Genomic DNA, 115,343 nt, shown 5'->3' on the forward strand with positions numbered 1-115,343 from the left:
GACAGGCCCTCCGCCAGCCGCCAGGCGGCCTGCTGGACGGCCAGTCGCACCGCCTGCACATCGATGTAGGCGTCGGCCAGGCGCTGGGCGACGGCCTGGAAGCTGCCGATCTTGCGATTGAACTGCTCGCGCTCCCGGGCGTAGTCGGCGACCAGTTCCAGGCCCTTCTCCAGGGTGCCGAGCTGCTGGGCGGCCAGACCCAGCCAGGCCCGGTGCAGCAGCCGTTCCAGGATCTCCGGCCCTTGCTCCAGGGTGCCGACCAATTCGGCGGGCGCGCCCTCGAATTCGAGCTGCGCCTCGGGGGAGCGGTCGGTGACGATCTGATCGGCCAGGTGCACGGTCGCATCGGACGGGTCCACCAGGAAGAGCGCGGCCTGCCCGGAGACGGTGGCGGGCACCAGGATTCGGGTGGCCTGCCGCGCGAACGGCACCGTGGTCTTGAGACCGGTGATGCGCCAGGCGCCGTTCTCGTCGGCGGTGGTGACGGGCTTGGCGGGTTCCCAGTTGCGCTCCTCGGCCAGCGCCACGGTGAGGATGGCCTCGCCGGCGGCGGCCCGTGCGGCCAGCTCTCGCTGGGACTCGGAGCCGAACCGCGCCAGCGCGCCCGCGCCGAGCACGATCGACCACAGATACGGCACGGCGGCCACGGCCTTGCCCAGTTCCCGCAGGATCGACGTCTGCTCCAGCACTCCGAAATCGCTGCCGCCCACGGTTTCCGGGAGCGCGGCGGCCAGTACGCCGGTCTCGGCCAGTGAGGTCCACAGCGCCCGGTCGAAGCGCACGGTGCGCGCGCCGGAGGCGTCGGTGTTCTTGTCGAGTTCGCGCAGCTTGTCGGCGGTGACGAGCTTGCCGGTCACCTCGGCGGTGAGCCGGGCCAGGTCCTGCTGCGCTTCGGTGAGCGTGAAATCCATGTCTGATACCTAGCTTTCGATCAACGCGCGGCCGGGGGCTGCTCGAGGGCGGTCATGGCGATGATGTCGCGCTGCACCTCATTGGTGCCGCCGCCGAAGGTGAGGATCAAGCAGGCGCGGTGCATGCGCTCGAGGCGCCCGCGCAGCTGCGCGCCCGGGGAATCCTGGCGCAGATAGGCCTGCGGGCCGAGGACCTCCATGAGCGTGCGGTAGGCCTCGGTGGCCAGCTCGGTGCCGTACACCTTGCAGGTGGAGGCGTCCCACGGGCGCGGCGCGGCATCCCCGCCGGCATCGGCGCGCGAGGCGATCTCCCAGTTCAGCAGCTTGAGGTACTCCACCTTGGCGTGCACGCGGGCCAGCGCGATCTGCACCCATTCCTCGTCGATGACACGGGAACCATTGCTGTTCTTGGTATTGCGCGCCCATTCGGTGGTCTGCGCGACGGCCAGGGCCAGCGGCGCGGAGGAGGTCAGCGCCACGCGTTCGTGGTTGAGCTGATTGGTGACCAGCGACCAGCCGCCGTTCTCCGGGCCGACCATATCGGTGTGCTTGACCCGCACGTCCTGGTAGTAGGTGGCACTGGTGTCCGGGCCCGCCATGGTGTGCACCGGGGTCCAGGAGAAGCCCTCGGCCGAGGTCGGCACGATGAACATGGAGATGCCCTTGTGCTTCTTGGCCTCCGGATCGGTGCGCGCCGCCAGCCAGATGTAATCGGCGTAGGCGATGAGCGAGGTCCACATCTTCTGGCCGTTGATGATCCACTCGTCGCCGTCGCGCACCGCGGCGGTGCGCAGCGAGGCCAGGTCGGTGCCCGCGCCCGGCTCGGAATATCCGATGGCGAAGTGCAGCTCGCCCGCCGCGATCTTGGGCAGGAAGAACTTCTTCTGCTCCTCGGTGCCGTAGTGCATGATGGTCGGCGCCACCGAGTTGATGGTCAGGAACGGCACCGGGGCGCCGGCAATGGCGGCCTCATCGGTGAAGATCAGCTGATCCATGGTGGAACGGTCTTGCCCGCCATACTCTTTCGGCCAGCTCAGGGTGAGCCAGCCGGCGCGGCCCATCTCGGCCACCACCTCGCGGTAGACATTGCCCGAGCCGTACTCTCCGGTCTGGGCCGAAAGCGCTTCCCGCCGTTCGGGAGTGATGAGACGGGCAAAGTAATCACGCAGCTCAGCGCGCAGCTGTTCCTGTTGCGGCGTGTATGCGATCCGCATAGCAGTACCGTGTCCTTTCTGCCGCGCCTGCGGCGCGGCGGGTTCGCGGCCCTGGAGGTCTCGTTCTTCCCTCCCTCCGCTCCTCCGCTTCGCTCCCCCCGCTCCACTCAGTCCAGAACGAGACGGGCCGCGAACCTTTGGGTTGGTCCGATCATTGCATAGCTACTGGAACATGTTCCAGTATGAGGGTCTCTTGGGCCGGTTTCAGCTATCCGGGCGCTGGCGTGCTTGTTACGCTCGGGCCATATCCGTGGTGAAGGAGTCAGCTATGAAGCTCACTGTCGATCTCGACCAGTGCGAAGCGAACGGGATCTGCGTCGGAATCGCCCCCGACGTCTTCGATCTCGATGACGACGATGTGCTGCACATCGTCGAGTCCGAGGTCACCGAGGCCAATAGGGCCGATATCGAGACGGCCGTGGCGCAGTGCCCCAAGGCGGCGCTGAAGCTGGGCTGAATTCGCTATTGCCCGGCAAGTGGAACACGTTCTAGAGTCGGCCCGGTGAGCGATTCTGATGTGAGTCTTGCCGGCCGGGTTGCCGTGGTGACCGGAGCCGGCGCCGGGCTGGGCCGGGCCGAGGCCCTCGAGCTGGCCCGCGCCGGTGCGTCGGTCATTGTGAACGACCTTGCCGAAAACGACGCGGTCAGCGCAACCCTCGCCGACATCCGGGCGCTCGGGGCCAAGGCGGAGTTCGTGGCCGGCTCGATTGCCGAGCGGTCCACCGCCGACGCGCTGATCGGCGCCGCGGAGGAGGCCTTCGGCGGGCTGGACATCGTGGTCAACAATGCCGGGATCACCCGGGACAAAATGCTGTTCAACATGTCCGACGAGGACTTCGACGCGGTCGTCGCGGTGCATCTGCGCGGGCACTTCCTGTTGACCCGCAATGCCGGGGCCTACTGGCGGGCCAAGTCCAAGGGGGCGGGCGCGCCGGTGTACGGGCGCATCGTCAACACCTCCTCGGAGGCGGGTCTGCTCGGTCCGGCCGGGCAGGCGAATTACGGTGCGGCCAAGGCCGGTATCACCGCGCTGACGCTGTCGGCCTCGCGCGCGCTGGCCAATTTCGGCGTGACCGCCAATGCCATCGCGCCGCGGGCGCGCACCGCCATGACCGAGAAGGTCTTCTCCGCGGCCCCCGAGCAGGGTCCGGATCCGCTGTCTCCCGATCATGTGGCGCGCTTGGTGGCCTATCTGGCCTCGCCCGCCGCCGCGGCCGTCACCGGCCAATTGTTCGTCGTCTACGGCCCGATGGTGGCGCTCATGGCCGCTCCCGTGGTGGAGCGGCGCTTCGATGCCGAAGGTGAGTGGACCACAGCGGGTCTTGCAGAAACCCTGGGCGGATATTTCGCCGATCGTCCCGCGGGCGCGAGTTTTTCCGCGTCGTCGCTGATGGATCTTGGTTAGTCGACCCTCACTTCAGTTGGCGGGGGGTTTCGGCCCCCTGATCAGCGGTTGATCATGCGATCAAACGTTGGTAGGAATGGGGACTAACTATGTGTGACGCCTCACAAAGGCGTCACGCTCGTGACGGTGGGCGTGAGGTGAACGTGTTCTCAAAACTGGACACCAGTTCAGAAAGAAGCCCTGTTCAAAACCGTGGAAATCTTCCCGAACGGCACAAGAACGTGTTCTAATCTTCGAGTAGGGCCGGGGTCACAAATCAATCTCGGCTGCTATAAGCCAGGCAGGGGCAGGAGGAATCGCGGGAATGAATGATGTCCTCGCCGTACCGTTGCGGGCGGTCGGAGGGTTCTTCGAACTCGCCGGCGCCGTCGCCCGCGCATCGGTGCGGCCACCATTCCAGCGACGTGAATTCGTTGATCAATCCTGGTTCGTCGCAAGGGTTTCCATTTTTCCGACCCTGTTCGTGGCGATTCCGTTCACCGTCTTGGTGAGCTTCACACTCAACATCCTGCTCCGCGAGATCGGCGCCGCCGACCTCTCCGGCGCGGGCGCGGCCTTCGGTGCGGTCACCCAGATCGGGCCCATGGTCACGGTGCTCATCGTGGCCGGTGCGGGCGCGACCGCCATCTGCGCGGACCTGGGCGCGCGCACCATCCGCGAGGAGATCGACGCCATGCGGGTGCTGGGCATCGATCCGGTGCAGCGCCTGGTGGTGCCCCGCGTGCTCGCCTCCATGTTCGTGGCGGCGCTGCTCAACGGACTCGTCTGCACCATCGGCATTCTCGGCGGCTTCCTGTTCTCGGTCTTTCTCCAGGACGTCAATCCGGGCGCGTTCGTCAACGGCATCACGCTGCTCACCCACCTTCCGGAACTCGTCATTTCGGAAGTCAAGGCAACCTTGTTCGGACTCGTCGCCGGACTGGTCGCCTGCTATCTGGGCCTGAACGTGAAGGGCGGCCCGAAGAGCGTGGGCGATGCGGTGAACCAGACCGTCGTCTTCGCCTTCATGGCCCTCTTCGTCATCAACGTGGTGGTCACCGCCGTTGGCATCAAGTTCACGGCGCGGTGATGACATGGCTTTCGTGATCAACTCTCGTTTCCCGCGGGTCATGCGCCGGGTGCGGCGGACGTCCGACAGTGTGGATTCCGTCGGCAAGCATGCGGTCTTCTATGCGCAGTCGATTGCCTCGGTGCCCAAGGCGCTCGTGCACTACCGCACCGAGACCATCCGGCTGATCGCCGAGATCTCCATGGGGACGGGCGCTCTCGCGGTCATCGGCGGCACCGTCATCATCGTCGGCTTCTTGACCCTGGCCGCCGGTGGCGTCATCGCGGTGCAGGGCTACAGCTCGCTCGGCAATATCGGTGTCGAGGCGCTGACCGGCTTCTTCGCGGCGTTCATCAACGTTCGCATTGCGGCGCCGGTGATTTCGGGTATCGGCCTGGCGGCCACCCTCGGCGCGGGCACTACCGCGCAACTGGGCGCCATGCGCGTCTCCGAGGAGATCGACGCACTCGAGGTCATGGCCATCCGGCCGGTGCCGTTCCTCGTCGGCACGCGCCTGCTGGCCGGCATGCTCGCCATCATCCCGCTGTACTCACTGGCCATCATCGCCTCGTTCATGGCCAGTCGTTTTGCGACCGTGGTGATCTACGGACAGTCGGCCGGCGTCTACGACCACTACTTCGACACGTTCCTGATACCCAGCGACATCCTCTGGTCGTTCGCGCAGGCGATCGTCATGGCCGTCACGGTCATGCTGATCCACACCTACTACGGCTTCCATGCCTCCGGCGGACCCGTCGGCGTCGGCGTCGCGGTCGGCAATGCGGTGCGCGCCTCGCTGGTCGCCGTCGTCATGGTGACGCTGCTGATCTCACTTGCCATCTATGGCACCTCCGGCAATTTCCATCTCTCCGGGTAGGGCGGGACATGGTGACAGAACGTGACAGGGTGGTGCGCCCGAGCGGCGCGCCGTTCGTCCAAAAACCAAGGCCCAAACGGACTCTCGAACAACGCTGGGTCATCAGGCTGGCGGGCCTCGGCATGGTGCTCGGCCTCGTCGTGGTGGTGGTGTTCTGCCTGGTCAGCTTTGCGGGCGGGTTCACCTCGACCGCGAAGGTCACCGTCGCTTCGCCACGCAGCGGTCTGGTGTTGGATCCCGACGCCAAGGTGAAGCTTCGCGGTGTGGAAATCGGCCGGGTGGCGGGTATTACGCAGACCTCCGACGGCGCGCGCATCGAATTAGCGGTAGACCCGGACAAATTGAAGATGGTGCCCGCCAATGCGCTCGTGGATATTCGATCCACGACCGTATTCGGCGCGAAGTACATCAACTTCGAGAGCCCGGCCGATCCTTCGAGCGATTCCCTGAAGCCGGGCGCGATCGTGCAGGCGAACAAGGTGACCGTCGAATTCAATACGCTTTTCCAGCATCTCAACGATGTGCTCGCCAAGGTGGAGCCGGAGAAGCTGAACGCCACGCTGTCCGCGCTCGGTTCGGCCCTGGAGGGACGCGGCGAGAAGCTCGGCCAACTGCTGGTCGACAGCGACGCCTTCCTGCGCGAGATCAACCCCGCCCTGCCCACGCTGCAGGAGGACCTGCGCAAGACCACCCAGGTGACCGGGCTGTACGCCGATACGGTGCCGGATCTGCTGCGCACCACCGACAATGCCGTGGTCACCAGCGGCACCGTAGTGGACTCCGAACAGAAGATCGACGCGGTGCTCACCAATCTCATCGGTTTGGCCGATACGGCCACCCCGATCCTCAATGAGACCGAATCACCTCTCGTGGAAGCACTCCGGCTGCTGCGCCCGACCACCGAGACGCTCTACGAGTACCGGGACTCGCTGTACTGCACCATTGTCGGCCTCGGCTCGAATATGCCGATCGTGGGCGATATCTTCGGCGGCCGCTACGCGGCGGTCACCATGAACGCCAGCCTCATGCCGGCCGGCGAGCCGTACAAGTATCCGGAGGACCTCCCGAAGGTCAATGCCACCGGCGGCCCGCACTGCGAGGGAATTCTCGACCACGTGCCCGGCACGGAGGCCAACTACCTGGTCACCGATACCGCGGAGGGCCATGTCTTCGTGCCCTCCACCACGCCGCGCGCCAGTCAGGGCACCGTCTTCCAGCTGCTGTTCGCCGGACTGCCGGGGGTGAAGTAAGTGAAGTTCAAGCCACGCGCGGTCACCGTCAAGCTGGGCCTGTTCACCCTCGTCATGGTGCTGGTGCTGGGCATGCTCGGCATTGTCTTCAGCCAGATGCGGTTCTCCGCGGAGAACGGCTACAACGCCGTCTTCACGAGCTCCTCGGGCATCCTGCCGGGGGCGAAGGTGCGCATCGCCGGCGTCCCGGTGGGCTCGGTGAACAGTGTGAAGGTCGGCAAGGACAATCTCGCCCACATCGAATTCGACGTGGACAGCAAGTACAAGCTCTACAGCAGCACCACCGCCGCCATTCGCTACGAGAACCTCGTCGGCGACCGGTACCTGGAACTGCTGGAAGGGCCGGGCGCCGGTCAGGTGCTGCGCGAGGGGGCGACCATGGGCACCGATCGCACCAAGCCCGCCCTGGATCTGGACATGCTGCTCGGCGGCATCAAGCCGCTGCTGCGCGGCCTGGATCCGGCGCAGGTCAACGATCTCACCGAGGCGCTGCTGCAGATCTTCCAGGGGCAGGGCGGGACGTTGGTCTCGCTGCTCAACAGCTCCGGATCCTTCGGCAAGACGCTCTCCGAGCGGGATGCCTTGATCGGCAGCGTGATCGACAACCTGAAGACCGTGCTCGCCACCATCGACGACCGCGATCAGCAGTTCGCCACCACCCTCGACGAACTCCAGCGACTGGTCAGCGGCCTGGCCGAGGACAAGGATCCGATCGCCGACGCCATTCCCCGACTGTCCGGCGCCACCGGCGATCTCACCGAGTTGCTCACCCAGGCCCGGCCGGATCTCAAGGAGACCATCACCCAGCTGGGCCGCACCGCCGAGAACCTGGACAACGAGGCCGGCGAGGTGGAGTGGATCATCCAGAACCTGCCGGAGTCCTACAAAAAGCTGGTCCGCATCGGCTCCTACGGTTCCTTCCTCAATATCTACGCCTGTGCGACCAACCTCCTGGTCGATGGCCCGGACGGTAAGCCGATGCTGATCCAGATGCCCGGCGGGCAGACCACGGGACGGTGTGCCAAATGAGCGAACAGCGTTCGTCCGCAATCGATGTGGGCATTATCGGCATCGTCCTGGCGGTGACCGTCTCCCTGGCCTCGCTGCAGTTCGACCGGTTGCCGTTCCTGGCCTCCGGGACCCAGTACACCGCCTACTTCGGTGATGCGGGCGGGCTGGTTCCCGGTGACAACGTCCAGGTCGCCGGGGTCAAATCCGGCCGGGTGGAAGAGGTTTCGCTGGACGGGGCGAAGGTGCTGGTGCGGTTCTCCCTCGACGAGGGAATCCGGCTGGGCGACAAGACCGGCGCGGCGATCAAGACCAATACGGTGCTCGGGCGCAAATCGCTCGAGCTGAGCCCGAGCGGGGACGGCCGGCTGCGCGCGGACGATCCGATCCCGCTGGAGCGCACCACCTCTCCGTACTCGCTCAACGACGCGCTGGGCGATCTGGCCAGCACCGTGGGCGGACTGGACATGGAGCAGGTGAACACCACCCTGGACGCGCTGTCGGAGACTTTCGCCGACACCCCCGCCCCGCTGCGTTCGGCGCTGGACGGCATCACCGCTCTGTCGCGCAGTATCAACACCCGCGATCAGGCGCTGACCGAACTGCTGAGCAAGGCCCAGGGCGTCACCCAGGTGCTCTCCGATCGCGCCGCCAAGATCAGCGCCCTGCTGGTGGACGGCAATTCGCTGCTCGGCGAACTGGATGCCCGGCGCACCGCGCTGGGGCAGCTCATCGTGTACGTGAACGGCCTGGCACAGCAGCTCACCGGATTCGTGAACGACAACGAGGCGCAGCTCAAACCCACGCTGGAGCGGTTGAATTCGGTGCTGGACATCCTGCAGCGCAATAAGCAGGACCTCTCCGACGCGCTCGACGCCCTCGGCCCGTACGCGGGCGCGCTGGGTGAGCAGGTCGGCAGCGGTCCCTACTTCCAGGCCTACATCTCCAACGCCACCAGTAAGGGCATCCAGGCGCTCGTCGATGCCATGGTCTGGCCCGAGCACCTGCCCGCGGACCTGTGGTCCTACCTCGACACCGGCGGCCCGCCGGTGGGCCTCTACCCCGGACTGACGGAGCCCGGCAAATGAACGCACTGAAAAAGGCCGCCGCCCTGCCCCGCTGGGCCCGCATCGCCGCCCTGGTGGCGCTGATCGCCGTCGTCGTCGCGCTCGCCTATCCGGCGCTGAGCCGGATCGGCAAGACACAGATCACCGCGTACTTCCCGTCCACCAGCGGTCTGTACACCGGTGACGAGGTGCGGGTGCTCGGCGTCAAGGTCGGCACCATCGACTCGGTGGATCCCGGCAAGGACCGGGTCACGGTGCGGATGACCGTGGACCGCGGCATCGACCTGCCGGCCGACGCCAAGGCCGTGATCGTCTCGCCCTCACTGGTATCCGCGCGGTTCATCCAGCTGGCCCCCGCCTACACCGGCGGCGCCAAGCTGGAGAACGGCGGCACCATTCCCATCGAGCGCACCGCCATCCCGGTGGAATGGGATGACATCAAGGCCGAACTGTCCAAGCTGGCAACCACTCTCGGTCCGGTCGGCAATGACGAGCAGGGCTCCTTCGGCCGGTTCGTCGACACCGCGGCGGACAATCTCGACGGCAACGGCCAGGCGTTCCGAGATACGCTGCGCGAGCTGTCCAGCGCGCTGAACACGCTGTCCGACGGTCGCACCGACCTGTTCGCCACCATCCGCAATCTGCAATTGTTCGTGGACGTGCTGTCCAAGAGCAATGATCAGATCGTGCAGTTCGGCGGCCGCCTGGCCTCCGTCTCCTCGGTACTGGCGGGCGTCTCCGCCGATCTCGGTGCGGGCCTGGACAATCTGGATATCGCGGTCGAGGATGTGCGGCGATTCATCGAATCCCGGGGCGGCGCGCTGACCGAAGGGCTGCAGCGCATGGCCGATGTCACCCAGTTGCTGGTGGACAAGCGGCCCGAACTGGAGACCGTGCTGCACTCCGGCCCGACCGCGCTGGTCAACTTCTACCAACTCTACAAGCCCGCCCAGGGCACCCTGACCGGCTATCCGGTGCTCACCAACTTCGCCGATCCGCTCAGCTTCATCTGCGGCTCCATCGAGGCGCTGAAGACCAACGATTCCGACCGCACCGCGGATCTGTGCGCGCAGAATCTCGGCCCCGCCCTGCAGAGCCTGGTCATGAATTACCCGCCGATCATGCTCAGTACGCCCACCAATGCCACCGCCTATCCGGAGCAGCTGGTCTACAGCACACCGGAACTCGCGGCGCAGGCCGGAGCCCAGGTCTCCGTGCCCGGCAGCCTCGCCGATCTGGCTCTTCCGGGAGGCAACTGATGAAAACCCCGCGCAGACGCCGCCGGGCGGCGGGCCTGGCCTTCGGCCTCGCAATCGCCTTGGGCGCCACCGGATGTCAGTTCGACGGCCTGAACTCGCTGCCCATGCCCGGCGCCGAGGGCACCGGCGAGGGATCCTGGCAGATCGCCATCCAGATGCCGAATGTCACGACGCTGACCCGTAATTCGCCGGTTCGCGTGCACGACGTCACCGTCGGCACGGTCACCGGCATCGAGGTGGAGGGCTGGCACGCACTGGTCACCGTCAGCCTCGAGAAGGGCGTGCAGCTGCCGGCCAACGCGACCGCCAAGATCGGCCAGACCAGCCTGCTGGGCAGCAATCACCTGGAACTGGCCGCACCGGAAAATGGTGCGGCACAGGGTGAGCTGAAGCCCGGTGATGTCATTCCGCTGGAGCGGGCCGGGGCCTACCCGACCACCGAGCAGACGCTGTCCTCGCTGTCGGTGGTGCTCAATGGCGGCGGCATCTCGCAACTGGAGAACATCACCTCCGAGCTGAACAAGGCGCTGGTCGGCAATACCGACGCCATCCGGGATCTGCTGCCGCAGCTGAACACCCTCATCGGGACGCTGGACACCCAGACCCAGGACATCATCGCCGCCATGAGCGGGCTGGACCGGTTCTCCGGAATCCTGGCCCAGCAGAAGGATCAGCTGGCTTCGGCCATCGAGAACATCCATCCGGCGCTGACCGTGCTCGCCGATCGACGGGCCAGCATCACCGGTGCTCTGACCGCGCTCGGCGGGCTCAGCGATGTGGTGTCCCGCATCGTCGACGAAGGCGGCGACAACCTGACCGCGGACCTGGCCAATCTGTGGCCCGCGCTGGAACAGCTGGCCAATACCGGCACCAATCTGACCTCGGCGCTGAGCATGCTGCTCACCTTCCCGTTCCCCATGCACTACATGGACGGCGCGGTGCGCGGCGACTATCTGAACGTCAAGATCACCTTCGATCTCACCGCGGCCCGCCTGGCCAAGAACTTCCTCACCGGCACCCCGCTCGGCCCGCGCTACGCCGGCGTCGAGGGCGCGCTCGGTCAGATGGGCGGCACCGCGGGCGAACCGGTCGATCCCAAAACCGCGCCGCTGCAACCGCAGCCGGAATCTCAGCAGCCGACCCTGCCGGGCGTGGGCCCGATTCCGGGGCTGCCCGCGATTCCGGGCATTACCGTGCCGCAAGGGAGTGGACAGTGAAACTCACCCGCTTCGTCAAGATTCAGCTCGCCATCTTCGCGGTCCTGACCGTCATCGGCATCACGGCGATGAGCGGTGCGTACGTGGGTGTTCCGGCCATGGTCGGCATCGGGCGCTATGACGTGACCGTGCAATTGGAGGCCACCGGCGGGCTCTACGAGAACGCCAATGTGGCCTATCGCGGCACCAATGTCGGCAAGGTGCAGGCGGTCCGGCTCACCCCGGCGGGTGTGAACGCCGAACTGTCCATCGACAGCGACTACAAGATTCCCTCCGATGTGGACGCCTGGGTGCGCAGCGTCTCGGCCGTCGGTGAACAGTACGTGGATCTGGTTCCCGCCGCGGATCCCCAGGGCGGCAACCTGTCCGACGGTTCGGTCATCAAGGTCGACCGCACCAAGCTGCCACAGGATGTCGGCACGTTGCTCGATCAGACCGACCGGCTGCTCAACAGCGTTGCCGATACCAAGCTGCGGCAGGTCATCGATGACGCCTTCCAGGCATTCGACGGGGCGGGACCGGATCTGCAGCGGTTCATCGACTCCGCGGCGCTACTGGTGCAGGAGGCCAAGGACAACTCCGCGGCCACCAAGGATCTGATCGAGAAGATCGGACCGCTACTGGACACCCAGGTGGAATCGGATGCGGCCATCCGGTCCTGGACCCAGGACCTGGCCACGCTCACCGATCAACTGCGCGAACATGATCCGTCGTTGCGCAATGTTCTCGCCAAGACGCCCGGTACGGCCACCCGTGCCACCCAGCTCTTTCAGGATCTCAAGCCCACCCTGCCGCTGCTGGCGCGCAATCTGGTCAGCGTCGGCCAGGTCACCTACACCTACGACGCCGGCCTGGAGCAGTTGCTGGTGGTTTTCCCGCCCCTGATCGCCGGTCTGCTGACCGCGGCGACCAACGGGCCGCTCGAATACGGCGCCATGGTGGACTTCATGGTCAGCCTCAATGATCCGCAGGGTTGCACCACCGGCTTCCTGCCCGGTGACGAGCGGCGCTCGGCCGCCTTGCTCGATGCGCCGGACACCCCGGCCGGCCTGTATTGCAAGGTGCCGCAGGATGCGCCCTACGCGGTGCGCGGTATCCGTAATATGCCCTGTATGGAAGTCCCGGGCAAGCGCGCGCCGACCCCGGAACTATGCCGCGACCCGCAGGGATACATCCCACTGGGCGACAACCCGCCGTTCGGCAATCCCAATCCGGTGACCCCGGACGGGCAGCCCGCCGGTGCGGCCAACGGGACTCAACCGGCTTCGGTCGAGACCCGGCCGTACGATCCGCTTACCGGAACATTCATGGGTGACGACGGTCGTAACTACCGCATCACCAATATCGGGGCCGACGGCTCCGGAGTGGTTCCGGCCAGCCTGACAGCGATGGTCCAGGAGCAGTTGCGATGAGTGAACCGAGTGTGGGGAAGAAGCGGGCACGGCGGCGGGCCGTGCGATCGGAGGGGCCGCCGCCGGAAGAGCAGACCACCACACCGGTGAGTGAGATTGTGGTTCCGGTGAGTAGGGCCGCCGCCCCGGAACCGGAGGCGGAGCGAATTCCGCAGCCGCCTGCCGAGGACGAAGCGCCGGCCGCACCGGTCGAACTCGCGAAGCCGGTCGAACTCGCGAAGGACGAGTCCACCCCGGTCGTCTCCGCCGACGAGCCCACAGCCGACGAGCCCACAGCCGAAGAGCCCGCAGCCGCTTCGGATGACGAGTCGAGCCGATGGACCTGGTTCGTCTCGGCGGCCGCGCTCGTGCTGGCCGTCGCGGTGGCCGCGGCGACGGTGTTCCTGGCTGTCCAGCGCAACAAGCTCAGCGATGCCGAAGCACTGCGCGCGGACTACGTCCAGGCCGCCAAGCAGGCCATGCTGAACATCACCAATATCAACGCCGATACCGCGCAGGACGACATCAACCGGGTCCTCGCGGTGACCTCCGGTGATCTCAACACCGAATACTCCCAGCGCAAGGATGATTACGCGGCCATCGTGCAGAAAGCCGAGGTGCGCGCCAAGGGGGAGGTCATCGAGGCCGCTCTGCAGACCAGTGACGACCATTCGGCCATTGTGCTGGTGGCCGTGAAGCAGACCCTCACCAATGCGGGGGCGGAGGGGCCGCAGCAGCGGCAGTTCCGATTCAAGGTGACCATCGCCCGCGGCGAGAACGGTTTCACCGCGACCTCGATGGAGATGGTGGTATGACCGCGAAACTGCGTGATCTGCTGATCCTGGCCGGTGCGGCGGCACTGCTGGTCATCAGCGTCGGGGCCGGGACATGGATCGGCTACGGGTGGTGGCAGGACGATCAAGTCGCTTCCGCGCGTGAGGATTCCGCCGTCGTGGCCCGGCGTGCGGTGCAGGGCATGTTCGGCTACAACTTCCGCACCATCGATGCCCAGATGCCGAAAGTCATGGAGGACATGACCTCTGACTTCCAGGCGGACTGGAAGCAGGTCACCGAGACCGTACTGGCGCCCGGCGCCAAGGAGAAGGAACTGGTCGTCGAGGCCACCGTGGTGGAATCCGGGGTCATCTCGGCGACCGACGATCACGCCGAGGTCATGATCTTCCTGAATCAGAAGAGCACCGGCAAGGATCCGGCCAAGGGCACCTACGACGCCAGCCGATTGCGTGTGAAGCTCGACAAGGAAGACGGCCGCTGGCTGGTGGCCGACGTCGACCCGATCTAGGCTCCTGAGGTCCATCTAGGGGGCCTCAGGTGTCAGGAAGATCGAGTTGGGTGACAAGAAGACGCCGTGGACCGCGGCCGACATACCGAATCTGCAGGGCCGCACCGCGATCGTGACCGGTGCGAGCGCGGGGCTCGGGCTGGAAACGGCTCGAATGCTCGCCGAGCACGGCGCTCACGTGGTGCTGGCCTGCCGCAATATCGAAAAGGCCGCCGGGGTGGCCGAACTGATTCGCAAAACCGCTCCGGCGGCCGAATTGGCCATCGTGCCACTGGATCTGGCATCCCAGGAATCGGTGCGCACCGCCGCGGCCAAGGTGCGCGCCGAGTTCGATCGGATCGATCTGCTGATCAACAATGCGGGCATGATCAGCCAGCAGCGCTCGGTCACCGAGGACGGGTTCGAAACCGCCTTTGCCGTCAATCATCTCGGGCCGTTCGCCTTCACCGGGCTGGTCCTGGATCTGCTGCGCGCCACGCCCGGTGCGCGAGTGGTGACCGTCAGCAGCGGCGGTTCCAAGGATTTCAAGCCCACCCTCGACCTGGACGATCTCTGCTACGAGCGGCGCAAGTACCGGCCGCTGCAGGCGTACGCGGCGTCGAAGCTGGCGAATCTGTTGTTCACCTTCGAATTACAGCGCCGGCTCAATGGCACCGATGCCGAATTGGAGTCGCTGGCCGCGCATCCGGGGGTGGCGCGCTCGGACTTCGCGGACAATATGGGCCCGGTCATCCGCTTCCTGCACCGGCCGTCGATCAGATGGACGACGGATTGGCTACTGCAACCGGCGGAGATGGGCGCGCTGCCGACGCTGCGCGCCGCAGTGGACCCCAAGGCCCGCGGCGGCGAATTCTACGGTCCCTCGGGCAAATTCCGCGGCTACCCGGAACTCGACCGGGCCGGGCAGGCGGCGCACGATCCGGAGCTGGCCGCTGCCCTGTGGGCCGAATCGGAGCGCCTGACCGGGGTGTCCTACACCTTCGACTGAGGGGTTGTGGCGCTGAGTCGCTCAGCGCCACAACCGTTGTCAGCGGCGCACGCCGGGATCGACGTCGTCGTCGGTGAGCAGTGCGCTGCCCGCCACCCGGTCCTGGGCCAGTGCGTCCAGGAAGGCGCGGGCCCAGCGGTCCACATCGTGGGTGAGCACCTGGCGGCGCAGCGAGCGCATACGACGGCGGCGGGTGTCGCGGTCGTCTTCGATGGCAGCCGCGATGGCCTCCTTGACGCTGTCCAGGTCATGCGGATTGCACAGGTAGGCCTGCCGCAATTCCGCTGCCGCGCCGGTGAACTCGCTCAGCACCAGCGCGCCGGACAGTCCGCCCTGGGCGGCCACGTACTCCTTGGCCACCAGGTTCATGCCATCGCGCAGCGGCGTCACCACCATGACGTCGGCGGCCACGAAGAACGAGATGAGCTCCTCGCGCGGGATGGGGCGGTGCAGGTAGTGCACCACCGGATAGCCCACGCGGGCGTACTCGCCGTTGATCCGGCCCACCTGGCGTTCGATATCCCCGCGCATCTGGATATAGGACTCGACCCGCTCGCGGCTCGGAGTGGCCAGCTGGACCATCACCGTGTCCGCGGGATCGACGCGGCCCTCGGCCAGCAATTCCTCCAGCGCGGCCAGGCGGATATCGATGCCCTTGGTGTAGTCCAGGCGATCCACACCCAGCAGGATGGTCTTCGGATTGCCCAGTTCCGCACGGATTTTCGCGGCCCGCTCGCGCACGCCGCGCCGCCGCGAGTACTCGTCCAGCTCGGTGGAGGCAATGGAGATGGGGAACGCGCCCACCCGCACGGTGCGGAAACCCACCTGCACCACACCGAGTTTGGAGCGCACGCCCACATTGCCGCGCGAAGTCGGCTGTCCGGCCAGCCTTCTGGCCAGGTACAGGAAGTTCTGCGCGCCGCCGGGCAGATGGAAGCCGATCAGGTCGGCGCCGAGCAGGCCCTCGACGATCTCGGTGCGCCACGGCATCTGCATGAACAGTTCCACCGGCGGGAACGGAATGTGCAGGAAGAAGCCGATGGTCAGATCCGGCCGCAGCATGCGCAGCATCTTGGGCACCAGTTGCAGCTGATAGTCCTGCACCCAGACGGTGGCGCCCTCGGCGGCCACCTTGGCGGTGTGCTCGGCGAAGCGCCGGTTCACCTGCACATAGGCCTGCCACCAGGTGCGGTCGTAGACCGGCCGCACGATCACATCGTGATACAGCGGCCACAGCGTGGCATTGGAGAAGCCCTCGTAGTAGTCGGCGACCTCGCCGGAGGACAGCGGCACCGGATGCAGTTCCAGACCGTCCTCGACGATCGGGTCGATATCCACATCCGGAACGCCGGCCCAGCCGACCCAGGCGCCCTTGTTATTGCGCAGCACCGGCTCCAGTGCGGTCACCAGGCCGCCGGGACTGCGCTTCCAGCGGGTGGTGCCATCGGGTAGTCGTTCCAGGTCGACCGGTAGCCGGTTGGCGACGACGACGAAACCCGAGCCGGAGCTATCCGGGTTCACGGGTCATTCGCCTCGCGCGTTCGGACCGATGCCCAGCATCGACAGCAGCATGCGGCACTCGTCGGCGTCGGTGGCGTAGGCGGCCACCACGCGCTGAGCCTGACGGGCGGTCTCATCGGCGAGCGGTTCCAGATCGTCGTCCGCGATGTCGTTGGCGCTGCTCTTCGCGGCCATCATCATGTCCTCTCGGGGAGTTTGCCTCGGTTACGAGAGTTCCATCGTATCTGCCACCGTATCGGGAACCGTCCGCTCGGTGCAGAGCGAGCTCGAACTGTGTCTGGACCGGGGCGTTCGCCGCCGGGCCGAAACGGACCGGGCGGGGAACCGATACGGTGGGCGGAAGCAGCAGTCGCACGTCCTGATGAAGGGGTCACAGCAATGCCGTTGGCAACGGTGAACGGAATCTCGCTGAACTACCAGGTCAAGGGGGACCGAGCCAAGGGCACCGACGTCAAGGGCGGCGGGCCGCTGGTCGTCATGATCATGGGCACCGGCAGCCCGGGCCGGGTGTGGGAACTGCACCAGGTGCCCGCGCTGGTCGCGGCCGGATACCGGGTCTGCACCTTCGACAATCGCGGTATCGCACCCTCTTTCGAGGCCGCGCAGGGCATGACCATCGACGAGCTGGTGCGCGACACCGCCGCGCTCATCGAATTCCTGGACGAGGGACCGGCGCTGGTCGTCGGCCAGTCCATGGGTTCGCGCGTGGCCCAGGAACTCGCCCTGGCCCGTCCGGAGCTGGTGCGCAAGGCCGTCTTCCTGGCCGGGCACGCCCGCCTCGACCAGTTCCAGAAGACGCTCTCGCTGGGCGAGCACGAATTCGACGCCTCCGGGGTGCGGCTGCCCGCCAAGTACGAGGCCGCCATCACCGCGCTCATGAACCTGTCCCCGGCCACCATGGCCGACACCAATGCCGCGCGGGACTGGCTGGATCTGTTCGAGTTCACCGGCGGCCCGGTGTCGCCGGGCGTGCGCGCGCAGCGGCGGATGGACCATGATTTCGACCGCACGGCGGCGTATCGGGGTATCACCGTGCCGTGCCTATCGGTCGGTTTTGCCGATGACCGGATGATCCCGCCGTACCTGTCGCGCGAGGTCGCCGAGGTCATTCCGGGCGCCCGCTATCAGGAAGTCCCCGATGCCGGCCACTTCGGCTATCTGGAACGCCCGGAGACGGTGAACAAGATCCTGCTGGATTTCTTCGCTGGGTGAAGGTAACCGCCCTGGCGTAACGCCCGCCTTGCTAGGGTCGAATCCAACGTCGGGGGTTCGCTCCTGTGCTGTGGGCCAAACCAGCACCGGAATCGATCCTTCAGCGTTCCCGTACACAGCGCCAGTATCCAGTGAGGTGAAATGAGCACCAATCCTTTCGACGACGAAGACGGCCGGTTCTTCGTCCTGGTCAACGACGAGGAACAGCACTCCCTGTGGCCGGCCTTCGCCGAGGTTCCGGCGGGTTGGCGAGTCGTATTCGGCGAGGACTCCCGTGCCGCGTGCGTGGAGTACGTCGAGAAGAACTGGACGGATATGCGTCCGAAGAGCCTGCGTGACGCCATGGCCGCCGATGATGCGGCACGTCAGGCGGCTCAATCCTAGACAGCTGCGGTTAGCCCGATACTGCGCAGAACGGCTTCCGAATACGGCCGCGCGGTGCCACAAGCCCCGCGCGGCCGTACTTCGGCCCCGCCCGCTGAGGTATCGGCCCCACCGGGCACCCCGGCTTTTTCCGCGGAGCCGGTCCGCCTGGTTATGATGGGCACCGCTTCCGCCTCCCTAGCTCAGTGGTAGAGCACCGCTCTTGTAAAGCGAAGGTCGTCGGTTCAATCCCGACGGGGGGCTCGATGGGCCGCTGCCGCGATACGCGGCAGCGGCCCTGTTCTTTCCACGCGTAAGCCGGCTTTACAAGGCAACCGTCGTTCCCAGGAAACTCCCAGCGAAGCTACAGGGAGTTCGCGGCGGGCCATCGCAGGATGAGTGCATGACAGGCCTGCCCGCGGCGCGCGAACCCGAAGCCAGAATCCTGGTCGTCGACGACGAGCCGATGATCGTCGAGCTGCTCGCGGTCAGTCTGCGGTTTCAGGGCTTCGAGGTGGCCACGGCGGGGACCGGGACCGAGGGGCTGGATCGGGCGAGGACCTTCCGGCCGGACGCGCTGATCGTGGACGTGATGATGCCGGGCATGGACGGGTTCGGGCTGCTGCGGCGGTTGCGGGCCGACGGGATCGAAGCGCCGGTGTTGTTCCTGACGGCGCGGGACGAGGTGGACGACAAGATCACCGGGCTCACGCTGGGGGCCGACGACTATGTGACCAAGCCGTTCAGCCTGGAGGAGGTGGTGGCGCGGCTGCGGGTCATCCTGCGGCGTGCGGGACCGGCCGCGCCGGAGGAGAAGTCGTCGCGCCTGCGGTTCGCCGATATCGAGCTGGACGACGACACCCACGAGGTGTGGAAGGCGGGGGAGCCGGTCGCCCTGTCGCCCACCGAGTTCACGCTGCTGCGGTATTTCCTGGTCAATGCGGGAACGGTGCTGAGCAAGCCGCGGATTCTGGATCACGTGTGGCGCTACGACTTCGGCGGCGAGGTCGGGGTGGTGGAGACCTATGTGTCCTACCTGCGGAAGAAGGTGGACACCGGGCCGGAACGGTTGATTCACACGCTGCGCGGGGTGGGATACGTCATGCGGGAACCCCGGCCGGTGCCGAAGTGAGCGCAGCCGCTGCCGGAATGACCGTGCGGGAGCGGGTTTCGCGGCGGCTGGCGGCGGTGCCGCTGCGCACCACGCTGGTGGTGGCGCTGGTCGCGCTGGTGGGCGTCGGGCTGCTGGTCTCCGGGTTCGTGGTGACCACCCTGATGCGGAACGTGCTCCTGGATCGCCTCGATCAGCAGCTGTACGAGGCGGCCACCACCTGGGCCTCGCCGCGCGCGAAACCGCCGGAACCCCTCCCCGAACCGCCGGACCACAAGGAGCGGCCGCCCAACCTTTTCTATGTGCGCGTGCAGGATTCGGCGGGACAGGTGACGCTGCTGCTCGATATCGGCAATCGGCAGCCGGATGTCCCCGCCGATCTCGGACCACGACCGGTCACGGTCGGCTCGGTGGGCGACGCGAGCGAGAAATGGCGAGTGCTGCAGGTGCGCAACGACAATGGCGCCAGCACGGTAGCGCTGCGACTGGACGGCACGCAATCCATCCTGGAGCGATTGGTGCTGCTGCAGGCGGTGATCGGGGCGCTGGTGCTGGCCGTGCTGGCGGTCCTGGCGCGCCTGGTGATCCGGCGCAGCCTGCGGCCGCTGCGACAGGTCGAGCAGACGGCCGCGGCCATTGCGGGCGGCGATCTGAACCGGCGAGTTCCGGTGCGCGGCACCGATACCGAGGTCGATCACCTCTCGCAATCGCTGAACACCATGCTCACCCAGATTCAGCAGGCCTTCGCGACCACCGCGGCCTCGGAGGAGGCGGCGCGGGCCTCGGAGGCGAAGATGCGCCGGTTCGTCGCCGACGCCAGCCATGAACTGCGCACGCCGCTGACCACCATCAGAGGCTTCTCGGAGCTGTATCGGCAAGGCGCGCTGACCGATTCCGGCGCGCTCATGGATCGCATCGAACACGAATCCCACCGGATGGGACTACTGGTCGAGGACCTGCTCATGCTGGCGCGGCTCGACGCGCACCGGCCGGTGGAGCGGAAGCCGGTGGATCTGCTGGCGCTGGCCAGCGATGCCGTGCACAGCGCCCGCGCGGTCGCGGCGGTGCGGCATCCGGAGGAGCCGCGGCGGCGGATCGGATTGGAGATCGGTTCCGGTGCGGGCACCTTGGAGGTGCTCGGCGATGCGCCGAGGCTGCGGCAGGTGCTGGCGAATCTGATCGACAACGCGCTGGTGCACACCCCGGTGAGCGCCGCGGTCACCGTCCGGCTCACGCCCGCCGCGGACGAGGTGCTGCTGGAGGTGAGCGATACCGGGCCCGGCCTGGAACCCGAGCAGGCCGAGCGGGTCTTCGAACGCTTCTATCGCACCGACGCCTCCCGCAGCCGGGAGCGCGGCGGCACCGGCCTGGGGCTGTCGATCGTGCAGGCGCTGGCCACCGCGCACGGCGGTACGGTCGCGGTGACCAGCGTCCCCGGCGAAGGCGCGACCTTCACCGTGCGGCTGCCCAGGGCTCAGGCCGGCACATTGGCCCCGTAGCCGAGATCGCGCAGCGCCTGCTTGATCTTGGCCTGGGCCTCGTCGAGGGATTCCTTGCTCGGATCCGGATCCGCGCCGGTGATATCGAAATCACCGAGCTCGAAGGCCGGGAAGACGTGCACGTGCAGATGCGGTACCTCCAGCCCCGCGATCAGCAGGCCCGCGCGCGGCGCGTCCCACGCCGCCCGCACCGCCTGGCCGATCTTCTGGGCGAGGGCGGTCATCCGCGCGAAGGTCTCCGGATCGACGTCCTGCCACTGGTCGATCTCCTTGCGCGGCACCACCAGCGTGTGACCCTGCGTCACCGGGGCGATGGTCAGGAAGGCGACGAATTCGTCGTCCTCCCAGACGAAGCGGCCCGGCAGCTGGCCGTTGATGATTGCGGAGAAAACAGAAGCCATGCCCGGAGATTACGCGGAAACCCGCGCGGGCGGCTCCACCTACACCGCCACGAAATGCGACAGGATGCCCTGCACCTCATAGATGTCGACCTGGCGGTTGAACCGCTTCTGCAGCGGCTCGCCGGTGCCCGCGATCCAGATCATCAGCTCGGCGTCCAGGTCGAAGGTGCCCGCGGTCTCCACCGAGAAGTGCGTGATGGCCCGGTAGGGAACGCTGTGATAGCTCACCTTGCGGCCGGTCAGACCCTGTTTGTCGACCAGGATGAGGCGGCGATTGGTGAACAGCATGGCATCGCGCACCAGCAGGTACGCCGCATAGATCTGTTCGCCCTGACCGAGTAACTTGCCGTACTCCTGTTGTGCGCCCGCGGGATCGATGCGTCCCGCATTGCCCATGATTCCGTCGATCAAGCCCATAGCAGGCACATCCTCTGATCGCTCGCGGTGACGGTCGCCACCGTCCATCATCCCCGGCGCGGTCCGCTCGCGCATACCGGCTCGACCTCCCCGGGTATTGTTCGCGGGCTCCTGACCGTGAGATATCGCGTTCACGCACCAGCTCGGTGCGAGCCTGCGTAACCGCCATGATCAGTGTCTGAGGCACCCTCTAAGCTTTCGGTCGTGCGCGTACTCGTCATCGGCTCCGGAGCCCGTGAACATGCCCTCGTCCTCGCCCTGCGCAAAGACCCGGCGGTGAGCGCCGTGTACGCGGCGCCCGGCAATGCGGGCATCGCCCAGCACGCCGAGGTGCGGCCGGTGGACGCCTCCTCCGGTGCGGAGGTGGTGGAGCTGGCGCGGGAGCTCGCGGCCGATCTCGTGGTGGTCGGGCCGGAGGTGCCGCTGGTGCTCGGCGTCGCGGATGCGGTGCGCGAGGCCGGAATCGCCTGCTTCGGGCCGTCGGCCGCCGCCGCGCGCATCGAGGGCTCCAAGGCGTTCGCCAAGGATGTGATGAACGCGGCCGGTGTGCGCACCGCGCACAGTGAGATCGTCGATCATCCCGGTGAGCTGGACGCGGCGCTGGACCGGTTCGGGCCCACCTGGGTCGTGAAGGACGACGGGCTCGCCGCCGGTAAGGGCGTCGTGGTGACGGCCGACCGGTCGGTGGCCCGCGAGCACGGCGCCGAACTGCTCGAGCAGGGCCATCCGGTGCTGCTGGAGTCCTTCCTCGACGGTCCCGAGGTATCGCTGTTCTGCCTGGTCGACGGTGAGACCGTGGTGCCGCTGCTGCCCGCGCAGGACCACAAGCGGGTCGGCGACGGGGACACCGGGCCGAACACCGGCGGTATGGGGGCCTACACGCCGCTGCCGTGGCTGCCGGAGGAGACCCTCACCGCCATTGTCGATGATGTGGTGAAACCCGTTGCGGCGGAAATGGTTCGTCGGGGCGTGCCGTTCAGCGGCCTGCTGTACGCGGGCCTGGCCATCGGCCAGGCCGGACCGGCCGTGGTCGAATTCAACTGCCGCTTCGGAGATCCCGAGACTCAGGCCGTGCTGGCCATGCTCGACAGCCCGCTCGGCGAACTGCTGAACGCCACCGCCACCGGCACCCTCGACCGGGTCGCCGCGCCGCGCTGGAAGGACGGCTCCGCGGTCACCGTCGTGCTGGCCGCCGAGAACTACCCGGCCCGCCCGCGCACCGGAGATGTCATCACCGGCGCCGAATCCTCCGGCACCGGAACCGAGTCCGAGGTCCTGCACGCGGGCACCGCACAGCGGGCCGACGGCGCGCTGGTCTCCGCCGGCGGCCGCGTGCTCGCCATTGTCGGCCAGGGCGCCGATCTCGAGGAGGCGCGCAAGAACGCCTACGACCGGCTCGCCACCATCAAGCTGCCCGGCGGGCACTTCCGCACCGACATCGCGCTGGCCGCCACCGAGGGCCGCATCAGCGTTCCCGAACCCGCGGTCTGAGCCTTCCCGCCTCTCGATGTCCCGCCCCTCGCGTGTTCGCGAGGGGCGGCGTCGTTTCCGCGTCAGCCGAGGCGCAGGCCGTGCAATGCCAGCCAGGCCTGCGGATCCACTCGCTGCCCGTTTTGGATGATCTCGAAATGTAGATGCGGGCCGGTGGAATCACCGCGGTTTCCGATGCGGGCGATCTGCATGCCCGCCGGGACGCGCTCGCCGACCGAGACGAAGAAGTCGTACATGTGCCCGTAGACCGAGATCGTCCCGTCGTCGTGCCGGATCTGGACCCACAGCCCGAACCCCTGCGCCGGTCCGGCCGCGACGACCGTGCCCGCCGCCACCGCGTAGATCGGTGACCCGAGCGGCGCGGCGATATCGATGCCCGCGTGGAAGGTGCCCCACCGCGGCCCGAATCCGGAGGTGAACGCGCCTCGGGCGGGCAGCGTGAACGCACCCACCCCCGGCAGTACGAAGGTGGGGTCGGTGCCCGCCGTCATCCACGGCTGATACTCCCCGGCCACCGCCGCGGCCGCCTCCGCCTTGGCGCGCTCCAGCGTATTGCGCGCCGCGGCCGCCACCACCGCCTGCTCACGAATCCGCTCGCCATTGGCGATGGCATCCAGATACCGCTTGGTCGTCGAGGCGGGCATCTGCACCTGCAAGGGATACGCCGTCGGAACCCGCAGCGCCACACCGGGTTCCACCGCCGCATCAATGGGAATCCGCCCGAGGGTGCTGTCCGCCCCCGCGAAGACGAGCACCGCCGTGACCCCGGCGATCAGCGCCCGATGCCGCAACGCCCACTCCCGCGCCACCGGCGCCTGCCGCCGCACCTCGTCCCGGCCTCGCCCGACGAGTTCCGTCACCTCCGCGCGAGACCTGGGCCGCCGCGCCCACAGCGCCACGCCCTGATCCCGCGCCCGCGGTGCGCGCGCACGTGCCCACGCCACCCCGTTCGCGGCTGCCCGCGCCATCCGTGCGCTCTGCTCCCGCGGCCCGTGACCGCGCGGTCCCGTCAGTTCCGAGCGCACCCCCGGGACGTAGCTGCCCTCGCCGACCCGAAACCCGTGGTCCCGGTCGGCAGCGTCCGCATCCGAGCTTCGATCGCTCGTAGCGGCCCCGTCGTCCGCGTCGTCCGACTCGGCGACGGCGAGCTCGCGTGATGCGGCCGGGTCCACGTCATCCGGCGGCACCCGGGCGGCGCGCTCGGCTCCGTTCCCGTGCGCGGCCGGCGCGGCGGGCGGGGTTCCTTGTGCGGCGGGCTTGCTCCCGTTGGCGGGCGGAGCCGTCGCGGACGGGGCGGCAGCAGATGGTCGCTTTCCATTGGTCTCGGGCCCGGCGGGCGCGGATCGGCGCGCCGCCGAGGTCTCCTCGGTGGTCTTTCCCCCCGGCACGAATCCCTCCTCAGCCATTCCAGGGGCCATTAGGGGACAGGCGGGGGAGCGGGTGCTCTACCGTCTGTCTCGTGCGTATCGAATCTCGCCGGTCGACCATTCCACCTTTCTACGTGATGGACGTCTGGAAAGCAGCAGCTGAACGGGCCCGGACACACGGGGATGTGCTGGTGCTGGCCGCGGGGCAGCCGTCCACGCCGGCGCCGCGCGCGGTGCTGCGGGCGACCCGGCAGGCAATGGACAGCGAATTGCTGGGATACACCGAGACTTTCGGAATCCTGGAGCTGCGACAGGCCATTGCCGAGCATCATCGGTCCACCTACGGGGTGGCGGTGGACGCCGAGGACGTGGTGGTGACGACCGGGTCGTCGGGCGCGTTCACGCTCATCTTCCTGGCGGCGTTCGATCCGGGGGACACCGTGGTGGTGGCCCGGCCGGGCTATCCGGCGTACCGGAATACGCTCACCGCGCTGGGCTGCGCGGTGGTGGAGCTGGACTGCGGGCCCGAGACCCGGTTCCAGCCGACGGTGGCCATGCTGGAGGCGCTGCCGGAGCCGCCCGCGGGCCTGATCGTGGCGAGCCCGGCCAATCCGACCGGCACCATGATCGCCCCGGAGGAGCTGGCGGCGCTGGCCCGCTGGTGCGATGAGCACGGCACGCTGCTCATCTCCGACGAGATCTATCACGGCATCGTCTACGACGACACGGGTGGGAGCAGGGAGGGATCGGACACAGCGCCGACCGCCTCGGCGTGGGAGACCTCCCGCGAATCCGTGGTGATCGGTTCGGTCTCCAAATACTTCTCCATGACCGGCTGGCGGCTGGGCTGGATGCTGGTGCCCGCCGCGCTGCGCCCGGCCCTGCAGCGGCTGGCCTCGAATATGACCGTGTGCCCGCCGGCCATCTCGCAGTACGCGGCCGTGCACGCCTTCGGCGCGGAGGCCAAGGAGGAGCTCGACGGGCATGTGCGCCGCTACGCCGCCAACCGTCAGCTGCTGCTGTCGGGACTGCCGAAACTGGGTATCACCGATCTCGCTCCGGCCGACGGCGCGTTCTACGCGTATGCGGATATCGCTCACCTGACCGATGATTCGATGCGCTGGTGCACCGAGGTGCTCGACCACACCGGGGTGGCGCTGGCGCCCGGCATCGACTTCGACACCGTCAACGGCCTGCACACGGTTCGCTTCTCGTTCGCCGGGGCCAGCGCCGATATCGAGGAAGCGCTGGACCGGTTGGAACGCTATATGGCCTGATCTGCCAAGACTTTCCGGTCTCGCCCCCGAGCCCGCACAGATGCGGTACAACAGCAGTATCGCGTTTCCGCACGGCTCGTCCGATCGCCCACGAACCTGGGAATCCCCACAGATCGCACAGATTTGGCACAGATGAACCGATGATGACTGGCACGATTGCACCGTGACCACTGCGACGACTCCGAAAGGCGAACGGCGTCGCCAAGCGCTGGTTTGTGCTGCCGCCGAGCTGTTGCTCGAGGGCGGCTTCGAAGCGGTCCGGCACCGCTCGGTGGCGACCCGGGCGGAGCTGCCGCTGGCATCCACCACCTACTACTTCGACTCGCTCGAGGATTTGATCGCCCGCGCGGTGGAGTTCTCCGGCAATGCCGAATTGGAGGCCATGCGCCGGCGCGTGGGGGAGGTGACCCATCGCCGCCGCGGCGCCGAGGCCACCGTGGATCTGATCCTGGATCTGCTCGTCGGCCCGGAGAATCCGGACGAGGACGCCCGCGGCCAGCTCATTGCCCGCTACGAACGCTCGGTCGCCTCCGCCCGCCATCCCGAACTACGCGAGGTGCAGCTCCGACTACGGGCCCAGCTCGACGAGTTGCTGGGCGACGTGCTGCGCCGGTCCGATCGGGTGGTTCGGGCCGAGCAGACGCGCAGGCTGGTGGCGGTGGTGGACGGGGCGGTGGTGACCGCCCTCGGCGAGGCGGATCCGCAACCGCGGCGGATGGCGCGCGGGGCGCTGCTGGAGATCATCGACATTGTCGCTCCGCCCGCGTAAGCGAGCCGAATCGCCGCCGGTAAACTGGCCAAACGTGAGTCTTGTGCCGAACGTCCTCGCCACCCGTTACGCCAGCCCCGAGTTGGTGCGCCTGTGGTCGCCGGAGAACAAGATTGTTCTCGAGCGGCGGCTGTGGCTGGAGGTGCTGCGCGCCCAGTCCGAACTGGGAGTGGACGTTCCGGCCGGTGTGGTCGAGGACTACGAGCGCGTCATCGATCGGGTCGATCTGGCCGCCATCGCCGAGCGCGAGCGCGTCACCCGCCACGATGTGAAGGCCCGCATCGAGGAGTTCAACGCCCTGGCCGGGCACGAGCACGTGCACAAGGGCATGACCTCCCGCGACCTCACCGAGAATGTCGAGCAACTGCAGATCCGCCTGTCGCTCGAGCACGTCCACGACCACGGCATCGCCATCGCCGCCCGCCTCACCGAGCGCGCCGCCGAATATCAGTCCCTGGTCATGGCCGGGCGCTCGCACAATGTCGCCGCCCAGGCCACCACGCTGGGCAAGCGCTTCGCCTCGGCCGCGGACGAGCTGCTCATCGCCCTCACCCGCCTGCGCGAACTCATCGACCGCTACCCGCTGCGCGGCATCAAGGGCCCCATGGGCACCGCCCAGGACATGCTCGACCTGCTCGGCGGCGATGCCGCCAAGCTCGCCCAGCTGGAGCAGAAGGTCGCCCACCACCTCGGCTTCAAGAACGTCCTGACCAGCGTCGGCCAGGTCTACCCCCGCTCGCTCGACCACGACGTGCTCGCCACGCTGGTCCAGATCGGCGCGGGCCCCTCGTCCTTCGCGCACACCATCCGCCTGATGGCCGGGCACGAACTCGTCACCGAGGGTTTCCAGCCCGGCCAGGTCGGCTCCTCGGCCATGCCGCACAAGATGAACACCCGCTCCGCCGAGCGCGTCAACGGCCTGCAGGTGGTGCTGCGCGGCTACGGCTCCATGGCCGCCGAACTGGCCGGTGCGCAGTGGAACGAGGGTGACGTGTTCTGCTCGGTGGTCCGCCGCGTGGCGCTGCCGGACGCCTTCTTCGCCGTCGACGGCATGATGGAGACCTTCCTGACCATTCTCGCGGAGTTCGGCGCCTACCCGGCCGTCATCGACCGCGAACTCAATCGCTACCTGCCGTTCCTGGCCACCACCCGCATCCTCATGGCCGCGGTGCGCGCCGGCGTCGGCCGCGAGACCGCCCACGAGGTCATCAAGGAGCACGCGGTGGCCGTGGCCCTGGCCATGCGCGAGCAGGGCCGCGAACCCGATCTGCTGGACCGCCTGGCCGCCGACGAGCGCATGCCGCTGGATCGCGCCGCGCTCGACGCGGCGCTCGCGGACCGTTCCGCGTTCATCGGCGCCGCCGAAGCGCAGACCGCGGCGGTCATCGCCCAGGTGCAGAAGCTGGTCGAGGCCAATCCGGAGGCGGCCCGCTACACCCCGTCGCCAATCCTCTAGGGGCGTCCGGATTCTCCGGCCCTAGGCTGCCGGACATGAATCCGTACACGATCTTCTCCGACATCGTCGCCGGTCGTGCACCCGCCAGCCGGGTGTACGAGGACGAGGATGTGCTGGCGTTCATGGATATTCGGCCGCTGACGCCCGGACATGTCCTGGTGGTTCCCAAGATTCCCGCGCGGAGTCTGGCCGAACTCGATCCGGCGTTGGGCGGCAAGCTGTTTCAGGTGGGGCAGCGGGTGGCGGCGGCGCTGCGGGACTCCGAGGTCGGCTGTGACGGGGTGAACTTCTTCCTGGCGGACGGGGTGACCGCGGGCCAGGAGGTGTTCCATGTGCATCTGCATGTGATTCCACGCACTCCAGGTGATGGGTTCGGATTGCGGGCGCGGCCCACCTCGCCGGCGCGGGCGGACCTGGATTACCTCGCCGGATCCATTCGGGGCGCGTTGGGAAGAACCGCTGGCAAGTAATAGCCGAAGTGCATTACCATATCCGAACCGACTGGTTTGCCAAGGACACGCCAAAACCTGAATCTTCCTCGGGGCGACCGTCTCTCGAGTTACGTTGAACGGCGTTCTTGGTGGGCTGATGGAGGTGGGGACATGCGCAGAAGAGTCGTTGCCGCAGCGATTTTCACGATCGCCGCAAGTTTGCTGAGTCCGGCGCTGGCGTCCCCGCCAACCGCGAGCGCGGCCCAGGTGCTCCGCGTCGACGACCTCAGCCCCACCCGCTCCACTCTGTTCATCGATTCCACCGCCATGGGCCGCACCATCCAGGTCCAGGTGCTGCATCCGGCCGGAGGCGGCGCCCGGCCCAGCTACTACCTGCTCGACGGGCTGGACCCCGGCGCGGGGCAGAGCACCTGGACCAATGCCACCGATGCCGAACCCTTCTTCGGCGGCAAGAACGTGAACGTGGTGCTGCCCATGGGCGGGCAGGCCAGCTACTACACCGACTGGATCGCCGATGATCCGCGCTTCGGCCGGTACAAGTGGGAAACCTTTCTGACACAGGAACTTCCGCCCATTATCGACAGCTATTTCGCCGGCAATGGCGTGAACGCCATCGGCGGGCTGTCCATGGGCGGCACCGCGGCATTCGTACTGGCCGTACGGCATCCGAACCTGTACCGCGCCGTCGCCGGGTACAGTGCCTGCCCCGATCTCGCCATCGCGCAGGGCGGCATGCTCTTCTCCATCGCGAATCGCGGTGGCAATCCGTTCAATATGTGGGGCGGCCCCGCGGATCCGGCCTGGGCCGCGCACAATCCGGCGGTTCTCGCGGATCGGCTGCGCGGCAAGACCCTCTACCTCTCCACCGGCACCGGCCTGCCGGGCCCGCACGAGCTGGAGATCAAACCGCAGCTGCCGGAGAACATCTTCTTCGGTGGGCCCATCGAATTCGGTGTGAACGCCTGCGTCACCGCTTTCGAACAGCGGTTGCGCGAGTTGAGCATTCCGGCGCGCATCGACCACAGCCCGGTGGGCACGCACTCATGGTCGTACTGGCAGGACACGCTGCACGCATCCTGGCCGACCATCGGCGGTGCGATCGGCGCGTAGGCTCCGGCCCCCGCGCACAGCGCTACGGCGCGATGATCTCGACGCTCGCCATCCGGGCTGCCGGATGTCGTGCCCACCGGCGCGCGCACCGAGACCGGTGCGCCGCCGATGGCCGCGACGTGAATCCGATCAGCTTGCGGGACGGTTGAATTCGCCGTCCTTGGCGCCGGCCACGAAGGCCTTCCACTCGCCCGGTGTGAAGATCAGCACCGGCCCCTCCGGATTGCGGGAATCCCGCAATCCGACATTTCCACTGGCCAGAAAGGCGATTTCGACGCCATCGGCCTGGTCGTCACTGCGCCGCCAGACGGCATCGGGCTCGATCTCGCGGTTCTTCGCTTCCACTTCCGGACACTCCCTGTGCGATCGCTGCGAAGTACTGGACGGTGATGTAGATCGCACTCATCATGCCAGTGTTTGCGAGCGGCACGGATCGGATATTCCATTCTGTGTCAGCGGAAGGAGGTATGTGGTGCGCACGCCATGGTCCCCGCAGCGAGCCGCTCCCATCTCCGATAGCTGTGATGTCGTACCCGCGCGGTTCACGGTGGAGATGGCGCACAGCATTCTGCGGATTCATAGAAGTTGTCCGACCGACCAGTGTGCTCGACGCAAAGCGGCGGTCTTCTTCCTCTACGATCAGCGGCAGCATTCGGCGAACGGGCGTTCGCACCGCCGATAGCCTTCTGATCATCGGCTCGCTCCTCGAGCGCTCGCCATCGGCCGGGCGCTCGGATCATTTCACCGGCCTTTCGCAGCTGGACGCGGGTCCGGCGGGCTGCTGTCGCGGGGCACCACTAACGTGGACGCATGGCTTTGGACAGTGGTAGCGCGACCTCACAATCCGGCGCGATCGTGACGGCGCCGATCGCCAAACGGGTGCCGACCGAGCGCGTGCACCACGGTGACGTCTTCATCGACCAGTACGAGTGGCTGCGGGACAAGGAGAACCCGGAGGTCATCGCGTATCTGGAGGCGGAGAACGCCTATACCGACGCGCAGACCGCGAAGCTGCGGCCGCTGCGGGAGAAGATCTTCGAGGAGATCAAGGGCCGCACCCAGGAAACCGACCTGTCGGTGCCTACCCGCATGGGTGACTACTGGTACTACTCGCGCAGCTTCGAGGGCAAGCAATACGGCGTGCACTGCCGCTGCCCGATTGCCGACAAGAACGACTGGACCCCGCCACAGCTCGAGGTCGGGACCGAGGTGCCCGGCGAGCAGGTGCTGCTGGATTCCAACGAACTGGCCGAGGGCCACGACTTCTTCGCGCTCGGCGCCTTCTCCATCAGCCACGCCGGCGATCTGCTGGCCTTCTCCGTCGACACCGTCGGCGATGAGCGCTATGTGCTGCGCTTCAAGAATCTGGAGACCGGTGAACTGCTGGCCGACGAGATTCCCGGCACCGCACCCGGCGCGACCTGGTCGCTCGACGGCACGCACGTCTTCTATCAGACCGTCGACGAGTCGTGGCGGCCCGACACCGTGTGGCGGCATCGGCTGGGCGCCGCCCAGGACGCCGACGTCAAGGTCTTCCACGAGCCGGACGAGCGCTACTGGGTGAGCATCGGCGCGACCCGCTCGGAGAAGTACCTGGTGGTGTGGGTCGGCTCCAAGATCACCAGCGAGGGCTGGATCCTGGAGTCCGACAATCCCGAAGGCGAGTTCCGGGTCCTGCTGCCGCGCCGCGAGGGCGTCGAGTACTCGGCCGAGCACGCGGTGGTCGGCGGCGAGGACCGCCTGCTCATCCTGCACAACGATGTCGTCGACGGGGTGAAGGCGGAGAACTTCGTGCTCGCCGAGGCGCCGGTCTCGGATCCGGCGAACCAGACCATTCTCATCCCGCACCGCGACGATGTGCGCCTGGAGGACGTCGACGCCTTCTCCGACAAGCTGGTGCTCAGCTACCGCCGCGAGGCGTTGCCGCGGGTGGCGGTCTGGCCGCTGACGCCCGAGGGCTACGGCGAGCCGAAGGAGATCGACTTCGAGCTCGAGCTCTTCGCCGCCGGTCTGGGCTCCAATCCGGAATGGGAGCAGCCCACCCTGCGGGTGGGCCTGACCTCGTTCATCACCCCGATGCAGGTCTTCGACTACGTGCCCGAGACCGGCGAGCTGCTGCTCCGCAAGGAGCAGCCGGTGCTCGGCGGGTACGACGCCGGAGACTATGAACAGCATCGGGATTGGGCGGTCGCCGCGGACGGCACCCGCATCCCGATCTCCATCGTGGTGCGCAAGGACGCCCCGGCCGGTCCGAAGCCGTTGCTGCTCTACGGATACGGCTCCTACGAGGCCAGCATCGACCCGGGCTTCTCGGTGGCGCGCCTGTCCATGCTGGACCGCGGCATGGTGTTCGCGGTCGCCCACGTGCGCGGCGGCGGCGAGATGGGCCGGCTCTGGTACGAGAACGGCAAGACCCTCACCAAGAAGAACACCTTCACCGACTTCGTCTCCTGCGCAAGGCATCTCATCGACACCGGCGTCACCGCCCCCGATCGCATGATCGCCGACGGCGGCAGCGCCGGCGGCCTGCTCGTCGGCGCGGTGGCCAACCTGGCGCCGGAGCTGTTCACCGGCATCCTGGCGAATGTGCCGTTCGTGGACCCGCTGACCTCCATCCTGGATCCCTCCCTCCCGCTCACCGTCATCGAGTGGGACGAGTGGGGTAATCCCTTGGCGGACAAGGACGTCTACGACTACATGAAGTCCTACTCGCCGTACGAGAACGTCGAGGCCAAGGACTACCCGGCCATCCTCGCCATCACCAGCCTCAACGACACCCGGGTCCTGTACGTCGAACCGGCCAAGTGGGTGGCCGCCCTGCGCGCCACCAAGACCGGCCACTCCCAGCTGCTGCTGAAGACCGAGATGTCCGCCGGCCACGGCGGCGTCAGCGGCCGCTACGAGAAGTGGAAGGAAGTGGCCTTCGAATTCGCCTGGGTCCTCGACACCGTCGGCCTCGCCGACCGCTAGGCGCCGGGGCCGAGCGCTCTGGCCTTCACATCCTCCGGCGCGGCCCAGCCGGGTTTGCGGAGGCGTTCGACGACCATCGGGACCAGGCAGAAGAAGACGGTGCCGCCGGCGACCAGGGCAACATAGGTCGCCGGATTGCCGATGGGGAGTTGCGAGGGCGGGACGAAGGCCGTCACCAGGGCGAACGCCATTGCGGCGAAGCCGGTTCCGGCGCAGGCCCAGATGCCGGCCTTACCACCGGGGACCTTGAAGGGGCGTTCCAGGTCGGGCCGGGTGTAGCGGAGCCGGATGGCCGCGGCGTACATGAAGAGATAGATGATGATGTAGATGCCCACGGCCATGGCGGTGATGAGGAAGAAGGCGCTGCTCACATCCGTCATGAAGAAGTAGGGGGCGCACAGGACGGTGACCATGACGCCCTGGACGATCAGAATATTGGATTGCACCCCACGGGAATTCACCTTCTGCAGGATCGGCGGGAGCATGCCGTCGTGGGCGGTGGCCAGGACGCCGCGGCTGGGGCCGGTGATCCAGGCCAGGGTGCCGGCGAGGGCGCCGTAGGCGATCAGGGCCGCCAGGACGAGAACCGGCCAGCCGATATTCATCAGGGTGCCGAAACCGGAAGTGAGGGCGTCGAATACGCCGGAGTTCAGGTTGATCCTGTCGTAGGGGAGAATGCCCGCGACCGCCAGCGCGCCGAGGGTGAAGATGGCGGCCGAGGCGACGGCGGCGATCATGATGACCACGGGGTACTGGCGGCCCGGATTGCGCAGCTCGGTGGCGTGCACCGCCTGCGACTCGATACCGGTGAAGTTCTCCAGGATATTGCCGAGGAACGCCAGGGCGGACAGGCCCGCGATGTAGGGCATGAAGCGGGGCGCGTCGTGGCCGTCGCGCTCGACGGTGACCGCCGGATCGGTGGTGTGCTCCCAGCCGATGGTGTGCCCGCCGAGCACCCACCAGAGGAACAGGCCCAGCAGGATGAGACCGGGAATCGCAGTGCCGAGCAGGAACCCGGCCTGAGTCACCTTGGCCGCCAGCTGATTTCCGGCCAGTGCGACCAGGGTGCAGGCCCAGTAGGCGATGACCGAGAAAACGCCGACGTAAATGTGGTCCTGCGCCATCTCGGGTCTGTCGATGGCGAAAGCGACACCGGCGGCGGCGAAGCTCAGTCCGGTGGGGAAGAAGACCATGGCCTGCAGCCAGGACAGGAAGATCACCCAGAAGCCCACCTTCTTGCCGAAGGCCCCGCTGATCCAGGCGTAGAGACCACCGGCCTTGCGGCCGAACGCACTGCCGAGTTCGGCCGACACCAGGCCGGCCGGAATCAGGAAGAGCACCACGGAAAAGCCGATGTAGAAGAACATGGTCAGTTCTTCCTTGGCCATCGCGGGCAGGCCGCGCAGGCTGGTGACAATGGCCGCGGCGGTGGTGAAGCCGAGGGCGACCGTGCTCAGGTATCTGGTGCTCGACGGCGCACCGGCGCCGGGCGCCGCCACACTCCGGCCCGCCGCACCGGCGCGATGCGCGCCGCTCACGACTTCGCCTTACCCGCAGAGGATTTCGCCCTCTTGCCGCCGCCCTTGCCGCCGGATCCGTTGGTTTTCGCCTTGGTCGCAGCGGTTGTGGACTTGCCGGATCCTGCTGTCGTCCGTGCCGGCGGCGCTTTCGGTGTCGGCACGGCCGCGGTCGCGCTGTGCGTGAACCCGCCCGCGTCCTCACGGGTGAGCGAGGTTCGCAAGGGATGCGCGTGCAGCTGCTTCATGCCGCGCTGCACATCCGCGAGCAGCAGGTCGGCCATGTCGTAGGTGAACCCGTGTCGCAGCACCGCCCGCATGATGGTCTCGTTCTCGCGATCGGCGGGCAGCGGATAGGCGGCGATGAGCCAGCCGCGGGTGCGCAGCCGGTCGGACAGGTCGTAGAGGTTGAAATTCTCCTTACCGGACAACCGCCAGGACACCGCCGTGATCCCGCGCCGCGGATCGGCATCGTGGATCAGCTCGAAGGGCCCGACCTCGGTCAATCCCTTGGCCAGATGCTGACCGGCGGCGTAGATGGCGGACTGCACGCGCCGATATCCGGTGCGCCCCAAGCGAATGAAGTCGTAGTACTGGGTGATGGCCTGTCCGCCCGGGCGGGAGAAGTTGAGATTGAAGGTGGCCATGGAGCCGCCGAGATAGTCGACATTGAAGATCAGGTCCCGCGGCAGATCCGCGGCCGTGCGCCAGACGGCCCAGCCCGCGCCCAGCGGCGCCAGCCCGGTCTTGTGCCCGGAGGCATTGATGGATTTCACCCGCGGCAGCCGGAAATCCCACACGATCTCCGGAGCGCAGAACGGCGCCAGGAAGCCGCCGCTGGCCGCGTCCACATGGATCGGGATGTCCAGCCCGGTCCGGGCCTGCAGGTCGTCGAGGGCCTTGCTGACGCCCTCGACGTCCTCGAACAGCCCGGTGAAGGTCTGCCCGAAGGTCGGCACCACCATGATGGTGTTCTCGTCGCAGTAGGCGGCCACATCGTCGGGATGCATGGTGTACCGCGCGCCGCGCAGCGGGACCTGCCGGATCTCCACATCGAGGTAGCGGGCGAACTTCTCCCAGCACACCTGGACCGGACCGCACACGAAGTTCGGCATGCCCGTGCCGCCCCGCGCGCGCCAGCGGAACTTCGCCGCGAGCCCGCCCAGCATGGCCGCCTCGCTGGAACCGGTGGTGGAGGTGCCCAGGGTGCGCTCGGCATCGGGCGAATGCCACAGATCGGCCAGCATGCGCACGCCGCGCCGTTCGAGTTCGGCGGTCTGCGGGTATTCGTCCTTGTCGACGATGTTCTTGTCGAGGCATTCGTTCATGAGCCGCCGCGCCTGGTCGTCGACCCAGGTGGTGCAGAAGGTGGCCAGGTTCATCCGGGAGACGCCGTCGAGCAGCAGCTCGTCGTGCACGATCTGGTAGGCGACCTGGGGATAGATCTCCTGCTCCGGAAATCCGTGACGCGGCGCCGGGCGTTTGATGCCGGGCATCGCGTAGAGGTCGTCGGGGTCCAGATTGCCGGTCATCGGGGCCTCCACAGTGTTCGCGACTGCTGTTTGCCGAGAAGAACGCGCCAGTTCCCGATCCATCGAAACTGGTTGAGCAAGCTACCGTTTCGTAATCCAGAGATAGTTGCTGAACAGTTACTATTCAGCACTATGGACTATCGGCATGTCATCGAGCAGGTGATGTCCGCCACGGCGCCGCATATCGGGGAGGGTGCGGTCGCCGACTACATTCCGGGTCTTGCCGAGGTTGATCCCAAACAGTTCGGATTCGCTGTCGCCACCGTCGAGGGAAAGCTCTATACCGGCGGTGACGTGGATGTTCCCTTTGCGATCGAGAGTATTTCCAAGGCCTTCGCACTCGCGCTGGTGCTCGCCCGCCAGGACGGCGGCATCTGGAAGCGGGTGCGGCGCGAGCCTTCCGGGATGGCCTTCAATGACCTGATCGAACTCCAGTTGGAGAACGGCATTCCGCGCAATCCCTATATCAACCCCGGCGCCATTGTGGTCGCTGATCAGTTGCTGGCAGATACCGGCGATGCCGTGGCCGCACTGCGCGACCTCCTGCGGGCCGAGACCGGCAATCCGGCGCTGGACGTGGACAGCGTCATCGCCGAATCCGAACTGTGCACCGGGGATCGCAATCGGGCCATCGCCTACCTCATGGCGAGCTTCGGGAATATGCGCAACAGCGTGGAACTCGCCCTGGACCACTACTTCCGGCAGTGCTCGTTCAATATCACCTGCGCGGAACTGGCCAAGGCCGGGCTGCTCATCGCCCGGCACGGCCTGCGCGCCGACGGCAGCCGCCTGCTCAGCCGCGACGACGCCCGGCACATCACCGCGCTCATGACCATGTGCGGCACCTACGACGGCGCGGGCGAATACGCCTACCGCATCGGCCTTCCGGTCAAGAGCGGGGTGGGCGGCGGACTGCTCGCCGTGGTACCGGGCCAGTGCTCGGTCGCCGCCTGGGGGCCCGGACTCGACGCCAAGGGCAACTCGGTCGCGGGCGCGGTGGCGCTGGAGACCTTCGCGCGCGTCGGCCAATTCTCGGTGTTCTGAATCTCGTTCCAGCTCTGCGTTTTCCGCGTTCGATCGTACGGTTTCGGAAAGGATCGGCGATGACTGGCACGGCGAGCAAGCCGGCGACGGCCACCAACTACATCTCCTGGGTGACCCTGGCCCTCATGACCACGAGTTCGGTGGCCAGCCTGCGGGCCTCGCCGACCATGGCCGTCTACGGATTGGCCTGTGTATTCCTGTATCTGGTGCCCGCGCTGCTGTTCCTGCTGCCGACCGCCTTCGTGGCGGCCGAACTGGCGTCGGGCTGGGCGGGCGGAGTCTACAAATGGGTGGGGGAGGGCCTGTCCCAGCCCATGGGCTTCCTGGCGGTGTGGTGCCAGTTCGCCATGACCATCTTCTACTACCCGAGCCTGTTGGCCTATGTGGCAAGCACTTTCGCCTACATCATCAACCCCTCGCTCGCGGCCAACGGCGTATACGTGGCGATCGTCATCATCACCATCTACTGGGCGGCAGTCTTCGTATCCTCGCAGGGCACCAAAACCGTTGCGGGACTATCGAGTATGGGACTGATCATCGGCACGCTGGTGCCCGGTGCGCTGCTGGTGATCCTAGGCTTCGTCTTCCTCGCCCAGGGCAATGAGCCCGCCGCGCCGATGGACGCCGCGCATCTGTTCCCGGCCTGGACCGGGCTGGCCAGCCTGGTGCTGATCGTGAACAACTTCCTGTCCTACGCAGGCATGGAGATGAACGCGGTGCACGTGTCCTCGCTGCGCGATCCCGGCAAGGAGTACCCGAAGGCCATGGCCATGGCGGTCGGCCTGGTGCTGATCATCTTCATCGTCCCGGCCGTGGTGATCAGCTGGGTGGTGCCCGCGCAGAACCTGTCCCTCACCGCCGGCGTCATGCAGGCCTTCGACGGGTTCTTCAACCACTTCGGCATCGGCTTCCTGACGCCGGTGCTCGGCGTCATGCTGGTGGCCGCGGCATTGGGCGGCATGCTCACCTGGCTGGCCGGGCCGTCGAAGGGGCTGCTGCTCATCGGGCGCAAGGAGGGGTATCTGCCGCCCGTGCTGACGCGGGTGAACAAGCATGGCGTACAACAGAACATGCTGGTGGCCCAGGGCATCGTGACCACGCTGCTGGCCCTGCTGTACGCCTTCATCCCCGATGTCTCCAGCGCCTACTGGATCCTGTCGGTGATCACCACCCAGGTCTATCTGATCATGTACGTGCTCATGTTCGCGGCCGCGATTCGCCTGCGCCGCAACCAGCCAGACCATCCGCGCGGCTACCGGGCCCCGGCCCTGATCGCGCTGTGCGGGCTGGGCACCGTCTCCTCGGTCGCGGCCTTCCTCATCGGATTCGTGCCGCCCTCGCAGTACGGCAGCGGCAGCGCGCTCGGCTACGTGCTCGTCATCGGTCTCGGTATGGGCATAGTCGGGCTGCTGATTCCGTTCCTGTTCTTGAAGTTCCGCAGACCCGGCTGGAAGACCGATGTCCCCGAGGAGGCCCTGGCATGACCGACACCGGCGGCGCGCCCGAAAGCGTGCGGCGGACAACGTATCTCATGGTCGCGGTGATCCTGGTGGCGGTCGCGGTCATCGGGGTGATCATCTTCCGGCAGGAGCGCGGTTCCGATGCCGCGCTGCGCAAGGCGGAGGTGCTGCGGTCCCGGCTCACCGAGGCCGGGCTCGCGGCCCCGGAACCGCGCGTGATCGCCGATTCCCTCGGCGCCGACGGCGGGCTGGTGTGCCAGGATCCGGAGTCGCCGCTGATCAAGGCGCGCTATCAGGCGGCCATCAGCAATGGCGCCAGCGGTCCGGGCAGCCGGCCGGTCATCGCGGATGGCGACATCTTCACCGCCACCGCCCTGGCCATCGAAACCTACTGTCCGGACAAGCTGGCGTCGTACCTGCAGGAAACCGGCACTCTGCGAACGAGTGACACGGTGAAATCGGAGACGGACAACTGAAACAGGAGACGTGAATGACCGAGAAAGAGCTCCGCGCCGCCGTGCAGGGCCTCATGCCGCGCGCGAAACAGGATCTCGCCGAACTGGTTTCGTACAAGTCGGTGTACGACGCGCGGCAGTTCCCGATCGAGGAATGCGAGAAGGCCGCGCGGTGGGTGGCCGACGCCTTCGCCGCCGAAGGGCTCACCGATGTGGGGCTGCACGAGACCTCCGACGGCAGCAAGGCCGTGGTGGCGCGGCGTCCCGGCCCGCCCGGAGCGCCGCACGTGCTGCTCTACTGTCACTACGACGTGCAGCCGCCGCTGGACGAAAAGGCTTGGCGCACACCGGTATGGCAGCTCACCGAAAAGGACGGCCGCTGGTACGGCCGGGGCGCGGCCGACTGCAAGGGCAATATCATCATGCATCTGACCGCCCTGCGCGCGCTGCGGCAGATCGGCGGTGACGACTACCCGGTGGGAATCACCCTCGTCGCCGAGGGTTCCGAGGAGCAGGGCGCCGGCGGGCTGGAGGACTTCGTCCCCGGGCACGCCGACCTGCTGCGCGCCGACACCATTCTGGTCTGCGACTGCGGCAATTTCGCCGTCGGCGTGCCGACCTTCACCGAAACCCTGCGCGGCAATGTGAATGTCGTGGTCACCATCGAAACCCTCGCCGGGGAAATGCATTCCGGCATGTTCGGCGGCGCGGCCCCCGACGCCCTCGCGGCCCTCATCCACGTGCTGGCCACCCTGCGCGACAAGGACGGCAACACCACCGTTTCCGGTCTGAGCAATGACCAGAAGTGGGACGGCGTCCAGTACCCGGAGGATCAATTCCGCGCCGATGCGGGCGTTCTCGACGGCGTCGATCTGGTCGGCTCCGGCACTGTCGCCGATATGCTCTGGGCCCGACCGGCTTTGACCGTCCTCGGCATCGACGCGCCCGGGGTGGTCGGCTCCGCGGCCGCCATTCAGCCCCGCGCGGCGGCGCGCATCAACCTGCGCATCCCACCCGGCATCGATCCGCAGCAGGCGCTGAAAGCCCTGACCGCCCACCTCGAATCGAACACACCCTGGAACGCCAAGGTCACCGTCGAGAAGGAGGCCACCGGCGCACCCTTCCGCTCCGCCACCGGCGGTCCGGCCCGCACCGCCATGGAGGCCGCCTTCGAGGCCTCCTACGGCCGCCCCGCCACCACCCAGGGCCAGGGCGGATCCATCCCGCTCTGCAATGTCTTCGCCGACACCTACCCGGACGCGGAGATCATGTTGATGGGTGTGGAAGAACCGAAGTGCCTCATCCATGCCCCGAACGAGAGTGTCGATCCGACCGAGATCGAGCACATGGCCCTGGCCGAGGCGCTGTTCCTGGCTTCTTACCGCCGGACGACTTGATACGGTGGCTATCAAGTAGCAAACTCACGTAACGAGTGCACGACTGACCGAAAGCGCTATCCGGCGACCGCTAGGAGATGCTCGTGTCCGTCTATCTGTACCGGTGGGGCAGGTTCGCGTATCGACGCAAGTGGATCGTGCTGCCGATCTGGCTATTGCTCTTCATGCTGCTCGGCGGCCTCGGCGCCGCCCTGCAGAAGCCGATGAGCAATGACTTCGACATCCCGAACCTGCCATCGGAACGCGCCACCGAGATTCTGGACAAGCACTTCCCGGGCATGTCGCAGGCGTACAAGTTCGACGCGGTCACCGGTGTTTACGTGATCGGCGCGCCGACAGGGACCAAGCTCACCGACGACGCCAACCAGCAGGCGATCAAGGGGCTCATCCAGCAGCTGGAGGGGCTGGGGATCGTCGATCACAGCAAACCGATCACCGATCCCATTGCCGCCGCCCAGGAAATGGGGTGCCTGGACGGTGATCGCAACTCCAGCGAGTTCGTCTCCAAGTGCTCCAACGCACCGCTGAACGTGCTCAATAGGGAGAATCCGGATTCCGTTGCCATTCTGAGTGTTCCGTTCACCCTCGAGAACTTCGCCGATGTCACCGCCGATGATCGCAAGGCCGCCTACGACGTTGCCGACGGTGCGCGGGGGGCCGGGCTGACGGTCGAACTGTCCGGCACCATCGCCATGGAACAGCAGCAGCCCAGCGGTAAGTCCGAGATGATCGGCATGGGCTTCGCCTTCATAGTCATGATCATCTGCTTCGGCGCCATCGTGGCGGCCTTCGTGCCCATCATCACCGCCATCGTGGGCCTGGGCGCGGCGACCTCGCTGATCTTCCTGGGCACCTCGGTGCTGTCGGTGCCGAGCTTCACCACCTTCCTGGCCTCCATGATCGGCATCGCGCTGTCCATCGACTACGCGCTGTTCATCGTGTCCCGTTACAAACACGAACTGTCCGTGCAGGATTCACCTGAGGAAGCCGCGGGCGTGGCGCTCGGCACGGCCGGGTCGGCGGTGGTGTTCGCCGGTCTGACCGTGATCATCGCGCTGGTCGGCCTGAGCATCGTGGGCGTGCGCTTTCTGACCTTCATGGGTCTGGGCGGCGCGGTCGCGGCCGGATTCGCGGTGCTGGTCGCGCTCACGCTCATGCCCGCGCTGCTCGGCGCGTTCGGGCGGTTCCTGTTCAAACCCCAGCTGCCGCTCATCGCCAAGTACGACCCGGAGGACGACACCCACGTCACCAATGGCATGCGGGTCGGGCAGCTGATCGGCAAGCTGCCGTGGGTCGCGCTGGTGCTCAGCGTGGTGGTGCTCGGCCTGCTGGCCGTGCCCGCCGCCAAGATGAATCTCGGTCTGCCGGGCGAGGATTCGATGCCCAAGACCTCCACCATCCGCAAGGCCTACGAATTGCGCACGCAGGGCTTCGGCGAGGGCAGCAACGGCGTGCTGCAGATCGCGGTGGATCTGTCCGGCACCCCGGCCGAGCAGCGGCAGACGGCGGTGACGGCGCTGCGCGACAGGCTCGCCTCTTATCCGGATATGAACTACGTGACCGAGCCGACCTGGAGCGAGGACGGTCAGGGCGCGCAGTTCGAGGGCGTGCCCAAGACCGGGCCCAACAACCAGGAGACCAAGGACCTGGTGCGCGAGGCCCGCGACGCCGAGGCGCAATTCAGATCCGATTACGGCATGCAGTACGGAATCACCGGCACCACGGCCATTTACGCCGATATCGACCACGTGCTGCTCGGCAAGATCGTGCCCTACCTGGCCATTGTCGCCGGTGCGGCCTTCCTGCTGCTGATCGCCGTATTCCGTTCGGTGCTGGTGCCTTTGACGGCGGCGCTGGGCTTCCTGCTGTCCATGGCCGCCACCTTCGGCGCCACTGTCTTGATCTTCCAGGAGGGCAAGTTCGGCCTCATCGAGGAACCGCGCCCGATCATCAGCTTCATGCCGATCATGTTGATCGGCTTGGTATTCGGCCTCGCCATGGACTACCAGGTCTTCCTGGTGACCCGCATGCGCGAGGAATACGTGCACGGCGAGGAGCCCACCGAGGCCATGATCAAGGGTTACCACCACGGCGCCCGCGTGGTCACCTCGGCCGCCATCATCATGATCTTCGTCTTCGGCTCCTTCATCATGGAACCCGACGCCAGCGCCAAATCCATGGGCTTCGCCCTCGCCGCCGGCGTCCTGCTCGACGCCTTCATCGTCCGCATGATCCTCATCCCCGCCCTGCTGGTGCTCATGGGCAAGGCCGCCTGGTGGATGCCGAACTGGCTGAGCCGGATCGTCCCCGATATCGACGTCGAGGGCGCGCGCCTGCGCGAACTCCAGCAGCGCGAGGCCGGCGCTCGCGCCCGGGAATCCGTCGCCCCGCATTGATCGGAATATCGGAAGGATATGCGGGACGGTGGTTTTCGATCAGAACTCGGTGTGGTCCTCGGCCTCGATCACCTTGAAATCGGTACCGGCCGGAGCCATTTCGTTCAAACGACCGAAATAGATGCCCTGCGCTTCCGGAGCGATGATGCCGAAATGAATGGGAAAAGCGGTGCGGGGGTTCACCGCGCGCAGGTAATCCACCGCTTCACTGATCCGCATCCACGGGGCGGCGGCGGGAATGGCCAGCACGCCGACATCGACCGGCGGAACCCACAGGGAATCGCCGGGATGGACGAATTGGGCCGGATCCTCCGGGGTGCCGAGCTGGAACACGGTGTTGTCGATGACCGGGATTTCCGGATGGATGACCGCGTGCCGGCCGCCGCCTCCGGTGATCTGAACGTTTCCGACTTTCAGGACGTTGCCCGCGTGCACCCCCTGCCAGGGCTCCTCCCGTGATGCCGCGGTCTGCGGGTCCGCGAGCAGCTGAGCCTGCGGATTGGCCTCGATCAGGGCGCCGATGCGGTTCGGGTCGATGTGATCGGGATGCTGGTGGGTGACGGCAATGGCGTCCAGCCCGGTAATGCCCTCGAAGCCGTGCGAGAAAGTGCCCGGATCGAAAAGGATCTTCGCGCCGTTCAACTCCACGAGAATGCATGAGTGTCCGAAATGGGCTATGCGCATGTTCGCAACGGTAGTCGCCGGGCGGTGTGTCGCACACCACGACCGGCGTGACCCGGCGGCGCGCGCGCAACCATCGCCAACTACCCTGATCAGCGGAACCCCCGCTCGGCCAGTCGTAGGCCCGGGCGCCGCCCCACCAGCTGAGGAGCAACGCGTGGCACGTGTCGTTGTCGAGGTGATGCCGAAGGCCGAAATCCTGGATCCGCAGGGTCAGGCCATTGTCGGCGCACTGGGGCGCCTGGGGCACCCCGGAATCTCGGATGTGCGGCAGGGCAAGCGATTCGAACTCGACGTTGCCGATGACGTGAGCGACGCCGAACTCGAGCAGATCGCCGAATCGCTGCTGGCCAATACCGTCATCGAGGACTGGAAGGTCGTCCGGCTGTGAGCGCACGCATCGGAGTCATCACCTTCCCGGGCACGCTCGACGATGTCGACGCCGCCCGCGCGGCCCGGCTCGCCGGCGCCGAGGCGGTCGCCCTGTGGCACGCCGACGCCGATCTGAAGGGCGTCGACGCGGTCATCGTGCCCGGCGGCTTCTCCTACGGCGACTACCTGCGCACCGGGGCCATCGCCAAGTTCGCGCCGGTCATGGGCGAGGTCGTGCAGGCGGCCGGCCAGGGCATGCCGGTGCTGGGCATCTGCAACGGTTTCCAGATCCTCTGCGAGGCGGGTCTGCTGCCGGGTGCGCTCACCCGCAACGAGGGCCTGCACTTCATCTGCCGCGACCAGTGGCTGACCGTCGAATCCGCGGATTCCGCGTGGACCTCGCGGTACGAGCCGGGTGCGCAGATCCTGGTGCCGCTCAAGTCCGGTGAGGGTCGCTATCAGGCCTCCGCGGCCGTGCTCGACGAGCTCGAGGGCGAAGGGCGGGTCGTGTTCCGCTACGCGGGCGACAACCCGAACGGTTCGCAGCGCGGCATCGCCGGTGTGTCCTCGGCCAATGGTCGCGTGGTCGGCCTGATGCCGCATCCGGAGCACGCCACCGAGCCGCTGACCGGACCCAGCGACGATGGGCTGGGGATGTTCCTGTCCGTGCTGGACGCGCTCGTCTCCGCCTGAGGGAGAAGGGGGTGGGGGTTAAACCCCCATACCCCCTTAGTGGGGGAGTCCCCCACACCCCCTTAGCCGGGAGTCCCCGCACCCCTGAGTGGGGAGTCCTCACGCCCTCTTAGCCGGGAGTCCCCGCACCCCTGAGTGGGGAGTCCTCACTCCCCTAGCAAATCCTGTCGAGGATATCGAACTCGACTCCCTCGGCGCGGGCGATATAGGTCGGCCGCACCACTTGGTTGCCGTCGAAACCAATTCCGCCCGAGGGAGTTTCCAGGGTTGTTCCCTCGTTCACCGCGGCATGTACCTGCGGTACTTCCAACGATCCGGCGGCCTTGGCCAGTGCATGGAGCGTGTGCACGGCCTCGTACTCGGTATTGCTGAAGTTGGTGAGCGCCGGGGCGAACGCGCCGTGCAGCCGCCGGTAGCGCTCGGCGCGCTCGCGCCCCTCGGGCCCGTTGACGAAGAAGCTCGACGGCACATACAGATTCCGGTTCGCCCCGCGACCGGCGCCGAGCAGCACATTGTCGTCCACCGCGGGGCTCACCCGCAGCTGCCGCTCATCGCGCCCGAAATGGTGGAACTGCTTGTTGAACCGCGCCACATCCGCGCCCACCAGCAGCACGATCACCCCATCCACCAGATCCACCCGGGGATCGGCGAGGAAATCGGTGAAATCCTCGGTGCCCAGTGGTACGAACCGCTCCAGCGGCAGCGACGGCGCCGACTCCCCGTAGCGGTCGGTCAATTCGGCGCGCACCACTTCCGCGGTGCGCCGCGGCCACACGTAATCGTTGCCGATGATCGCCCACCGCCGCGCGCCCAGCTCGTGCCGCAGCCAGCGCAGGGCGGGCAGGATCTGCCGTCCCGGATCCGATCCGACCAGGAAAAGGCCTGGTGGCGGCCGGTCCACGCCCTCGTGATCGGTGGCGAACAGATACGGCACCCGCCCGGCATTGGCCCGGCTGACGGCCCGGCGCACGGCCGAGGTGTGCCAGCCGGTGATGGCGTGCACCATGCCCGTCGCCAGCAGGGCCGAGACCTCCCGCGCCACCTCCTCGGGTGCGCGGCCGCCGTCGAGGTGGGTGACCCGCAATTCCCGTCCGAGAATTCCGCTCCCGCCGTTGATTTCTTCCACCGCGAGAGAAATGGCGGCCTCGCAGGAGGGCGCGAAGATACCGCCCGGTCCTTGCTGCGGAACTATGTTGAGGACCTCGATACTGTTTTCGGGATTCCCGCCGAACGGGGTCATCGGTTACTCTTCCCCTCGTTCGAGCTGTGATTTGACGGGCGGGAAATATGGCGACAATTCTAGGTGGCATTTCCACCCTGCATCGGGCGCTGCGTGCCGCCGAGCGCAGTTGGCTTCGTCACCTTGACGCGGCCCTGTGTGCCAGGCGGCTGACGGCCGATCAATGGTGCATGCTGACCAATCTGTCCCCGGAAACCGGTATCACCATGAGTGAGCTGGCCGCGCGGGCCCAGCTGCCGCCCTCCTCCGCCACCCGGCACGCCGATCACCTGGCCGAACGCGGTCTCATCTTCCGGGTCGCCGCCGCCGACGATCGCCGCCGCATTCTCATCGGCCTGAGCCGGCGCGGGGTGGAGCTGGTCGAGGAGGTGCGCGCCGAAGAGGTGCGAGCCGAGGCCGATCTGCGCCGCCGCCTCGGCGCGCAGGACTATCTGGAGCTGGTGCGCCTGCTCGAACAGGTCGCCGAGGCCGTTCCGGTACCGGCCCGCGGCGCCTGAGCGCGCCCACACTCCGAATACTGGTTATTACCAGTCTGCGAAATGCGGTAATTCCCAGACGCTTCCGAAGGACCCGCCGGGCGCGCCGCCGATTGGGCAACCGGATAGGAAGAAACTGAACTGGGAATGCTTAGGATTGCGGCATGCCAGTTGCCGAGACCACCGCTACCGCCGCCGGACTGTGTGAATTCATCGATGCCTCCCCGTCGCCGTTCCACGTGTGCCGCACCGTCGCCGCGGAACTCGACGACCACGGCTTCACCAGACTCTCGGAGTCCGCGCCCTGGCCCTCCAGCAGCGCGGGCCGCTACTACGTGGTGCGCGGCGGCTCGCTGGTCGCCTGGGCCGACGGCGGCCCGGGCGCGCCCACCGGTTTCCGCACCGGGCAGGCGACCCCCTTCCGCGTGGTCGGCGCGCACACCGACAGCCCCAACCTGCGGGTGAAACAGCATCCCGACACCGCGGTGGCGGGCTGGCAGATGGTCGGGCTGGAACCCTATGGCGGGGCCTGGCTCAACTCCTGGCTCGACCGCGACCTCGGCATTTCCGGACGGCTCTCGGTGCGGGACGGAAATGTGGTGCGGGAACGGTTGATTCGCATAGACGAACCCATTCTGCGGGTGCCGCAGCTGGCCATCCACCTGTCCGAGGACCGGCGCGGGGTCACCCTCGACCCGCAGCGGCACGTGAACGCGGTGTGGGGGATCGGCGGGGAACCGCGCTCGTTCATGGCGTTCATCGCCGAGCGTTCCGGGATCGAACCGGGCGCGGTGCTCGGCTGGGAGCTCATGACCCATGATCTGGTGCCGTCCAAGCTGATCGGCCGCGATCTGGATCTGGTGAGCGCGCCCCGCCTGGACAATCAGGGCACCTGCTACGCCGGGCTGCGCGCCTTCCTCGCGGCCATCGACGAGCCCGGGGTGGCGGTGCCGGTGCTGGCCATGTTCGATCACGAGGAGGTCGGCAGCCAGTCCGATCGCGGCGCCCAATCCGGGCTGCTGCCCACGGTGCTGGAGCGCATCGTGCTGACCCGCGGCGGCGGGCGCGCCGAATACCTGGCCGCACTGGCCGGATCCGTCTGCGCCTCCGGGGATATGGCGCACGCGACGCATCCGAACTACCCGGACCGGCACGAGCCCTCGCATCGCATCGAGGTCAATGGCGGGCCGGTGCTGAAGGTCAACCAGAACTTGCGCTACGCCACCGACGCGACCGGCGCGGGCGCATTCGCGCTGGCCTGCGCGCAGGCCGATGTGCCGTTGCAGCGCTACGTCCACCGCGCCGACCTGCCCTGCGGATCGACCATCGGACCCATGACGGCCGCCCGCACCGGCATGCCGACCGTCGACGTGGGCGCGGCGCAGCTGGCCATGCACTCCGCGCGCGAAATGATGGGCGCGGCAGACGTTCCCGCCTACGCGGCGGCGCTGGCGGCGTTCCTCACCCCGGATGCTCCGAGGTAGGGGAGATCATGTGGGGGCTAAGCCCCCACACCCCCTTGGGCCGCGGGCCCTTTGGCTGCCGGGTGGTAGGTCAGCACGGCGGCGACGAAGATCGCCAATGTGAACAGCACATAGCTGCTCCCGATGATCTGCTGCCACCAGGACCAGTCGAGTTCGCGATCGGTGTTGTGCGGTAGCACCCACTGCGGCCCGATGGCGAACATGACCAGCGCCAGGCCGACCGTGCCGAGATACAACCGGCTGCGGCGGCCGTTGGCGATGGCGTCGGCGGCCACGATGAGCGCCGGGGCGATCCACACCCAGTGGTGCGACCAGGACACCGGGGAAACCAGCAGCACCGCAGCGGCATTCACCATGAGCGCGGCGGTGTCGGCCCCATTGTCGAACAGCCGCTTCATCCAGACGGCCGCCAAGGCGACCGCCAGCAGCGAGAGCGCCACCCAGATGAGCGTGGCCGCCGAATCGGAGACCCCGAGCCGGAAGGCGAAGCCCTTCAGCGACTGATTGCCCGCGAAGTACGGCGGGCCGATGCGGCCGGTATCGGTCAGGGTATGGAACCAGTACTGCACCGAATCCTTCGGGAAGACCGCGAATCCCACGCCCACCGCGGCGACCGCCGACAGCACCAGCGTGACCGCGCCCCGCCAGTCCTTGCGCAGCACGAAGTACAGCAGATATCCGGCGGGGGTCAGCTTCACCGACACCGCGATGCCGATGAGCATGCCGCGCGGCCAGAACGGCTTGCGCACCAGGCAATCCAGCGTGATGGCCGCCATCAGCACCAGATTGATCTGACCGAACCCGTAGGTCTGGCGAATCGGCTCCAGCAGTTGCAGCAGCGCCACCGCGCCGATCACGATGGCCAGCCGCGTGATCCGGTCCATGCTCGGCCGCAGCCGATCCAGCACCACCCACAGCGTGAGCCCGAGCGAGGCGATGGAGGTCGCCAGCACCGCCCAGGAGGCGACCGGTAGCGACATGATCGCCAGCGGTGCGAAGAACAGCGCCGCCAGCGGCGGATAGGTGAACGGCAGCCCGATGCCGAACACCTGCGGCATGGGCCCGTACAGGTCCTTGTCGTCCAGCCAGGCGCGAGCGCCGTTGCGGTACACCTGTAGGTCGATGTAGCCGTGCCAGAACTTGGCGAAATAGCTGACGAGTGCGGACACCACGAACAGCGCCACCGCGATCAGCAGCAACTTCGTCTGCTTCGGCGTCAGCCCTGCATTCCCCTTTTGCGCGGTCACGGGCTTCTCGGCCGGATCCGCTAGCCCGGATCGATCGCTCACGGGTGAAGCGTAGCTGCCCGTCCCCACCGGGGGTTAAACGCACGGCGGTGTGCTGCCGGTGTGCTGCCGGACACAGTCGCGGGTGGGCGAAGGCACTGATTAGGAGGCAATTAGACTCACCGCTGTATCTCGCCGACTTCCTAGCAACGCCGGCACTCGGTTCCGCCTGCCCGGCCGAAAGGACTCTGGTATTCCCGTGAGCAGCCACGTCGATACCGTCAGCAACGCCGCGGCCAACCCGGACAGCCCGCAGCCCTATAAGGAACTCGGCCTCAAGGACGACGAATACGCCCGCATCAAGGAGATTCTGGGCCGCCGGCCCACGGATGCCGAGCTGGCGATGTACTCGGTGATGTGGTCCGAGCACTGCTCGTACAAGTCCTCGAAGGTGCACCTGCGCTACTTCGGGGAGACCACCACCGAGGAAATGCGCTCCTCCATGCTCGCCGGTATCGGCGAGAACGCGGGCGTGGTGGATATCGGCGACGGCTGGGCGGTCACCTTCAAGGTGGAATCGCACAACCATCCCTCCTATGTGGAGCCGTATCAGGGCGCGGCCACCGGCGTCGGCGGCATCGTCCGCGACATCATGGCCATGGGCGCGCGGCCCATCGCGGTCATGGACCAGCTGCGCTTCGGCGCCGCCGATCACCCGGACACCCGGCGCGTGGTGGACGGCGTGGTGCGCGGCATCGGCGGCTACGGCAACTCCCTCGGCCTGCCGAATGTGGGCGGCGAGACCGTCTTCGACGCCTCCTACCAGGGCAATCCGCTCGTCAACGCGCTGTGCGCGGGCGTCATGCGGGTCGAGGACCTGAAGCTGGCCTTCGCCTCCGGCAAGGGCAACAAGGTCATTCTGTTCGGCGCGCGCACCGGCCTGGACGGCATCGGCGGCGTGTCCGTGCTGGCCTCGGACACCTTCTCCGGCGACGAATCCGGTTCCGGCCGTAAGAAGCTGCCGAGCGTGCAGGTGGGCGATCCGTTCACCGAGAAGGTGCTCATCGAGTGCTGTCTGGAGCTGTACCACTCCGGTGTGGTCGTGGGCATCCAGGACCTCGGCGGCGCCGGGCTGTCGTGCGCCACCTCCGAACTGGCGGCCGCCGGCGACGGCGGTATGCACATCGAGCTGGACCGGGTGCCGCTGCGCGCGGCCAATATGACTCCGGCCGAGATCCTTTCCAGCGAATCCCAGGAACGCATGTGCGCGGTCGTCGCGCCCGCGAACGTGGATCGCTTCATGGAGATCTGCCAGAAGTGGGATGTCACCGCCACCGTCATCGGCGAGGTCACCGACGGCGAGCACCTGCAGATCACCTGGCACGGCGAGACCGTCGTGGATGTGCCGCCGCGCACCGTCGCCCACCACGGCCCGGTCTACGAGCGGCCCGTGCAGCGCCCGGCCGACCAGGACGCGCTGAACGCCGACACCGCCGCCGGGCTGAACCGGCCCGAGACCGGTGACGAGCTGCGCGCCACGCTGCTGAAGATGATCGCCAGCCCGCAGCTGTGCTCGCGCAAGTGGATCACCGAGCAGTACGACCGCTACGTGCGCGGCAATACCGTGCTCGCCGAGCACGCCGACGCCGGCGTCATCCGCATCGACGAGGAGTCCGGCCGCGGCATCGCGCTGGCCACCGACGCCTCCGGCCGCTACACCAAGCTGGATCCCTACACCGGCGCGCAGCTGGCGCTGGCCGAGGCCTTCCGCAATGTCGCCACCACCGGCGCCACCCCGAAGGCCGTCACCAACTGCCTGAACTTCGGCTCGCCGGAGGATCCGGGCGTCATGTGGCAGTTCCAGCAGGCCGTGCGCGGTCTCGCGGACGGCTGTGCGGCCCTGGGCATTCCGGTCACCGGCGGCAATGTGTCCTTCTACAACCAGACCGGGCAGACCGCCATTCTGCCGACCCCCGTGGTGGGCGTGCTGGGCGTGATCGACGATGTGCACCGCCGCATCCCGACCGGGCTGGGCACCGAGCCCGGCGAGACGCTCATCCTGCTGGGCGAGACCCGCGACGAGTTCGACGGCTCCATCTGGGCGCAGGTCGAGCACGATCACCTGGGTGGCGTGCCGCCCAAGGTGGACCTGGCCCGGGAGCAGCTGCTCGCCGAGATCCTCACCGCCGGATCCCGCGACGGCATGATCTCCGCCGCGCACGACCTGTCCGAGGGCGGGCTCGCGCAGGCCGTGGTGGAGGCCGCGCTGGCCGGTGAAACCGCTTGCCGCATCATCATTCCCGAGGGCGCGGACCCGTTCGTGACGCTGTTCTCCGAATCCGCCGGGCGCGTGCTGGTCGCGGTGCCGCGGTCGGAGGAGACCCGCTTCACCAAGATGTGCGATGCCCGCGAACTGCCGTGGGTGCGCATCGGCGTGGTCGACCAGGGTTCCGACTCCGTCGAGGTGCAGGGCCAGTTCTCGGTGACCCTGAACGAACTGCGCTCCACCTTCGAAGCGACGCTGCCCGCGCTCTTCGGGGCCTTCGAGCACTGACCAACTCTCGTAACTCTCAGGGGCAAGCCCCTGAAACCCCGGATGGTGGTGGGGTGCTCAGGAGCGAGCCCCTGAAACCCCCGATCGTGGTGGGGTGCTCAGGGGTGAGCCCTGAAACCCCGGATGGTGGTGGGGTGCTCAGGGGCGAGCCCTGAAACCCCCGATGGTGGTGGGATGCTCAGGGGCGAGCCCTGAAACCCCCGATGGTGGTGGGATGCTCAGGGGCGAGCCCTGAAACCCCCGATGGCGGTGGGGTGCTCGAGGACGAGCCCTGAACCCTATGAGGGTCGGTGCCCCTCGAGACCCTCGAACCTGCACGCATGACTCACCCCGCCGGGTTCGGACCCCTCGTGATCACCGGACTCGGCGGGGTGAGTCGTTTTCAGGGGACTTTGAACGGATCGTGTTCGGCCATCAGCTTTTCCAGGCGGGCTTCGTCTATGCGGCTGTGCACCTTCGAGGATTCGTGTTGGTCGCGGATGACCTTGGCGAGGGTGAAGCAGCTGCTCACCAGGAAAAGGGTGGACATCAGCAGGAATCCGCGCTGCCAGAAGTCCAGGGGGAGGTTGACGATGCCGATGACGATGGCGGAGAAGCTGATTCCGAACGCGATCATGGCCTGGGCCAGAAAAGCCGTGGTGCTCTTGGTCTGTGCGCTGGGCGTGCTCATGGTTTCCGAGTCTGGCGAGCCGGGGCGCCGGCGGACCCCGTACAACTACTCGAGTGCCATGGGTAGATGCCGTGCGACCGGGGCGGCGATACCGGCGCACCGGTGATCATGCGGGTTGTCACAGGCCGGGGTCCCCGGATTCCAGCGGTGGACGGCCATACTTGACGGGTGCTCGACACCGCTGACGCCCTCACGCGGCTGCGCACTCGCGGCGCCGCGGTGTTCCGGCACGGCTGGGGGCGGCGGATCGCGCGGGTCGCACGCCGCGTCGAGGCGATCATCGACCTCAATCACGTCGGCCTGGTGGTGGCGACGGTGTTCTTCGCCTGGTCGGTCACGCCCTCGCTGCTCCCGCGCGACTGGCTGTTCCAGGGCCTGATCAGCGGTGTGAACGCCGCCCTCGGCTACGGCGTCGGCTGCGTGCTGGAGTGGTTGTTCCGCACCTGGATTCGCCCCCGGCTGAAGATCGGCACCCCGCCGGAGTGGGTGCGCTACAGCGTGAAGGTGGCCGTGGTGCTCACCTGCGCGCTGGCCGCCGCCTACATGCTGGTGCTCTCCGCCGACTGGCAGCGCGAGATCTACCACCTCATGGGCATGGACGAGACCAGTTCCCGCGCCGCCTACCTGCGCACCGGCGGGCTCAGCTTCGTGGTGGGCGCGCTGGTGGTGGCGGTGTACCGCACACTGCGGGAACTGGTGCGCTTCATTGCCCGCCAGCTCAGCCGCTGGGTGCGGGTGCCGCCCGCGCTGGCGCCGGCCACCGGGGCGCTGCTGCTCACGGTGCTGCTGGTCACGCTGTTCAACGGCGTTGCGACCACCGCTTTCTGGTCGGTGGCCAACTCCGCGTTCAGCGTGCGGAATGACGAGATGACCGACTACGCGGTGCAGCCGACGGAGCCGGAACGCTCCGGCAGCCCGCAGTCGCTGGCGAAATGGGAGACCCTCGGCTCGGAGGGCCGCTGGTTCGTCTCGCACGGCCCCGACCCGCTGCTCATCGGCGCGGTCACCGGCAAGCCCGCGCGCGAACCCATCCGCGTCTATGTCGGTCTCGAATCAGCGGGTGCGAACACCACCCAGGAAGATCTCGCGGTCGCCGAACTGGAACGGACGGGGGCCTTCGACCGGAAGGTTCTCGCCATTGTCACCACCACCGGCACCGGCTGGGTCAATTCCATGAGCGCCGCCGCACTGGAGTACATGTACGGCGGCGACACCGCCATCCTCGCCTCGCAGTACTCGTATCTGCCGAGTGTGCTGTCCTTCCTGGCGGACCGGCAGAAGGTGGCCGTGGCCGGTAAGAAGATGTTCGACGCCGTGTACGCGCGCTGGTCGGCCCGCCCGCCCGAAGCCCGGCCGAAACTGCTGGTGTACGGCGAGAGCCTGGGCTCGCAGGGCTCGGAATCCGCCTTCTCCGGTCTGGCGGACCTGCGCTCGAAGGTGGACGGCGCGCTGTGGGTGGGCCCGCCCAATTCCAATGTCCTGTGGGAGCAATTCGTCTCCCGCCGCGATCCCGGCACCCGCGAGGTCGACCCCATCTACGCCGATGGCCTGGTGGTCCGTTTCGCCGCCCAGGCAACGGATCTCGCCAAGCCGTCACCGGATTGGCGCCGCCCCCGCATCGCCTACCTCATGCACCCCTCCGACCCCATTGTCTGGTGGTCCTCGGATCTGCTGTTCTCCCAGCCGGATTGGCTCTCCGAGCCGCGCGGCTCGGACGTGTCCTCACAGATGCGCTGGTGGCCGGTGGTCACCTTCTGGCAGGTGGCGGCCGACCTCACCAATGCCCAGGGCGTCAGCGACGGCCACGGCCACCGCTACGGCTCCCTGGTGCTCGACGGCTGGAGCGCCATAGCCGAACCCCCCGACTGGAATCCGGAACTGCAGGAGAAGATCCGCACCCAGATCGAACTGGCCGAGGACTACGAGCGAACGGTCAAATAGCGTGCGCACCCGCCTGGAAACCCTTGCGGCCATGGCTCTCCCGCTGGCATGGAACAACCACCTCCTCCCCGCCATGCGCCTGAACCTCCGCGGCCGCACCGCCGCGAACGCCGCCTTCGGCACCGCCTACGCCCTCGCCTTCCACGGCAACCCGAACTGGCGCTCGGCCCGCGGCCTGCGGGTCGGCCTGGCGGCAGCCGCGGTCGTCACCGCCGGTTACGGTGTGGCCCTGCTCATTCCGTCCACCCGCCGCCACCTGGCCGAACTGGCCGATCGCGGACCGGAGGTGCCGACGCCCGAATGGGTGGCGATACACATCCCCCTCGGCACCGTCTACACCGAGGAAATGGTCTACCGCGCCACCCTCACCCCCCTCCTCACGGAGGCGCACGGACGCCCTGGAAGGTGGCTCGGCGCAGCGATCTTCGGCCTGTCCCACATCCAACCCGCCCGCGCCGCAGGCGATCCCATACCCGGGACAGTGCTCCTCACCGGTCTCGGCGGCCTCCTGCTGGACTTTTTGCAGGACCGCACCGGCAGCGTCACGGCCCCCGCCCTGCTCCATTTCGCCGTGAACTGCGGCGGCGCCCTGGCCCCCCGATCAGCCCGCCGCCACGAGAAGCGAATCACCCGCAAAGCCGAACGCCTCGCCGAACTCCGCCGCCAGCGCCGAGCAGCCCTGCGCCCCAACAGCTCAACATCCTGAAACCGAAAATCACACCCCCCGCCCGCCCCAATCCGAGCCGGTCCGCCGAAGGCGAACCCCAAATGCCATGACCAGGTTGCCCTATCCGATCCTGTCCGCCGCAGGCGAACTGTCAATAACGACAGAGATATCAGTTGGTCCGCTCACGGTGTGGGTCCGGAGCCGTCAACCAGCGCTCCCAAGTACGCCCCGCCCACTCGCCAACGGGTGTGGTCGTGAGCCGGTGTGATCAGGAGCCCGTCGAGCCACCAGCCACCGTCCGGTCAGCAGCCGGTGCGGTTGCCAGCCGGTGCGGTTGCCAGCCGGTCCGGTTGTCGGCCGGTCCGGGTCACCAGCCCGTCGGGTCCCCAGCTTGTGTGCTTGTGTGTTTGTCCGCCGCAGGCGAACTGTCAATGAACGGTAGGGATGACAGTTGGTGCACTCGCTGTGTGGGTTCGGGGCCGTCTCGATTTTGGACTGAGTGGAGCGTGCGTCGGAGCGGGGGAGCGAAGCGGAGGAGCTCCGGCGTGCGCGGAGGGAGGGAAAAATCGAGACCTCCAGGCCCCGAACCCCGCCGGAGCGAAGCGGAGGCAAATTAAACACAGCCACGAGCGTTTCTGGTCGGATTGCCCGTCTTCCCTCTCGACAGCCGAGCGCAACGCGTCGGCCGACCCCGGTAACCTCACGCTGTGGCACGAGCAGCAGTGACCCCAGAGCAGTTGAAAGCAGCCCTGGCAGCAGTGACCAACTGGCTGCATGACGAAACAGCCCCACCCCCCACCCGCCCAGAACTAGCCGCCGCCGTCCGCACCACAGCACGCACCCTCGCCGCAGACGCACCAGGTTCGTCCGTAGAACTGCGGGTCCCTCCCTTCGTAGCGGTGCAATGCATCGAGGGCCCGCGCCACACCCGTGGCACCCCGCCAAATGTCGTCGAAACCGATCCACGCACCTGGCTGTTGCTCGCCACCGGCCTGCTGACCTTCGAGGCCGCGCTGGAATCCGGCGCACTGACCGCCTCCGGCAGCCGCGCGCCCGAGGTGGCGCGCTGGCTACCCGTCGCGCAGCTATGACGCGGGATTGGCGTTGACCGGCTTGCGCTCCAAGCCCTTCCGGTCATAGAAGCGGGTGATCCCGAGACCGAACACAACGCCGATCGCCAGACCCAGCGCCGCCATCCAGAACCCGCGGCTCAGCCCCGCGATACCGCTGCCATTGAAGTACAGAATGGCGCGGGTCCCCAGGAACACCTGGTGCATCGGCTCGAATTTGGCCAGCCACCCGAAGTACTTCGGCGTCGCCTCGATCGGCACCGTGCCGCCGGAGGACGGCAGGCCCAGGATGATGAAGATGATCAGGTTGATGATCAGACCCGCAGTCCCGACGGCGGCCAGGATCGACGAGCAGGTGAACCCGACCGCGATGATCACGAACGCGCCGTAGAGGAACAGCAGCAGCGGCTTGTCGATCGGCATCCCGAGCCACTTGCCGATCCCCATGAGCGCCCCCGACACCAGGCACGCCATGACCGCGATCGCCGACCATTTGATCAGCAGCGTGGTCACCCGCGAGACCGGCGCGCGCGGGAAATGCAGATACCAGGGCCCCCATTCGGTCGGCAGGAAGCCCAGCGCGGAATCGATCAGCTGATGAATGATCATGGCGCCGACCATGCCGATCAGCAGCAACAGCAGGCTGTAGAAGAACGCGGTCAACCCCTCGCCGGAACCGCCCGGCAGCGGCCGGTATTGCTCGATCACGATATTGAGCGGCTTCTCCAGCGCGATCCGCGTGGCGCCGGTGAGCTCGGGCGCGGGCCCGCCGTCCGGCGGCGTCAGCTGCGCCTTGACCGTCTCGGTGAGCTGCTGCCCGACCTGCGTCTGCACCTGCGACAGCGCCTCCGCACCGAACTTCTGCACGATGGCGGTGGCGAACGCGCCGGTGCGCGGATTGGTCTGCAAGGTCAGCACCGGCTGCGAGATGTCCCCCGGAATCACGCTGCCCACACCGAGAATCCCGAGCCGCTTGGAGAAGTCGCTCGGAATGATGATGGTCCCGTAGACCTGTGCCTGCTGCATCTGCAGCTGCGCCTCGTTGATGCCGAGCACGCGCAGATCGATTTTGTCCGACGGCACCGCCTTCTCGAGGCCCTCCTGGACCTGATCGCCGAAGTTGACGTGCTTGGTCTGCCCCGGCGCGCCGATATCGTCGCCGACATCCTGATTGACCAGCGCGATCGGGAAGTTGTGCAGGTTCTTCTCCGGATCGACGACGTAGTCGAGGTACATCACGCCGAGCAGCGAGGCCAGCAGCGTGACGACGACAATCGGGAAGGCCCACTTGATCGGGGTCAGATGGCGGCGCCCGGCGCCGTCCGCGGTCTCGGTGTCCGTCACTCTCGAAAGCTAACAGCAAACCTCCCGCCACCGGGGTCAACCCAGCGGTGGGTTGCGCGCGGATTACCCGTAGAATGACCGGTGCCCCCCGCCCGCCTAACAGGGAGCAAACGGTGACCCTGCCCCCCGCCGCCACCACCCCCGATCAGGTCGAGAACGAACCGCGCGAAGAGTGCGGCGTCTTCGGAGTCTGGGCGCCGGGTGAGGATGTGGCCAAGCTCACGTACTACGGCCTCTACGCACTACAGCATCGTGGGCAGGAGGCGGCCGGCATCGCCGTCGCCGACGGCTCGCAGGTCCTGGTCTTCAAGGATCTCGGCCTGGTGAGCCAGGTCTTCGACGAGCAGACCCTGGCGGCCATGCCCGGCCATGTGGCCGTGGGCCATTGCCGCTACTCCACCACCGGCTCCACCACCTGGGAGAACGCCCAGCCGATCTTCCGCACCACCGCGGTCGGCACCGGACTGGCCCTGGGGCACAACGGAAATCTGGTCAATACCGCCGAATTGAGCGCCCGCGCACGCGAACTCGGCCTGATCAGCGGCCGGCTGGCCGGGAACATGGCCGCCACCTCCGACTCCGACGTGATGACCGCGCTGCTGGCGCACGCGGCCGCCGACAAGAGCATCGAGCAGGCCGCCATGGAGCTGCTGCCGACGCTGCGCGGCGCGTTCTGCCTGACCTTCATGGACGAGCACACGCTGTATGCCGCGCGGGATCCGCACGGTGTGCGCCCGCTGTGCCTGGGCCGGTTGGATCGTGGCTGGGTGGTCGCCAGCGAAACCGCGGCACTCGATATCGTGGGCGCCTCCTTCGTGCGTGAGATCGAGCCCGGCGAACTGCTGGCGATCGACGCGGACGGGGTGCGCTCCTCGCGTTTCGCCAATCCGACGCCCAAGGGCTGCGTCTTCGAGTACGTGTATCTGGCCCGGCCGGACTCCACCATCTCCGGTCGCTCCGTGCACGCCACCCGGGTGGACATCGGCCGCCGCTTGGCCGACGAGCATCCCATCGACGCCGATCTGGTCATCCCGGTGCCGGAATCCGGCACCCCGGCCGCGGTCGGCTACGCGCAGGGCTCCGGCGTGCCCTACGGCCAGGGCCTGATGAAGAACGCCTACGTGGGCCGCACCTTCATCCAGCCCAGCCAGACCATTCGCCAGCTCGGCATCCGGCTCAAGCTCAATCCGCTGCGCGAGGTCATTCGCGGCAAGCGGCTCATCGTGGTGGACGACTCCATCGTGCGCGGCAATACCCAGCGCGCCCTGATCCGGATGCTGCGCGAGGCGGGCGCGTTGGAGATCCACGTGCGGATCGCCTCCCCACCGGTCAAGTGGCCTTGCTTCTATGGCATCGACTTCGCCTCGCGCGCGGAGTTGATCGCCAATGGTGCGGGCCCCGACGGCATCGAGGGCACCAGCCTGGACGAGATGGTCGAGGGCGTGCGGCGTTCCATCGGCGCCGACAGCCTCGGCTACATCTCCCTCGAGGGCATGATCGCCGCCACCGAGCAGCCGCGCTCGCGGCTGTGCTGCGCCTGCTTCGACGGCGAGTACCCGATCGCCCTGCCGACCGAGGCGGCCATCGGCAAGAACCTGCTCGAGGGCATGCTCAGCGGAACGAGCGAGTCGGAGCTGCTGGCCGACAATGCCAATGTGGACGCCCTGAGCCGTCCGTAGCCGGACTCTCGATCTCATGCCCGCCCGCGGATACCGCGGGCGGGCATGGCTGTTTTACGGGCGGCGCCCGGTCTTCCGGGGGTTTTCGGGGGTTTGGGGGCCTGGCCCCCAAATTTTTTCAGTTCGAGATTCAGGGCGGAGCCCCGGCGCAGTTGCGCCAACGACCCTGTCGCGACCGCGACAAAAAATCTGTCAGTTTGTTCGTAAACGCAACATATAAGCAACGACGCGCCGATACTGTGCCCAGCCAGACGAAGTCCATCGTGGTGCTCGACTGTCCGTGATCCGGACTCCCGCACCACGTTTCGAGAGCAGGACAGGCATGCGAGCAAGAAGCGTTGCAGCAGTAGGTGTAGTCGGATTGATGACGCTGGCGCTAGCCGGCTGTGGTTCGGGGCGGACGGGGGATGGCGGGGGAGGTGCGGGACTCGTCATCGGCACCACCGACCGGATCTTCGCGCTGGATCCCGCCGCCGCCTACGACAATGGTTCGCTGGCCGTGGAAACCCAGGTCTACCAGTATCTGCTGAACTTCGGCCCGGGCGACACCAAGCCGAAGCCGGATGCGGCCGAGAAGTGCGAGTTCACCACGCCGACCGTGTACCAGTGCAAGCTGAAATCGGGTCTGAAGTTCGTCAACGGGAACCCGTTGACCGCCAACAGCGTCAAGTTCTCCTTCGACCGGATGCTCGGGATCAACGACCCGAACGGCCCGGCGGTGCTGCTGAACAACCTCGACAAGACCGAGGTGGTCGACGAGCTGACGGTCAACTTCACGCTGAAGGTCGCCAATGACCAGACCTTCCCGTCGGTGCTGCCCACCCAGGCCGGGGTGCTGGTCGACGAGAAGTCCTTCCCCAAGGACCGGGTGCTCCCGGACGAGGAAGTGGTGAAGGCCCACCCGTTCTCCGGCCCGTTCGACATCACCAGCTACGACAAGAACAAGCTGGTCGAGTACAAGGCCAACAAGGACTACAACGGCCTGCTCGGCGCACCCAAGACCGAGACCGTCTCCGCGAAATACTATGAGTCGCCGGAGAATATGAAGCTCGACATCCAGAACGGCGATATCGACGTCGCCTACCGCTCGCTCTCGCCGACCGATATCGCGGCGCTGCGCAACGACTCCAATGTGAAGGTGCACGACGGGCCCGGCGGCGAGCTGCGCTACATCGTGTTCAACCTGAACACCATGCCCGGCAACGATCCGGCCCAGAAACTGGCCGTGCGCAAGGCGATCGCCTCCACCGTCGACCGCGACGCGCTGAGCCAGAACGTCTACAAGGGCACCTATCAGCCCGCGTATTCCTCTGTCCCGCAGGGCGTCACCGGCGCGACCGAGCCCTACAAGGAGATCTACGGCGCCAAGCCGAACAAGGACGCGGCCGCCAAGTTCCTCGCCGACGCCGGCGTGACCACCCCCGTCACGCTGAACCTGCAGTACAACCCGGATCACTACGGCGGCTCCAGCTCCGAGGAGTACGCGGCCATCAAGTCGCAGCTGGAGGCCAGCGGACTGTTCAAGGTCAACCTGCAGTCCACCGAATGGGTGACCTACCAGGACGAGCGGGTGCAGGACACCTACCCGCTGTACCAGCTGGGCTGGTTCCCGGACTTCCCGGATCCGGACAACTACCTGACCCCGTTCTTCGCGCCGAACAACTTCCTGGAGAACCACTTCGAGGATCCGGCCATCACCGCCCAGCTGACCGCCGAGACCGTCGAGGCCGATCCGGCCAAGCGGGCCACCCTGCTCGCGCAGGTGCAGCGTGATCTGGCGGCCAACCACATCTCGATGCTGCCGCTGCTGTCCGGCAAGTCCATCGCGGTGTCCAAGCCGGAGGTCCAGGGTGTCGGCAGCACCCTGGACGCGTCGTTCAAGTTCCGGTACGGCGTCCTGAGCAAGTGACCGCGTCGCTGAAGAGCGGGCCGGAGGCCCCGGCCCGCTCGTCTCGAGTCAAACTGCCCCTCAGGCGAATCAAGATTCCGGGCGCCGATTCCCGCTACGGTGCGCTGTTGCGCTACCTGGCGGTGCGGCTGGCTCTCATCCCGGTCACCACCTGGATCCTGGTGACCACCGTCTTCGTGCTCATGCGCGTGGTCGGCGATCCGATCAGCGCCGCCCTGGGCGGCCGGCTCCCCGCCGATCAGATCGAGGCCCGCAAGGAGGCGGCCGGGCTGAATCGCCCACTGCACGTGCAGTATTGGGAGTACATCACCGATCTGGTGCGCGGCGATTTCGGCTACACCCAGGACAAGCGGCCGGTCAGCGACGTCATCGTCACCTATGGCGCGGCCACCCTGGAATTGGTGTTCTGGGCGCTGCTGGTGGCCTTCGCCGTCGGCGTCCCGCTGGGCCGGTACGCGGCCACGCACCGCGATCGGCCCGTCGATGTGGGGCTGCGGCTGTTCGGCACGCTGGCCTACGCCGCGCCGGTGTTCTTCGTCGGCCTGCTGCTCAAGCTCATCTTCGCGGTGAACCTGGGCTGGCTGCCGGCCAACGGGCGGGCCAGCACCAATGTCGAACTGGCGCTGCAGCACGTCTCGCCGAAGACCAATATCCTGGTTATCGACGCGATCCTGTACGGGGACACCGAGTACCTGATCGATGTTCTCGAACACGCTGTGCTGCCGGCGGTTTCGCTCGGCCTGCTCACCGCGGGCGTGTTCCTGCGGCTGGTGCGGATCAATCTGATCCAGACCCTGCGCAGCGATTACGTGGACGCGGCCCGGGCGCGCGGGCTGTCCCGGCGGGTGGTCATCGGGCGACACGCCTTCCGCAACGCGCTCATTCCGGTGGTGACCGTGATGGGCCTGTACATCGCCACCATGCTGGGCGGCGCGGTGCTCACCGAGCGCACCTTCGAATGGAAGGGCCTGGGCAATCAGCTGGCCGTGTACCTGACCCAGCGCGACTTCATGGCGGTGCAGGGCATCGTCGTGTTCATCGCGCTGGTGGTCGCGGTGATGAGTTTCGTGGTCGACGTCATCGTCGCCATGATCGACCCGAGGGTGAGGTTCTGATGGTCGCACCGGAAGTGGTCACCGAACCCGTTGTGCTGCCCGCCGTTCCGAAGCGGCGCGGCATACCGGGCCTGCGCGTCATCACCATGACCTCGGGCCTGCAGCGGGCCACCCTGGTCCTCGGGCTCGTCATCGTCGGCCTGTTCGCGTTCGTCGCCGTGTTCGCGCCGCTGCTGGCGCCCTACGGGCTCGCGCAGCGGGCGGTGGACGGCGTCGAATTCCCGCAGCACGCCGAACCGTTCGGGGATCATCTGCTGGGCACCTCGGTGCGCAGTGAGGACGTGCTGTCCCGGGTGATCTACGGCGCGCGCACCGCGCTCATGGTGATCGCGCTGTCGCTGGTGCTGTCGCTGTTCGTGGGCGTACCGCTGGGACTGATCTCCGGGTACATCGGCCGTCGCCTGGACAAGGTGCTGGTGCTGGTCATGGACGCCATGTACGCGTTCCCGTCGCTGCTGCTGGCCATCGTGGTGTCGATCGTGGTGGCGGGCGGTGAATCCAGCGCCTTCGGCGGTGTGTTCTCCGCGGCCGTGGCGATCACGGTGATCTTCGTACCGCAGTACTTCCGGGTGGTGCGCAATGCGACGGTCGCCATCAAGCACGAACCGTATGTGGACGCCGCCCGGGTGAGCGGGGCGTCCACGGCGCGAATCCTGGTGCGGCACATCTTCGCCAATGTCACGCAGTCGCTGCCGGTGATCATCACGCTCAATGGCGCGGAGGCGATCCTGACCCTGGCGGGCCTCGGCTTCCTCGGCTTCGGCATCGAGCCCACCCAGGCCGCCGAATGGGGTTACGACCTCAACAAGGCGCTCGGCGATGTGGGCAATGGGATCTGGTGGACCGGCGTCTTCCCGGGCATCGCCATCGTGACCGCGGTGCTCGGCATGACCCTGGTCGGCGAGGGCCTCAACGAGGTGCTCAATCCACTGCTGCGCTCGCGCCGCAGTGTGCACAACGGCAATGGCGGCAATGGCGAGGACGGCGCGGGATCGGAGGGCGACGATGACTGACAAGACCCGCACGGCGCTCGAAAAGGCCCGTCCCGCACTGTCTGTCGAATCCCTGTCGGTCACCTTCGCCACCGACGCCGGGCCCGTCTACGCGGTCAGCAAGGTGTCCTACGAGGTGTTCCCGGGCGAGGTGCTGGCCGTGGTCGGAGAATCCGGCTCCGGGAAGTCGGTGAGCTCGCGCACCGCCATGGGCCTGCTGCCGGGCACCGCGAGCGTGCGCGGCACCGTCACCCTCGGCAGCGACAAGATCACCGCCATGACCGAGAAGGAGCTGACCGCGCTGCGCGGCGGGGCGGTCTCCATGGTGTTCCAGGAGCCCGGCAGCGCGCTGGACGCGCTCTACACCGTCGGGTTCCAGATCATGGAAGCCCTGCGCGCGCACAGCGATATGAATCGCAAGGCGGCCCGGGCGCGCGCCGTCGAACTGCTGCGCATGGTCGGGCTGCCCGATCCCGAGCACCGGGTGGACTACTACCCGCATCAGCTCTCGGGCGGGCAGAAGCAGCGCGTCATGATCGCCATCGCCATCGCGTGCGAGCCCAAGGTGATCATCGCCGACGAGCCGACCACCGCCCTGGACGTCACGGTGCAGGCCGAGATCCTGGAACTGCTCCGGGATCTCAAGGATCGGCTGGGCAGCGCCATCGTGCTCATCACCCACAATATGGGCGTGGTCGCCGACCTCGCCGATCGGGTGGTGGTCATGCGCGAGGGCAAGGTGGTCGAAACCGCGCCCGTGGAACAGCTTTTCGCCGATCCGCAGCACGAGTACACCAAGGCGCTGCTCGCGGCGGTCCCGCACCTGGGCGCCTCGCGCATCCGGGACACGGTCGCCGCGGAGGGGTCCGGCGACGCCGCGGCGGAACCCGCCGCGGGCGGACCGGCGGCGGTCGCCTCCGTGCTGGTGAAAAGCTCTCCCATCGAACTCGCGACCCCCGCACCGGAACTGGCCGTCTCGGCCGGTACGCCGGTGCTGGACGTCGCGAATCTGGTGGTGGAGTTCCCCGGCGGGCTCGGCCGGGCGTCCTTCCGGGCGGTCGACGACGTGACGCTGTCCATCGCCCGGGGCGAAACCCTGGGCCTGGTCGGCGAATCCGGGTCCGGCAAGTCCACCATCGGACGCTGCGCGGCCGGATTGCAGCGGGCGACAAGCGGATCCGTGCGGGTGCTCGGCACCGATATCGCGCGGCTGAGCGAGAAGAAGCTGCGGCCCATCCGGCAGCGGCTGGGCTTCGTCTTCCAGGATCCGGCGACCTCGCTGAATCCGCGTCTGACCGTGGGCGATTGCGTCGCCGAACCGCTGATCGTGCACCGCGCCGCCAATGGCACGGCGGTCCGCGACCGGGTCCAGCAGATGCTCGACGACGTTCAGCTGCCCGCTGATACCGCCAAACGGTACCCGCACGAACTGTCCGGCGGGCAGCGGCAGCGGGTGAGCCTGGCGCGGGCGCTGGTGCTCAATCCCGATCTGCTCATCGCCGACGAGCCGACCAGCGCCCTGGACGTCTCGGTGCAGGCCAGGGTGCTGGAGCTCTTCGCGCAGCTGCAACGCGAATGCGGCTGGGCCTGCCTGTTCATCAGTCACGATCTGGCCGTGGTGGATCAGCTCGCCGATCGCATCGCGGTGCTGTGCCGGGGCGCGGTGGTGGAGCAGGGCACCCGCGACGAGATCCTGCGGCACCCGGCACAGGAGTACACCCGGCGGTTGGTGGCGGCGGTGCCGGTGCCGGATCCGGTGGAACAGCGGCGGCGGCGCGCGGAGTCGGCGGCGTTGTTTGCACAAGACCGCTCGGCCTGATTCAGCGCATTCGACACGAGGCTGCGCCCGGAAAACCGGGCGCAGCCTTTGTTAATACGCGGTTACTACCAATTGGATAGGCTTCACCTCTTGAAAAGCGCAGGCTGTACGGCGATCGGCGGAATCTAGAGCATTACTGCGCCCTTTCGCAAGCATTGCTGAGAATTATGACTAAATGATCGTTTGAAACACAGAGGAAACACTTCATCTGGTTAACTTCGCGCAAAGATAGCTAGTCGCCGGACGGGCCGGAAGGTGAACCCTGCCGCCCGTCCGGCGCTTGTTCGAGAGTTGGGTTATCCATGAGTTCAACGACGAGCCGGACCACGAAGATCGCCGCGGCCGGTATCGCCACCCTCGCTGTCGCCGCCCTCGCCGGCTGTGGCGCGGGCCGCACCGGAGACGCCGGCGCCGGCGCGGGGATCGTCCTCGGCACCACCGACAAGATCTTCGCCCTGGACCCCGCCGCCAGCTACGACAACGGTTCCAAGCAGGTCCAGGCCCAGGTCTTCCAGACCCTGCTCGACTTCCCCGCCGGCGGCAGCACCCCGCAGCCGGACGCCGCGGAGAAGTGCGAGTTCACCGCGCCCACCGTGTTCACCTGCACGCTGCGCCCCGGCCTGAAGTTCGCCAACGGGAACCCGTTGACCGCCAACAGCGTCAAGTTCTCCTTCGACCGCATGTTGAAGATCAACGACCCCAATGGTCCCGCCTCGCTGCTGGGCAACCTGGACAAGACCGACGTGGTGGACGAGCGCACCGTCGCCTTCACCCTCAAGGTCCCCAACGACCAGACCTTCGCCTCGGGCGGACTGTCGGCCAATGCGGGCTACATCGTCGACGAGAAGAGCTTCCCGGCCGACAAGACCCTCTCCGACGAGGACGTGGTCAAGGCCAACCCGTTCTCCGGCGTGTACACCATCGGCAGCTACGAGAAGAACAAGCTCGTCGAGTACAAGGCCAACCCGGGCTACAACGGCCTGCAGGACAAGCCCAAGTCCGACATCGTGTCGGTCAAATACTACGCCTCCAGCGACAACCTCAAGCTGGACGTGCAGAACGGCGCCATCGATGTCGCCTACCGCTCGCTGACCCCCACCGATATCGACTCCCTGCGCGGCAACGACAAGCTCGCCGTGCACGAGGGCCCGGGCGGCGAACTGCGCTACATGGTCTTCAACCTGAACACCATGCCCGGCAACGATCCGGCCCAGAAGCTGGCCGTGCGCAAGGCCCTGGCCTCCTCCATCGACCGCGCCGCGCTCGCCACCGGCATCTACAAGAACCTCTACACCCCGGCGTATTCGTCGGTGCCGCAGGTCTTCCCGGGCGCCACCGAGCCCTACAAGGAGATCTACGGCGAGAAGCCGAACAAGGACGCGGCCGCCAAGTACCTGCGCGACGCCGGGCTGACCGTGCCGGTCCAGGTGAACCTGCAGTACAACCCGGACCACTACGGCACCTCCTCCTCCGAGGAGTACGCCGCCATCAAGAGCCAGCTCGAGGGCACCGGGCTGTTCCAGGTGAACCTGCAGGCCACCGAATGGGTCACCTACCAGAAGGAACGCGCCCGGGACGCCTACCCGGTGTTCCAGTTCGGCTGGTTCCCGGACTTCCCGGACGCCGACAACTACCTGACCCCGTTCTTCGCCCCGAACAACATGCTGCAGTCGCACTTCGAGGATCCCAAGATCACCGCGCTGCTCACCGCGCAGCTGACCGAGGCGGATCCGGCCAAGCGCAAGGCGCTGCTGGCCCAGGCGCAGACCGAGTTGGCGCAGAACCACATCCCGATCCTGCCGCTGCTGACCGGTAAGCAGATCGCGGTGGCGGGCAAGAACGTCCAGGGCGTCGACGAGACCCTCGATATGGCCTCCAAGCTGCGCTACGGCATGTTGAGCAGGTGATATGACGACCACGATGTCGAGCGGGCCGGACACCCCGGCCCGCTCGGGCACCGACGTGCCCGCAAGCAAGCCGGAAACATCGGCCGGGCGACGGAAGTCGCCGCGCGGCAGCGGATCTCGCCACAGCGTGCTGCTGCGCTATCTGGGAATCAGGGCCCTGCTCATCGTGCCCACCACCTGGATTCTCGTCACCATCGTCTTCTTCCTCATGCGGGTGGTCGGTGATCCCATCACCGCCGCCATGGGCGGGCGGCTGCCCGCCGACCAGATCGAGGCGCGCAAGGAGGCGGCCGGGCTGAACCGGCCCATCCTCACCCAGTACCTGGACTACCTGACCGGGCTGCTGCGCGGCGATTTCGGCCGCACCCAGGACAACCGGGCCGTCGGCGAGATCATCGCCACCTATGGCGCGGCCACCCTCGAATTGGTGTTCTGGGCGCTGCTGGTGGCCTTCGCCATCGGCATCCCGCTGGGCAGATTCGCCGCCACGCACCGGGATACGGCTCCCGACGTGGGGATGCGGCTGTTCGCCATCCTGGCCTACGCGGCGCCGGTGTTCTTCGTCGGCATGCTGCTGAAGCTGGTGTTCGCGGTGCAGCTGGGCTGGCTACCGGTCGCCGGGCGCGCCAGCACCAATGTCGAACTGGCACTGAACAATGTCTCGCCCAAGACCAACATCATGATCGTGGACGCCATCCTCTACGGCGATCCCGGCTATCTGGTGGACGTGCTGCAGCACGCCGTGCTGCCCGCCGTGGCGCTGGGCCTGCTCACCGCGGGCGTGTTCCTGCGCCTGGTGCGCGTCAACCTGCTGCAGACCCTGCGCGCCGGATACGTCGACGCCGCCCGGGCGCGCGGGCTGTCCCAGCGAGTCGTGGTGGGGCGGCACGCCTTCCGCAATTCGCTCATCCCCGTCGTCACCGTCATGGGCATGTACATCGCCACCATGCTGGGCGGCGCGGTGCTCACCGAGACCACCTTCGAATGGAAGGGGCTCGGCTACCAGCTCGCGCAGTACCTGCAGGCCCGTGACTTCATGGCGGTGCAGGGCATCGTCGCGTTCATCGCGCTCGTCGTGGCGGTCATGAGCTTCGTGATCGACCTCGTCGTGGCCATGATCGACCCGAGGGTGAGGTTCTGATGACCACCACCGCACCGGCCCCCGCGCCGGCCCCCGGCGCACCGGCCGCCCCGGCGGCGAAACTGCCCGGCACGCCCGGGAAGTCGCCGCTGTCGTGGCGAAAGCTGCCCGGCGCCAACCTGATCGGCCTGACCTCCGGCCTGCAGCGGGCCACCCTGCTGTTCGGTCTCGGCCTCGTCGGCCTGTTCGTGCTCATCGCGGTCTTCGCACCGCTCATCGCCCCGTACGGGTTCGCCCAGATCTCCGCCGACGGCGTGGATTTCGTGCGCCAGCAGGCGCCCTCGGCCGAGCACTGGTTCGGCACCTCCGTGCGCGGTGAGGACGTGTTCTCCCGCGTGGTCTTCGGCGCGCGCACCGCGCTGCTGGTCATCGCCATCTCCCTGGTGCTCTCGCTGATCGTCGGCGTGCCGCTGGGATTGGTGTCCGGCTATGTCGGGCGCTGGCTGGACCGGATTCTGGTGCTGTTCATGGACGCCATGTACGCCTTCCCCTCGCTGCTGCTGGCCATCGTGGTCTCCATCGTGGTCGCGGGCGGGCAGTCCAGCAGTTTCGGCGGCATGATGTCGGCGGCCATCGCCATCACGGTGATCTTCGTACCGCAGTACTTCCGGGTGGTGCGCAATGCGACGGTCGCGGTGAAACAGGAGCCATACGTGGACGCCGCGCGCGTCACCGGCGCCTCCACCACGCGAATCCTGTTCCGCCACATCCTCGCCAATGTGACCCAGTCGCTGCCGGTGCTCATCACCCTCAATGGCGCGGAGGCCATCCTGACCCTGGCGGGCCTCGGCTTCCTCGGCTTCGGCATCGAGCCCACCCAGGCCGCCGAATGGGGTTACGACCTCAACAAGGCGCTCGGCGATATCGGCAACGGCGTCTGGTGGACCTCGATCTTCCCGGGCCTGGCCATCGTGGCCATCGTGCTCGGCATGACGCTGGTCGGCGAAAGCCTCAACGAGGCGCTCAACCCCCTGCTGCGCACCCGCCGCGCCGATGCGAAAACAACCTCGGAGGGCACCGATGACTGAACCGGCCCTGTCCATCGAATCCCTGTCGGTCACCTTCGCCACCGACGCCGGAGCCGTGCGCGCCGTGCGGGACGTCTCCTACGAGGTGTTCCCGGGCGAGGTGCTCGCCATCGTCGGCGAATCCGGCTCCGGCAAATCGGTGAGCTCCCGCACCGCGCTCGGCCTGCTGCCGCAGACCGCGCGGGTCAGCGGCACGGTCAGCCTCGGGACCCAGCGCATCACGTCCATGAGCGAGAAGGAACTGACCGCGCTGCGCGGCGGGGCCATCTCCATGGTGTTCCAGGAACCCGGTTCCGCCCTGGACCCGTTGTTCACCGTCGGCTTCCAGATCGCCGAGGCGCTGCGCGCGCACTCCGAGATGGACAAGAAGGCGGCGCGGGCCCGGGCCATCGAACTGCTGCGCATGGTCGGGCTGCCCGATCCCGAGCAGCGCGTCGACTTCTATCCGCATCAGCTCTCGGGTGGGCAGAAGCAGCGCGTGGTCATCGCCATCGCCATCGCGTGCGAGCCCAAGGTGATCGTCGCCGACGAGCCGACCACGGCCCTGGACGTGACGGTGCAGGCCGAAATCCTGGAACTGCTGCGGGATCTGCGCGATCGCATCGGCAGCGCCATCGTGCTGATCACCCACAATATGGGCGTGGTCGCCGACCTCGCCGATCGCGTGGTCGTCATGCGCAATGGCGAGGTCGTCGAAACCGCGCCCGTGGACAAGCTTTTCGCCGAACCGAGCCACGAGTACACCAAGGCGCTGCTGGCCGCGGTGCCGCGTCTGGGCACGGTCACCGGTGAAACGGCCGAATCCCGTTCCGCCGCGGCCAAGGTCGAGGTCGTCTCCGAACCGGCCGACACCGTGCTCGAGGTCTCGAACCTGACCGTCGAATTCCCGGGTCTGCTCGGCCGCCCGGCCTTCCGGGCCGTCGACGATGTGAGCTTCACCATCGCCCGCGGCGAAACCCTCGGCGTGGTGGGCGAATCCGGCTCCGGTAAGTCCACCATCGGCCGGTGCATCGCCGCCCTGCAGCGACCCACCTCCGGCACCGTCAAGGTCCTCGGCACCGATATCGGCGGACTCTCCGAGCGCAAGCTGCGGCCCATCCGCCGCCGCTTCGGCTTCGTCTTCCAGGATCCGGCCACCTCGCTCAACCCGCGCCTCACCATCGGCGAATGCGTGGCCGAGCCGCTGGTGGTGCACAAGGAGGCCAAGGGCGAGGCGTTTCGCGCCCGGGTCCGCCACATCCTCGACGACGTCCAGCTGCCGGCCGGAACCGAAGGCCGCTACCCGCACGAATTGTCCGGCGGTCAGCGGCAGCGCGCGAGCCTGGCGCGGGCGCTGGTGCTCGGACCGGACCTGCTGCTGGCCGACGAACCGACCAGCGCCCTCGATGTCTCGGTCCAGGCGAAGGTCCTCGACCTCTTCGCCGACCTCCAGCGCGAATGCGGCTGGGCCTGTGTGTTCATCACCCATGACCTGGCGGTTGTCGATCAACTCGCCGATCGGATCCTGGTGATGCGCAATGGCGCGGTGGTCGAACAGGGCGATCGGGACGCCATCCTGCGGCACCCGGTGCAGGAGTACACGCGTCGCCTGGTGGCCGCCGTGCCCGTCCCCGACCCGGTCGAACAGCGGCGTCGGCGGGCCGAATCACTGGCGCCGGTCGGCTCCCGTTAACAGGTATTGACAGCTATACGGGTGCAGGCTCGTTATTCGGCTCAGGTAGCGTGAGCAGGCATCTATCCGGACGATTCGGCTTGGAGTTCTCCCCGACAATGACTGAACAGACACCCAGTGGCGCCGGTGCCTCGTACGCGGCTGCCGGTGTGGATATCGAGGCCGGCGACCGGGCAGTCGAGCTGTTCGCGCCACTGGCCAAGAAGGCCAGCCGGCCCGAGGTGCAGGGTGGACTGGGCGGCTTCGCCGGATTGTTCGCGCTGAAGGGCGGATACAAGGAGCCGCTGCTCGCCGCCTCCACCGACGGCGTCGGCACCAAGATCGCCGTCGCGCAGGCCATGGACAAGCACGACACGGTCGGCCTCGACCTGGTCGCCATGGTCGTCGACGATCTGGTGGTCTGCGGCGCCGAACCGCTGTTCCTGCAGGACTACATCGCCGTCGGCAAGGTCGTCCCCGAGCGGGTCGCCCAGATCGTCGCCGGCATTGCCGAGGGCTGCGTCCAGGCCGGCTGCGCCCTGCTCGGCGGCGAGACCGCCGAGCACCCGGGCCTGATGGGCCTGGACGACTACGACATCTCCGCCACCGGCGTGGGCGTCGTGGAAGCCGATGCCGTGCTCGGCCCCGACCGCGTCCGCCCCGGCGACGTCGTCATCGCCATGGGCTCCTCGGGCCTGCACTCCAATGGCTACAGCCTGGCCCGCAAGGTCCTGCTGGACATCGACCGCATGTCCCTGTCGGGTCACGTCGAGGAATTCGGCCGCACCCTGGGCGAGGAGCTGCTCGAGCCGACCCGCATCTACGCCAAGGACTGCCTGGCCCTGGTCGCCGAAACCGATGTGCGGACCTTCTCCCACGTCACCGGCGGCGGCCTGGCCCAGAACCTGGCCCGCGTGCTGCCGGCCGGCATGGTCGCCGAACTCGACCGCGGCACCTGGAATCCGGCGCCGGTCTTCAAGCTCATCGCCCAGCGCGGCCGCGTCGAGCGCGCCGAGATGGAGAAGACCTTCAATATGGGCGTCGGCATGGTCGCCGTGGTCGCCCCCGAGGACGCCGATCGCGCGCTCGCGGTCCTCACCGCCCGTCACATCGACTGCTGGACCCTCGGCACGGTCAAGAAGGCCAAGGACGCCGACGCCGCCCGCGTCGTGCTGGTCGGAGACCATCCGCGCTTCTGAGCCGAATGTGGTTCGGCCCCGGCGCCTTCGGGCGCCGGGGCCGTTCCGTATGTCGACCCGAATGTCGGGAATGTCATGTCGCGGATAGCGAAAAACCCACCAGCGTCCGGCCCGTTGCGGGCGGGACGCTGGTGTCATTCAGCGGCCTTCAGACTGTGCGGTGCTCGGTGTATATCGACGTGTTAAGGGGGAGGCCAGTCGCGGCCTCCCCCTTAACACGTCGATAATCCGAGTCAGCGGCGCCAGTCGTCGTAGTCGTCCTCGTCCCAGCTCGACGGCACATCATTGGCGTCGTGCTCGTCGGACAGAACTCCACTCCGCTGCGAGTCGGGGGATGAAGGTCCCCCCGACAGCTCGCGCTGAAGGCTCGCGAAGTCGGTTGGCGCCGAGCTGTACTTCAGCTCGCGTGCAACCTTGGTCTGCTTTGCCTTAGCCCGGCCACGGCCCATGGCTGACCCCCTCGCGTCACTGCGGGGCGGCCTGGGGTGGTTTGGCGGCCCCGTTCGAATTAATACTCTTCCTGACAGACACTTTAGCGTGTGTCCGGCGGTCGCGCTTCCAGGAGTGGGGGAGAAACCATCGAAGTGCCGCCCCGCGGCCGGACCGGCCGGGGGCGTGCGGCGCCGAGCAGGGGGTTTACAGCACCCCCGGGATCGCTCGGATGATGCCGACCCGGGCGCCGCCGCCGAGCACCGCGGGTGCGGCCAGCTCGGCGTGCTCGTCGGTCCACTCGATGCCCATACGCTGCAGAATGGCCAGCGTGAGTGGGAGGCGAGCGCGATCGGCGCCGTCGTCGATCTTGTAGGCGAAGGCCGAGCCGTCCGGCAGCGCGCCCGCGTGCACACCGTCCGCGCCGATCTTGCAGACCAGCCCGGGGGTTGCCGTCATCACGCGCAGATCCGGGCCGTCCGTGCCGGAAATCACTCGGGGATGGGCACGAATCGCATCCGCGACCCGCCGTTCCGGGGTGCCCGCGGCGGCGGTTGCCAGGGTGGCGTAGGCGCGCGCCAGGTTCACCAGCGACACCGGCACGATCGGCAGGCCGCAGCCGTCGATGCCCAGATCGGTCTCCGGTTCGCCGGTGACGTCGGCGATGGTCTCCAGCACCGCCAGCTGCAGCGGATGCCCGGCATCGAGGTAACCGCGGGTGGGCCAGTCGTTGATCCGGCAGGTGGCCAGCATTGCCGCATGCTTGCCGGAGCAGTTCATGTAGATGCGGCGCAAGGCTTTACCGCGGTCGTGGCCGGCCAGCACCCGGGCGCGGGCCTGCTCGTCGAAGGGCAGATCCGGCGGGCACTCCAGATCGTCCTCGGTGAAACCGAAGCGATCCAGCAGCCGCCGCACCAGCTCGACGTGATCGGGCTCGCCGAAATGCGAGGCGGTGGCAATGGCCAGCTCGGCGTCGTCGGCCGGTTCGAAACCATTGCGCAGCAGCGTCAATGCCTGCATGGGCTTATTGGTGGAGCGCGGGAAGATGGGGCCGTGCACGGCGCCGAGCTCGACCAGCGGCTCGCCGTCGGGGCGCAGGATCACCGCCGAGCCCCGGTGCACGCACTCGCGGAATCCGGAGCGCACCACCTCGACCAGATCCGTGCTCATGCTGGAGTTCCCTTCTGCGCTCGACGGGGATCCGGTGCTCATGCGCGGACGCTCGCGTGCCGCCGGCGATGGCGCTCGATCTGCATGCGCACATCGTCGGAGAGGGTGGGCTCGGCGTCGAGCAGCAGGTCCAGGCGGGCCGGATCCGTGCCGACGAACAGATCACGCACGGTGATGCCGTGCGCGGGGGTGTGCACGATGCGGACCTCGTCGCCGGCGCCGATGCCGCCCTCGGTCAGCACCCGGAAGTAGGCGCCGGTATCGGCCTGCAGGGTGAAGCGTTTGACCCACTGGGGTTCGCCGGACCACTGCTGGAAGGTCGCGCACGGCACCCGCGGGGCCGAGACCTCCAGCAGGGTGTCGCCGATGGCCCAGTGCGCGCCGATCACGGCATCGCTCACCGGAAGGCCGCTGAGGCGCAGGTTTTCGCCGAACCAGCCCGCCGGCAGCTCGCGGCCCAGTCGCGCGCCCCAGGTCCGCGCGTCCTCGTCGGCGTAGGCGTAGACGGCCTGATGGACGCCGCCGTGATTCTTGGTGTCGCACACGTGATCGCCGTCGAGGCCGAGGGCGCGCACCGGAACCCGATGCGGCACCGGCCGTTTGTCGATGGCGGTGCGGCCGACGCGAGTGTTCACCTCGAGCTCGGCGTGCACCACACAGACGGCCAGGACCCGCCCGGTGTCACTCATCGGCCGCGAAGCTTCTCGACGGCGAGCCGGCCGGCCTGCGGCTCGTCATGGGAGGGAACGGAATCCGCGTCGATGGCGGCCGCGCAGGGGCCCGCTTCGAGCGCGGCGTCGACGGGAATGGTGCGCTTGATCAATGCCAGGGCGATCGGACCGAACTCGTAGTGGTCGACCACGGTGCCCAGCACGCCGACCGCCCGGCCGCCGGCGGTGACCGGATCGCCGGGCTCGGGGCGGGCGTCGGCGGAACCGTCCAGGTGCAGCAGCACCAGATGCCGCGGCGGCTTGCCGAGATTGTGCACGCGCGCCACCGTCTCCTGGCCGCGATAGCAGCCCTTGTTCAGGTGCACCGCGCCGAACTCCTCGACGCCGCCGACCCAGTTGGCCTCGTGCGGGATGGTGCGGTCATCGGTGTCGATGCCGATGCGCGGGCGCAGCGCCGCCACTCGCAGCGCCTCGAAGGCCCACATGCCCGCGGCCTCGGCGCCCGCCTCGCGCAGCCGGGTCCACCAGGAGGCCAGCTGTGCGCGCGGCACGATCAGGTCGAAGGAATCGGCGGTGGGCCAAGGCATCCGGCGGATGAAGCCGCCGCCGGGCAGGGCGACCGCCTCGTAGATCTCGGGCAGGCCCGCGATGCCGAGGGCCCCGAGCAGATCGGCCGTGCGCGGGCCCAGCAGGCTCAGCACGGCATGGCCGGGCGCCGCCTCGGGTTCGGCGTCGGCCCAGAAGACCATCTTCTGCAGGAAGCTCAGCAGTTCGGGCCCGCGCTGGGCCTCGGTGTCGAACCACACCGTGCCGTCCAGCTCGGTGAGCACGAAGTGATGCTGTACGCGGCCGTTGAGATCCAGGTCCAGGTTCTCCGCCGACCGGCCGTCGCGCAGCTGGGCGACATGCTGGCTGGTAATGGTGTGCAGCCAGGTCAGGCGTTCCTTGCCGGTGATGGATCCGACGAAACGGTGCGAGCGATCCACCACGGCCACGCGCTGTGCGGCCGCGCGTTGCTCGCCGAGCGGATCTCCGTAATGCCACGCCACCGCGGCGTCGGGCGAGCCCGGCAATCCCGCGACGGCCCCCGGAAACTGAAGGATTGGACTGGGTGCAACCTCGGAGGACACCCCTCCACACTAGGTGCTGTGAATTTCCGCGGTGCCATCGGCGCGGGATTTCCGCGTGTCAGGGGTGTGATCTGTATTGCCCGATTGATTGTTTGCTGACGCCGTAATCCTGTGCCGACGGGCCGGTTGTCCTAGGCTCGGGCGCATGGTGGAACGGGTTCTGGTAACACTCGACGGCGCGATCCGGGATCCGGACGCGCCGTTGCTGTATTCGGACGATATCGGTGTGCTGCGCGGTGACGGGATTTTCGAGACCGTGCTGGTGCGTGACGGTGCGGCCTGCGCGCTGGAATTGCATCTGGCACGACTACGGCGCTCGGCGGAGGCGCTGGAATTGGCCGCGCCGGACCTGGAGGTCTGGCGCACAGCGGTGCAGACGGCGGCCAAGGAGTGGGGCGCCGAGCGCGAGGGTTTGCTGCGCATGGTGCTCACCCGGGGGCGGGACAGCGAGCACGGCCCGACTGGCAAACAATCAGCTATCAAGAGTGGCGACCTGGCCGGCGCCGAACCCGCCACCACCGGTTACGTTCTGGTGCTCCCGGTCCCCGAGCGGGTCAAAACCGCCCGGACCGAAGGCGTTTCGGTGATCACCCTGTCGCGGGGCATCTCCATCGACCTGGCGCAGGAGGCGCCCTGGCTGCTGCTCGGGGCCAAAACCCTCTCCTACGCAACGAATATGGCGGCGCTGCGGTTCGCCCAGCGAATGGGCGCCGACGACGCGATCTTCACCAGCACCGAGCATCGCGTCCTGGAGGGACCGCGCTCGACCGTGGTGATCGCCCGCGACAACCAGTTGATCACCCCGCCCGCCCGCAATGGCGTGCTGCCCGGGACCACTCAGCGCGTGCTGTTCACGGAGGCGGAGAAGGCCGGCTGGGAATGCAAGTACGAGCCGCTGTTCATCGCCGACCTGATCACCGCCGACAGCGTGTGGATGCTGTCCAGCGTCACCCTGGCGGCGCGGGTCAACTCACTGGACGGATTGCGAATGTCGGCCCCGGACAACGCCGCCGAGATCGCGGAGCTGGTGAACCGAGGCGTCACGCAACCGGGCAACATCACCGACTGGTAGTCCGGATCCAGGGTCTTTCGCCGCACCCATACCTGTCCTCGGTCCTGTTCGGCAGGGTCCTTGGCGGTGTGTTCGTCACATCTCAGCAAACTTTCTGCACGGTGTGGCGCGGCGCATGTTGATCTGAAGGACAAGCGGCGTAGTCTTCGGTACTACGTCATGTCGTAGATCGGCAGGAGATCGGATGAGCGTCGTAGACCTAGCGCGCTGGCAGTTCGGCATCACCACCGTCTATCACTTCATTCTGGTGCCGCTCACCATCGGCCTCGCCCCGCTCGTCGCGGCGATGCAGACCGCGTGGGTGATCACCGGGAAGGAGCACTGGTACCGGCTCACCAAGTTCTTCGGGAAGCTGTTCCTGATCAACTTCGCCCTCGGCGTCGCCACCGGCATCGTGCAGGAATTCCAGTTCGGCATGAGCTGGAGCGAATACTCCCGCTTCGTCGGCGACGTATTCGGCGCACCCCTCGCGATGGAGGCGCTGGTCGCCTTCTTCATGGAGTCGACCTTCCTGGGCCTGTGGATCTTCGGCTGGACCAGGCTGCCCAAGAAATTGCACCTGGCCACCATCTGGATGGTCGCCATCGGTGTGAACGCGTCGGCGTACTTCATCATCGCCGCCAATTCGTTCATGCAGCACCCGGTCGGCGCCAAGTACAACCCGGAGACGGGACGCGCCGAGCTGCACAGCATCTGGGAGCTGATCACCAACAACACCACCCTCGCGGCCTTCCCGCACGTGGTGGCCGGATCCTTCCTCACCGCGGGCACCTTCGTCGCCGGCATCGCCGGCTGGTGGATGGTGCGCAATGCCCGCAAGGGCAAGGCGAACGGTGACGAGGCGCCCATCGAGGAGGCCCGCACCATGTGGCGGCCCGCCGCCCGCGTGGGCATCTGGGTGAGCCTGGTGGCCTGCGTGGCCCTCATCTACACCGGCGATGTGCAGGGCAAGCTCATGTTCGAGCAGCAGCCCATGAAGATGGCCTCGGCGGAATCGCTGTGCCACACCGAAACCGATCCGGACTTCTCCGTCCTCACCGTCGGCACGCACAACAACTGCGACAGCGTGGATCACCTCATCGAGGTGCCCTATGTGCTGCCCTGGCTGGCCAAGGGCGAGTTCACCGGGGTGACGCTGGAAGGCGTCAAGGATCTGCAGGTCTCCTACAACGAGAAGTACGGCGTCGGCGACTACCGGCCCAACCTCTTCGTGACCTACTGGTCCTTCCGCGCCATGATCACCTTCATGGCCGGGTCCATCCTGCTGGCCCTGGTCGGCCTCTGGGTCACCCGCCGCGGCCGGGTTCCGGATCAGAAGTGGTTCTCGTGGCTGTCGCTGCTGGCCATCGCCACCCCGTTCCTGGGCAATATCTCCGGCTGGGTGTTCACCGAGATGGGCCGCCAGCCCTGGGTGGTGGCGCCCAATCCGACCGGGGACCAGAGCATTCGAATGACGGTGCAGCAGGGCGTATCCGGGGTCTCGGCGGGCACCATCCTGACCTCGCTCATCGTCTTCACGCTGCTGTACGGCCTGCTCGCCATCGGGTGGTTCTACCTGATGCGGCGGTATGTGGTCGCCGGGCCGGAACCGGCCGCCACCGAGTCCGATACCCCGAAGATGACCGGGGATTCCGTCGAGAAGCTTTCCTTCGCCTACTGAGGAGACGGGGATGACTCTGCAAGTTTTCTGGTTCATACTCATCGCCGTTCTCTTCACCGGGTACTTCGTGCTCGAGGGTTTCGACTACGGCGTCGGCATGCTCATGCCGATCATCGGCAAGGGCAGCGAAGTCAAGAAACGCGTGGTGCTCAACACCATCGGTCCCGTATGGGACGGCAACGAGGTGTGGCTGCTGACCGCGGGCGGCGCCATGTTCGCCGCCTTCCCCGAGTGGTACGCCAGCGTGTTCTCCGGGTTCTACCTGGCGCTGCTGCTCATCCTGGTCGGCTTGATCGCACGGGCCTGCGCCATCGAATGGCGCAGCAAGATCAATGACGAGAAGTGGCGGCGCTGGTGCGATATCGGCATCGGCCTCGGCTCCTGGATTCCCGCCATCGCCTGGGGCCTGGCCTTCGCCAATATCGTGCGCGGCGTACAGCTGGACGAGAAGCGGCAGATCCAGGGCAACCTGTTCGATCTGCTCAATCCGTACGCGCTGCTCGGCGGCGTCGCCATGCTGCTGCTGTTCCTGCTGCACGGCGCCATGTTCATCGCGCTCAAGACCGGCAACGAGGTGCGCGACGACGCCCAGCGGGTCATCCGCCTGCTGTTCGGGCCCACCGCCATCGTGGTGGCGGCCTTCGGCCTCTGGACCCAGCTCGCCTACGGCAAGGGCTGGACCTGGATTCCCTTGGCGCTGGCCGTGATCGGCATCGTGGTGGCGGGCTTCGCGGCCACCCAGGGCCGGGACGGCTGGTCGTTCGCGGGCACCGCGCTCACCATCGCCTCGGCCACCGCGCTGCTGTTCGGCGCGCTGTTCCCGAATGTGCTGCCCTCCACCATCGACGCGGCCTTCAGCCTCACCGTCGACGGACGGGACGGCACCGTGAGCGCCTCGTCCACGCACTACACGCTGGTGGTCATGAGCTGGGTCGCGGTGGTGGTCACCCCGATCGTCCTCATCTACCAGGGCTGGACCTACTGGGTATTCAGCAAGCGCCTCACCATGGAGCACATTCCGGCGCCGATCGGACTGCCCATGCAAGAGGCCAAGAATTGAATCCGACCGAACCACACTGATGCCGACAGTACGGATGTGAGATGGCACGACCGGTAGACCCGCGCCTGTGGCGGCACGCCCGCTCGGCCCGGCGGTATCTCGCGCTCAGCGTGGGCCTGTCGCTGGCGACCACGATCTGCATCGTGGTCGCGGCCCTGGCCCTGGCGCGGGTCCTCACCGGCGTCATCACCGATCCGTCCCGTCGCGATATCGGCTCGTGGACAGCCGAACTGGCGATCTTCGCGGTAGCGGTGCTGTGCCGGGCCGCCGCCACCTGGTGGCAGTCCCGGCTCGCGCACCGCGCCGGCGCGCAGGTGGTCGCCGAACTCGAGACCGCCGTCCTGCGCACCGGCGCGGAACTGCCGCCGCGCGAATTGGAGAGCCGCCGCACCGAATTGGCGGTGGTGATCGGCTCCGGGCTGAGCGGCCTGCGCGCCTACCTCGCCGGTTACCTCCCCGCCCTGCTGCTGGCCTGCCTGGTACCCCCCATCGTGCTGGCGGTCATCGCCGCGCACGACTGGATCTCCGGCGTGATCATCGTGATCACCCTGCCCCTCATCCCGATCTTCATGATCCTGATCGGCCTGCTCACGCAGGGGCGCGCCAAGGACACCCTGGCCGCCACCACCCGCCTGTCGGATCAACTTCTCGACCTCTTCGCCGGTATGCCCACCCTGCGCGCCCTCGGCCGCGAAACCGCGCACACCCCCGAAGCGCCTGCCGGAACCGATGATTCGCGCACCACCATGCGCGGTCGCGTCCGCGAACTCGGCGACTCCCTGCACCACCGCACCATGTCGGCGCTGAAGATGGCCTTCCTGTCCTCCATGGTGCTGGAAATGCTCGCGACCCTGTCGGTCGCACTGATCGCCGTATCCATCGGCATGCGACTGGTTTTCGGCGATATGGGCCTGTACGCCGGCGTCCTCGCCCTCATCCTCGCCCCCGAGGTCTACCTCCCGCTGCGCGCCGTCGGCGAACGCTTCCACGCCGCCCAAGACGGCATGGCCGCCGCGGAGAAGGCCTTCGCCATCCTGGATCCGGCCGAACCGCATCCGGGCTCCGATTCGGCTCGCGCCGCCGCCCACCGACCTGATTGCCTCGTCGCGGAGTGGGAATTCCAGGGCCACATCGTCATTCGAGATCTCAGAGTTGCCGCGCGGGACGTAGCCGCGCCGGACGGACTGTCGGCGGATCTGCGACCGGGTGCGGTCACGGTGTTCACCGGCCCGAACGGCTGCGGCAAATCCACCGCCCTGCAAGCGATCCTGGGCATGATCACCCCCGATGCCGGCACCGTGGCAGTCGACGGCACCCCCATCACGGCACTGGACCCCGACACCTGGTGGTCCCGCCTGGCCTGGCTGCCCCAACGCCCCGTCCTGGTCCCCGGCACCCTGCGCGAGAACCTCGAACTGCTCGGCCCACCCGCCGGCCCGGCCGCCCTCGAAGCCGCCTGCGCCGCCACCGGTTTCGATGCTGTCCTGGCCGACCTCCCCGACGGCTGGAACACCCTCGTAGGCACCGGTGGCCTCGGCCTCTCCCTGGGCCAGCGCCAGCGCCTGGCCCTCACCCGCACCCTCGCCGCCGATCGCCCGATCCTCCTCCTGGACGAACCCACCGCCCACCTGGACCCGGCCGCCGAAACCCGCGTCCTCGAGGCACTGGTGGCGCGTGCCCGTGCCGGAGCCACCGTGGTCGTGGTCGGCCACCGCCCGAGCGTCCTCGCAATTGCAGACCAGGCAGTTCACGTGCGCGCCACCTCTCCCGCGCAATCGCTGGACCCTGCCGGCGCGTCCGGCCCCGCGCCGCACCCGCGGACCCCCGCCGGAGCACACGGCGACGAAGCCGCCGAGCCCGGCGTCGAGCCCGAGCCGCCCGCCGGCCCCGGAGCACGCCGGGAAAGGCCCGGCACGCGGTCGCCAGGGCTTGCGGACCACGCCGAGGCATCTCCCGGCGAGTCGAACGAGGGGCCGCGAGGCAACAGCGGAACGGGGGATTGCGAGCTCGCGTCCGGCCGGCCGGGTATCCCGGGAGCGCACCGGGGAGACGCGGGCGAATCCGGCCCCGCGGCACAGCGACCGGACGCTCGCGGAAACCGCCGGGACGGCGGCCACGTGCGGTCGTCGGAGCGCGGCGGAGCCGGATTCGCTGACGCGGCGGCGCCCGGCAGCACTCACCGCGGGCAACCGGGGCAGCGGTCAGCGGACCGCGACGGGATGGCTCAGTGCGCGCCCGTGCCGGAACCGGAACGCTCGGCGAATTCGCCCGGTGGGATGGAAAGCGGGTCGGCGCAGCGGATTTCGCGCGGTGTGGCGGCCGATGCCGGTCAGGGGGTGGTGGTGCGATGAGGGCGGTAATCGTCGATCTGCGGCGGATTCAGGGACTCCTGGAGTTGTCGCCGTGGCGGATGGCGGTGTCGGTGCTGTGGGGGGTGGCGGCGCTGGGTAGCGGGCTCGGATTGGCGGCGTTGGCCGCGTGGTTGATTGCGCGGGCGTGGCAGATGCCGCCGGTGCTGGATCTGACCATTGCGGTGGTGACGGTGCGGGCGTTGGGCATTGTGCGGGGGGTGTGCCGTTATCTGGAGCGGCTGGCTACGCATGATGTGGCGTTGCGGTCGATGAGTCTGGCGCGGACGACCACCTATGGTGCGCTGGCCGGTGCGGAAATCTGGCGGCCGCGGCGCAGCGGGGGGTCGGGGGACGGTGCGGGGGAGGGGGATCCGACTCGGATGCGACGGGGGGAGCTGCTCGGGCGGGTCATGGGGGATATCGATGATCTGGGGGCGGTGGTGGTGCGGGCGTTCGTGCCGATCGCGGTCGCCATCGTGTTGTCGCTCATCGCGGTCGGGCTGCTGGCGGCCATTTCGATTCCTGCCGCCCTGATTCTCGCGGTGGCGCTGGCGGTTTCGGGCATTGTCGCGCCGTGGCTGTCGGCGCGGGCCGCGCGGGAGGCGGAGGTCGCGGTGCGGGCGGACCGCACGGAGTTCACGGCCGAGGCGCTGACCGTGCTCGACCACGCGCCCGAATTGCGGGTCGCGGGAAGACTTCCGGGGGCGATCGAGGCCGCCGAGCGGGCCGGTGGACGGGCCGTCGCGGCCGAGGACCGCGCCGCCTCGCGCACCGCCTGGTCCGCTGCGGTGCTGCCGCTCGCCATCGGTGCGAGCGTGCTGGGCGCGCTGCTCATCGGCATCGTGCTCTATGGCGCCGGGCCGGTGGTTCCCACGGACGGGTTCCAGACCATCCCGGCCGGCGGTATCACGCCCATGGCCTTCACGGTGCTGGTGCTGGTCCCGCTGTCCGCCTTCGAGGCTGTGGCCGTGCTCCCGGCCGCCGCCCAGGCGCTCACCACCGGTCGCGCCGCCCTGCACCGCCTCGCTTGGCTGGAGCGGCCCGAATCACAGTCTCCCGCCGTGGATTTCCCGCCGCTGCCGGACGGCCGCCGGATCGCGGTCACCGGTCCCAGCGGTGCGGGCAAGACCACTCTGCTCATGGCTTGGGCGGGACTGTTCGATACACCGCGGCCAGGCGTCACCTTCTTCGCCGAGGACGCACATCTGTTCGGCACCACGGTGCTCGAGAACCTGCGCGTGGCGCGCGGCGACATCACCGAGCGGGAAGCCGAGGACACGCTGCGTGCGGTGGGCGCAGGTGACTGGCTCGATTCGTTGCCCGACGGTGTGCACACCGATCTGGTCGGCGGTGCGGCGGCCGTCTCCGGCGGACAGCGCCGCCGCATTCTGCTGGCCCGCGCCCTGCTCTCCCCGGCCCGCGTGCTGCTGCTCGACGAACCCACCGAGCATCTCGAGGCCGAGCCGGGCGCGGACCTGCTGCGCCGGCTTCTCGACGAATCCAGCGGGCTCGTCGACCCCGCCCGCACCGTCGTGGCCGTGACCCATCAACTGCCCCCGGACCACCACGCCGACACCCTCGTCGAGGTCGCCGCGGACGGCCACGCATCCGTCACCCGTCTTATTCCCGTAAACCACTCCTGAACTGCGTTTTTCGCAGTCCGAGAAAATCCGTTGCCGTCGATCGCATGTGCGACTAGCTTTCTCGGTACACGAGGAAGGAGGTGGTTCGAAGAATGAGTAATTCCAGGACACGTGAGGTGGCTGTCCGCTAGTCGCCACCGCTGCAATGGATTCCATGGCGCGAACGCCTAGCGAAATCCAGGCAGTCACCCGGCCCCCGAGTCTCCGGTCTTGTCCGACCGGATCGCGTGAGTTGCATCCGCGATCACAGACTCGGGGGCCGTTCCCTTTTCACCGCGAATTGCCCCGTCCGGGCCGTGCCGGAGGGGGCTGATCGGTCGGCTGATCAGCCGATGTAGCGCTGCAGGCGGGCGGACAGGCGGGGTTCGAGGCCGCCGTCGGGGGTGATGCGCTCCTCGACGTAGCCGAGGTCGCCGCCTTCGACAATGCCGTAGAGGCGCTTGGCGCCGCCGACCACGATGCCGGACTGACTGCGGATCACCACGTCGGTGGCGAGTTCCCAGGAGGACTGGGTGAGGGCCTGGCCGTAGAAGAGTTCGACCACGCCGGAGGAATGGGTGAGCAGCAGTTCGAGAACCTCGTCGTCGCCGTCGATGCCGACGCGCCAGAAACCGCTCTCGCGCAGATCGGGGCCGGCGTATTCGCCCTTGGCGTCGATGACCCAGGAGCGGGCGTCCCAGCTGAGGTAGTCGCCGCCGTCGTGCGAGACGACGATCTGCTGGCCGAAGCGGTAGTCGCCGTTCTCGGGATGGTTGCCCTCGCCCTCACCGCGCCACACGCCGACCAGCGGCAGCAGCGCGAGCATGGAGGAGCTCAGATCGGGGCCCAGGCGCAGATTCGCGGTGTCCTCGGGCAGCGGGAGACCGGCGAGCGTGGGGATGTTCAGGACGCCGGTCGATTTGGCGCGCTCGGCAGCCTCGGCGACCGCCTGGTCGCCACTGCGACGCGCGGCATCGTCACGGCCGGTCGGCGTCTCCGACGCCATGCCGTTGGCCGTTCCGTTCTCGACGCTCTCGCTCGCCGACTCGCTCACGACTCGGTGAACAGCCGGTAGAGGACGTACAGACCGAACCACGCGATCAGTACGGAGACGAGAACCAGCAGAATCTCGAAGGCAAGCACCACGTGTCGGAGTCTAGCGGCCGGGTTGCCGGGTATGAAAACGGCCCCGGGAAAAGGATTCCCGAGGCCGTTGCGGGTGTGGAAGCCGCGCTCCCTGGTGAGGGCGCTGCGCTCCCCGGGGATGTGGGGAGCTGCGCTCCTCCGGGGGTGTGGGGGCTGGGCCCCCCCACCCTTCCCCACTTACTTGGCGACAGTGACGTCGATGTTGTGGATGCCCGCGCCATCCGGCGCGACCTCGGCGGTGCCATTGCCCGACGCCGACAGCGCGCGAATGGTCCAGTTGCCCGGCGCCGCGAAGAAGCGGAAGTCACCGGTGCCCGAGGCGACGACCTCGGCGGTGAAATCGCCGTTGCCGTCCAGCAGGCGCACGAACGCGCCACCGACGGTCTGGCCGTCAGCGGTCAGGACGCGGCCGGTGATGACCGTCTCCTTCTCCACATCGACGCCGGCGGGGATGGCCTGACCCTGGGTAGGTGCTGCACACATATTGATTACGCTCCCAACTCGATCGGTGCACCGACGAGGGAGCCGTACTCGGTCCAGCTCCCGTCGTAATTCTTCACGTTCTTGTGGCCCAGCAGCTCCTGCAGCACGAACCAGGTGTGCGAGGAGCGCTCACCGATGCGGCAGTAGGCGATGGTCTCCTTCTCGCCGTCCAGCCCGGCCTCCTTGTAGAGGGTGGCGAGCTCTTCGTCGGACTTGAAGGTGCCGTCCTCGTTCGCGGCCTTGGACCACGGCACGTTGATGGCGCCGGGGATGTGGCCGGGACGCTGCGACTGCTCCTGCGGCAGGTGGGCCGGGGCCAGGATCTTGCCGGAGAACTCGTCGGGCGAGCGCACGTCGACCAGGTTCTTGTTGCCGATGGCGGCGATGGCGTCATCGCGGAAGGCGCGGATGGACAGGTCCTGCTCGCTCGCCTTGTAGGCGGTGGCCGGGCGCACCTTGACGTCCTTGACCAGCGGGCGGCCGTCCAGCTCCCACTTCTTGCGGCCGCCGTCGAGCAGCTTCACGTCCTGGTGGCCGTAGAGCTTGAAGTACCAGTACGCGTAGGCCGCGAACCAGTTGTTGTTGCCGCCGTACAGCACGACGGTGTCGTCGTTGCCGATGCCGCGGGCCGACAGCAGCTCGGAGAACTGCTCCCGATTGACGAAGTCACGCCGGACCTGGTCCTGCAGATCCTTCTTCCAGTCGAGGCGGACCGCCCCTTCGATGTGGCCAAGGTCGTAGGCCGAGGTGTCTTCATCGACCTCGACGAGCACGACGCCCGGGGTGTTCAGGTTCTCTTCGACCCAGTCTGCGGAGACCAGGACATCGGCGCGAGCCATGTTGTTCCTTTCGAGGGTGGTGCCGGAGTCAGGCGGTGGGATTCGGGTGGGTCGGCGCGGATTTCGGGACGAACCGCGTGACGAGTGGGTAGATCTTGCAGCCCAGGCAGATGCCGAAGGCCGCATTGAGGAAGGCCGCGAACAGGGCGAAACCGGTGAAGATCGCACCGGCGACCGGGCTGCCGGCGGCGAAGCCGAGCACGCCGAGCGCGGCGAAGACGAAGCCGACCAGCTGCGCGAACCGCAGCGGCGCAACGGGTTCCAGCTCCGGGGCCGGGCCGATGCGGGGCGCGGCGGCGGCGGCGTAGAGGCGACCGTACGGGCTGCGCCGCGGGCCCCGGGCCGCGCCGAGCGCGAACACCACGGCCTGGGCGGCCAGCAGCACGGCGGCGAGCGGGACGGAGAAGACGGCGACGATCAGGACGAGGGCCAGTACGGCGGTGGTGATCCAGGCGGCGAACCGCGGGCCGCGGACATCCACTTGTCCCTCAGGCGGTTTGGTGATGATATTCGGGTTCGACATGAGTGTGCTCCTGCGCTGGGTGGTCTATATGGCCAGATCGCCGGAGGATCGAGACGATCTCTCAACGGCGGGGACAAACCCGGTCGGCGACAGAAGATACGAAAGGCCGACCGGCTAGCGGCACAGGCAGCAACAACCACCGAGCCGGCACAGGTCTACCGTGCGGCGTCGGGTGAGCATCAGCTCGCGGTTGGATTGCACGAGGGGGAGTTTACCCAATTTTCGGGGGAAATTGGACCCGGGGTTTGTAAGGCTGGTCACTCTGGCGCCTTCGAGACGGTTAAAGGCCCTAGTGAACCGCGTAAATCGGCGGCCTTGGGAACTCCGGAAATCCGGTAGCGCTCCCGGCCCTCGGCATCCAGGACGAAGGTGGTGGGCAGCGAGAGCACGTTCAGTTCGCGCGCCAGCGCCGGGTTGTCGTCGATATCGATCTCGAGATCGAGCGGGGCGGCCGGAGCCGCGGCCAGCTCGGTGACGACGCTCGCCACCACGCGCCGCACCGCCGCGCAGGGGCCGCACCAGTCGGCGGAGAAGTGCAGCACCGTGGGGCGGCCGGGGAGCACGCCCGCCGCGGCGAGCAGTTCGGCCCGGAGACCTTGCGCCGCCGGCGTTTCCGGGACAGCGCTGGACCGCACCCGGCCTTCGTTGCGGCGCACCAGGATTCCCACGCCGATCGCGGTGGCGACGGCGGCGGCGAGAACCCCGAGCGTGATCACGGCTGCTGCAGCCGATCCAGATCGACGGTGACCTTCTCCTCGCGGCCCTCCACCACGATCTGCCCGCCCTCGGCCCGGACCTTGGCGGGCCGGACCCCGAAGGACAGGCCGTGGGTGTCGATGGTGCGGGTGAACAGGGCCAGCACCTTGGCCTTGTCGAGCTCGGGCGCCGTGGTGGAGATGGGGATCGGGGTGGCGGGCTGGGGATCGCGGTAGATATCGGTCGCGGTGATCTGCACCTGGTTGCCCACCAGGCGCATATCCGCCAGCACGCTCACGATCTGGCCATTGCGATTGTCGGCGGCGGTCACCGCGCCGTCACCGGCGGTGCCGTCCATGGAGACCGTGCCGGTGAGGACGATCGTCGCGGTGGTCCGGAACTTGGTGGAGTCCGATCCGCCGACACCGCCGAAACCGTCCGACTTGCCGGGCCCGAAGATCGGCTGATCCGGGTTCTTGATCTCCAGATCCGGAATCTTGAACAGCTGCCCGAGCTCATTGGGCTCGATCCGGATGCGCGACTCCACCACGTCGACGGGGACGGTGCGCACCTGCTTGTCCACCAGGCTGCTGAACGGCAGTTCCGCACCGCGCAGATTGGCCTCGACCACGATGTCGCCGGGGATGTCGGGCCGGACCTCGCGGGCGCGGATGTCGATATTGCGGAAATCTCCGGACAGCGCCTGCGTCGCGAACGGGTAGCGCAGGGACGAGTGGAAGGTGACCTCCGGATCGGCGCTGAGATCCGATCCGGCGCGCAGCAGCCGCGACACGCGGTACTCCGAATACGCGGCGAACCCGAAGTCGAGCACGACGGCCAGCCCTGCCACACAGAGCAGCGCAATGATCAGCCTCCGGAAATGCATAAGAGCACCCTAGTAGGGCCGGATGGCGGCGAGTCGGCCAACACAGCCTCCGCCGAACCCGGTCAGGACCGGGTTCGGGTGTGATCTCGAGGACACCGCGGCAGATAAGGAGGTTGCCGAGTCCTGTGTACGCTGCCCGGATTGCGTGGTCATCGGTGTGGACACGCTAATGTAGGCACCGACTTACCTGTGATGACGAGCATGGAGTCGTGGCCTACAGAGCGGTTGCCACACACATGCCAGATGGGATGGAGGGCCCCGATGGAGCTGCTCCTGCTGACCTCCGACCCCAACCCCGAGTCGGTGCTGCCCTCGCTGGCGTTGCTACCGCACCATGTGCGGCCCGCGCCCACCGAGGTGGCGTCCCTGCTCGAGGCCGGTTCCGCCGATGTGGCATTGGTCGACGCCCGCACCGATCTGGCCGCCGCGCGCGGCCTTTGTCGTTTGCTGGGCAGCACCGGGTCCTCGGTGCCGGTGGTGGCGGTCCTCACCGAAGGCGGCCTGGTCGCGGTGAACGCGGATTGGGGGCTGGACGACATCCTGCTGCCCGGTACCGGTCCCGCCGAACTGGACGCCCGGCTGCGACTATTGGTCGCCCGCAACGGTGGCGTCGCCAGCCCGGAGAACACCGGCAAGATCACCCTGGGTGAGCTGGTGATCGACGAGGGCACCTACACCGCGCGCCTGCGCGGCCGCCCGCTCGACCTCACCTACAAGGAATTCGAGCTGCTCAAATACCTCGCGCAGCACGCCGGCCGGGTCTTCACCCGCGCCCAGCTGCTGCAGGAGGTGTGGGGCTACGACTTCTTCGGCGGCACCCGCACCGTGGACGTGCACGTGCGGCGGCTGCGCGCCAAGCTCGGCAGCGAATACGAATCGCTCATCGGCACGGTCCGCAATGTCGGCTACAAGGCGGTGCGCCCGGCGCGCGCGGCCGGCGGCAAGGGCGACGCGGTCACCTTCCCCGATTCGGCCGAACCCACCGACGACCCCGAGATGACCACGGCGAACGGCACTTTCTGATGGCTTCTTTCACCGACCGGCTGCCCGACGAGACCGCCGCGGAGGTGAGGGGTCTGCTGGAGCGCGCCACCGCGGCCGATGGCGTCGCGCCCGTCTCGGAGCAGGCGGTGCTGTCGCTGGCCGGTGAGCCCGCCGCGCGGCACGCCGTCGCCACGGCGGACGGCGCGGTCGCCGGGTACGCGAATCTGGCCCCCGCACATGACGAGCACCCCGCCATGGCGGAGGTTGCTGTGGACCCCGACCGGCGCGGCCGCGGAATCGGCGCGAACTTGGTGCGATCCGCGCTGGAAGTGGGCGGTCCGGGCGCGCGGGTGTGGGCGCACGGGAATCTGCCCGCCGCGCGGGCGGTTGCTGCCCGGCTCGGGCTGCGCGTCGCCCGCGAGCTGTGGCAGATGCGCCGCGATCTGGCGAATTCCGAGCTACCGGATCTGGTGGTTCCGGAGGGTCTGGAATTGCGCACCTACGCGGGGCCTTCCGACGATGCCGAGGTGCTGCGCGTGAACAATGCCGCCTTCTCCTGGCATCCGGAACAGGGCGGCTGGACCGAGCGCGATATCGCGGTGCGCCGGGCGGAATCCTGGTTCGATCCCGCGGGGGTGTTCCTCGCCGTCGATCCGGCCGAGCCGGACAAGATCCTCGGCTTTCACTGGACCAAGGTGCACCACGACGAAAACCCGCCGGTCGGTGAGGTTTACGTGGTGGGCGTCGATCCGTCCGCGCAGGGGCGCGGGCTGGGCCGCCTGCTCACCCTCGCGGGCCTGCGGCACCTGCGCGAGCGCGGGCTGGGCGCGGTGCTGCTCTACACCGAGGCCGACAACGCCGCCGCGGTGCACACCTACACCAAGCTCGGCTTCGAGCCCTCGCACGTGGACGTCGCCTACACCGCCGGCTGAGGCGGGCCTGTTCGCGGTCGCCTAGATCGTTTCGGGGCCGGAGGCGACCATGGGGCAACCCGATCAGTGGCAACAGTGCGGCAAATGTCACACACAAAGGTTGCAATCGCTCCGGGTTGTTCACCTCCCGTTCACCTGCCCTGGTCCAACTGTCTACCGGACACAAATACGTTGCATGTGGGCGGCACTCGCTGCCCGGTGCGCGAGTTCGCAGCGAACAGCCACCAACATTCGCCCGTCCAGCCGTTGAGGGGTTGGGCGTGCAAGACCGTGATTCCCGGAGGAACAGGTGAATCTCAAGCGCAGCAGCGCCCTGGTCGGTGTGCTGGCAGTCGTTGCCATGCCCCTCGCCGCGTGTGGAAGCGATGACAACACGGCGGAGACCGGCAACAATGTCGCCAAGATCGACGTGCCCTGTGGTGGCAAGACCAACCTGAAGGCCAGCGGCGCCACCTCGCAGAAGAACGCGATGGATCGCTTCGTCTCGGCGTACCAGCAGAACTGCGACGGCTTCTCGCTGGACTACACCTCCAGCGGCTCCGGCGCCGGCGTCAAGGAATTCCTGGGCGGCCAGACCGATTTCGCCGGTTCGGACTCCCCGCTGTCGTCGAAGAAGGACGAGCCGGCCAAGGCCGCCGAGCGCTGCGGCGCCCCGGCGTGGAACCTGCCCACCGTCTTCGGCCCGATCGCCGTCACCTACAACATCAACGGCGTGACCGATCTGGTGCTGGACGGCCCGACCATGGCCAAGATCTTCAACGGCGCCATCACCCAGTGGGACGACGTCGCCATCAAGGCCCTGAACCAGAAGGCCGCCCTGCCGGCCGAGAAGATCAATGTGATCTACCGCTCGGACGAGTCGGGCACCACCGACAACTTCCAGCTCTACCTGGACGCCGCCTCCAACGGGGCGTGGGGCAAGGGCGCCGGCAAGACCTTCAACGGCGGCGTCGGCGAAGGCGCCAAGGGCAACGAGGGCACCTCGGCCGCGGTCAAGAGCACCGCGAACGCCATCACCTACAACGAGTGGTCCTTCGCCAAGGCGCAGAACCTGTCCATCGCCAAGCTGCTGACCGTCGACTCCTCCAACGACCCCAAGCCGGTCGAGCTGAGCGTCGAGTCCGCGGGCAAGGCCATCGCCGCCGCCAAGATCACCGGCGAGGGCAACGACCTCATCCTGGACACCTCGGCCTTCTACAAGCCGACCACCGCGGGCGCCTACCCGCTGGTCATGCCGACCTATGAGATCGTGTGCTCGAAGTACAGCGACGCGAACACCGGCAAGGCCGTGAAGGCGTTCATGCTCTCGGCCATCCAGAACGGCCAGAACGGTTTGGACGAGGCCGGGTACATCCCGATCCCGGACGCCTTCAAGACCAAGCTGACCTCCGCGGTCAACGCCATTTCCTGATCGCGATCCCATGACCGTGCACGATGAAGTGACCGCCGCGGGCCAGTCGGATTCGACCGGCCCGCGCGCGGGCGGAGATACTGCGCACATGTCTCTTACCAAGACAAGCACCGGGCCGGCCCCGAAGGCCAAGAGCAAGGCCCACAATCAGCGAGCGGAATTCATTTTCCGGTCGCTGGCGACGGCGGCCGGGGCGACCATTGTCGCCGCCATCGCGCTGATCGCGCTGTTCCTTCTCATCCGCGCCGTGCCATCGGTCATGGCCAACGAGTCGAACTTCTTCACCAGTACGGAGTTCGACGTCCGTGATGCGAACGATCTGCACTTCGGCATCCGTGACCTGCTCATGGTCACGGTGCTGAGCTCGATTTTCGCGCTGATCATCGCGGTGCCCATCGGGGTGGGCATCGCGCTGTGCCTGACCCAGTACGCGCCGAAGGCGCTGGCCCGGCCGTTCGCGGTCCTGGTGGACCTGCTGGCCGCGGTGCCCTCCATCGTGTTCGGCCTGTGGGGCTTCCTGGTGCTCGCCCCGCAGCTGACGCCGGTGCAGGAATTCCTGAACGACAAGCTCGGCTGGTTGTTCCTGTTCGCCGACGGCAATGTGACCATCGCCGGCGGCGGCACCATCTTCGTCGCCGGCGTGGTGCTGGCGGTGATGATCCTGCCGATCATCACCTCGGTGAGCCGCGAGGTCTTCAACCTGACGCCGCAGGCGCACATCGAGGCCGCGCAGGCGCTCGGCGCGACCAAGTGGGAAGTCGTGCGCATGACGGTGCTGCCCTACGGCCGCTCCGGCATGATCGCCGGTTCCATGCTCGGTCTGGGCCGCGCGCTCGGCGAGACCATCGCGGTCCTGATCGTGCTGCGCACCGCGGCGCAGGCGGGGCACTGGTCGCTGTTCGACGGCGGCTACACCTTCGCCTCCAAGATCGCGTCGGCCGCAGCGGAATTCAGTGAGGCGCTGCCGACGGGCGCGTACATCGCGGCCGGCTTCGTGTTGTTCGCGCTGACCTTCATCGTCAACGCCCTGGCCCGGCTCGCGGCCGGTGGGAAGGTGAACGCATGACCGCCACGCTCGACAAGCCGATCAAGGCGCCGACGTTCCGCAATGTCAGCACCGGCCGGCGGATTCGCAACAATCTGGCCACCGGCATCGTCTGGCTGTGCTTCGGCATCGCGCTGATTCCGTTGATCTGGGTGCTGTACACGGTGCTGAGCAACGGTTTCGAGGCCATCGTCTCGGCCAACTGGTGGACCAAGTCGCAGAAGGGCGTGCTGCCCGAGCAGAACGCCGGCGGCGTCTATCACGCCATCTACGGCACCATCGTGCAGTCGGCCATCGCCGCCGTCATCGCGGTGCCGCTGGGCATCATGGCCGCGGTGTTCCTGGTCGAGTACGGCCGCGGCTGGCTGGCCAAGACCACCACCTTCATGGTCGACATCCTCGCCGGCGTCCCGTCCATCGTCGCGGCGCTGTTCATCTTCGCGCTGTGGATCGCCACCCTGGGCTTCCCGCAGAGCGCGTTCGCGGTCTCGCTGGCCCTGGTGCTGCTCATGCTGCCCGTGGTGGTGCGCTCCACCGAGGAAATGCTCAAGCTGGTGCCCGACGAGTTGCGCGAGGCGTCCTACGCGCTGGGCGTGCCGAAGTGGAAGACCATCCTGCGCATCGTGATTCCGACGGCCGCGCCGGGCATGATCTCCGGCATCCTGCTGGCGCTGGCCCGCGTCATGGGCGAGACCGCGCCGGTGCTGGTGCTGGTCGGTTACAGCCGTTCGATCAACATGAACGTGTTCGACGGCAATATGGCCTCGCTGCCCCTGATGATCTATCAGGAACTGGCCAACCCGGAGGCCGCCGGCCGGCTGCGCGTCTGGGGCGCGGCGCTGACCCTGATCCTGATCATCGCGGCGCTGTACCTGGCTGCGGCCGCAGTCAACAAGCTGCTCACGCGGAACCGATAGAAGCGAACGGAAACTACTGATGGCCAAGCGGATCGACATCAAAGACCTGAACATCTACTACGGCAAGTTCCACGCCGTGGCCGATGTCCAGCTGACCGTGCTGCCGCGCAGTGTGACCGCGTTCATCGGTCCGTCCGGCTGCGGCAAGTCCACCGTGCTGCGCTCGCTCAACCGGATGCACGAGGAGACGCCGGACGCCCGCGTCGAGGGTGCGGTGCTGCTGGACGGCGAGGACATCTACGGCGCGACCATCGACCCGGTCGGCGTGCGCCGCACCATCGGCATGGTGTTCCAGCGCCCGAACCCGTTCCCCACCATGTCGATTCGCGACAATGTGGTGGCCGGGCTCAAGCTGCAGGGCATGCGCAACAAGGCCCAGCTCGACGAGGTGGCCGAGCGCTCGCTGCGCGGCGCAAACCTCTGGAACGAGGTCAAGGATCGCCTCGACAAGCCGGGCGGCGGCCTGTCCGGTGGTCAGCAGCAGCGTCTGTGCATTGCCCGGGCCATCGCGGTCTCGCCCGACGTACTTCTCATGGACGAGCCGTGTTCGGCCCTGGACCCCATCTCCACGCTGGCGATCGAAGACTTGATCGCCGACCTGAAGAAGGAGTTCACCATCGTCATCGTCACCCACAACATGCAGCAGGCAGCCCGCGTGAGCGATCAGACAGCGTTCTTCAACCTGGAAGCCCAGGGCAAGCCCGGCAAGCTGGTCGAGATCGACGAGACCGAGAAAATCTTCTCCAACCCCTCGCAAAAGGCAACCGAGGACTACATCTCCGGCCGCTTCGGCTAAGCCCGACGCGATCGTCCCGTGGCCCCGACCCTCACAGATCGGGGCCACACTCGTGTCTCTGCGGGTATTCCCCCTCCGAGATGTCCGCCGCAGGCGAACCGTCAATGAACGGCAGGGATGACAGTTGGTGGACTCGCTGTGTGGGTTCGGGGCCGTCTCGATACCCCAGCGCGTCGGGTCACGAGCTGGTCCGGTCGCCAGCCGGTCCGGTTGTCGGCCGGTCCGGGTCACCAGCTGGTCGGGTCCCCAGCCCGTGTGCTTGTGTGTTGGTCCGCCGCAGGCGAACTGTCAATGAACGGCAGGGATGACAGTTGGTGGACTCGCTGTGTGGGTTCGGGGCCGTCCCGATACCCCAGCCCGCCGGGTCACGAGCTGGTCCGGTCGCCAGCCGGTGCGGTAGTCGGCCGGTCCGGGTTCCCAGCCCGTCGGGTCCCCAGCCCGTGTGCTTGTGTGTTGGTCCGCCGCAGGCGAACTGTCAATGAACGGCAGGGATGACAGTTGGTGCATCGACTGTGTGGGTTCGGGGCCGTCTCGATTTTGGACTGAGTGGAGCGTGCGTCGGAGCGGGGGAGCGAAGCGGAGGAGCTCCGGCGTGCGCGGAGGGAGGGAAAAATCGAGACTGTCAGGCCCCGAACCCCGCCGGAGCGAAGCGGAGGCAAATTAAACACAGCCACGAGCGTTTCTGGTCGGATTGCCCCTCCCCGCGTGCTCAGGACCCCGTGTCCGGCCCGCCCACCGCCGACAGCATCCGCTCCTTCCCCGACCGGATGTGCGCCGTCATCAGCCGCTCCGCCAAGTCCGCATCGCCCGCCGCAAGGCTGTCGATGATCTCCCCGTGCTGGCAATTCGAGGTCGTCCGCGCAGTTTCCGTCTCCAACCCGTGGCGGCGAAACAGGTGCAGTTCCTTCGACACATCGTCATAGAGATCGATGAGCCGGGGATTGCCCGACAGCCCAACCAGCGCGCGATGCAAGTCGACATTGCCCGGGTAATAGTCGTCCACCGCAGGCACAGCCTGCCCCAGCCGGGTTACCTTGGCACGCAACGCTTCCACATCCGCAGGGCCGGCGTTGACCGCTGCCAGCCGCCCGGCCAGCCCGAACAGCGCAGCCCGAATGTCATACAGCTGAGCCGCTTCGTCCACAGAGATCTCGCGGACGAACATGCCCCTGTTGGTACGGAATTCGACAAGCCGGCTGTACTCGAGCTGACGCAGTGCCTCGCGCACCGGCCCCCGGCTGGTGCCCAGCTGCAGTGCCAGGGCGGATTCGTTGATCCGGTCGCCCCCCTTCAACGCGCCGGTGATGATCATCCGCTCGAGTTCCGTGGCGATCAGTTGCAGCAGCGAGGTGGATTGCCGTTCGGCTACTCGCTGCTGGAGTGCGTTCATCGCATCCGTGTGCTCGGCCATGGCCTCCACTCATCGTTCGGCGGGCAGATCCGTGCGGCATTCTGTCACCCTGGATCGTCAATTGCAAATCGTTGACAGTTGACAATCCCGGAGCGCAGACTCGGTGCACCGTCCGGGCGAAACGAAGGAGGACGGAAATGAAGATCAAGGACATCCGCGCCAGCGTGCACACCACCTCGATCGAGGTGCCGCTGTTGCGTGAGCGAGTCAGCGGCTACGGCCGCGAGGAGCAGAAGGAGTTCGTCTTCTGCGAGGTCGAAACCGACGAGGGACTCACCGGCGTCGCGCTCACCGGCCATTTCCTCGCACACGCCGTGGTGGTGGCGCTGGAGCAGCACTTCCTGCCGGTGGTGGTGGACATGGACCCGCGGGAGATCGAAGCGGTGCATCACAGGGTCTGGCGCGCACTGAATCCGCGCACCATGACCGGGGTGGTGTCCAGCGCTCTGTCACTGCTGGACATCGCGCTCTGGGATATCGCGGGCAAGGCGGCGGGACGCTCGGTGGCGAGCCTGCTCGGCGGGGCGCGCACGGAGGTGCCGGTCTACGTGACTTTCGGCTTCCCGCAATACGATCGGGAAACGCTGGCCGAGGCCGCGAGACTGCAACTCGACCAAGGCGTTTCCGCCCTGAAGATGGTGGTCGCCGTCGACGAGGGCGGCTGGCGCGAGGACGCGGCCCGAATTCACGCCGTGCGCAACGAGATCGGCGGCGATATCGATCTGATGATCGACGCCAACTACCTGTTCACGCCGACCGAGGCCGCGCAATTGTGCCGGGCGGTGGAGGGCGCCGAGCTCACCTGGTTCGAGGAACCGCTGCACCAGAACGATGCCCGCGCCCTCGCGGATCTGCGCGCGCACACCAGGATTCCGCTGGCGGCCGGCCAGATGGAGGGACACCGCTGGCGATTGCGGGAACTGGTCGAGCGGCAGGCGATCGACATCCTGCAGCCGAATGTCTGCTACTGCGGCGGTTTCACCGAGGCGCGCAAGGCCGCGCATCTGGCGCAGATCTACAACCTGCCGCTCGCACACGGCGGCGGCTGGCCGCTGTTCAATCTGCACACCCTGGCCGGAATGATGAACGGCTGGATCCTGGAATGGCATCTGGGCATGGTGCAGGTCGGCGAACTGCTCTTCCCGGACGCGCCCGAGCCGGTGCGCGGGCGGATCACCGTCCCGGATCGCCCGGGGCTGGGGCTCACCGTGGATCGCGACGCGTTGCGCTCGACTCTCGTTCCGGCCAAGTGATTCCGGGCGGTGAGTTCGATGAGCACCTCCGCGCTCGACACCGCGCCGGACGCCGCGGCCCCCCGGCCGCGCTGGCGCCGGGCGCTGGCCAATACCAGCTTCCAGGTGCTGGTGGCCGCCATTGCCGCCGGAATCCTCGGCCTGGCGGCCCCGGATTTCGCGGCGGGCCTGAAGCCGATCGCCACCGGCTTCATCGCATTGATCCAGATGCTGATCGCGCCGATCGTCTTTCTGGTGACGGTCACCGGCATCGTCTCGGCGGGCGGTATGAAGACCGTCGGCCGGATCGCGGCCCGCACGATCATCTACTTCGAGATCGTCACCACGGCGGGCATGCTGCTCGGGCTGCTGGCGGTCAATGTGTTCCAACCGGGCGTCGGCGTGGCGCCGCCCGCGGACGCGTCCAGCGAGATCGACAGCTATGTGCCGGGCAAGACGCACGATTCGTTCGGCGACTTCGTGCTGGGCATGGTGCCGGACAATGCCGTGGGCGCCTTCGCCGAGGGGCACATCATCCAGGTGCTGATTTTCGGCGTGCTCTTCGCCATGGCCCTGCTGCGCATGCCCGCCGGGGTCCAGGAGCCGATCGTGGGCGCCTGTACCCGGTTGTCGCAGGTGCTGTTCCGGATGATCAATATGATCATGCTGCTCGCGCCGATCGGCACCTTCGGCGCGGTGGCGTTCACGGTCGGCAAGTACGGGCCGGAGACGCTGACGGCGCTGATGAAGCTGGTGGCCGTATCCGGGCTCGCCCTGGCGGTTTTCGTCTTCATCGGGCTGGCGGTGATCTGCCGGCTGGCGGGATTCTCCCTGCTGCGGCTGATCCGGTCGCTGCGCCGGGAACTGATGGTGGTGCTCGGCACCTCCTCCTCGGAAGCCGTACTGCCGCAGTTGATGGCGCGCATGGAGGAAGCCGGCTGCCGGCGCAGCGTGGTGGGTCTGGTCGTGCCGACCGGCTTCTCGTTCAATCTGGACGGGGTCGCGGTGGTGATCCCGATCTGCGTGGTGTTCATCGGCCAGGTGTACGGCGTGCCGATGACCTTCGGTGATCAGCTGATGCTGTTCCTGGTGTTCCTGGTGCTGTCCAAGGGCACCGCCGGGATCAGCGGTTCGGCCTTCGTCACGCTCGCCAATACGGTGGCCGCGACCGCGCTGGTGCCCGTGGCCGGGCTGGCGCTGGTGCTGTCGGTGGACCGATTCCTTTCTCTCATGCGGGCTTTGACCAATGTGCTCGGCAATGCCGTGGCGGCGGTGGTCATCGCGCGCTGGGAGCCCGACGGCCTGGATTCCGAGCGTGCCGCCGCGGCCCTCGGGTTCCGGTCGAAAACTGCTCGAGGAGTATAGAAATGGTTCGAATCGTCGCCATTCACGAAGGCGTGGTGCCCATCAGCTCGTCGATGAGCAATGCCTTCATCGATTTCAGCACCATGGACAGTTCGATTGTCGCGGTGGTCAGTGATGTCATCCGGGACGGGGAGCCCGTCGTCGGATACGGCTTCAATTCCAATGGCCGCTACAGCGCGGGAGAGATCCTGCGCCGCAGGATCATTCCGCGGCTGCTGGCCGCCCCGCCGGAGGAACTGCTCACCGCGGACGGCGCCGCCGTCGATCCGGCGCGGGCGTGGGAGTTCATGACCCGCAACGAGAAGCCGGGCGGGCACGGCGAACGCTCGGTCGCGGTGGGCGTGATCGATATGGCCCTGTTCGATCTGGCCGCCAAACTGGCCGGGTTGCCGCTGTATCGGTGGCTGGTCCGGCACTACGGTCTCGGCGAGCCCGACGAGGACGTCTTCGTCTACGCCGCGGGCGGCTACTACGCGCCCGGCAAGGGGCTCGCCGAATTGCAGGACGAGATGGTGCGGTTCCTGGCGCAGGGCTACGACGTGGTCAAGATGAAGATCGGCGGCGCGAGCCTGGCCGAGGACCTGGCGCGGATCGAAGCGGTGCTGGAGGTGCTCGGCGGCGACGGTTCGCGGCTGGCCGTGGACGCCAATGGCCGCTTCGATCTCGACACCGCCCTGGCCTACGGCCGCGCGCTCGAGCCCTACGGTCTGTTCTGGTACGAGGAGCCCGGCGACCCGCTGGACCACGCCCTGCACGCCACGCTGTCCGAACGCTATCCGGGCCCGCTGGCCACCGGCGAGAACCTCTTCTCGGTCCAGGACGCCCGCAATCTGATCCGCTACGCGGGCATGCGCCCCGACCGCGACTACCTGCAATTCGACCCGGTCCTCGGCTACGGCCTGGTCGAGTACCTGCGCATCCAGGACATGCTCCGGCAGCACGGCTGGCCCTCCCGCCGCTGCATTCCTCATGGCGGGCACCAGTTCTCACTGCACATCGCCGCGGCCCTGCGCCTCGGCGGCAACGAGTCCTACCCGGGCGAATTCCAGCCCACCGGCGGCTTCGCCGACAACGCCGTCATCGAGAACAGCCACATCCACCTGACCTCGACCCCCGGCATCGGCTTCGAAGACAAGGCCGAACTCCACAAGGTCTTCCGGGCCCTGCACACCGATCGGTGAGGACCGGTCCGCATCGATAGACCCCGGCCTGCCAGCACTGAGGTCGAGGTCCCCGGTCAGTGTCTCGGTCGGGCCTGTCGGACCGGTGTCTCGGTCTGGCTTGCCGGTCTGGTCTGCAGGTGTGACCCGTCGGCCGGGCCTCCCGGCCTGGGATGCTCCTCCATCCCTCCGATTTGCCGCCCCTGGCCCGTTAGGGCCAGGGGCGGCTTTCCCTTTCCGCTCAGCGGCGAAATGTGTCCTGCGTCATACCGACCGTGGCATGTTGTGTGGAACCGTCGGTCACAGTTAGTCTGACCTCGAAAGTAAACCGATCGGTTTAGTAGGGAGGTGTCGGATGACGGTGTCAATGGCGAGCCGGGGATCCGGACAGACCGTGGCGACGCTGTCGCGGCGGGGCCGGGTGGCGGCGCTGGTGGCCATCTGCCTGGCGGAACTGCTCGTGGTGCTGGACAACACGCTCGTGAATGTGGCGCTGCCGTCGATGGCGGTTCAGCTGCAGGCCGATATGAGCGGGTTGCAGTGGATCGTGGACGCGTTCACGCTGGCGTTCTCCGGGCTCCTGCTGGCCATGGGGCACCTCGGGGACCGCTACGGGCGGCGGCGGTTCATGGTGATCGGCCTGATCGGCGTGGCGGCCATGTCGGGTGCGGGCGCGCTGTCCTCCGGGCTCGGACAGGTCATCGCGGCCCGCGCGGGCATGGGCGTCTTCGCGGCCGTCGTGTTCCCGGCGACGCTGGCGCTGATCACGAATATCTTCACCGAGGCCCGGGAGCGGGCCGCGGCCATCGCGGCGTGGACGGCCATGGCCGGCATCGCCGTCGCCATCGGGCCGACCGTCGGCGGATGGCTGCTCGAGCACTTCTCCTGGCATTCGGTGTTCTGGATCAATGTGCCCGTGGCGCTGATCGCCATTGCGGCCGTGCTCCTGACGGTGCCGGAGTCGCGGGCCGAGCATGTGGACCGGCTGGACAAGGTCGGCATCGTGCTGTCGCTGGCGGGCGTGACCATGCTGGTCTACTCGATCATCGAGGCGCCCAAGCACGGCTGGCTGTCCACGCAGAGCATTGTCGGCTACCTGCTCGCGGTGGCGGCGCTGGCGGTCTTCGTGGCGTGGGAGCTGCGGGTGCGCACGCCCGTGCTGAACATGCGCCTGTTCCGCAACCGGCGGTTCGCGGTGCCGTCCCTGGCGATCACCGTGTCCTACTTCAGCGCCTTCGGCTTCCTGTTCCTGATCACCCAGTACTTCCAGGGCGTGAAGGAGCTGTCGCCGCTCGAATTCGGCATCCACTCACTGCCTTTCGCCATCGCCGTCGGCTTCGGCGCGCCGATCGCGACCATGCTGGCGCAGCGGCTCGGCACCACCGCCATGCTGGTGACCGGCCTGCTCATCCTGGCCGTCGCCATGTACATCGCCGGGCAGACGAAGGTCGAAACCCCTTACCTCGGACCGGTTGTCATCTCGATGATCCTGATGGGCCTGGGCTTCGCGGTGGTGCAGGGCCCCGCCACCGAATCCATCATGGGCTCGGTGCCGCTGGAGGAGGCGGGCGCGGGTTCCGCGGTCAACGACACCACCCGCGAGGTGGGCGGCGCCCTCGGTGTCGCACTGCTGGGCTCGATCATGACGACGGTCTACACCCAGCGCGTGGGCGGCCGGATCGAGTCCATCCCGGATCAGATCATGAACGACCAGCAGAAGGAACTGGCGAGCAATACCCCGATCAGCGTCCTGGAGGTCATCAAGGCGCCGGTGAATCCGCTACTGCTGCAAGCGAAGACCGAGCTGATCCACGCCATGAAAGCCGCCGCCCTGGCGGGCGCGCAGGCGGCCTCCTACGTCGCGGTGGGCACCATCCTGGTCGCCGCCGTCGTAGTCGCCTTCGCACTTCCCTGGAAGCCGCAGCGCGGCAACTCGATCCTGCTCGGCTGGCGCGAGAAGCAGTCCACCCCAACCGATCCCGCCGACAACTGATACAGCTCGGCACCCGCACCGTGTCATGTGCGGGTGCCGAGCCGTCGAATCCACCCCTGGAGGCTCGAGGGCGTGGGCGAGCCCCGAGTAGCTCTGGAGGTTTCAGCCCCGAGGAACTCTGGGGGTTTCAGGGGTCCGCCCTGAGAATCTCTGCCTGAGGGGTTTCCGGGGCTTGCCCCTGAGAGCCTCTGAGAGTTAGAGGGTCTCTTTCTCGGAATCCGGGTCCGGCGGCAGCACGCCGGTCACCAGGAACACCACGCGGCGCCCGATCTCCACGGCGTGGTCGGCGAACCGCTCGTAGTAGCGGCCCAGCAGCGCCACGTCGACCGCCGACGCCACGCCGTGCGGCCAGTCGCGGTCCATGATGAGCGTGAACAGATGCTTGCGCAGATCGTCCATCGCCTCGTCGTCGTCGGTCAGCTTGGCGGCCCGCTCGGGATCCCGGGTCTCCAGCACCTCCTTGGCGGTGGCGCTCATCTTGACCGCGATGCGGCCCATTTCGGCGAAGTAGCTGTTGACCGCCTCGGGCACGGCGTGCGCCGGGAAGCGCCGGCGGGTCATCTTGGCGACGTGCAGGGCGAGCGCGCCCATGCGGTTGACGTCGGAGACGATCTGGATGGCGCTGACCACCTGCCGCAGATCGCCGGCGACGGGGGCCTGCAGGGCCAGCAGCGCGAACGCCTTCTCCTCGGCCAGCTGGATCATCTCGGCAATGCGGTCGTATTCGGTGATCACCTGCTCCGCGAGCTCGAGATCGGCATCGAGCAGCGAGTTGGTCGCTCGCTCCATCGCCGACCCGGCGAGCCCGGCCATGCCGCCGAGCAGATCGGCGAGCTCGGCCATTTGTTCGTTGTAGATGACACGCATGAATCAAGACATTAGTAGGAGCTGCTGACCAAGTCACCAACGGTGGGTGAATCGTCGGTGCTGCTGCTACTTACAGGTGTCGTCGGCCGCGTTCACGTGTTCCAGGTCCGAGGGCAGTGTGACCTGTGCCGCTTCGGTGGCGGCCGGCGCGTCCGCCAGCGTCTGCCCGAAGGCGGTCGGCGTGCGCACCGTGCCGGCGTAGTCCGAGCCCAGCACGACCTCCACGATGCTGCCCAATCCGCTGGCGGCCTCGAGGGACGCGCCCGGGATGGCGCTGGCCACGGTGGCGGCCGCGGCCTCCTGCCCGCTGGAGTAGCGAACCTTGGTCTTGGCGGAGGCGCCTTCGGCGTAATTGCCTGTGCTGTAGATCTGGAAGCCCTGGTTGGCCAGCTTGGTGGCGGCCGTGGCCGCGGTGCCGGCGATGCCGGAGGCATTGGAGACCTGCAGCGACACCGTGCTCGGATCGACGGCGGTCAGCTTCGGCTTGGGCGCTTCCTCGGTGGTGGTGGTCGCCGGATCGGGCGTCTTCTCACCGGGCAGCGGCTGATCGTCGATGACCGCGCGGAAGATGGCCTTGATATCGGATTCGCGCGGAATCTCATTGCCGTAGGACGTGGTTCCCGCCGTGGGCACGGTGAGGAAGGTGATGGCCCCGGCCTCCACCTTGCGCAGCGACTGCCCCAGCATGAGCAGGTCCTTGGTGGTGACATTGTCCATGAACGAGTGGTTGGCGAAGGCGTTGATGAACCCGTTCAGCTTGCCCGGATCGAAGAGCACCTTGCTCGACAGCGCCCCGCGCAGCAGGGAGGACAGGAAGCGCTGCTGCCGGCTGATGCGGTCGTAGTCGCTGCGTTCCTCGCCGTACACGTGCCGGGCGCGCACATAGTCGAGGGCGGTGGAGCCGTTGACGATCTGCTTGCCGGGTTCGGTGAGGATGGTGCCGAGCGTGTCGTCGATGAGCGGCTTGGTGGCGCAGACCTCCACGCCGCCGATGGTGTCGACCATGGATTCGAAACCGGCGAAGTCGATTCCGACGAAGTGGTTGATCTTGAGGCCGGACAGCTTCTGGATCACCTTGGTCAGGCACTTCGGCCCGCCGAGCGCGTAGACCGCATTGAGCTTGTCGCCGATGGCGGAGGGGAAGGACTCCCCGGTGTAGGTGCCCTTGTCGTTGTCCCAGCCCTCGCAGACCGGCCGGGTGACATCCAGGTCGCGCGGGAAGGACACGGCGACCACGCGATCGCGGTTGGCCGGAATGTTCACCAGCATGACCGTGTCGGCGCGCGCGCCCTCGGCGTCGTCGGTGGTGCCGGCGCCCAGGTCGGCGTTCACGCCGGCGCGGGTGTCGGTGCCGATGACGAGGAAGTTCTCATCGCCGTACTGGGCATTGGCGTCGACCACGTCCGGGGAGTTCGGATCGATCGCGGTCACCTGGTTGAAGCCGTTGTCCTTGGTCTTCAGATAGCTCCAGCCGGTGCCGGTGACCAGCATGGTGAGCACCGCGAAGACGGCGAGCGCACTGCGCCCGGCGACCTGCATCTTGCGATTGCGGCGGCGCCGGCCGGCGGCCAGCCGCGAGACGGGCTGTGCGCCAACCGAGGTCGGCAGCGCGGTGGTCGGATAGTCGGCGGGGGATTCGACGCGGGTGGTGCGCGGCGTCTTGGCGGATTTGGCGCGCACCGGGGGCGGATCGGTGATCGTGGGTAGCTCTTCGGTGACCGGATCCGCGGTCGGGTCGACCCGCCGCTTGCCGGTGGATTCCACGGCCGCGTACTGAGAAGTCTTGGCGGCGGCCGCGTCCGGCGCCACGGCCCGGCGGGCGCCGGTGGCGCCCGGATCGGCGGGGCGGCGCGCGCCGTTGGGGGCGGGCGCTTCCGCGGGGATGGTGTGGCGGGCCCCGGTGGTGTCGGCGGGCACGGCGCGCCGGGATCCGGTGGCGGCGGTCGACTCCGGGGGCACGGCGCGGCGGGCGCCGGTGGTGGCCGCGCCCGGCCAGCCGACGGTCTCGCCGTGGCGGCGGGTGCGTCCGGGGGCTATCGATTCGTCGTCATCGGGTGCGGTGGCCGCGGGCGGGGCGGCCTGGGGTTCGGCGCGGCGCCGACGGCGCGACTTGCGCTCGCTGTCCACGCGTTCGACCAGATCCTGCACCGAGATGGGCGCGGAGCCGTGCGTCGCATTGTCGCCGTGCCGCGCGCGGCGGCCGGTGGATGACTGGGCGTCATCGTCCGCGGGGTAGCGCTCCCACGGGGCGCGACCTCCGGGCCGTGGCGTACGCCCGTACCGATCGTCACCCACCAACGAACCTCACTTTGCTATTCGATGCCGACCGTCATGATAACGATTCCGCCACGATGGACCACTCGAACGGAAATCCACCGGGTGTAGCTCACAGAAAAGTCTGCCAGGGGTACGGCGATCGGTTCGGGAACGCGAGAGGCGATATTTTCAGCCGCCGCTGTGCATTACATCGGCGGCGCACGGGACGGTGGGATCCTCGGGATCGTCGAGCCAGCCGTGCGGCAGCGCCACCTTGCCCGGCGAGCCCTGCCGGCCGCGCGGGCCCTCGGCATCCTTGGGGAAGGGCGCGGTGGGGTCGAGTCTGCCGATCAGGTCCTGCAATTGGGCCAGGCTGCCCACGGTCGCGAAGGAGCGGCGCAGATCCCCGCCGACCGGGAATCCCATGAGATACCAGGCCATGTGCTTGCGCAGATCCCGCATGCCCTTCTCCTCGCCGTCGTGGTCGACGAGCAAACTGGCGTGCCGGTACAGGATTTCGCCGACCTTGCCCAGATTCGGCGGGGCCGGAAGGGGTTCGCCGCGCAGCGCGGCCTCCAGTTCGGCGAACAGCCACGGGCGGCCCAGGCAGCCGCGGCCGACCACCACGCCGTCGCAGCCGGTTTCGGCCATCATGCGCACCGCGTCGGCGGCGCTGAAGATATCGCCGTTACCGAGCACCGGGATACCGGTGACGGCCTCCTTGAGCCGGGCGATGGCGGTCCAGTCGGCCTCGCCGGAGTAGCGCTGCGCGGCCGTGCGGGCGTGCAGGGCAACCGCTTTCGCGCCCTCCTCGGCGGCGATGCGGCCGGTGTCGAGGTAGGTGTGGTGCTCGTCGTCGATGCCGATGCGGAATTTCACGGTGACCGGCACCCCGGCCGGTTCCGCCGCCGACACCATCGCCTTCATGATGTCGCGGAACAGCTGCCGCTTGTACGGCAGCGCCGCGCCGCCGCCCAGCCGCGTCACCTTGGGCACCGGGCAGCCGAGATTGAGGTCGATGTGATCGGCCCACCCCTCGCCGACGACGATGCGCACGGCTTCGCCCAGCGTCTTGGGATCCACGCCGTACAGCTGCATGGAGCGCGGGTTCTCATCGGGCCCGAACGCCATCATGTGCAGCGTCTTCTCATTGCGCTCGACCACCGCCCGCGCGGTGATCATCTCGCACACGTAGATCGAGGTCGCGCTGCCGAACTCCCGGCACAGCGTCCGGAACGCGACATTGGTGATCCCCGCCATCGGCGCCAGCACAACCGGCGGATCGACCGGGTAGGGGCCGATTCGCAAAGCGGTCCGGGTGGCTTCGATCGAGGTTGTCACGCCGCCCAGTGTCTCATCACGGCGACTGTGCCCGGGAACACATACCTCTGAGCTGGGTATGAAAGGGGTTGAGAGCAGGTCCGGGGTCGGGGCCGTCCCTAAGAGGGGGTCCGGGGGCCGGGCGGTTCCGGGGGACCCGAAAGGGGGGTCCGGGGGTCTGCCCCCGGACCCCCCTTTTTTGTACTGGGGGTGTGGGGGCGAAGCCCCCACCACCTACGCGTTCTGGAGCTCGCGCTCGCGCTTGGCCGCCTCGCGGGCGAGCATGCGGTCGCGCTGCTCCTCGAACTTCACCACGTCCTTGGACAGCTTCTCGAGGAAGTTGCCGAGGCGCTCGCGGGTCTCCTCACCGCGGGCGGTGAAGTCGTCACGCTCGAAGATCTTCCACTTCTTGAGCACCGGGTTGACGACCTCTTCCAGGTGCTGGCGCAGGTCGTAGATGCCGTGCTTGGCCATGAGCACGCCGTTGCGGCGGAAGTTGGGCATGCCCGCGCCCGGCATCTGGAAGTTCTCCAGAATCAGGGTGATGGCCTCGAGCGCCTGGTCGGGCGAGAGGTCCAGGGCCGCGCCGCACATGTTCCGGTAGAAGATCATGTGCAGGTTCTCGTCGGCCGCGATGCGTTGCAGCATGCGGTCGGCAATGGGGTCGTCGCACACCTTGCCGGTATTGCGGTGCGAGACGCGGGTGGCCAGCTCCTGGAAGGTGACGTAGGCGACCGAGTGCAGGAAGCCGGCGTCTTCCTCTGTGGGAGAGGCGAATCCGTTGGTCATGTGGATCATGCGCGCCTGTTCGAGGGCGACCGGATCCACACCGCGGGTCACGACCAGGTAGTCGCGCATGACGATGCCGTGCCGGTTCTCCTCGGCGGTCCAGCGACCGACCCAGGTGCCCCAGGCGCCGTCCTGGGAGAAGTTCTCGGCGATCTCACGGTGGTAGGAGGGCAGGTTGTCCTCGGTGAGCAGATTGGTGATCATGGCCGCCTTGGCCAGTTCGCTCAGCTTCGACTGCGAGGGGTCCCAGTCGATGCCGCCCATGGCGGCGAAGTTGCGTCCTTCGTCCCACGGCACGTAGTCGTGCGGATGCCATTCCTTCGCCAGGGAGAGGTGGCGATCGACATTCTCCGCGGCAACCGGCTCCAACTCCGTGAGCAGCTCGAGTTGAGTCAGATCCCTTGCCATGTATGCGCCCTTCGTTGTCGTGCGGTTGTGCTGTCTTCCCTCGCCGGCCTGCCGCCGAGCCCATACCCTACGTGACCGTAGGGTGATGTGAAACTCACAAGTCCTCGATTGCGGTACGGGTGAGGGATGTCATATGAGAGCGGCCCGCGGCGACTGTCTATCGCCGTGGGCCGCAGTTCGTTAGCCGCACACCGGAATTCGGTGTGATCTCACTTCTTGCCGCCGAGCAGTCCGCCCAGCACGTTGCCGAGCACGTTCCCGGCGTCCTTGCCGCCGAGCGCGGAGCCCAGGATGTCGCCCAGTCCGCCGCCGCCCTTGCCGCCGGTGGCCCCACCGAGCAGGCTACCGAGAATGTCGCCGAGTCCGCCGCCGCCGGCCTGGGTGCCCGCGGCGCCGCCGCCTCCCATCGCCTTCTTGCCGATGTAGGCGAGCACGATGGGCGCCAGCATGGGCAGCAGCTTGCCCATCAGGTCCTGGGTGATATTGCTGCCGCCGACATTGCCCAGGGCGCTCATCACGGTGTTCTTCTCCGCGCCGAAGGTCTGGTCGACGATCTTGCCGCCACCGGCGACATCGACCTGGTCGATATTCACGCCGCCGTCGAGCAGGTCGTCGGGCTGCTTGGCGATGGCGCCTTCTATCTCCGTCGCCGCGTCCGGGTTGCTGGCTTTTGCCTGTAACCCGCCGAGGAGAACCGGAATGGCCGCGCTGATTGCCGTGGTCGCGGTGGCCTGATCGACACCGAGCTTATCGGCGATCTGGGCGACGGGCACTTGGGAGAGCAGGTCATCGAAGGAAGTCATGAACTCCGCCTGAGTTGATGGGGTCCCGGAAAAGCCCTACTCAGGCCACGGTAGGCGAAAATCGGACAGATTGCTACAGATTCGCAGATGTGGCGAAGGGCCCGAACGGAGTGTCCGGGCCCTTCGGCGTTTTGCACGCCCACCTGGGCATACGTGTGCCCCCACCAGGGCTCGAACCTGGGACCTGCGGATTAAAAGTCCGTAGCTCTACCAACTGAGCTATAGGGGCGCGGGACGACAGTTTAATGTGCCGGTCGGCCAGTTGTTAAACGAGTATCCGATTGTGCTGCGCGGCCGGATATTTGCGCAGGTCAAGGGGGTTCGTGCGGTGTGCCGCGGCGGGCGGGCCGGGATGCTGTCACCGGGGGTTGCGAGTACGGGCGCGAGCGGACCGGGGGGTTCGGGAGGGGGCGGGGAGGGGGATGGCCGGGGGAGCGCGCTGGGGAGGCGGTGGGCGGATCGGGGGAAGGATCGGGATGCCGGGAGCATGCGGACCGGTCGGTGGGGGCGGGCGTCAGCCGGCGCGGGGATCCGATGGGGCGGCCGCGGGGCGGGGCGGGGGGTCCGGCGCCGGAGGTGAGCGCCCGCTGACCCCTAAGGGGTCGGGTGGCCCGGCAATCGCGTTGCCACTCAGTTTGTTTCGTTCCGGCCGATTGTGAATATCATCCAATGGTGATGTCGGGCAATCAATTTGGGGTGGGGGGTGGGAACCGGTCGGAGCCGGCGCCGCGGGGATGGCGTCGGTCCGGTGGTGATGCCGTGCCGATGGGGGTGGCTCGGGCGGGCATGACCGGTGGATCGAACATCCGTGGGATAACGGCGAATTCGCCTATTCGGACCAATCGCCCAGCTGGTAGCTGCGAAATTGCGGTGTTCGATAGGGGGCATGCTGGCTAACTGACTTTCCGGTACACCTCACGCGGGGTGCGCTTTCCGGGTACGGTGACCGACTGGTGAATTCCCGAAGAACCGGGATTGCCCCGGCGGCACGGGATTCGGCTTATCGTTGATGTGCCCGATACGTGTCGCGACCGGTCTGGCCGATCGCGGCGCAATGGATGTAGCTGCGGGAGGCGGACCAGACGACGAGAACGCCCGGGTGCGCACCCCCTGCGGCGCACCCGGGCGGGAAAAACTATACCAGTTGGTGTGTTTCAAGTTTTTCGCGCTTTTTCGTACCAAGAGTTTGGTAATTCGGGCTCAAGCCCGTTCTGAAGTATTTGAAAGACACGTAACTTTGCGTCGAGGCCCGGCAAGGGGTTCGCGACGGTAGCTAGCTTCGGAGGCGTTTCGAGCATGGCACGGCAGCAAGAGCGGGCCCGCCGGACACGCGCGGCGATCATCAGGTCCGCCGCCGTTGAGTTCGGGAAGAGCGGCTATGCCGCTGCATCGCTCAACCGCATATTGGAGGGGTCACGCGCCACCAAGGGCGCGATGTACTTCCACTTCGACTCCAAGGAGGATCTGGCGCGCGCGGTCTTGGAAGCCGCCGTCGACCGATATCGAGCATCGACCGAAAGATGGCTCGCCCGAGGCGATCTGGGCCCGCTGGATGTGCTGCACGGCATGATCGACGAGATCGCGCTGCGGCTGGAGAACGACATCATCATCCAGGCCGAGTTCCGGCTCATCATCGAGCCCGAGTTCTACCGCGACATCCAAGCCGGCGGCGGCCGCATCCTGGGGCGCGCCATCCGGCTGCTCGCGGTGCGCGCCACCGAGCACAAGCAGTTGCGCGACGACGCCGATCCGGACCGCTTCACCCGCACCCTGGCGGCGGCGCTGGCCGGTCAGCGCTATATCGCCGATGTGCTGGGCGGCCCGGTGGATCTGCGCTCCCGGTTCACCGAGGCGCTCGAGGTGATCGTGGAGGCCACCGCGACCCCGGAGTGGACCGAGGAGTTCCGCCGCGTGGGCTGGCGCGTGACGGCCCGGCTGGAAGATCTCAATTTGGGAGGCTGACCAGCGGATTTGGGAATAACCCGGAGACTGTCATAAGCTATCTCCGCTCCCAACGGAAGCCGTTGAGCAAACGGTCCAGAGAAATCTGGCGGGCCCCCTTCGTCTAGCGGCCTAGGACGCCGCCCTTTCAAGGCGGTAGCGCGGGTTCGAATCCCGTAGGGGGTACCAGCAGTGGTGACGCTGCTGGAGGAGCAAGCAAGGCCCTGTGGCGCAGTTGGTTAGCGCGCCGCCCTGTCACGGCGGAGGTCGCGGGTTCGAGTCCCGTCAGGGTCGCAAGACTATAGCTTTGGCATTCGGTTCGGGTGCCTCCGGCCAGGTAGCTCAGTTGGTACGAGCGTCCGCCTGAAAAGCGGAAGGTCGCCGGTTCGATCCCGGCCTTGGCCACGTTGTAGAAAAGGCCGCGCCCTCAGGGTGCGGCCTTTTTCGTTTCTTCCCGTCGCTGCGCTGATCTTGGTGGCAAGCTGGAGTCATGGCTGACTCCGATGACCAGGCGTGGTACTACGACCTCTCGACCCGCAAGGCCGTGCAGGGCAAGCAGGGCTGGGTCGGGGACCGGATGGGTCCGTATCCCGACAAAGCCACTGCTGAACGGGCTTTGGATATCGCGCGGGCCAGGAACAAGGCCGCGGACAGCGAAGAGGACTGAGTGACCGGGCGCGCCCGCTGATGCGCTCACGTGTCACTCAGGTGTATCGACTAGGGTTTCGGGAGCCAGAATTGACTTGAGCGGAGGGGCGAGCCTTGAAGGTGACCGTGGTGGTGCCGACCTACAACGAGCGGGAGAACCTGCCGGTGGCGGTGGAGCGACTCACCGCGCTACCGGTGGCCGATCTGCACGTGCTGGTCGTGGACGACAACTCGCCGGACGGCACCGGCGAGGTGGCCGACAAGCTGGCCGCGGATCTGCCGAATGTGGTGAGCGTGCTGCACCGGACCGAGAAGGACGGCCTGGGACGCGCCTACATCGCCGGCATCACCAAGGCGCTCGACGAGGGCGCGGACGTGGTGATCCAGATGGACGCCGACCTCTCGCATCCGGCCGAGGTCATTCCGGCCATGCTGGACAAGCTGGCGACCACCGACGCCGGTGTGGTGCTCGGATCCCGCTATGTGCCCGGCGGTTCCACCGCCGAGGAGTGGAAGTGGTACCGCAAGGCGCTCTCGGCCTGGGCCAACTTCTATGTGAATCTGATTCTGCGCCTGGGCGTGAAGGACGCGACCGCGGGATTCAAGGCGTGGAAGGCGGATACGCTGCGCGCCATCGATGTGGCCTCCATCAAGTCCAACGGCTACTCCTTCCAGGTCGAGATGAACTATCGGACCGTCAAGAAGGGCATCGCCATCGCCGAGGTGCCGATCCGGTTCGAGGAGCGCACCCTGGGCGCGTCCAAGATGAGCCTGAAGGTGCAGCTGGAGTCGGCGGCCATGCCGTGGAAGCTGCTGTTCGGCAAGCAGGTCTAGCCCTCGCCCTTCGGCCAGTGCAGCAGCGTGTCGACGAACAGCTGACGCACGGCCTCGACCTCGGCATCCATATCGGCCGGATCCCAGCCGCTCACATCGATGGGCGGTAGCACCGCCACGTCCACGACGCCTTTGCGCACGATTGCCGAATTGCGCCACGCGATTTCACCGGCATTGCGGATGACCACCGGAATGACCGGCACGCCCGCCTGAATGGCGATGTGGAACGCGCCCTTCTTGAACGGGCCGATGCGCGGGGTCATGGAACGGGTGCCCTCCGGCGCGATGACCACCGACAGCCCGCCGCGCAGGGTGTCGACCACGGGCGCGAGCGCGGCCTTGGCGGCCGCCTTGTCGGCGCGGTCGATGAAGGTGACCTCCACGAACCGCATGAGCGGGCCGAAGACCGGATTCTTGGTGATCTCCTTCTTGGCGATACCGGTGAATCCGGTGTCCAGCACCTCGGTGAGCACCACGATGTCGAACTGGCTCTGGTGATTGAAGACGAACACCGCCGGCCGCGGCGCGCGGGCGTATTCGGCCCCGGTCACGCGGACGCGGACCCCGGAGCCGCGCAGGGTGGAGTCGGCGGCGTGCACCAGCATCGAATCCGCCATCTGCCGCCGCTGTTTGGTGTGCGCCTTGGCGGCGACCCCGAACAGCGCCCCGCCCAGCAGACCGCCGAAGCCGGCGAGGGTGCGGGCGTAGTCGAGCGCGCCCGGCGCCTGCCGGGGGCGGAAATGCAGGACCGGCCAATCCTTTTCGGCGGCCTCGAGCACCACCCGGGGATCGGGATTGACGGCGACGGGATGCCCGGCGAGCTGGAGCAGGGGCAGATCGGCGGCGCTGTCGGCGTAGACCCGGCTGCGCGCCAGGTCGATTCCGTGCGCGCCGGCGAAGCGGCGGACGGCATCGGCTTTGCCATTGCGCCACAGCGGCTTTCCATCCACGTGCCCGGTGAGGACGCCGTCCTGGACGCTCATGGCGGTGCACAGCACATGCTCGATGCCGAGCTCCTCGGCCACCGGCCGCACCTGGTAGCGGGTGAGCGAGCTGACCAGCAGCACGGTGTGCCCGGCGGCCTCGTGCTCGCGAATCAGCCGCCAGGCTTCCGGATACAGGTGCCCGTGCACCGTCCGCTCGAACAGCCGCGCGCCGATCTCCTCCAGTTCGGCCTCGGGCACGCCCGCCCAGGTGTACATGGTGTGCTGCAGGAAGCGCTCGTATTCGCCCTCGCTGCGCGCCCCGCGAATGCTGCCGAGCAGGGTGGCGGCCAGGGTGCGCCGGCCGGCGCGGCGGCGCACCATGCGGCGCATGAGGGCGGGCGGATCGAAGCCCGCCACCACGGTGCCGCCGAAGTCGAAGACCGCGGCGATGTGCGGGCCCTGCGGGCCGGTGCGCACGGCCGCCACGGCGTCGTCGAGTTCCATTGCGCCGATGGGCTGTTGGGTGATGCCGACCCCGGGCCGGGGCGGCTGCGGTGCTGCCACGGTGTCCGCGCCGGGGGCCCGGTGCGTCACAGCGCGTCCATCCGGTTGGACGGATCGAGGGTGGCGGCGCGCGAGATGCGGCCGCCGATGGCCCGTAGCTCCGCGGCGAACCGGGTGCGCCGCGCCGCCAGGTCGGCGGCGTTCTCGCCGAGCGTGAGCAGCCCGTGGTTGTCCGCGAGTCGCAGTGCGCTGGCGAACAATTCGGAGGACACCGATTCCGGGCTGTGCAGTCGCTGCTGCAACAGCATCTGTTTGCCGACGTGCAGGCATTCGTCGATGAACACCTTCTTGTCGATCGGCGTCCCCGGATCGCGCGCGGCCAGTCGTTCGGCCACCACCAGTTGCGCGTCGAAGAACGAGCGCAGCACGCGGTGCGCCATCATGAATCCGGATTCCGCCAGCTGCGCCAGGATTTCGGCCCCGACGGTGCCGGCGGCGGTGCGGCGATGCCATTCCGGATCCACGCGCAGCATTTCCGCGGTGAGCTGACTGGTGAACTCGGTGCGCTCGGGGAAGAAGAATTCGAACTTGAGCAGATCCCGCAGCCGGTAGGCGGCCTCCCAGCCGACCCGCAGCTGATCGCCCTCGGTCGCCTCGACGGCGGTGAGAATGGCCAATTCGAGAATGGCGCGGTTGACGAACCAGTGCACGGCGCTGTTGCGGTAGAACGCCGCCTCCAGGTGCGCGCCCGCGCCGATGGAGTACACCGGTTCCAGGCCGCCGCGGTAGATGGTCACCACCTTGGCGATGGCGAGCTGTTCGAGCACCACCGCCAGGCCGTGATCGTCACGCAGCGTGGCCAATTCGCCGCTCGGCAGCTCCCGGCCCTCGATATAGCCGAGCACGGGGGCGATGGCCGCGCGCAATTCGTCGCGGGTCAGGGCGCGCTCGTGCACGCCGAGCAGGACCAGCGTGGTGAGGGCATTGACGGTGATGGGCGTGACGGCATTGATGCCGACCGCGACCTCGAAGGCCAGCTGCTGCACCGCCCGGTGCTCGAGATCCTGCTTGTCCGCGGGATCGGCGGTGTCGGGAATCGTGGGAACCGGCTGCGGGCTGAGCGGATCACCGTGCGCGGCAAGCCGATCGCGCGCCGAGAGGGGAGTGCCGAAGCGCACGTACACGTGCCCGGCCGAATGCTGCTGACTGCGGATGTAGCGCGCCATCCAGGCCAGGCCCTCGGCCTGCTTGCTGCCGCCGGTCTGCTCGTCGGCAATGGCCCCGATCTCGTTGAGCCGCTCGTAGGTGATGGAGACCGGCACCAGCATCACATCGTCGATGCGCGCCGAACGCAGCGCTGCCGCAAGATAGTTCAGCAGCCCGTAGCGCGGTGGCCGCAGCTTCCCGGTGCGGGTGCGCCCGCCTTCGAAGTACCACTCCAGATTGAATCGCTTGGCCAGCAGGTATGCGAAGTACTCCTCGACGACGGCCTTGTACACCTCGTCGTCGCCGAAACTGCGCCGGATGAACACGGTTCCGGTGCGGCGCGCGATCGGCCCGATCGGCCAGAACTTCAGGTTCGCCCCGCCCACCACGTGATTGGGCGGGAAGTCGTTGCGAGCCAGAATGTCTCCGAGCACGAACGCGTCCACATAGGACCGGTGCGAGGGCAGGAAGACCAGCGGATAGCGCCGGTTGAGCGCGCGCAGCCGATCCAGCCCGCTCTCGTCGCTGTCGACCTTCCAGGTGGAGGCGTGCACCGGGCGCATGGCCTGGGTGAACAGATCCGACACCAGCCGGCTCTGCGCGGCGACCAGTTCCCGCAGGCCCTTCTCCGCGCGCCGGTAGACCTCGCGCGCCTGGGTCCCGGTCTCCTCGGCGATGGCATCGAGCCGCCGCAGGAACTCCGGCGAGTCCAGGATCTCCTCGACCACCAGCCGCGGCACCTTGTAGCGGTCGCCGATGACGGCTCGCTCGGCGCGTTCGAGGGCCACGATGCCCGCGCGCACGATGGCGCGCGCGAAGGCCTCCGGCGCTCCGGCGGCGCCGGGGTGGTTGGCCCGCAGCTCGCTCAGCCGCGCGGGCTGTCCGGTGAGCACGAGGTGCCGGTCCGGCGATTTGGTGATGAGGCGGCGCTGCATGAGCCGGTTGGGCTTGCGCGGATTGGAGAGGGTGAGCAGATCGGTGAAGGTGGTGCGCCGCACGCCATCTCGCTCCGGCGGCAGCCACAGCACCCGCACCGGCACCACCAGGGGGTCGTCGCTGCGCCCGACGAGGCGGGTGGTGACGGCCTCGGCGTCGAGGTCGAGCTGGGTCACCGGCGCGCCGGTGCCGAACTCCTGGGCGATGCCGCCCTCGGCCAGCCAGTTGCCGACCAGCTCACGTTCCACGCGGCCGGCCGCGTCGACTAGGGCGACGACCGATCCGGGGGTGGTGGTGGCCTCCGGGAGCCGGCTGTCATGATCGAGCATCTTCGTTCCCTCCGCGCGTGAGCCGCCGCAATCCATTCAAGCGGAAACCGCGCCGCGGGGGTGCCGAGTAGGTCGAATCGGGGATCGGAGTGCCGGATTCGGGCGGTGGTCCGGTACGTGATCAAGGTCCCTCCGCCGCTGTCGCAATTTGAAAAGAGGTAATGCTAACCTCACTGCACTGAGTAAGGTAAGCATAACCTTGGAGGACTGGTGTCGGCCACGGATGAACGGGTACGGCTCGACGGCGAGCAACGGGCTGGCGAGCGCGTCACCGATCCGATCGCGGCCGTGGCCGCACTGGCATCGGCGGATCGCTTCGGCGAATACGTGGTCTACGAACGGCCGGGCTCCTGGGTTTTCGCCGCCGCCCCGATCGGCGGCGTCGAACTCGACGCCGGCGAACTGCGGGTCACCTGGGACGGCGACACCACGGCGGGGCCCTGGGCGGGCAGCCCGGCGCAGGCCGTGGACCGTGCCCTGGCCGCACTGCCGCTCGGTGCGAGCAATGCCTACGGCTGGATCGGATTCGAATTCTGCGCCTGGTCGCTGGGCGCGACCGCGCACGTGCATCCGCGGGCCACGCTGGCGCACTTGATGATCCCGCGCATCGAGGTGCGCATCGACGAGGCCGGAGTGCGGGTTTCCGGTGCGACGCCCGCCGAGACCGCCGATATCCACGAACTCATCGCCCGCTCGCAGAACACTGCCCCGCCGGTCGCCCATCCGGTGGACATCAGCCTGGACCCGACCGGGTACCGCGTCCGCGTCGCGGCCGGAGTCGCCGAGATCAACGACGGCAAATATCAGAAGGTCATCCTGTCGCGGAAGGTGGATCTGCCCTTCGCCGTGAACGTGCCGGGCACCTACCGGCTCGGGCGCATGCACAACACCCCGGCGCGGTCGTTCCTGCTGCGGCTGGGCGGGCTGGAAGCCGCCGGTTTCAGTCCGGAGCTGGTGGCCGCGGTGGCCGCCGATCGCACCGTCACCACCGAGCCGCTGGCGGGAACGCGGGCCTTCGGGCGCGGGCACGCCGTCGATATGGCGGCGCGCGCCGATCTGATCAGCGATCCCAAGGAGATTGTCGAGCACGCCATTTCGGTGCAGACCTCCTTCGCGGAGATCGCGGCCGTCGCCGAGCCGGACACCACCGCGGTCTCCGATTTCATGGCGGTGCGCGAGCGCGGCAGCGTGCAGCATCTGGCGTCCACGGTGAAGGGGCGGCTGGCCGCCGACCGGAGTCCATGGGACGCGCTGGAAATGCTCTTCCCGTCGGTGACGGCCTCCGGCATTCCGAAGGCGGCCGGCGTGGACGCGGTGTTCCGGCTGGATCACGATGCGCGCGGACTGTATTCCGGCGCCGTCGTGACGGTGTCGCCGGAGGGGGCGCTGGAAGCGACGCTGGTGCTGCGGGCGGTCTACCAGACCGGCGCGGGCGCGTGGCTGCGCGCGGGCGCGGGCGTGGTCGGGCAGTCGCGTCCGGAGCGGGAGTTCGAGGAGACCTGCGAGAAGCTGGGCAGCGTCGCGCCCTACGTCGTCCGGGCCTGACCTGGCCGTACCCGGCCCCGATCAGGCCGCCGGG

Annotated in this window: 99 protein-coding genes, 5 tRNA genes and 1 pseudogene (2 of these 105 running past the window's edge); 70 read left to right on the forward strand and 35 right to left on the reverse strand. The window is 67.7% G+C overall.

Annotated elements, in window-relative coordinates; genetic code table 11:
* Together ACYQ5L_RS03295 and ACYQ5L_RS03300 are read right to left on the reverse strand one after the other, a co-directional pair.
* Positions 1-911 carry the 5' portion of an acyl-CoA dehydrogenase family protein gene (locus ACYQ5L_RS03295; RefSeq protein WP_459955374.1) on the reverse strand. The gene continues 208 nt to the left of window position 1, outside the view, so 911 of the gene's 1,119 nt are visible here — the first part of the coding sequence; the start codon lies at positions 909-911; its stop codon lies beyond the left edge, outside the window.
* A gap of 20 nt (positions 912-931) precedes the next feature.
* Positions 932-2,125 carry an acyl-CoA dehydrogenase family protein gene (locus tag ACYQ5L_RS03300; RefSeq protein ID WP_459955376.1) on the reverse strand — a complete coding sequence of 398 codons (1,194 nt, stop codon included), beginning with the start codon at positions 2,123-2,125 and terminating at the stop codon, positions 932-934.
* A gap of 268 nt (positions 2,126-2,393) precedes the next feature.
* Between ACYQ5L_RS03300 and ACYQ5L_RS03305 the strand changes: the two genes are divergently transcribed.
* From ACYQ5L_RS03305 to ACYQ5L_RS03365, 13 genes are all read left to right on the forward strand, one after another.
* A complete protein-coding gene (locus ACYQ5L_RS03305) occupies positions 2,394-2,582 on the forward strand; it encodes a ferredoxin (RefSeq protein ID WP_459955377.1) in 189 nt (62 codons plus the stop codon).
* Positions 2,583-2,627: 45 nt separating this feature from the next.
* Positions 2,628-3,530, forward strand: a complete 903-nt coding sequence (locus tag ACYQ5L_RS03310; RefSeq protein WP_459955378.1) for a 3-oxoacyl-ACP reductase — start codon at positions 2,628-2,630, stop codon at positions 3,528-3,530.
* 304 nt (positions 3,531-3,834) lie between these two features.
* Positions 3,835-4,599 carry an MlaE family ABC transporter permease gene (locus ACYQ5L_RS03315; protein WP_459955379.1) on the forward strand — a complete coding sequence of 255 codons (765 nt, stop codon included), beginning with the start codon at positions 3,835-3,837 and terminating at the stop codon, positions 4,597-4,599.
* 4 nt (positions 4,600-4,603) lie between these two features.
* The gene (locus ACYQ5L_RS03320; RefSeq protein ID WP_459955380.1) at positions 4,604-5,455 is read left to right on the forward strand and encodes an MlaE family ABC transporter permease; all 852 of its coding nucleotides are present in this window, start codon (positions 4,604-4,606) and stop codon (positions 5,453-5,455) included.
* Positions 5,456-5,577: 122 nt separating this feature from the next.
* Entirely contained in the window at positions 5,578-6,705 is a 1,128-nt protein-coding gene (locus tag ACYQ5L_RS03325; RefSeq protein WP_459963312.1) for an MCE family protein, read from the forward strand.
* Entirely contained in the window at positions 6,706-7,734 is a 1,029-nt protein-coding gene (locus ACYQ5L_RS03330; RefSeq protein WP_459955382.1) for an MCE family protein, read from the forward strand. It abuts the gene before it with no gap.
* On the forward strand, positions 7,731-8,801 hold the full coding sequence (locus ACYQ5L_RS03335; RefSeq protein WP_459955384.1) for an MCE family protein: 1,071 nt from the start codon (positions 7,731-7,733) through the stop codon (positions 8,799-8,801). Before ACYQ5L_RS03330 ends, ACYQ5L_RS03335 begins: the two co-directional genes overlap by 4 nt.
* Positions 8,798-10,039: an MCE family protein gene (locus tag ACYQ5L_RS03340; protein ID WP_459955385.1), complete on the forward strand. Its 1,242-nt coding sequence runs from the start codon at positions 8,798-8,800 to the stop codon at positions 10,037-10,039. The genes ACYQ5L_RS03335 and ACYQ5L_RS03340 overlap by 4 nt, the downstream gene beginning before the upstream one ends.
* Positions 10,039-11,256, forward strand: a complete 1,218-nt coding sequence (locus tag ACYQ5L_RS03345) for an MCE family protein (protein WP_459955387.1) — start codon at positions 10,039-10,041, stop codon at positions 11,254-11,256. Before ACYQ5L_RS03340 ends, ACYQ5L_RS03345 begins: the two co-directional genes overlap by 1 nt.
* Complete coding sequence (locus ACYQ5L_RS03350; RefSeq protein ID WP_459955388.1) at positions 11,253-12,668, forward strand: MCE family protein; 1,416 nt, start codon at positions 11,253-11,255, stop codon at positions 12,666-12,668. The genes ACYQ5L_RS03345 and ACYQ5L_RS03350 overlap by 4 nt, the downstream gene beginning before the upstream one ends.
* Complete coding sequence (locus ACYQ5L_RS03355) at positions 12,665-13,462, forward strand: hypothetical protein (protein WP_459955390.1); 798 nt, start codon at positions 12,665-12,667, stop codon at positions 13,460-13,462. Before ACYQ5L_RS03350 ends, ACYQ5L_RS03355 begins: the two co-directional genes overlap by 4 nt.
* Positions 13,459-13,950, forward strand: coding sequence for a h domain protein (locus ACYQ5L_RS03360; protein WP_459955391.1), 492 nt, complete (start codon positions 13,459-13,461; stop codon positions 13,948-13,950). The genes ACYQ5L_RS03355 and ACYQ5L_RS03360 overlap by 4 nt, the downstream gene beginning before the upstream one ends.
* A 46-nt stretch (positions 13,951-13,996) precedes the next feature.
* Positions 13,997-14,938, forward strand: a complete 942-nt coding sequence (locus ACYQ5L_RS03365) for an oxidoreductase (protein ID WP_459955392.1) — start codon at positions 13,997-13,999, stop codon at positions 14,936-14,938.
* A gap of 39 nt (positions 14,939-14,977) precedes the next feature.
* On the opposite strand, the gene ACYQ5L_RS03370 is transcribed toward ACYQ5L_RS03365, so the two are convergent.
* Together ACYQ5L_RS03370 and ACYQ5L_RS03375 are read right to left on the reverse strand one after the other, a co-directional pair.
* Positions 14,978-16,459: an alpha,alpha-trehalose-phosphate synthase (UDP-forming) gene (locus ACYQ5L_RS03370; RefSeq protein ID WP_459955393.1), complete on the reverse strand. Its 1,482-nt coding sequence runs from the start codon at positions 16,457-16,459 to the stop codon at positions 14,978-14,980.
* A 3-nt stretch (positions 16,460-16,462) separates the two neighbouring features.
* Entirely contained in the window at positions 16,463-16,633 is a 171-nt protein-coding gene (locus tag ACYQ5L_RS03375; RefSeq protein WP_169814712.1) for a hypothetical protein, read from the reverse strand.
* A 204-nt stretch (positions 16,634-16,837) separates the two neighbouring features.
* Here ACYQ5L_RS03375 and ACYQ5L_RS03380 point away from each other — a divergent pair, with 204 nt between their 5' ends.
* The 5 genes from ACYQ5L_RS03380 to ACYQ5L_RS03400 all read left to right on the forward strand — a co-directional run bounded on the left by ACYQ5L_RS03380 (position 16,838) and on the right by ACYQ5L_RS03400 (position 20,644).
* Positions 16,838-17,671, forward strand: coding sequence for an alpha/beta fold hydrolase (locus tag ACYQ5L_RS03380; protein WP_379192535.1), 834 nt, complete (start codon positions 16,838-16,840; stop codon positions 17,669-17,671).
* A 141-nt stretch (positions 17,672-17,812) separates the two neighbouring features.
* The gene (locus ACYQ5L_RS03385; RefSeq protein WP_019931522.1) at positions 17,813-18,055 is read left to right on the forward strand and encodes an MbtH family protein; all 243 of its coding nucleotides are present in this window, start codon (positions 17,813-17,815) and stop codon (positions 18,053-18,055) included.
* A 171-nt stretch (positions 18,056-18,226) separates the two neighbouring features.
* Positions 18,227-18,298: transfer RNA gene (locus ACYQ5L_RS03390), tRNA-Thr, on the forward strand.
* 139 nt (positions 18,299-18,437) lie between these two features.
* Positions 18,438-19,166, forward strand: coding sequence for a response regulator transcription factor (locus tag ACYQ5L_RS03395; RefSeq protein ID WP_459955397.1), 729 nt, complete (start codon positions 18,438-18,440; stop codon positions 19,164-19,166).
* A 17-nt stretch (positions 19,167-19,183) separates the two neighbouring features.
* Positions 19,184-20,644, forward strand: a complete 1,461-nt coding sequence (locus ACYQ5L_RS03400; protein ID WP_459963313.1) for a HAMP domain-containing sensor histidine kinase — start codon at positions 19,184-19,186, stop codon at positions 20,642-20,644.
* Here the strand turns inward: ACYQ5L_RS03400 and ACYQ5L_RS03405 are convergent.
* Positions 20,620-21,045, reverse strand: a complete 426-nt coding sequence (locus ACYQ5L_RS03405; RefSeq protein WP_379192539.1) for an HIT family protein — start codon at positions 21,043-21,045, stop codon at positions 20,620-20,622. The genes ACYQ5L_RS03400 and ACYQ5L_RS03405 overlap by 25 nt on opposite strands.
* A 39-nt stretch (positions 21,046-21,084) precedes the next feature.
* The gene (locus tag ACYQ5L_RS03410) at positions 21,085-21,462 is read right to left on the reverse strand and encodes a PH domain-containing protein (RefSeq protein WP_379192541.1); all 378 of its coding nucleotides are present in this window, start codon (positions 21,460-21,462) and stop codon (positions 21,085-21,087) included.
* Positions 21,463-21,666: 204 nt separating this feature from the next.
* Between ACYQ5L_RS03410 and purD the strand changes: the two genes are divergently transcribed.
* A complete protein-coding gene (gene purD / locus ACYQ5L_RS03415) occupies positions 21,667-22,953 on the forward strand; it encodes a phosphoribosylamine--glycine ligase (protein ID WP_459955400.1) in 1,287 nt (428 codons plus the stop codon).
* A gap of 62 nt (positions 22,954-23,015) precedes the next feature.
* Here purD and ACYQ5L_RS03420 read toward each other — a convergent pair whose 3' ends face one another.
* On the reverse strand, positions 23,016-23,921 hold the full coding sequence (locus tag ACYQ5L_RS03420; RefSeq protein ID WP_459963314.1) for a M23 family metallopeptidase: 906 nt from the start codon (positions 23,919-23,921) through the stop codon (positions 23,016-23,018).
* A gap of 491 nt (positions 23,922-24,412) precedes the next feature.
* Here ACYQ5L_RS03420 and ACYQ5L_RS03425 point away from each other — a divergent pair, with 491 nt between their 5' ends.
* From ACYQ5L_RS03425 to ACYQ5L_RS03445, 5 genes are all read left to right on the forward strand, one after another.
* Complete coding sequence (locus tag ACYQ5L_RS03425) at positions 24,413-25,597, forward strand: pyridoxal phosphate-dependent aminotransferase (RefSeq protein ID WP_459955402.1); 1,185 nt, start codon at positions 24,413-24,415, stop codon at positions 25,595-25,597.
* Between the two features lie 163 nt (positions 25,598-25,760).
* Positions 25,761-26,366, forward strand: a complete 606-nt coding sequence (locus tag ACYQ5L_RS03430; protein ID WP_379192550.1) for a TetR/AcrR family transcriptional regulator — start codon at positions 25,761-25,763, stop codon at positions 26,364-26,366.
* A 34-nt stretch (positions 26,367-26,400) separates the two neighbouring features.
* A complete protein-coding gene (gene purB / locus ACYQ5L_RS03435) occupies positions 26,401-27,822 on the forward strand; it encodes an adenylosuccinate lyase (protein WP_459955405.1) in 1,422 nt (473 codons plus the stop codon).
* Positions 27,823-27,857: 35 nt separating this feature from the next.
* Positions 27,858-28,292 (forward strand): HIT family protein, encoded by a 435-nt coding sequence (locus ACYQ5L_RS03440; protein WP_459955408.1) that lies wholly within the window; start codon positions 27,858-27,860, stop codon positions 28,290-28,292.
* Between the two features lie 132 nt (positions 28,293-28,424).
* Complete coding sequence (locus tag ACYQ5L_RS03445; protein WP_459955410.1) at positions 28,425-29,384, forward strand: alpha/beta hydrolase; 960 nt, start codon at positions 28,425-28,427, stop codon at positions 29,382-29,384.
* Between the two features lie 129 nt (positions 29,385-29,513).
* Here ACYQ5L_RS03445 and ACYQ5L_RS03450 read toward each other — a convergent pair whose 3' ends face one another.
* On the reverse strand, positions 29,514-29,729 hold the full coding sequence (locus tag ACYQ5L_RS03450; RefSeq protein WP_459955411.1) for a DUF397 domain-containing protein: 216 nt from the start codon (positions 29,727-29,729) through the stop codon (positions 29,514-29,516).
* Between the two features lie 465 nt (positions 29,730-30,194).
* Here ACYQ5L_RS03450 and ACYQ5L_RS03455 point away from each other — a divergent pair, with 465 nt between their 5' ends.
* Positions 30,195-32,354, forward strand: a complete 2,160-nt coding sequence (locus ACYQ5L_RS03455) for a S9 family peptidase (protein ID WP_459955412.1) — start codon at positions 30,195-30,197, stop codon at positions 32,352-32,354.
* Here ACYQ5L_RS03455 and ACYQ5L_RS03460 read toward each other — a convergent pair.
* Together ACYQ5L_RS03460 and gad are read right to left on the reverse strand one after the other, a co-directional pair.
* Positions 32,351-33,892: an APC family permease gene (locus ACYQ5L_RS03460; RefSeq protein WP_459955413.1), complete on the reverse strand. Its 1,542-nt coding sequence runs from the start codon at positions 33,890-33,892 to the stop codon at positions 32,351-32,353. The two genes, ACYQ5L_RS03455 and ACYQ5L_RS03460, sit on opposite strands and share 4 nt — an antisense overlap.
* On the reverse strand, positions 33,889-35,403 hold the full coding sequence (gene gad / locus ACYQ5L_RS03465; protein ID WP_459955415.1) for a glutamate decarboxylase: 1,515 nt from the start codon (positions 35,401-35,403) through the stop codon (positions 33,889-33,891). Before gad ends, ACYQ5L_RS03460 begins: the two co-directional genes overlap by 4 nt.
* Positions 35,404-35,535: 132 nt before the next feature.
* Here gad and ACYQ5L_RS03470 point away from each other — a divergent pair, with 132 nt between their 5' ends.
* From ACYQ5L_RS03470 to ACYQ5L_RS03490, 5 genes are all read left to right on the forward strand, one after another.
* A complete protein-coding gene (locus tag ACYQ5L_RS03470) occupies positions 35,536-36,447 on the forward strand; it encodes a glutaminase (protein ID WP_459955416.1) in 912 nt (303 codons plus the stop codon).
* Between the two features lie 59 nt (positions 36,448-36,506).
* Positions 36,507-37,931: a glutamate/gamma-aminobutyrate antiporter GadC gene (gene gadC / locus ACYQ5L_RS03475; protein ID WP_459955418.1), complete on the forward strand. Its 1,425-nt coding sequence runs from the start codon at positions 36,507-36,509 to the stop codon at positions 37,929-37,931.
* Entirely contained in the window at positions 37,928-38,383 is a 456-nt protein-coding gene (locus tag ACYQ5L_RS03480) for a hypothetical protein (protein ID WP_459955420.1), read from the forward strand. The genes gadC and ACYQ5L_RS03480 overlap by 4 nt, the downstream gene beginning before the upstream one ends.
* Positions 38,384-38,397: 14 nt before the next feature.
* Entirely contained in the window at positions 38,398-39,759 is a 1,362-nt protein-coding gene (locus tag ACYQ5L_RS03485; protein ID WP_459955421.1) for a dipeptidase, read from the forward strand.
* 83 nt (positions 39,760-39,842) lie between these two features.
* On the forward strand, positions 39,843-42,155 hold the full coding sequence (locus ACYQ5L_RS03490; RefSeq protein ID WP_459955423.1) for an MMPL family transporter: 2,313 nt from the start codon (positions 39,843-39,845) through the stop codon (positions 42,153-42,155).
* Positions 42,156-42,194: 39 nt separating this feature from the next.
* Here ACYQ5L_RS03490 and ACYQ5L_RS03495 read toward each other — a convergent pair whose 3' ends face one another.
* Positions 42,195-42,839: an MBL fold metallo-hydrolase gene (locus ACYQ5L_RS03495; RefSeq protein ID WP_459955424.1), complete on the reverse strand. Its 645-nt coding sequence runs from the start codon at positions 42,837-42,839 to the stop codon at positions 42,195-42,197.
* A 154-nt stretch (positions 42,840-42,993) separates the two neighbouring features.
* Here ACYQ5L_RS03495 and purS point away from each other — a divergent pair, with 154 nt between their 5' ends.
* Together purS and purQ are read left to right on the forward strand one after the other, a co-directional pair.
* Positions 42,994-43,227 (forward strand): phosphoribosylformylglycinamidine synthase subunit PurS, encoded by a 234-nt coding sequence (purS, locus tag ACYQ5L_RS03500; protein WP_067531202.1) that lies wholly within the window; start codon positions 42,994-42,996, stop codon positions 43,225-43,227.
* Positions 43,224-43,901 (forward strand): phosphoribosylformylglycinamidine synthase subunit PurQ, encoded by a 678-nt coding sequence (gene purQ, locus ACYQ5L_RS03505; protein WP_459955425.1) that lies wholly within the window; start codon positions 43,224-43,226, stop codon positions 43,899-43,901. Before purS ends, purQ begins: the two co-directional genes overlap by 4 nt.
* A gap of 154 nt (positions 43,902-44,055) precedes the next feature.
* Here the strand turns inward: purQ and ACYQ5L_RS03510 are convergent, their stop codons facing one another.
* Positions 44,056-45,141: a substrate-binding domain-containing protein gene (locus ACYQ5L_RS03510; RefSeq protein WP_459955426.1), complete on the reverse strand. Its 1,086-nt coding sequence runs from the start codon at positions 45,139-45,141 to the stop codon at positions 44,056-44,058.
* A 47-nt stretch (positions 45,142-45,188) separates the two neighbouring features.
* Here ACYQ5L_RS03510 and ACYQ5L_RS03515 point away from each other — a divergent pair, with 47 nt between their 5' ends.
* Complete coding sequence (locus tag ACYQ5L_RS03515; protein WP_459955427.1) at positions 45,189-45,638, forward strand: MarR family winged helix-turn-helix transcriptional regulator; 450 nt, start codon at positions 45,189-45,191, stop codon at positions 45,636-45,638.
* A gap of 143 nt (positions 45,639-45,781) precedes the next feature.
* Positions 45,782-47,101 carry a M18 family aminopeptidase gene (locus ACYQ5L_RS03520; protein ID WP_459955430.1) on the forward strand — a complete coding sequence of 440 codons (1,320 nt, stop codon included), beginning with the start codon at positions 45,782-45,784 and terminating at the stop codon, positions 47,099-47,101.
* Between the two features lie 17 nt (positions 47,102-47,118).
* Here ACYQ5L_RS03520 and ACYQ5L_RS03525 read toward each other — a convergent pair whose 3' ends face one another.
* Entirely contained in the window at positions 47,119-48,390 is a 1,272-nt protein-coding gene (locus ACYQ5L_RS03525; RefSeq protein WP_459955432.1) for a glycosyltransferase 87 family protein, read from the reverse strand.
* Positions 48,391-48,586: 196 nt separating this feature from the next.
* Between ACYQ5L_RS03525 and purL the strand changes: the two genes are divergently transcribed.
* Positions 48,587-50,881, forward strand: coding sequence for a phosphoribosylformylglycinamidine synthase subunit PurL (gene purL, locus ACYQ5L_RS03530; protein WP_459955434.1), 2,295 nt, complete (start codon positions 48,587-48,589; stop codon positions 50,879-50,881).
* Positions 50,882-51,263: 382 nt separating this feature from the next.
* Here the strand turns inward: purL and ACYQ5L_RS03535 are convergent, their stop codons facing one another.
* Positions 51,264-51,551 (reverse strand): YiaA/YiaB family inner membrane protein, encoded by a 288-nt coding sequence (locus tag ACYQ5L_RS03535; RefSeq protein WP_379192595.1) that lies wholly within the window; start codon positions 51,549-51,551, stop codon positions 51,264-51,266.
* Between the two features lie 168 nt (positions 51,552-51,719).
* Between ACYQ5L_RS03535 and ACYQ5L_RS03540 the strand changes: the two genes are divergently transcribed.
* The 3 genes from ACYQ5L_RS03540 (at position 51,720) to ACYQ5L_RS03550 (ending at position 55,250) form a co-directional block, all read left to right on the forward strand.
* Positions 51,720-53,492: an alpha/beta hydrolase gene (locus ACYQ5L_RS03540; RefSeq protein ID WP_459955439.1), complete on the forward strand. Its 1,773-nt coding sequence runs from the start codon at positions 51,720-51,722 to the stop codon at positions 53,490-53,492.
* Position 53,493: 1 nt separating this feature from the next.
* Positions 53,494-54,198 (forward strand): CPBP family glutamic-type intramembrane protease, encoded by a 705-nt coding sequence (locus ACYQ5L_RS03545; RefSeq protein ID WP_459955442.1) that lies wholly within the window; start codon positions 53,494-53,496, stop codon positions 54,196-54,198.
* 668 nt (positions 54,199-54,866) lie between these two features.
* Positions 54,867-55,250, forward strand: a complete 384-nt coding sequence (locus tag ACYQ5L_RS03550) for a sterol carrier family protein (RefSeq protein WP_459955444.1) — start codon at positions 54,867-54,869, stop codon at positions 55,248-55,250.
* Here the strand turns inward: ACYQ5L_RS03550 and ACYQ5L_RS03555 are convergent.
* Positions 55,245-56,573 carry a YhgE/Pip domain-containing protein gene (locus ACYQ5L_RS03555; protein ID WP_459955447.1) on the reverse strand — a complete coding sequence of 443 codons (1,329 nt, stop codon included), beginning with the start codon at positions 56,571-56,573 and terminating at the stop codon, positions 55,245-55,247. The two genes, ACYQ5L_RS03550 and ACYQ5L_RS03555, sit on opposite strands and share 6 nt — an antisense overlap.
* Positions 56,574-56,686: 113 nt before the next feature.
* Between ACYQ5L_RS03555 and purF the strand changes: the two genes are divergently transcribed.
* The 10 genes from purF (at position 56,687) to purM (ending at position 71,013) form a co-directional block, all read left to right on the forward strand.
* The gene (gene purF / locus ACYQ5L_RS03560) at positions 56,687-58,252 is read left to right on the forward strand and encodes an amidophosphoribosyltransferase (protein WP_459955448.1); all 1,566 of its coding nucleotides are present in this window, start codon (positions 56,687-56,689) and stop codon (positions 58,250-58,252) included.
* 364 nt (positions 58,253-58,616) lie between these two features.
* Positions 58,617-60,161 (forward strand): ABC transporter substrate-binding protein, encoded by a 1,545-nt coding sequence (locus ACYQ5L_RS03565; RefSeq protein WP_459955450.1) that lies wholly within the window; start codon positions 58,617-58,619, stop codon positions 60,159-60,161.
* Positions 60,162-60,265: 104 nt separating this feature from the next.
* Positions 60,266-61,276 carry an ABC transporter permease gene (locus tag ACYQ5L_RS03570; protein ID WP_459963315.1) on the forward strand — a complete coding sequence of 337 codons (1,011 nt, stop codon included), beginning with the start codon at positions 60,266-60,268 and terminating at the stop codon, positions 61,274-61,276.
* Positions 61,276-62,289, forward strand: coding sequence for an ABC transporter permease (locus ACYQ5L_RS03575; protein WP_459955452.1), 1,014 nt, complete (start codon positions 61,276-61,278; stop codon positions 62,287-62,289). The genes ACYQ5L_RS03570 and ACYQ5L_RS03575 overlap by 1 nt, the downstream gene beginning before the upstream one ends.
* Entirely contained in the window at positions 62,282-64,087 is a 1,806-nt protein-coding gene (locus ACYQ5L_RS03580) for an ABC transporter ATP-binding protein (RefSeq protein ID WP_459955454.1), read from the forward strand. Before ACYQ5L_RS03575 ends, ACYQ5L_RS03580 begins: the two co-directional genes overlap by 8 nt.
* A gap of 302 nt (positions 64,088-64,389) precedes the next feature.
* Positions 64,390-65,994 carry an ABC transporter substrate-binding protein gene (locus tag ACYQ5L_RS03585; RefSeq protein WP_459955455.1) on the forward strand — a complete coding sequence of 535 codons (1,605 nt, stop codon included), beginning with the start codon at positions 64,390-64,392 and terminating at the stop codon, positions 65,992-65,994.
* Position 65,995: 1 nt separating this feature from the next.
* A complete protein-coding gene (locus tag ACYQ5L_RS03590; RefSeq protein WP_459955456.1) occupies positions 65,996-67,135 on the forward strand; it encodes an ABC transporter permease in 1,140 nt (379 codons plus the stop codon).
* Positions 67,135-68,163: an ABC transporter permease gene (locus ACYQ5L_RS03595; protein ID WP_459955457.1), complete on the forward strand. Its 1,029-nt coding sequence runs from the start codon at positions 67,135-67,137 to the stop codon at positions 68,161-68,163. Before ACYQ5L_RS03590 ends, ACYQ5L_RS03595 begins: the two co-directional genes overlap by 1 nt.
* Positions 68,156-69,835, forward strand: coding sequence for an ABC transporter ATP-binding protein (locus ACYQ5L_RS03600; RefSeq protein WP_459955458.1), 1,680 nt, complete (start codon positions 68,156-68,158; stop codon positions 69,833-69,835). The genes ACYQ5L_RS03595 and ACYQ5L_RS03600 overlap by 8 nt, the downstream gene beginning before the upstream one ends.
* A gap of 98 nt (positions 69,836-69,933) precedes the next feature.
* Positions 69,934-71,013 carry a phosphoribosylformylglycinamidine cyclo-ligase gene (gene purM, locus ACYQ5L_RS03605; protein ID WP_459955459.1) on the forward strand — a complete coding sequence of 360 codons (1,080 nt, stop codon included), beginning with the start codon at positions 69,934-69,936 and terminating at the stop codon, positions 71,011-71,013.
* Between the two features lie 233 nt (positions 71,014-71,246).
* Here purM and ACYQ5L_RS03610 read toward each other — a convergent pair whose 3' ends face one another.
* From ACYQ5L_RS03610 to ygfZ, 4 genes are all read right to left on the reverse strand, one after another.
* Complete coding sequence (locus tag ACYQ5L_RS03610) at positions 71,247-71,462, reverse strand: DUF3073 domain-containing protein (protein ID WP_459955460.1); 216 nt, start codon at positions 71,460-71,462, stop codon at positions 71,247-71,249.
* A gap of 187 nt (positions 71,463-71,649) precedes the next feature.
* Positions 71,650-72,612, reverse strand: a complete 963-nt coding sequence (locus tag ACYQ5L_RS03615) for an asparaginase (protein ID WP_459955461.1) — start codon at positions 72,610-72,612, stop codon at positions 71,650-71,652.
* Between the two features lie 38 nt (positions 72,613-72,650).
* Complete coding sequence (locus tag ACYQ5L_RS03620) at positions 72,651-73,301, reverse strand: MOSC domain-containing protein (protein ID WP_459955462.1); 651 nt, start codon at positions 73,299-73,301, stop codon at positions 72,651-72,653.
* Positions 73,298-74,413 (reverse strand): CAF17-like 4Fe-4S cluster assembly/insertion protein YgfZ, encoded by a 1,116-nt coding sequence (gene ygfZ, locus ACYQ5L_RS03625; RefSeq protein ID WP_459955463.1) that lies wholly within the window; start codon positions 74,411-74,413, stop codon positions 73,298-73,300. Before ygfZ ends, ACYQ5L_RS03620 begins: the two co-directional genes overlap by 4 nt.
* Before the next feature lie 145 nt (positions 74,414-74,558).
* Between ygfZ and ACYQ5L_RS03630 the strand changes: the two genes are divergently transcribed.
* The 5 genes and pseudogenes from ACYQ5L_RS03630 (at position 74,559) to ACYQ5L_RS03650 (ending at position 82,199) form a co-directional block, all read left to right on the forward strand.
* Positions 74,559-75,485: an aminodeoxychorismate lyase gene (locus ACYQ5L_RS03630; protein ID WP_459955465.1), complete on the forward strand. Its 927-nt coding sequence runs from the start codon at positions 74,559-74,561 to the stop codon at positions 75,483-75,485.
* 184 nt (positions 75,486-75,669) lie between these two features.
* On the forward strand, positions 75,670-77,145 hold the full coding sequence (locus tag ACYQ5L_RS03635; RefSeq protein ID WP_459955466.1) for a cytochrome ubiquinol oxidase subunit I: 1,476 nt from the start codon (positions 75,670-75,672) through the stop codon (positions 77,143-77,145).
* 10 nt (positions 77,146-77,155) lie between these two features.
* Positions 77,156-78,205: a cytochrome d ubiquinol oxidase subunit II gene (cydB, locus tag ACYQ5L_RS03640; RefSeq protein ID WP_459955468.1), complete on the forward strand. Its 1,050-nt coding sequence runs from the start codon at positions 77,156-77,158 to the stop codon at positions 78,203-78,205.
* A 41-nt stretch (positions 78,206-78,246) separates the two neighbouring features.
* Positions 78,247-79,965: pseudogene (cydD, locus tag ACYQ5L_RS03645) on the forward strand (thiol reductant ABC exporter subunit CydD); the annotation flags it as partial.
* Between the two features lie 587 nt (positions 79,966-80,552).
* Entirely contained in the window at positions 80,553-82,199 is a 1,647-nt protein-coding gene (locus tag ACYQ5L_RS03650; RefSeq protein ID WP_459955469.1) for an ATP-binding cassette domain-containing protein, read from the forward strand.
* Between the two features lie 325 nt (positions 82,200-82,524).
* Here ACYQ5L_RS03650 and ACYQ5L_RS03655 read toward each other — a convergent pair whose 3' ends face one another.
* From ACYQ5L_RS03655 to ACYQ5L_RS03680, 6 genes are all read right to left on the reverse strand, one after another.
* On the reverse strand, positions 82,525-83,232 hold the full coding sequence (locus ACYQ5L_RS03655; RefSeq protein ID WP_459955471.1) for a heme-binding beta-barrel domain-containing protein: 708 nt from the start codon (positions 83,230-83,232) through the stop codon (positions 82,525-82,527).
* Between the two features lie 269 nt (positions 83,233-83,501).
* The gene (locus ACYQ5L_RS03660; RefSeq protein WP_379192641.1) at positions 83,502-83,807 is read right to left on the reverse strand and encodes a DUF1416 domain-containing protein; all 306 of its coding nucleotides are present in this window, start codon (positions 83,805-83,807) and stop codon (positions 83,502-83,504) included.
* Between the two features lie 5 nt (positions 83,808-83,812).
* A complete protein-coding gene (locus ACYQ5L_RS03665) occupies positions 83,813-84,646 on the reverse strand; it encodes a sulfurtransferase (protein ID WP_459955472.1) in 834 nt (277 codons plus the stop codon).
* 28 nt (positions 84,647-84,674) lie between these two features.
* On the reverse strand, positions 84,675-85,169 hold the full coding sequence (locus tag ACYQ5L_RS03670) for a DUF4395 domain-containing protein (protein WP_459955474.1): 495 nt from the start codon (positions 85,167-85,169) through the stop codon (positions 84,675-84,677).
* Positions 85,170-85,426: 257 nt separating this feature from the next.
* Positions 85,427-85,885 carry a TlpA family protein disulfide reductase gene (locus ACYQ5L_RS03675; RefSeq protein ID WP_459955475.1) on the reverse strand — a complete coding sequence of 153 codons (459 nt, stop codon included), beginning with the start codon at positions 85,883-85,885 and terminating at the stop codon, positions 85,427-85,429.
* Positions 85,882-86,751, reverse strand: a complete 870-nt coding sequence (locus ACYQ5L_RS03680) for an LmeA family phospholipid-binding protein (protein ID WP_459955476.1) — start codon at positions 86,749-86,751, stop codon at positions 85,882-85,884. The genes ACYQ5L_RS03675 and ACYQ5L_RS03680 overlap by 4 nt, the downstream gene beginning before the upstream one ends.
* 261 nt (positions 86,752-87,012) lie before the next feature.
* Here ACYQ5L_RS03680 and ACYQ5L_RS03685 point away from each other — a divergent pair, with 261 nt between their 5' ends.
* The 6 genes from ACYQ5L_RS03685 (at position 87,013) to pstB (ending at position 92,836) form a co-directional block, all read left to right on the forward strand.
* The gene (locus ACYQ5L_RS03685; RefSeq protein ID WP_459955477.1) at positions 87,013-87,774 is read left to right on the forward strand and encodes a winged helix-turn-helix transcriptional regulator; all 762 of its coding nucleotides are present in this window, start codon (positions 87,013-87,015) and stop codon (positions 87,772-87,774) included.
* Positions 87,774-88,667, forward strand: a complete 894-nt coding sequence (gene mshD / locus ACYQ5L_RS03690) for a mycothiol synthase (RefSeq protein ID WP_459955478.1) — start codon at positions 87,774-87,776, stop codon at positions 88,665-88,667. Before ACYQ5L_RS03685 ends, mshD begins: the two co-directional genes overlap by 1 nt.
* A gap of 289 nt (positions 88,668-88,956) precedes the next feature.
* Positions 88,957-90,078, forward strand: coding sequence for a phosphate ABC transporter substrate-binding protein PstS (pstS, locus tag ACYQ5L_RS03695; protein WP_459955479.1), 1,122 nt, complete (start codon positions 88,957-88,959; stop codon positions 90,076-90,078).
* 88 nt (positions 90,079-90,166) lie between these two features.
* Positions 90,167-91,144 carry a phosphate ABC transporter permease subunit PstC gene (gene pstC / locus ACYQ5L_RS03700; RefSeq protein WP_459955480.1) on the forward strand — a complete coding sequence of 326 codons (978 nt, stop codon included), beginning with the start codon at positions 90,167-90,169 and terminating at the stop codon, positions 91,142-91,144.
* Positions 91,141-92,040, forward strand: a complete 900-nt coding sequence (pstA, locus tag ACYQ5L_RS03705) for a phosphate ABC transporter permease PstA (RefSeq protein WP_459955481.1) — start codon at positions 91,141-91,143, stop codon at positions 92,038-92,040. Before pstC ends, pstA begins: the two co-directional genes overlap by 4 nt.
* Before the next feature lie 19 nt (positions 92,041-92,059).
* Positions 92,060-92,836 carry a phosphate ABC transporter ATP-binding protein PstB gene (pstB, locus tag ACYQ5L_RS03710; protein WP_459955483.1) on the forward strand — a complete coding sequence of 259 codons (777 nt, stop codon included), beginning with the start codon at positions 92,060-92,062 and terminating at the stop codon, positions 92,834-92,836.
* A 709-nt stretch (positions 92,837-93,545) separates the two neighbouring features.
* On the opposite strand, the gene ACYQ5L_RS03715 is transcribed toward pstB, so the two are convergent.
* Complete coding sequence (locus ACYQ5L_RS03715; protein WP_459955485.1) at positions 93,546-94,247, reverse strand: FCD domain-containing protein; 702 nt, start codon at positions 94,245-94,247, stop codon at positions 93,546-93,548.
* 137 nt (positions 94,248-94,384) lie between these two features.
* Here ACYQ5L_RS03715 and ACYQ5L_RS03720 point away from each other — a divergent pair, with 137 nt between their 5' ends.
* From ACYQ5L_RS03720 to ACYQ5L_RS03735, 4 genes are all read left to right on the forward strand, one after another.
* Entirely contained in the window at positions 94,385-95,500 is a 1,116-nt protein-coding gene (locus tag ACYQ5L_RS03720; RefSeq protein WP_459955486.1) for a mandelate racemase/muconate lactonizing enzyme family protein, read from the forward strand.
* Positions 95,501-95,518: 18 nt separating this feature from the next.
* Complete coding sequence (locus ACYQ5L_RS03725; protein ID WP_459955487.1) at positions 95,519-96,844, forward strand: cation:dicarboxylate symporter family transporter; 1,326 nt, start codon at positions 95,519-95,521, stop codon at positions 96,842-96,844.
* A gap of 2 nt (positions 96,845-96,846) precedes the next feature.
* Entirely contained in the window at positions 96,847-98,025 is a 1,179-nt protein-coding gene (locus tag ACYQ5L_RS03730; RefSeq protein ID WP_459955489.1) for a mandelate racemase/muconate lactonizing enzyme family protein, read from the forward strand.
* A 334-nt stretch (positions 98,026-98,359) separates the two neighbouring features.
* On the forward strand, positions 98,360-99,997 hold the full coding sequence (locus ACYQ5L_RS03735; RefSeq protein WP_459955491.1) for an MFS transporter: 1,638 nt from the start codon (positions 98,360-98,362) through the stop codon (positions 99,995-99,997).
* A 195-nt stretch (positions 99,998-100,192) separates the two neighbouring features.
* Here the strand turns inward: ACYQ5L_RS03735 and phoU are convergent, their stop codons facing one another.
* The 6 genes from phoU to ACYQ5L_RS03765 form a co-directional block, all read right to left on the reverse strand.
* Positions 100,193-100,864 carry a phosphate signaling complex protein PhoU gene (gene phoU, locus ACYQ5L_RS03740; protein WP_379192672.1) on the reverse strand — a complete coding sequence of 224 codons (672 nt, stop codon included), beginning with the start codon at positions 100,862-100,864 and terminating at the stop codon, positions 100,193-100,195.
* Positions 100,865-100,930: 66 nt separating this feature from the next.
* Entirely contained in the window at positions 100,931-103,159 is a 2,229-nt protein-coding gene (locus ACYQ5L_RS03745; RefSeq protein ID WP_459955492.1) for an LCP family protein, read from the reverse strand.
* 150 nt (positions 103,160-103,309) lie between these two features.
* Complete coding sequence (gene dusB, locus ACYQ5L_RS03750) at positions 103,310-104,461, reverse strand: tRNA dihydrouridine synthase DusB (protein ID WP_459955493.1); 1,152 nt, start codon at positions 104,459-104,461, stop codon at positions 103,310-103,312.
* A 213-nt stretch (positions 104,462-104,674) separates the two neighbouring features.
* Positions 104,675-105,637: an acyl-ACP desaturase gene (locus ACYQ5L_RS03755; protein WP_459955494.1), complete on the reverse strand. Its 963-nt coding sequence runs from the start codon at positions 105,635-105,637 to the stop codon at positions 104,675-104,677.
* A 209-nt stretch (positions 105,638-105,846) separates the two neighbouring features.
* Complete coding sequence (locus tag ACYQ5L_RS03760; RefSeq protein WP_459955496.1) at positions 105,847-106,440, reverse strand: DUF937 domain-containing protein; 594 nt, start codon at positions 106,438-106,440, stop codon at positions 105,847-105,849.
* A 156-nt stretch (positions 106,441-106,596) separates the two neighbouring features.
* A tRNA-Lys gene (locus ACYQ5L_RS03765) sits at positions 106,597-106,669 on the reverse strand.
* A gap of 1,067 nt (positions 106,670-107,736) precedes the next feature.
* On the opposite strand from ACYQ5L_RS03765, the gene ACYQ5L_RS03770 reads away from it, so the two are divergent.
* The 6 genes from ACYQ5L_RS03770 to ACYQ5L_RS03795 all read left to right on the forward strand — a co-directional run bounded on the left by ACYQ5L_RS03770 (position 107,737) and on the right by ACYQ5L_RS03795 (position 109,863).
* Positions 107,737-108,402 carry a TetR family transcriptional regulator gene (locus ACYQ5L_RS03770; protein ID WP_379192682.1) on the forward strand — a complete coding sequence of 222 codons (666 nt, stop codon included), beginning with the start codon at positions 107,737-107,739 and terminating at the stop codon, positions 108,400-108,402.
* A 92-nt stretch (positions 108,403-108,494) separates the two neighbouring features.
* A tRNA-Glu gene (locus tag ACYQ5L_RS03775) sits at positions 108,495-108,570 on the forward strand.
* 31 nt (positions 108,571-108,601) lie between these two features.
* Positions 108,602-108,675: transfer RNA gene (locus tag ACYQ5L_RS03780), tRNA-Asp, on the forward strand.
* Between the two features lie 37 nt (positions 108,676-108,712).
* Positions 108,713-108,786: transfer RNA gene (locus ACYQ5L_RS03785), tRNA-Phe, on the forward strand.
* Positions 108,787-108,871: 85 nt separating this feature from the next.
* A complete protein-coding gene (locus ACYQ5L_RS03790) occupies positions 108,872-109,048 on the forward strand; it encodes a hypothetical protein (RefSeq protein ID WP_459955500.1) in 177 nt (58 codons plus the stop codon).
* A gap of 113 nt (positions 109,049-109,161) precedes the next feature.
* A complete protein-coding gene (locus ACYQ5L_RS03795) occupies positions 109,162-109,863 on the forward strand; it encodes a polyprenol monophosphomannose synthase (RefSeq protein WP_459963316.1) in 702 nt (233 codons plus the stop codon).
* On the opposite strand, the gene ACYQ5L_RS03800 is transcribed toward ACYQ5L_RS03795, so the two are convergent.
* Together ACYQ5L_RS03800 and ACYQ5L_RS03805 are read right to left on the reverse strand one after the other, a co-directional pair.
* On the reverse strand, positions 109,860-111,383 hold the full coding sequence (locus ACYQ5L_RS03800) for an HAD-IB family hydrolase (protein ID WP_459955501.1): 1,524 nt from the start codon (positions 111,381-111,383) through the stop codon (positions 109,860-109,862). The two genes, ACYQ5L_RS03795 and ACYQ5L_RS03800, sit on opposite strands and share 4 nt — an antisense overlap.
* Positions 111,380-113,764 (reverse strand): glycerol-3-phosphate 1-O-acyltransferase, encoded by a 2,385-nt coding sequence (locus ACYQ5L_RS03805; protein ID WP_459955502.1) that lies wholly within the window; start codon positions 113,762-113,764, stop codon positions 111,380-111,382. Before ACYQ5L_RS03805 ends, ACYQ5L_RS03800 begins: the two co-directional genes overlap by 4 nt.
* A gap of 210 nt (positions 113,765-113,974) precedes the next feature.
* Between ACYQ5L_RS03805 and ACYQ5L_RS03810 the strand changes: the two genes are divergently transcribed.
* Positions 113,975-115,309, forward strand: a complete 1,335-nt coding sequence (locus ACYQ5L_RS03810; RefSeq protein WP_459955504.1) for a salicylate synthase — start codon at positions 113,975-113,977, stop codon at positions 115,307-115,309.
* 21 nt (positions 115,310-115,330) lie between these two features.
* Here the strand turns inward: ACYQ5L_RS03810 and ACYQ5L_RS03815 are convergent, their stop codons facing one another.
* Positions 115,331-115,343 carry the final stretch of an oxidoreductase gene (locus ACYQ5L_RS03815; protein WP_459955505.1) on the reverse strand. It continues 869 nt past the right edge of the window, so 13 of the gene's 882 nt are visible here — the last part of the coding sequence; its start codon lies off the right edge, out of view; the stop codon is at positions 115,331-115,333.

The organism is Nocardia sp. IFM 10818, assembly GCF_054655275.1.

What these genes read in the sequence shown, in the direction of transcription:
- ACYQ5L_RS03595 (WP_459955457.1), top strand. Translation starts at nt 67,135, where the DNA reads ATGACCACCACCGCACCGGCCCCCGCGCCGGCCCCCGGCGCACCGGCC.
- ACYQ5L_RS03685 (WP_459955477.1), top strand. Translation starts at nt 87,013, where the DNA reads ATGGAGCTGCTCCTGCTGACCTCCGACCCCAACCCCGAGTCGGTGCTG.
- ACYQ5L_RS03755 (WP_459955494.1), bottom strand. Translation starts at nt 105,637, where the DNA reads ATGGCAAGGGATCTGACTCAACTCGAGCTGCTCACGGAGTTGGAGCCG.
- ACYQ5L_RS03485 (WP_459955421.1), top strand. Translation starts at nt 38,398, where the DNA reads ATGACCGAGAAAGAGCTCCGCGCCGCCGTGCAGGGCCTCATGCCGCGC.
- gadC (WP_459955418.1), top strand. Translation starts at nt 36,507, where the DNA reads ATGACTGGCACGGCGAGCAAGCCGGCGACGGCCACCAACTACATCTCC.
- ACYQ5L_RS03325 (WP_459963312.1), top strand. Translation starts at nt 5,578, where the DNA reads ATGGTGCTCGGCCTCGTCGTGGTGGTGGTGTTCTGCCTGGTCAGCTTT.
- ACYQ5L_RS03770 (WP_379192682.1), top strand. Translation starts at nt 107,737, where the DNA reads ATGGCACGGCAGCAAGAGCGGGCCCGCCGGACACGCGCGGCGATCATC.
- ACYQ5L_RS03440 (WP_459955408.1), top strand. Translation starts at nt 27,858, where the DNA reads ATGAATCCGTACACGATCTTCTCCGACATCGTCGCCGGTCGTGCACCC.
- ACYQ5L_RS03410 (WP_379192541.1), bottom strand. Translation starts at nt 21,462, where the DNA reads ATGGGCTTGATCGACGGAATCATGGGCAATGCGGGACGCATCGATCCC.
- cydB (WP_459955468.1), top strand. Translation starts at nt 77,156, where the DNA reads ATGACTCTGCAAGTTTTCTGGTTCATACTCATCGCCGTTCTCTTCACC.
- ACYQ5L_RS03635 (WP_459955466.1), top strand. Translation starts at nt 75,670, where the DNA reads ATGAGCGTCGTAGACCTAGCGCGCTGGCAGTTCGGCATCACCACCGTC.
- ACYQ5L_RS03515 (WP_459955427.1), top strand. Translation starts at nt 45,189, where the DNA reads ATGGCGACAATTCTAGGTGGCATTTCCACCCTGCATCGGGCGCTGCGT.
- purM (WP_459955459.1), top strand. Translation starts at nt 69,934, where the DNA reads ATGACTGAACAGACACCCAGTGGCGCCGGTGCCTCGTACGCGGCTGCC.
- ACYQ5L_RS03670 (WP_459955474.1), bottom strand. Translation starts at nt 85,169, where the DNA reads ATGTCGAACCCGAATATCATCACCAAACCGCCTGAGGGACAAGTGGAT.
- ACYQ5L_RS03470 (WP_459955416.1), top strand. Translation starts at nt 35,536, where the DNA reads ATGGACTATCGGCATGTCATCGAGCAGGTGATGTCCGCCACGGCGCCG.
- pstC (WP_459955480.1), top strand. Translation starts at nt 90,167, where the DNA reads ATGTCTCTTACCAAGACAAGCACCGGGCCGGCCCCGAAGGCCAAGAGC.
- mshD (WP_459955478.1), top strand. Translation starts at nt 87,774, where the DNA reads ATGGCTTCTTTCACCGACCGGCTGCCCGACGAGACCGCCGCGGAGGTG.
- ACYQ5L_RS03790 (WP_459955500.1), top strand. Translation starts at nt 108,872, where the DNA reads ATGGCTGACTCCGATGACCAGGCGTGGTACTACGACCTCTCGACCCGC.
- ACYQ5L_RS03600 (WP_459955458.1), top strand. Translation starts at nt 68,156, where the DNA reads ATGACTGAACCGGCCCTGTCCATCGAATCCCTGTCGGTCACCTTCGCC.
- ACYQ5L_RS03495 (WP_459955424.1), bottom strand. Translation starts at nt 42,839, where the DNA reads ATGCGCATAGCCCATTTCGGACACTCATGCATTCTCGTGGAGTTGAAC.
- ACYQ5L_RS03480 (WP_459955420.1), top strand. Translation starts at nt 37,928, where the DNA reads ATGACCGACACCGGCGGCGCGCCCGAAAGCGTGCGGCGGACAACGTAT.
- ACYQ5L_RS03300 (WP_459955376.1), bottom strand. Translation starts at nt 2,125, where the DNA reads ATGCGGATCGCATACACGCCGCAACAGGAACAGCTGCGCGCTGAGCTG.
- ACYQ5L_RS03590 (WP_459955456.1), top strand. Translation starts at nt 65,996, where the DNA reads ATGACGACCACGATGTCGAGCGGGCCGGACACCCCGGCCCGCTCGGGC.
- ACYQ5L_RS03620 (WP_459955462.1), bottom strand. Translation starts at nt 73,301, where the DNA reads ATGAGTGACACCGGGCGGGTCCTGGCCGTCTGTGTGGTGCACGCCGAG.
- ACYQ5L_RS03585 (WP_459955455.1), top strand. Translation starts at nt 64,390, where the DNA reads ATGAGTTCAACGACGAGCCGGACCACGAAGATCGCCGCGGCCGGTATC.
- ACYQ5L_RS03725 (WP_459955487.1), top strand. Translation starts at nt 95,519, where the DNA reads ATGAGCACCTCCGCGCTCGACACCGCGCCGGACGCCGCGGCCCCCCGG.
- ACYQ5L_RS03565 (WP_459955450.1), top strand. Translation starts at nt 58,617, where the DNA reads ATGACGCTGGCGCTAGCCGGCTGTGGTTCGGGGCGGACGGGGGATGGC.
- pstB (WP_459955483.1), top strand. Translation starts at nt 92,060, where the DNA reads ATGGCCAAGCGGATCGACATCAAAGACCTGAACATCTACTACGGCAAG.
- ACYQ5L_RS03305 (WP_459955377.1), top strand. Translation starts at nt 2,394, where the DNA reads ATGAAGCTCACTGTCGATCTCGACCAGTGCGAAGCGAACGGGATCTGC.
- pstA (WP_459955481.1), top strand. Translation starts at nt 91,141, where the DNA reads ATGACCGCCACGCTCGACAAGCCGATCAAGGCGCCGACGTTCCGCAAT.
- ACYQ5L_RS03320 (WP_459955380.1), top strand. Translation starts at nt 4,604, where the DNA reads ATGGCTTTCGTGATCAACTCTCGTTTCCCGCGGGTCATGCGCCGGGTG.
- ACYQ5L_RS03315 (WP_459955379.1), top strand. Translation starts at nt 3,835, where the DNA reads ATGAATGATGTCCTCGCCGTACCGTTGCGGGCGGTCGGAGGGTTCTTC.
- ACYQ5L_RS03400 (WP_459963313.1), top strand. Translation starts at nt 19,184, where the DNA reads ATGACCGTGCGGGAGCGGGTTTCGCGGCGGCTGGCGGCGGTGCCGCTG.
- ACYQ5L_RS03730 (WP_459955489.1), top strand. Translation starts at nt 96,847, where the DNA reads ATGGTTCGAATCGTCGCCATTCACGAAGGCGTGGTGCCCATCAGCTCG.
- ACYQ5L_RS03610 (WP_459955460.1), bottom strand. Translation starts at nt 71,462, where the DNA reads ATGGGCCGTGGCCGGGCTAAGGCAAAGCAGACCAAGGTTGCACGCGAG.
- ACYQ5L_RS03520 (WP_459955430.1), top strand. Translation starts at nt 45,782, where the DNA reads ATGCCAGTTGCCGAGACCACCGCTACCGCCGCCGGACTGTGTGAATTC.
- ACYQ5L_RS03665 (WP_459955472.1), bottom strand. Translation starts at nt 84,646, where the DNA reads ATGGCTCGCGCCGATGTCCTGGTCTCCGCAGACTGGGTCGAAGAGAAC.
- ACYQ5L_RS03445 (WP_459955410.1), top strand. Translation starts at nt 28,425, where the DNA reads ATGCGCAGAAGAGTCGTTGCCGCAGCGATTTTCACGATCGCCGCAAGT.
- ACYQ5L_RS03805 (WP_459955502.1), bottom strand. Translation starts at nt 113,764, where the DNA reads ATGCTCGATCATGACAGCCGGCTCCCGGAGGCCACCACCACCCCCGGA.
- ACYQ5L_RS03715 (WP_459955485.1), bottom strand. Translation starts at nt 94,247, where the DNA reads ATGGCCGAGCACACGGATGCGATGAACGCACTCCAGCAGCGAGTAGCC.
- ACYQ5L_RS03735 (WP_459955491.1), top strand. Translation starts at nt 98,360, where the DNA reads ATGACGGTGTCAATGGCGAGCCGGGGATCCGGACAGACCGTGGCGACG.
- ACYQ5L_RS03355 (WP_459955390.1), top strand. Translation starts at nt 12,665, where the DNA reads ATGAGTGAACCGAGTGTGGGGAAGAAGCGGGCACGGCGGCGGGCCGTG.
- ACYQ5L_RS03575 (WP_459955452.1), top strand. Translation starts at nt 61,276, where the DNA reads ATGGTCGCACCGGAAGTGGTCACCGAACCCGTTGTGCTGCCCGCCGTT.
- phoU (WP_379192672.1), bottom strand. Translation starts at nt 100,864, where the DNA reads ATGCGTGTCATCTACAACGAACAAATGGCCGAGCTCGCCGATCTGCTC.
- ACYQ5L_RS03420 (WP_459963314.1), bottom strand. Translation starts at nt 23,921, where the DNA reads ATGGCGCGGGCAGCCGCGAACGGGGTGGCGTGGGCACGTGCGCGCGCA.
- ACYQ5L_RS03650 (WP_459955469.1), top strand. Translation starts at nt 80,553, where the DNA reads ATGAGGGCGGTAATCGTCGATCTGCGGCGGATTCAGGGACTCCTGGAG.
- ACYQ5L_RS03455 (WP_459955412.1), top strand. Translation starts at nt 30,195, where the DNA reads ATGGCTTTGGACAGTGGTAGCGCGACCTCACAATCCGGCGCGATCGTG.
- ACYQ5L_RS03405 (WP_379192539.1), bottom strand. Translation starts at nt 21,045, where the DNA reads ATGGCTTCTGTTTTCTCCGCAATCATCAACGGCCAGCTGCCGGGCCGC.
- ACYQ5L_RS03660 (WP_379192641.1), bottom strand. Translation starts at nt 83,807, where the DNA reads ATGTGTGCAGCACCTACCCAGGGTCAGGCCATCCCCGCCGGCGTCGAT.
- ACYQ5L_RS03615 (WP_459955461.1), bottom strand. Translation starts at nt 72,612, where the DNA reads ATGAGCACGGATCTGGTCGAGGTGGTGCGCTCCGGATTCCGCGAGTGC.
- ACYQ5L_RS03345 (WP_459955387.1), top strand. Translation starts at nt 10,039, where the DNA reads ATGAAAACCCCGCGCAGACGCCGCCGGGCGGCGGGCCTGGCCTTCGGC.
- ACYQ5L_RS03535 (WP_379192595.1), bottom strand. Translation starts at nt 51,551, where the DNA reads ATGAGCACGCCCAGCGCACAGACCAAGAGCACCACGGCTTTTCTGGCC.
- ACYQ5L_RS03680 (WP_459955476.1), bottom strand. Translation starts at nt 86,751, where the DNA reads ATGCATTTCCGGAGGCTGATCATTGCGCTGCTCTGTGTGGCAGGGCTG.
- ACYQ5L_RS03630 (WP_459955465.1), top strand. Translation starts at nt 74,559, where the DNA reads ATGGTGGAACGGGTTCTGGTAACACTCGACGGCGCGATCCGGGATCCG.
- ACYQ5L_RS03580 (WP_459955454.1), top strand. Translation starts at nt 62,282, where the DNA reads ATGACTGACAAGACCCGCACGGCGCTCGAAAAGGCCCGTCCCGCACTG.
- ACYQ5L_RS03385 (WP_019931522.1), top strand. Translation starts at nt 17,813, where the DNA reads ATGAGCACCAATCCTTTCGACGACGAAGACGGCCGGTTCTTCGTCCTG.
- ACYQ5L_RS03380 (WP_379192535.1), top strand. Translation starts at nt 16,838, where the DNA reads ATGCCGTTGGCAACGGTGAACGGAATCTCGCTGAACTACCAGGTCAAG.
- ACYQ5L_RS03720 (WP_459955486.1), top strand. Translation starts at nt 94,385, where the DNA reads ATGAAGATCAAGGACATCCGCGCCAGCGTGCACACCACCTCGATCGAG.
- gad (WP_459955415.1), bottom strand. Translation starts at nt 35,403, where the DNA reads ATGACCGGCAATCTGGACCCCGACGACCTCTACGCGATGCCCGGCATC.
- ACYQ5L_RS03335 (WP_459955384.1), top strand. Translation starts at nt 7,731, where the DNA reads ATGAGCGAACAGCGTTCGTCCGCAATCGATGTGGGCATTATCGGCATC.
- ACYQ5L_RS03360 (WP_459955391.1), top strand. Translation starts at nt 13,459, where the DNA reads ATGACCGCGAAACTGCGTGATCTGCTGATCCTGGCCGGTGCGGCGGCA.
- ACYQ5L_RS03375 (WP_169814712.1), bottom strand. Translation starts at nt 16,633, where the DNA reads ATGGCCGCGAAGAGCAGCGCCAACGACATCGCGGACGACGATCTGGAA.
- ACYQ5L_RS03510 (WP_459955426.1), bottom strand. Translation starts at nt 45,141, where the DNA reads ATGACCCCGTTCGGCGGGAATCCCGAAAACAGTATCGAGGTCCTCAAC.
- ACYQ5L_RS03760 (WP_459955496.1), bottom strand. Translation starts at nt 106,440, where the DNA reads ATGACTTCCTTCGATGACCTGCTCTCCCAAGTGCCCGTCGCCCAGATC.
- ACYQ5L_RS03340 (WP_459955385.1), top strand. Translation starts at nt 8,798, where the DNA reads ATGAACGCACTGAAAAAGGCCGCCGCCCTGCCCCGCTGGGCCCGCATC.
- ACYQ5L_RS03395 (WP_459955397.1), top strand. Translation starts at nt 18,438, where the DNA reads ATGACAGGCCTGCCCGCGGCGCGCGAACCCGAAGCCAGAATCCTGGTC.